The sequence below is a fragment of the Cupriavidus malaysiensis genome (assembly GCF_001854325.1).
Classification (GTDB): Bacteria; Pseudomonadota; Gammaproteobacteria; order Burkholderiales; family Burkholderiaceae; genus Cupriavidus; species Cupriavidus malaysiensis.
In genome coordinates, this window is sequence record NZ_CP017755.1 from 1,474,497 (window position 1) to 1,589,839 (window position 115,343).

The 115,343-nt window shown below is 69.2% G+C and carries 89 protein-coding genes, 2 tRNA genes and 3 pseudogenes (2 of these 94 cut by a window edge); 44 read left to right on the forward strand and 50 right to left on the reverse strand.

Features of this window, described 5'->3' with window-relative positions; translation table 11 throughout:
- Positions 1-24, forward strand: partial view of an efflux RND transporter permease subunit gene (locus tag BKK80_RS26145; RefSeq protein ID WP_071020635.1) — the end only. Its footprint begins 3,147 nt before the window's first position; 24 of the gene's 3,171 nt are visible here — the last part of the coding sequence; the start codon falls outside the window, past its left edge; the stop codon is at positions 22-24.
- 67 nt (positions 25-91) lie between these two features.
- On the opposite strand, the gene BKK80_RS26150 is transcribed toward BKK80_RS26145, so the two are convergent.
- Entirely contained in the window at positions 92-697 is a 606-nt protein-coding gene (locus tag BKK80_RS26150; protein ID WP_071020632.1) for a response regulator transcription factor, read from the reverse strand.
- 80 nt (positions 698-777) lie between these two features.
- Here BKK80_RS26150 and BKK80_RS26155 point away from each other — a divergent pair, with 80 nt between their 5' ends.
- On the forward strand, positions 778-2,415 hold the full coding sequence (locus tag BKK80_RS26155) for a sensor histidine kinase (RefSeq protein WP_084545763.1): 1,638 nt from the start codon (positions 778-780) through the stop codon (positions 2,413-2,415).
- Between the two features lie 31 nt (positions 2,416-2,446).
- Here the strand turns inward: BKK80_RS26155 and BKK80_RS26160 are convergent, their stop codons facing one another.
- The 10 genes and pseudogenes from BKK80_RS26160 to bcsD all read right to left on the reverse strand — a co-directional run bounded on the left by BKK80_RS26160 (position 2,447) and on the right by bcsD (position 18,904).
- A complete protein-coding gene (locus BKK80_RS26160; protein WP_071022655.1) occupies positions 2,447-3,856 on the reverse strand; it encodes a DUF2252 domain-containing protein in 1,410 nt (469 codons plus the stop codon).
- A gap of 349 nt (positions 3,857-4,205) precedes the next feature.
- Positions 4,206-6,296 carry a ParB/Srx family N-terminal domain-containing protein gene (locus BKK80_RS26165; protein WP_071071893.1) on the reverse strand — a complete coding sequence of 697 codons (2,091 nt, stop codon included), beginning with the start codon at positions 6,294-6,296 and terminating at the stop codon, positions 4,206-4,208.
- A gap of 283 nt (positions 6,297-6,579) precedes the next feature.
- Entirely contained in the window at positions 6,580-10,980 is a 4,401-nt protein-coding gene (locus BKK80_RS26170; protein ID WP_236903966.1) for a cellulose biosynthesis protein BcsC, read from the reverse strand.
- Positions 10,956-12,251, reverse strand: a complete 1,296-nt coding sequence (locus tag BKK80_RS26175; RefSeq protein WP_071071897.1) for an endoglucanase — start codon at positions 12,249-12,251, stop codon at positions 10,956-10,958. Before BKK80_RS26175 ends, BKK80_RS26170 begins: the two co-directional genes overlap by 25 nt.
- Complete coding sequence (gene bcsB, locus BKK80_RS26180) at positions 12,251-14,587, reverse strand: cellulose biosynthesis cyclic di-GMP-binding regulatory protein BcsB (RefSeq protein ID WP_071039862.1); 2,337 nt, start codon at positions 14,585-14,587, stop codon at positions 12,251-12,253. Before bcsB ends, BKK80_RS26175 begins: the two co-directional genes overlap by 1 nt.
- A 67-nt stretch (positions 14,588-14,654) precedes the next feature.
- Positions 14,655-16,883, reverse strand: a complete 2,229-nt coding sequence (gene bcsA, locus BKK80_RS26185; protein WP_084545764.1) for a UDP-forming cellulose synthase catalytic subunit — start codon at positions 16,881-16,883, stop codon at positions 14,655-14,657.
- The gene (gene bcsQ, locus BKK80_RS26190; RefSeq protein ID WP_071020616.1) at positions 16,880-17,656 is read right to left on the reverse strand and encodes a cellulose biosynthesis protein BcsQ; all 777 of its coding nucleotides are present in this window, start codon (positions 17,654-17,656) and stop codon (positions 16,880-16,882) included. The genes bcsA and bcsQ overlap by 4 nt, the downstream gene beginning before the upstream one ends.
- Complete coding sequence (locus tag BKK80_RS37560; RefSeq protein WP_236903968.1) at positions 17,653-18,030, reverse strand: hypothetical protein; 378 nt, start codon at positions 18,028-18,030, stop codon at positions 17,653-17,655. Before BKK80_RS37560 ends, bcsQ begins: the two co-directional genes overlap by 4 nt.
- A gap of 236 nt (positions 18,031-18,266) precedes the next feature.
- Positions 18,267-18,371: pseudogene (bcsR, locus tag BKK80_RS38025) on the reverse strand (BcsR/BcsP family cellulose biosynthesis protein); the annotation flags it as partial.
- Positions 18,372-18,448: 77 nt separating this feature from the next.
- Complete coding sequence (gene bcsD, locus BKK80_RS26200) at positions 18,449-18,904, reverse strand: cellulose biosynthesis protein BcsD (protein WP_083384558.1); 456 nt, start codon at positions 18,902-18,904, stop codon at positions 18,449-18,451.
- A 335-nt stretch (positions 18,905-19,239) separates the two neighbouring features.
- Here bcsD and BKK80_RS26205 point away from each other — a divergent pair, with 335 nt between their 5' ends.
- Positions 19,240-19,731, forward strand: a complete 492-nt coding sequence (locus BKK80_RS26205; protein WP_071020606.1) for an Rrf2 family transcriptional regulator — start codon at positions 19,240-19,242, stop codon at positions 19,729-19,731.
- A gap of 27 nt (positions 19,732-19,758) precedes the next feature.
- Here BKK80_RS26205 and BKK80_RS26210 read toward each other — a convergent pair whose 3' ends face one another.
- The gene (locus tag BKK80_RS26210) at positions 19,759-20,604 is read right to left on the reverse strand and encodes an EAL domain-containing protein (RefSeq protein ID WP_157903345.1); all 846 of its coding nucleotides are present in this window, start codon (positions 20,602-20,604) and stop codon (positions 19,759-19,761) included.
- A 698-nt stretch (positions 20,605-21,302) separates the two neighbouring features.
- On the opposite strand from BKK80_RS26210, the gene BKK80_RS26215 reads away from it, so the two are divergent.
- From BKK80_RS26215 to BKK80_RS26260, 10 genes are all read left to right on the forward strand, one after another.
- Positions 21,303-22,166: a transcriptional regulator gene (locus BKK80_RS26215; RefSeq protein WP_071020600.1), complete on the forward strand. Its 864-nt coding sequence runs from the start codon at positions 21,303-21,305 to the stop codon at positions 22,164-22,166.
- 199 nt (positions 22,167-22,365) lie between these two features.
- Positions 22,366-23,442, forward strand: a complete 1,077-nt coding sequence (locus BKK80_RS26220; RefSeq protein ID WP_071039864.1) for an acyltransferase family protein — start codon at positions 22,366-22,368, stop codon at positions 23,440-23,442.
- Between the two features lie 254 nt (positions 23,443-23,696).
- Positions 23,697-24,935 carry a GTP cyclohydrolase II gene (locus tag BKK80_RS26225; protein WP_071020595.1) on the forward strand — a complete coding sequence of 413 codons (1,239 nt, stop codon included), beginning with the start codon at positions 23,697-23,699 and terminating at the stop codon, positions 24,933-24,935.
- Positions 24,932-26,236, forward strand: a complete 1,305-nt coding sequence (locus BKK80_RS26230) for a URC4/urg3 family protein (protein WP_071071903.1) — start codon at positions 24,932-24,934, stop codon at positions 26,234-26,236. The genes BKK80_RS26225 and BKK80_RS26230 overlap by 4 nt, the downstream gene beginning before the upstream one ends.
- A gap of 116 nt (positions 26,237-26,352) precedes the next feature.
- Positions 26,353-27,021, forward strand: coding sequence for a uracil phosphoribosyltransferase (gene upp, locus BKK80_RS26235; protein ID WP_071020589.1), 669 nt, complete (start codon positions 26,353-26,355; stop codon positions 27,019-27,021).
- Entirely contained in the window at positions 27,021-27,746 is a 726-nt protein-coding gene (locus tag BKK80_RS26240; RefSeq protein ID WP_071039867.1) for a TetR/AcrR family transcriptional regulator, read from the forward strand. Before upp ends, BKK80_RS26240 begins: the two co-directional genes overlap by 1 nt.
- Positions 27,747-27,823: 77 nt before the next feature.
- On the forward strand, positions 27,824-29,110 hold the full coding sequence (locus tag BKK80_RS26245; protein WP_071071905.1) for an amidohydrolase family protein: 1,287 nt from the start codon (positions 27,824-27,826) through the stop codon (positions 29,108-29,110).
- Between the two features lie 147 nt (positions 29,111-29,257).
- A tRNA-Leu gene (locus BKK80_RS26250) sits at positions 29,258-29,344 on the forward strand.
- 741 nt (positions 29,345-30,085) lie between these two features.
- Complete coding sequence (locus tag BKK80_RS26255) at positions 30,086-30,949, forward strand: hypothetical protein (protein WP_071020583.1); 864 nt, start codon at positions 30,086-30,088, stop codon at positions 30,947-30,949.
- Between the two features lie 113 nt (positions 30,950-31,062).
- A tRNA-Arg gene (locus BKK80_RS26260) sits at positions 31,063-31,139 on the forward strand.
- 121 nt (positions 31,140-31,260) lie between these two features.
- On the opposite strand, the gene BKK80_RS26265 is transcribed toward BKK80_RS26260, so the two are convergent.
- Entirely contained in the window at positions 31,261-32,490 is a 1,230-nt protein-coding gene (locus BKK80_RS26265) for a GGDEF domain-containing protein (RefSeq protein ID WP_084545766.1), read from the reverse strand.
- A 1,083-nt stretch (positions 32,491-33,573) separates the two neighbouring features.
- Between BKK80_RS26265 and BKK80_RS26270 the strand changes: the two genes are divergently transcribed.
- Positions 33,574-33,942, forward strand: a complete 369-nt coding sequence (locus tag BKK80_RS26270; RefSeq protein WP_071071907.1) for a hypothetical protein — start codon at positions 33,574-33,576, stop codon at positions 33,940-33,942.
- 23 nt (positions 33,943-33,965) lie between these two features.
- Here the strand turns inward: BKK80_RS26270 and BKK80_RS26275 are convergent, their stop codons facing one another.
- The 3 genes from BKK80_RS26275 to BKK80_RS26285 form a co-directional block, all read right to left on the reverse strand.
- The gene (locus tag BKK80_RS26275) at positions 33,966-34,160 is read right to left on the reverse strand and encodes a hypothetical protein (protein ID WP_071020578.1); all 195 of its coding nucleotides are present in this window, start codon (positions 34,158-34,160) and stop codon (positions 33,966-33,968) included.
- Between the two features lie 173 nt (positions 34,161-34,333).
- Complete coding sequence (locus tag BKK80_RS26280; protein WP_071071909.1) at positions 34,334-35,620, reverse strand: MFS transporter; 1,287 nt, start codon at positions 35,618-35,620, stop codon at positions 34,334-34,336.
- Positions 35,617-37,065, reverse strand: coding sequence for an N-acyl-D-amino-acid deacylase family protein (locus BKK80_RS26285; RefSeq protein ID WP_071071911.1), 1,449 nt, complete (start codon positions 37,063-37,065; stop codon positions 35,617-35,619). Before BKK80_RS26285 ends, BKK80_RS26280 begins: the two co-directional genes overlap by 4 nt.
- A 118-nt stretch (positions 37,066-37,183) precedes the next feature.
- Here BKK80_RS26285 and BKK80_RS26290 point away from each other — a divergent pair, with 118 nt between their 5' ends.
- Entirely contained in the window at positions 37,184-38,119 is a 936-nt protein-coding gene (locus tag BKK80_RS26290) for a LysR substrate-binding domain-containing protein (RefSeq protein ID WP_084545767.1), read from the forward strand.
- Between the two features lie 24 nt (positions 38,120-38,143).
- Here BKK80_RS26290 and BKK80_RS26295 read toward each other — a convergent pair whose 3' ends face one another.
- On the reverse strand, positions 38,144-38,485 hold the full coding sequence (locus BKK80_RS26295; RefSeq protein ID WP_071073329.1) for a hypothetical protein: 342 nt from the start codon (positions 38,483-38,485) through the stop codon (positions 38,144-38,146).
- Between the two features lie 425 nt (positions 38,486-38,910).
- Here BKK80_RS26295 and BKK80_RS26300 point away from each other — a divergent pair, with 425 nt between their 5' ends.
- The 6 genes from BKK80_RS26300 (at position 38,911) to BKK80_RS35875 (ending at position 43,980) form a co-directional block, all read left to right on the forward strand.
- Positions 38,911-39,096, forward strand: coding sequence for a DUF3562 domain-containing protein (locus tag BKK80_RS26300; RefSeq protein ID WP_071020568.1), 186 nt, complete (start codon positions 38,911-38,913; stop codon positions 39,094-39,096).
- 255 nt (positions 39,097-39,351) lie between these two features.
- A complete protein-coding gene (locus BKK80_RS26305; RefSeq protein ID WP_071020565.1) occupies positions 39,352-39,660 on the forward strand; it encodes an amino acid ABC transporter permease in 309 nt (102 codons plus the stop codon).
- Between the two features lie 503 nt (positions 39,661-40,163).
- Positions 40,164-40,256, forward strand: a complete 93-nt coding sequence (locus BKK80_RS37565) for a high-potential iron-sulfur protein (protein WP_231908141.1) — start codon at positions 40,164-40,166, stop codon at positions 40,254-40,256.
- 264 nt (positions 40,257-40,520) lie between these two features.
- Positions 40,521-43,160 carry a DNA ligase D gene (ligD, locus tag BKK80_RS26310; RefSeq protein ID WP_071071916.1) on the forward strand — a complete coding sequence of 880 codons (2,640 nt, stop codon included), beginning with the start codon at positions 40,521-40,523 and terminating at the stop codon, positions 43,158-43,160.
- An 88-nt stretch (positions 43,161-43,248) separates the two neighbouring features.
- On the forward strand, positions 43,249-43,581 hold the full coding sequence (locus BKK80_RS26315; RefSeq protein WP_071071918.1) for an ElaB/YgaM/YqjD family protein: 333 nt from the start codon (positions 43,249-43,251) through the stop codon (positions 43,579-43,581).
- Positions 43,582-43,761: 180 nt separating this feature from the next.
- The gene (locus BKK80_RS35875; protein WP_083384545.1) at positions 43,762-43,980 is read left to right on the forward strand and encodes a DUF2188 domain-containing protein; all 219 of its coding nucleotides are present in this window, start codon (positions 43,762-43,764) and stop codon (positions 43,978-43,980) included.
- Between the two features lie 217 nt (positions 43,981-44,197).
- Here the strand turns inward: BKK80_RS35875 and BKK80_RS26320 are convergent, their stop codons facing one another.
- The 4 genes from BKK80_RS26320 to BKK80_RS26335 all read right to left on the reverse strand — a co-directional run bounded on the left by BKK80_RS26320 (position 44,198) and on the right by BKK80_RS26335 (position 47,667).
- Positions 44,198-45,223, reverse strand: a complete 1,026-nt coding sequence (locus BKK80_RS26320; RefSeq protein ID WP_231908140.1) for a hypothetical protein — start codon at positions 45,221-45,223, stop codon at positions 44,198-44,200.
- Entirely contained in the window at positions 45,199-45,402 is a 204-nt protein-coding gene (locus BKK80_RS26325) for a CsbD family protein (RefSeq protein WP_071020559.1), read from the reverse strand. The genes BKK80_RS26320 and BKK80_RS26325 overlap by 25 nt, the downstream gene beginning before the upstream one ends.
- 495 nt (positions 45,403-45,897) lie before the next feature.
- The gene (locus BKK80_RS26330) at positions 45,898-46,995 is read right to left on the reverse strand and encodes a porin (protein WP_071071920.1); all 1,098 of its coding nucleotides are present in this window, start codon (positions 46,993-46,995) and stop codon (positions 45,898-45,900) included.
- Between the two features lie 159 nt (positions 46,996-47,154).
- Positions 47,155-47,667, reverse strand: a complete 513-nt coding sequence (locus BKK80_RS26335) for a hypothetical protein (RefSeq protein ID WP_071039879.1) — start codon at positions 47,665-47,667, stop codon at positions 47,155-47,157.
- A 432-nt stretch (positions 47,668-48,099) separates the two neighbouring features.
- On the opposite strand from BKK80_RS26335, the gene BKK80_RS26340 reads away from it, so the two are divergent.
- Positions 48,100-49,506: a DUF1254 domain-containing protein gene (locus BKK80_RS26340; RefSeq protein WP_071071922.1), complete on the forward strand. Its 1,407-nt coding sequence runs from the start codon at positions 48,100-48,102 to the stop codon at positions 49,504-49,506.
- Positions 49,507-49,608: 102 nt separating this feature from the next.
- Positions 49,609-50,229, forward strand: a pseudogene (locus tag BKK80_RS26345) (LysR substrate-binding domain-containing protein); the annotation flags it as partial.
- A 42-nt stretch (positions 50,230-50,271) separates the two neighbouring features.
- On the opposite strand, the gene BKK80_RS26350 reads toward BKK80_RS26345, so the two are convergent.
- On the reverse strand, positions 50,272-50,559 hold the full coding sequence (locus BKK80_RS26350) for an AsnC family transcriptional regulator (RefSeq protein ID WP_231908139.1): 288 nt from the start codon (positions 50,557-50,559) through the stop codon (positions 50,272-50,274).
- Positions 50,560-50,708: 149 nt separating this feature from the next.
- Here BKK80_RS26350 and BKK80_RS26355 point away from each other — a divergent pair, with 149 nt between their 5' ends.
- Positions 50,709-51,179, forward strand: coding sequence for an Lrp/AsnC family transcriptional regulator (locus BKK80_RS26355; protein ID WP_071020547.1), 471 nt, complete (start codon positions 50,709-50,711; stop codon positions 51,177-51,179).
- A gap of 33 nt (positions 51,180-51,212) precedes the next feature.
- Here the strand turns inward: BKK80_RS26355 and BKK80_RS26360 are convergent, their stop codons facing one another.
- A complete protein-coding gene (locus BKK80_RS26360; protein ID WP_232346478.1) occupies positions 51,213-52,043 on the reverse strand; it encodes a DMT family transporter in 831 nt (276 codons plus the stop codon).
- A 302-nt stretch (positions 52,044-52,345) separates the two neighbouring features.
- Here BKK80_RS26360 and BKK80_RS26365 point away from each other — a divergent pair, with 302 nt between their 5' ends.
- A complete protein-coding gene (locus BKK80_RS26365) occupies positions 52,346-52,816 on the forward strand; it encodes an Lrp/AsnC family transcriptional regulator (protein WP_071020544.1) in 471 nt (156 codons plus the stop codon).
- Positions 52,817-52,873: 57 nt separating this feature from the next.
- On the opposite strand, the gene BKK80_RS26370 is transcribed toward BKK80_RS26365, so the two are convergent.
- Positions 52,874-53,521 carry a TetR/AcrR family transcriptional regulator gene (locus BKK80_RS26370; protein ID WP_231908138.1) on the reverse strand — a complete coding sequence of 216 codons (648 nt, stop codon included), beginning with the start codon at positions 53,519-53,521 and terminating at the stop codon, positions 52,874-52,876.
- 115 nt (positions 53,522-53,636) lie between these two features.
- Here BKK80_RS26370 and BKK80_RS26375 point away from each other — a divergent pair, with 115 nt between their 5' ends.
- Positions 53,637-55,286, forward strand: a complete 1,650-nt coding sequence (locus BKK80_RS26375) for an acyl-CoA dehydrogenase family protein (RefSeq protein ID WP_071039881.1) — start codon at positions 53,637-53,639, stop codon at positions 55,284-55,286.
- 128 nt (positions 55,287-55,414) lie between these two features.
- A complete protein-coding gene (locus BKK80_RS26380; RefSeq protein ID WP_071071924.1) occupies positions 55,415-56,932 on the forward strand; it encodes a class I adenylate-forming enzyme family protein in 1,518 nt (505 codons plus the stop codon).
- A gap of 16 nt (positions 56,933-56,948) precedes the next feature.
- Here BKK80_RS26380 and BKK80_RS35880 read toward each other — a convergent pair whose 3' ends face one another.
- Positions 56,949-58,466: a phage tail protein gene (locus BKK80_RS35880; RefSeq protein WP_084545769.1), complete on the reverse strand. Its 1,518-nt coding sequence runs from the start codon at positions 58,464-58,466 to the stop codon at positions 56,949-56,951.
- A 295-nt stretch (positions 58,467-58,761) separates the two neighbouring features.
- On the opposite strand from BKK80_RS35880, the gene BKK80_RS26390 reads away from it, so the two are divergent.
- Positions 58,762-59,832, forward strand: coding sequence for a glycosyltransferase (locus BKK80_RS26390; RefSeq protein ID WP_236903970.1), 1,071 nt, complete (start codon positions 58,762-58,764; stop codon positions 59,830-59,832).
- Between the two features lie 291 nt (positions 59,833-60,123).
- On the opposite strand, the pseudogene BKK80_RS26395 reads toward BKK80_RS26390, so the two are convergent.
- Positions 60,124-61,158, reverse strand: a pseudogene (locus BKK80_RS26395) (AI-2E family transporter); the annotation flags it as partial.
- Positions 61,159-61,279: 121 nt separating this feature from the next.
- Positions 61,280-61,561: a hypothetical protein gene (locus BKK80_RS26400; protein ID WP_071020534.1), complete on the reverse strand. Its 282-nt coding sequence runs from the start codon at positions 61,559-61,561 to the stop codon at positions 61,280-61,282.
- A 200-nt stretch (positions 61,562-61,761) separates the two neighbouring features.
- On the opposite strand from BKK80_RS26400, the gene uvrA reads away from it, so the two are divergent.
- Entirely contained in the window at positions 61,762-67,650 is a 5,889-nt protein-coding gene (gene uvrA / locus BKK80_RS26405; RefSeq protein ID WP_071071928.1) for an excinuclease ABC subunit UvrA, read from the forward strand.
- Positions 67,651-67,701: 51 nt separating this feature from the next.
- Here the strand turns inward: uvrA and phaZ are convergent, their stop codons facing one another.
- The 6 genes from phaZ to BKK80_RS26435 all read right to left on the reverse strand — a co-directional run bounded on the left by phaZ (position 67,702) and on the right by BKK80_RS26435 (position 77,069).
- A complete protein-coding gene (gene phaZ / locus BKK80_RS26410) occupies positions 67,702-68,925 on the reverse strand; it encodes a polyhydroxyalkanoate depolymerase (protein ID WP_071071930.1) in 1,224 nt (407 codons plus the stop codon).
- Positions 68,926-69,240: 315 nt separating this feature from the next.
- Positions 69,241-71,274, reverse strand: a complete 2,034-nt coding sequence (locus tag BKK80_RS26415; protein ID WP_071071932.1) for an acetyl/propionyl/methylcrotonyl-CoA carboxylase subunit alpha — start codon at positions 71,272-71,274, stop codon at positions 69,241-69,243.
- A gap of 235 nt (positions 71,275-71,509) precedes the next feature.
- Entirely contained in the window at positions 71,510-72,298 is a 789-nt protein-coding gene (locus BKK80_RS26420) for an enoyl-CoA hydratase/isomerase family protein (protein ID WP_071020523.1), read from the reverse strand.
- A 26-nt stretch (positions 72,299-72,324) separates the two neighbouring features.
- On the reverse strand, positions 72,325-73,932 hold the full coding sequence (locus BKK80_RS26425; protein ID WP_071020520.1) for a carboxyl transferase domain-containing protein: 1,608 nt from the start codon (positions 73,930-73,932) through the stop codon (positions 72,325-72,327).
- Positions 73,933-74,023: 91 nt separating this feature from the next.
- Positions 74,024-75,205, reverse strand: a complete 1,182-nt coding sequence (locus BKK80_RS26430; protein ID WP_071020517.1) for an isovaleryl-CoA dehydrogenase — start codon at positions 75,203-75,205, stop codon at positions 74,024-74,026.
- 136 nt (positions 75,206-75,341) lie between these two features.
- Positions 75,342-77,069, reverse strand: a complete 1,728-nt coding sequence (locus BKK80_RS26435) for an AMP-binding protein (RefSeq protein ID WP_071039887.1) — start codon at positions 77,067-77,069, stop codon at positions 75,342-75,344.
- 248 nt (positions 77,070-77,317) lie between these two features.
- Between BKK80_RS26435 and BKK80_RS26440 the strand changes: the two genes are divergently transcribed.
- Positions 77,318-78,016 carry a TetR/AcrR family transcriptional regulator gene (locus BKK80_RS26440; protein WP_071020512.1) on the forward strand — a complete coding sequence of 233 codons (699 nt, stop codon included), beginning with the start codon at positions 77,318-77,320 and terminating at the stop codon, positions 78,014-78,016.
- 1,914 nt (positions 78,017-79,930) lie between these two features.
- Here BKK80_RS26440 and BKK80_RS26445 read toward each other — a convergent pair.
- From BKK80_RS26445 to BKK80_RS26465, 5 genes are read right to left on the reverse strand one after another with little or no spacing between them, the layout of a single operon-like run.
- Positions 79,931-81,133 (reverse strand): ABC transporter permease, encoded by a 1,203-nt coding sequence (locus tag BKK80_RS26445; RefSeq protein WP_083384542.1) that lies wholly within the window; start codon positions 81,131-81,133, stop codon positions 79,931-79,933.
- Between the two features lies 1 nt (position 81,134).
- On the reverse strand, positions 81,135-83,888 hold the full coding sequence (gene rbbA / locus BKK80_RS26450; protein WP_071071934.1) for a ribosome-associated ATPase/putative transporter RbbA: 2,754 nt from the start codon (positions 83,886-83,888) through the stop codon (positions 81,135-81,137).
- Positions 83,888-84,955 (reverse strand): HlyD family secretion protein, encoded by a 1,068-nt coding sequence (locus tag BKK80_RS26455; RefSeq protein WP_071071936.1) that lies wholly within the window; start codon positions 84,953-84,955, stop codon positions 83,888-83,890. The genes rbbA and BKK80_RS26455 overlap by 1 nt, the downstream gene beginning before the upstream one ends.
- A gap of 24 nt (positions 84,956-84,979) precedes the next feature.
- Positions 84,980-86,509, reverse strand: a complete 1,530-nt coding sequence (locus BKK80_RS26460) for an efflux transporter outer membrane subunit (RefSeq protein WP_084545770.1) — start codon at positions 86,507-86,509, stop codon at positions 84,980-84,982.
- A 3-nt stretch (positions 86,510-86,512) separates the two neighbouring features.
- Positions 86,513-88,390: a PHA/PHB synthase family protein gene (locus BKK80_RS26465; RefSeq protein ID WP_083384541.1), complete on the reverse strand. Its 1,878-nt coding sequence runs from the start codon at positions 88,388-88,390 to the stop codon at positions 86,513-86,515.
- Positions 88,391-88,516: 126 nt separating this feature from the next.
- On the opposite strand from BKK80_RS26465, the gene BKK80_RS26470 reads away from it, so the two are divergent.
- The 3 genes from BKK80_RS26470 to BKK80_RS26480 all read left to right on the forward strand — a co-directional run bounded on the left by BKK80_RS26470 (position 88,517) and on the right by BKK80_RS26480 (position 91,500).
- Positions 88,517-89,251 carry a TetR/AcrR family transcriptional regulator gene (locus BKK80_RS26470; protein WP_083384540.1) on the forward strand — a complete coding sequence of 245 codons (735 nt, stop codon included), beginning with the start codon at positions 88,517-88,519 and terminating at the stop codon, positions 89,249-89,251.
- A gap of 164 nt (positions 89,252-89,415) precedes the next feature.
- Positions 89,416-90,267 (forward strand): HD-GYP domain-containing protein, encoded by an 852-nt coding sequence (locus BKK80_RS26475; protein ID WP_231908136.1) that lies wholly within the window; start codon positions 89,416-89,418, stop codon positions 90,265-90,267.
- Positions 90,268-90,492: 225 nt separating this feature from the next.
- Positions 90,493-91,500, forward strand: a complete 1,008-nt coding sequence (locus BKK80_RS26480) for a sulfate ABC transporter substrate-binding protein (protein WP_071020496.1) — start codon at positions 90,493-90,495, stop codon at positions 91,498-91,500.
- Between the two features lie 72 nt (positions 91,501-91,572).
- Here the strand turns inward: BKK80_RS26480 and BKK80_RS26485 are convergent, their stop codons facing one another.
- Positions 91,573-92,172 carry a TetR/AcrR family transcriptional regulator gene (locus BKK80_RS26485; protein ID WP_071020494.1) on the reverse strand — a complete coding sequence of 200 codons (600 nt, stop codon included), beginning with the start codon at positions 92,170-92,172 and terminating at the stop codon, positions 91,573-91,575.
- 310 nt (positions 92,173-92,482) lie between these two features.
- On the opposite strand from BKK80_RS26485, the gene BKK80_RS26490 reads away from it, so the two are divergent.
- Positions 92,483-93,190 carry an SDR family oxidoreductase gene (locus BKK80_RS26490; RefSeq protein ID WP_071039893.1) on the forward strand — a complete coding sequence of 236 codons (708 nt, stop codon included), beginning with the start codon at positions 92,483-92,485 and terminating at the stop codon, positions 93,188-93,190.
- 47 nt (positions 93,191-93,237) lie between these two features.
- Here the strand turns inward: BKK80_RS26490 and BKK80_RS26495 are convergent, their stop codons facing one another.
- Positions 93,238-94,008, reverse strand: a complete 771-nt coding sequence (locus BKK80_RS26495) for a sulfite exporter TauE/SafE family protein (protein WP_157903346.1) — start codon at positions 94,006-94,008, stop codon at positions 93,238-93,240.
- 147 nt (positions 94,009-94,155) lie between these two features.
- On the opposite strand from BKK80_RS26495, the gene BKK80_RS26500 reads away from it, so the two are divergent.
- Positions 94,156-95,052, forward strand: a complete 897-nt coding sequence (locus tag BKK80_RS26500) for a LysR family transcriptional regulator (protein ID WP_071020489.1) — start codon at positions 94,156-94,158, stop codon at positions 95,050-95,052.
- Between the two features lie 23 nt (positions 95,053-95,075).
- The gene (locus BKK80_RS26505) at positions 95,076-95,267 is read left to right on the forward strand and encodes a hypothetical protein (protein ID WP_156811493.1); all 192 of its coding nucleotides are present in this window, start codon (positions 95,076-95,078) and stop codon (positions 95,265-95,267) included.
- 91 nt (positions 95,268-95,358) lie between these two features.
- On the opposite strand, the gene BKK80_RS26510 is transcribed toward BKK80_RS26505, so the two are convergent.
- From BKK80_RS26510 to BKK80_RS26555, 10 genes are all read right to left on the reverse strand, one after another.
- Complete coding sequence (locus BKK80_RS26510) at positions 95,359-96,432, reverse strand: porin (RefSeq protein ID WP_071020483.1); 1,074 nt, start codon at positions 96,430-96,432, stop codon at positions 95,359-95,361.
- A gap of 178 nt (positions 96,433-96,610) precedes the next feature.
- Positions 96,611-97,957, reverse strand: a complete 1,347-nt coding sequence (locus tag BKK80_RS26515) for a 3-hydroxyacyl-CoA dehydrogenase (RefSeq protein ID WP_071071938.1) — start codon at positions 97,955-97,957, stop codon at positions 96,611-96,613.
- An 8-nt stretch (positions 97,958-97,965) separates the two neighbouring features.
- Positions 97,966-98,763, reverse strand: coding sequence for a crotonase/enoyl-CoA hydratase family protein (locus BKK80_RS26520; RefSeq protein WP_071020478.1), 798 nt, complete (start codon positions 98,761-98,763; stop codon positions 97,966-97,968).
- 40 nt (positions 98,764-98,803) lie between these two features.
- A complete protein-coding gene (locus BKK80_RS26525; protein ID WP_071020475.1) occupies positions 98,804-99,772 on the reverse strand; it encodes a PDR/VanB family oxidoreductase in 969 nt (322 codons plus the stop codon).
- Between the two features lie 81 nt (positions 99,773-99,853).
- Positions 99,854-101,137: an aromatic ring-hydroxylating dioxygenase subunit alpha gene (locus tag BKK80_RS26530; protein WP_071071940.1), complete on the reverse strand. Its 1,284-nt coding sequence runs from the start codon at positions 101,135-101,137 to the stop codon at positions 99,854-99,856.
- 18 nt (positions 101,138-101,155) lie between these two features.
- The gene (locus BKK80_RS26535) at positions 101,156-102,142 is read right to left on the reverse strand and encodes a tripartite tricarboxylate transporter substrate-binding protein (protein WP_071020470.1); all 987 of its coding nucleotides are present in this window, start codon (positions 102,140-102,142) and stop codon (positions 101,156-101,158) included.
- Positions 102,143-102,204: 62 nt separating this feature from the next.
- Entirely contained in the window at positions 102,205-103,443 is a 1,239-nt protein-coding gene (locus tag BKK80_RS26540; protein WP_071071942.1) for a Rieske 2Fe-2S domain-containing protein, read from the reverse strand.
- A 6-nt stretch (positions 103,444-103,449) separates the two neighbouring features.
- Positions 103,450-104,451: an amidohydrolase family protein gene (locus BKK80_RS26545; protein WP_071020465.1), complete on the reverse strand. Its 1,002-nt coding sequence runs from the start codon at positions 104,449-104,451 to the stop codon at positions 103,450-103,452.
- A gap of 6 nt (positions 104,452-104,457) precedes the next feature.
- Positions 104,458-104,859, reverse strand: coding sequence for a RidA family protein (locus tag BKK80_RS26550; protein ID WP_071071944.1), 402 nt, complete (start codon positions 104,857-104,859; stop codon positions 104,458-104,460).
- The gene (locus BKK80_RS26555) at positions 104,856-105,653 is read right to left on the reverse strand and encodes a GntR family transcriptional regulator (RefSeq protein WP_236903973.1); all 798 of its coding nucleotides are present in this window, start codon (positions 105,651-105,653) and stop codon (positions 104,856-104,858) included. Before BKK80_RS26555 ends, BKK80_RS26550 begins: the two co-directional genes overlap by 4 nt.
- 456 nt (positions 105,654-106,109) lie before the next feature.
- Here BKK80_RS26555 and BKK80_RS26560 point away from each other — a divergent pair, with 456 nt between their 5' ends.
- From BKK80_RS26560 to BKK80_RS26595, 8 genes are all read left to right on the forward strand, one after another.
- Positions 106,110-108,263: an acetate--CoA ligase family protein gene (locus BKK80_RS26560; protein WP_071039900.1), complete on the forward strand. Its 2,154-nt coding sequence runs from the start codon at positions 106,110-106,112 to the stop codon at positions 108,261-108,263.
- Between the two features lie 9 nt (positions 108,264-108,272).
- Positions 108,273-109,475: an acyl-CoA dehydrogenase family protein gene (locus tag BKK80_RS26565; protein ID WP_071039901.1), complete on the forward strand. Its 1,203-nt coding sequence runs from the start codon at positions 108,273-108,275 to the stop codon at positions 109,473-109,475.
- A gap of 13 nt (positions 109,476-109,488) precedes the next feature.
- Entirely contained in the window at positions 109,489-110,601 is a 1,113-nt protein-coding gene (locus tag BKK80_RS26570) for an acyl-CoA dehydrogenase family protein (RefSeq protein WP_071071946.1), read from the forward strand.
- Between the two features lie 84 nt (positions 110,602-110,685).
- Entirely contained in the window at positions 110,686-111,678 is a 993-nt protein-coding gene (locus tag BKK80_RS26575) for a tripartite tricarboxylate transporter substrate-binding protein (protein ID WP_071071948.1), read from the forward strand.
- Between the two features lie 155 nt (positions 111,679-111,833).
- Positions 111,834-112,997, forward strand: a complete 1,164-nt coding sequence (locus BKK80_RS26580) for a thiolase domain-containing protein (protein ID WP_071020446.1) — start codon at positions 111,834-111,836, stop codon at positions 112,995-112,997.
- Positions 112,998-112,999: 2 nt separating this feature from the next.
- Positions 113,000-113,449 carry a Zn-ribbon domain-containing OB-fold protein gene (locus tag BKK80_RS26585; protein ID WP_071071950.1) on the forward strand — a complete coding sequence of 150 codons (450 nt, stop codon included), beginning with the start codon at positions 113,000-113,002 and terminating at the stop codon, positions 113,447-113,449.
- A 60-nt stretch (positions 113,450-113,509) separates the two neighbouring features.
- Positions 113,510-114,754, forward strand: coding sequence for a CaiB/BaiF CoA transferase family protein (locus BKK80_RS26590; RefSeq protein WP_071020441.1), 1,245 nt, complete (start codon positions 113,510-113,512; stop codon positions 114,752-114,754).
- 16 nt (positions 114,755-114,770) lie between these two features.
- Positions 114,771-115,343, forward strand: the 5' portion of a protein-coding gene (locus BKK80_RS26595) for a DODA-type extradiol aromatic ring-opening family dioxygenase (RefSeq protein ID WP_071020438.1). It continues 426 nt past the right edge of the window; 573 of the gene's 999 nt are visible here — the first part of the coding sequence; it begins with the start codon at positions 114,771-114,773; the stop codon falls past the right edge of the window.

Consider the following 115,343-nt stretch of genomic DNA (forward strand, 5'->3'; position numbering starts at 1 on the left):
GCGGCTGCGGAATCGGGGGTGTAGCGGCGGGTGCGCAGCGCCTGGCGGTGGCGCGCGGCCGCCGTCGCCTGCCGCCGCCAGAGCCCGATCCTCAGGGTTTGATGATGCCGGCCGAGGCGGCCTTGACCACCGCCTCGATGCGGGTGGCGACGCCGAGCTTCTCGCGCGCGTTGTCGATGTGGAAGTCCACCGTGCGCTTGGACAGGCCGAGGATGGTGGCGATCTCGCCCGAGGTCTTGCCGCGCGCGGACCACACCAGGGCCTCGATCTCGCGCTCGCTCAAGTGGACCGCGGGCAGCGCGGGGCGCTGGCGCGCGACGCGCGCCAGCCGCGTCTCGACGATGCTGGCGAGGATGTCGAAGTCCACCGGCTTGGTGACATAGTCGTCGGCGCCCAGCCGGCGCCCCTTCAATTCCGCCTCGCGCTGGGCCAGCGCGGTCAGGAAGATGAAGGGCATGTCGGCGAAGCGCGGCGCCAGCGCGGTCACCCGCTCCAGCAACTCGAAGCCGGTCATCACTGGCATACTCACGTCGCAGAGCACCAGGTCGGGGGCGTCGCGCAGGATGGCGGCCAGGCCTTGCTGGCCGTCGTGGGCGATGTCGACGGCGAAGCCGCGGTCGACCAGTTCTTCCGCGATCAGGTCGGCGGTCTCGGGATCGTCCTCGATGCAGAGGATCTTGCGCCGCGCGGCGTTCATGGCAGTCTCCGCGGCGGGCGGGCCGGGGCGGCCCGCCCGCCGGCCCGGTGCGGGCAGGCAGGTTTCATCATGCGTATCTTATGAAGCATCCGAGTCAGGCGTCCGTTACGGCGCCAGCCAAGCCGCAGCGGCCCGTGGCGCGCCGGCGCGCGGGCATACCGGCGTTGCGCCCGATCCGGGTACGGCTGTCGCTGGTGTTCGTGCTGTTCCTGTTGCTGGTGGCCGGGGTGGGCGTGTTCAGCATCGACCGGCTGGCGAGCTTCCACAGCGTTTCGGCCCAGATCAGCGGGCGCTGGCTGCAGAGCAACCGTATTCTAGGGGATCTGAACAACTACATCTCGGATTTCCGCGGCAGCGAGGGCGACCTGCTGATCGCCAGCACACGCGCCGACCTGCACGCCGCGGAACAGGAGATCGCCCGCCTGGACGATATCGTGGAGGGCGGCGAGGCGCGCTACAGTCGCCTGGAACACGATCCGGCCGAGCTGGCGCTGTTCCAGCAGTTCACGCAGGAGTGGGCCACCTACCGGCAGGCCGCCTTGCGCGTCAGCGCGCTGGTGCGCAGCGGCGACATGCCCGGCGCCATCCAGCTATACCACGGCGATTCGCGCCGCGCCTTCAGCGCCGCCAACGGCACCCTGTCGGTGCTGACCGAGCGCAATGTGACGGGGGCGGCCGAGGCCACCGAACGCGAGGCACAGGCCTACGAGGAAGCACGCCGGCTGATCGCTGGCGCCATCCTGATCTCGCTGTGCCTGGCGGTGGCGGCGGTGGCCTATATCGTCGGCGCGGTGTCGGCGCCGATCGCGCGCCTGGTCGAGCGCATGCACCGCATCTCGGATAACGACCCCGACGTGGACATTCCCGGCGCCCAGCGCCAGGACGAGATCGGCGACATCGCCCGCGCGGTGGTGCGCTTTCGCGACAATACCCGCGAACTCGAGCGCAGCAAGGCGGTGCTGGCGGCGCAGACCGCCAGGCTGGAGCAGACCCTGGCCAACGAGCGCCGCATGGCCGAGCTGCAGCGCAATTTCGTCTCGATGGCATCACACGAATTCCGCACGCCCCTGAATGTGATCGACGGCCATGCGCAGCGCCTGCTGCGCATGCGCGAGCCGCTCTCGGCCGAGGCGCTGGCGGAGCGCTGCGGCAAGATCCGCGGAGCCGTGCAGCGCATGACCAGCCTGATCGACCGCCTGCTGGATTCGTCGCAGCTGATGGACAGCGTGGCCATGGCGGCACCGCAGAGCGAAGACTTCGCCTTGCCGCAGCTGCTGCATGAGGTCTGCGAGATGCATCGCGACAGCTCGCCCAGCGCGCAGCTGGAAGAGGCCTTCGACGCCGCCGCCGCCGAGTACGTGCATGGCGATCCGCGCCTGCTGTTCCAGGCCTTCAGCAACCTGGTCGGCAACGCGGTCAAGTACTCGCCGGCGCGGTCGCCGGTGCGGATTGCCATCGAGAGCCGCAAGGACGCCCTCGCCGTGTCGGTCGAGGACCAGGGTATCGGCATCCCGGAGAACGATGTGGCCCACCTGTTCGAGCGCTATGTGCGCGGCGCCAACGTGGCCGGCACCGTGGGCGCGGGCGTCGGGCTCTACCTGGTCAAGCTGGTGGTCGACCTGCACCATGGCGAGGTAGCGGTGGACAGCCGCGAGGGGCACGGATCGCGTTTCACCGTGGTGCTGCCGCGCGTGGCGCCGCCGCGCCGCATGCCGTAGCCGCGCGGGGCGGGCCGCCGGCGCGCGGCTCTCAGACGCGGAAGTCGGCGATCATGTCCTCGTCGGTGCGCGCCTCCAGCCGCCCTGAGCGGCACGCGGCGGCAAAGGCGTCGTAATCGCGCTCGACCTGGTCGGCATAGCTCGCGGCATATTTCAGCAGGGCCTCGACGAAGCGGTCGCTGCGGCCCATGTAGGCGGCGATCTCGATGGCCTTGCCGCCCGCCTTGGCGTGGGCGCGCGCCAGGCTCCAGCCGCACAGGTTGGCGTAGCCTTCCAGCACGTCGAGATCGAACAGCTCGATGTCTGCCGACAGCTTCATGTCGCGCAGCTGGCGGAAGTAGAAATGCCGTCCGGTCGGCCCGGTCGACCAGCCGAGGAAGATGTCGCTGGCCGCCTGCAGCACGCGCTGGCCGAGCACCACCCGCTGTCCCTCGTGGGCCGCCGCCTTGCCCGACAGGCTGCGCCGGATCACCGACGGGCTGGCTTCCTTGATCTGCAGGAACATGGGCTTGCCCAGGTCGTCCGTCATCAACAGCACCAGGCAGCGCGTGCCGACACTGCCGACACCGACCACCTTGAAGGCGAGGTCGTGCGCGCGGAAGTGGCTGAGCAGCGCGCGCCGGTCGTGTGCGAGCGTCTTCAGGTAGCGCGCGAACATCTGCCCGGCCAGTTCCTGCCAGTCGTCCAGCCGCAGCCAGCCGTCGTCGGCGTCGAACAGGGAGTTCACGCCGTGCACGTGGAACATCGCCGGCGGCATCTCGCGGATGGTCCAGGTGCCGTCACGCAGCTCCGCCATCTTTTCCAGCATGGTGTCGTGCGTGCGCGTGGCCGCGCGTTCCATGCCATGGCGGATCGCGCGGCGCCGCTCGGGGGTGAGCGCGGTCTCTAGCATGCGCTCGAAGGTGATGCGGTCGTACCAGAGTTCGAGCGCGCTGTATTCGGCATAGCGGCGCATGCGCGCCTGGTACTGGCGCACCACGGCCTCGACCATCGCCTCGGCGGTGCCGCGGCTCAGGCGCAGGTGGCGCGCCGCCAGGATGAAGCTGACCGCCAGCCGCTTCAGGTCCCATTCCCACGGGCCCTCGTCGGCCTCGTCGAAGTCGTTCAGATCGAATACCAGCTGGCGCTCGGGCGTGGCGAAGCCGCCGAAGTTCAGCAGGTGGGCGTCGCCGCAGATCGGCATGGCCATGCCGGTGCCGGGCAGGCGGCCGAGATCATGGGCCTGGAGGATGGCGCTGCCGCGGAAGAAGGCGAAGGGCGAGGCCAGCATGCGGCCGTAGCGCAGCGGTACCAGGCGGGGCACGCGACCCGCGCTGCTCTGTTCGAGCAGGGCGATGGCGTCACGCTCGGGCTTGCCGGCCTCGGCGTGGGCGGAGCGTTTCATGTACTCGCGTACGGCGCGCCCGGCCGCCGCACGGTTTGCCGGCGAGGTCTGCGCCATCATGCGCCGCTCTCCGTCACGCAGGCGGACGCAGCGGGTCCGGGGCGGGACCGGCGTGAAGGAAATGTCCTGGTTGCAGCTGGATACCGCATCGCTTTCTCCTGGCGGGCGCCAGGCGCGGCGCCGCGGTGGCGCGCGTCCCCGGCCGCGGCGGGACGGATTCTGTCCATGCGACAGGAGCATAGCAGTCAAGCGCGTGTGTGGAGAGGGCTTTTGCATCTCCCTGCCCGCATCTCCCCGCCGGTCCGCGAGGGGCAGGGAAATGGATCGCCCGGCCCGGCGGGGCACGGGCCCCGCTTGCGGAGGGAGCCCGCGCTTGCCGGCTGCCTGCCGGCCGCCGGTGCGCTGGCTAGTGCAGGCCGAGACGATAGCTCACGGCGTAAGGCAGCTTGCCCGGCTTGGCGCTGCCGACGGGCTGCGACAGGGCGGTGAACTCGGTCTCGTTGAAGGCATCGAGCCGGCCCAGTTCGGCGGCGGTCTTGCCGTTGCTGGCCACCGCGCCCGGCGCCAGCGCCACCATGGCCGTGGCGGCGGCACGCACCGCCGACAGGTAGCTGGCGTTGTCGTCCAGGTTGTAGCCGGACAGCTTGACCTGCCGGCGCAGCCAGTCGCCCCAGTAGAACTCGGTGAACTCGGTGGCGCCCGCCAGCTGCTGGTAGCCGATGTCGCGCGTGAAATAGACCAGGGAGCGGTAGCGGTCATTGCCCAGGCCGTTGCCGAAGCCCAGGCCGGCCGGCAGCTGGACCGGCGTGATGGCGCGGTTGTCGGCATCCTTGAGCCACACCAGCTTGCGGGCGCGCAGCGTGCGGAAGAAGGCGCCGCGGCTCAGGGTCGACAGGTTGTCCTGCACCTTGATCCACATCCTGGCCTTGCTGCCGCCATCCGCGCTTTCCCACACGCTGCTGAAGGTGTGGTGGCCATCGGTCAGGTAGGGCACGCCGCCGGGGCCCACCACCAGCGTCTTCATGTCCTCGGGCTTGGTGCCGACGTCCTTGGTGCAGGTGAAGGAAGACAGGTCGTCCAGGCGGGCGGTGGCCAGCGGCGCGCTCTTGCTCTTGTTCTGCCCGTTGGCCTCGCAGGCGTCGTCGAATTTCTTGACGGGGTCGGCCGCGTAGCGGCCCAGCTTGTAGTAGATCTGGTCGTAGCCGATCGCCGGCTGGGTCGGGCGCAGGTCGCCCAGCGTCACCTTGATGATGTCGTTGGCCTTGGCACCAAGGTAGGCGGAATTGCCGGCCTCGGCCGGCATCGGCGTGCAGACCCCCATCAACTGGCGCGTGCCGCCCTCGACCTGGCGCAGCTGGTAGGCGAGCCGGGCGTTGACCGGCAGCAGGGCGAGGGTAGCTTGCCGGGCCTGCCCGTCGACCGTGAGCGGCCAACTGCCCGCGATCAGGCCATTGGCGTTGCCGCCGGCGGCGGCGTTGTAGCGCAGCGCGACATCGGCGGCGAGGTTGTCGGCGGCCAGGGTGGTGCCGCCGACGGAGACGATGTTGCGCGCAGTGCGGCCGGTCGTTGCACCGGCGCTGTCGAGTTCCGGCTCGGCGCACAGCCAGTCGCCGTCGATGGCCTGGGTGCCTAAGGCCTGCGTGGCTTGCAGCAGCCAGCTGCCGTTGCGGGCGGTGCCGTTGCTCTCGCGCGAGGCTTCGTCGACCACCAGCGTGGCCTGTCCTGCCTTGGCGCCTTCGGCGCGTGCCACGAACAGGCGTCCGACCGCCTTGCCGGAGAGCGACAGGGCAAAGGCGCCGGGGTAGCGCGCCTGGTCCGCGTCGGCGGCCAGCTTGCCGCTCTCGCCGCCGCTGCAAGCGTCGGCATAGGCCTGGCCCGGGCAGTAGCGCACGGCGCCGTCGCTGCCGATGCGCAGCTGGCCGGCGGCGGCGAGGGTGCCGGCCTGGCGCAGGAAGTTGTAGGTGCCGGCGATGTCGGCGAGCTGGGCGCCGCGGTTGGCGGCGCTGAGATGGCCTTGCAGCAGGCTGCCGTCGCCGGCGGCGACGTTGGGGACCTGGCCCAGGGCGCCCGACAGCACGCCATCCTGCAGGGTGAAGGTGAAGGTGACCGCGGCGGCGGCCTGGGCCAGCGCGGCGGGCGCGCCGGCACCGGCCGTGAACTGGCCGGCACGGTAGCCGTTGCCGGCGGCCGCGTAATCGGCGACCAGGCTGCCGGCCAGGCCGAACTGCGAGTCGAGGAAGCGCAGTGTCAGCTTGCCGGCGGCGGGCTGGCCGAGTTCGACCGAAACCGTATCGCCGAAGCCGATCGCGCCCACATAGAGCTGGCCGCCGGCCAGCGGCGCCACCGCCGCGGGCGTGCTGGTGCCGGGCGTGCCGCCCCCGTTGCTGCCGCCATTGCCGCCGCTGCCGGCGACCGGCGCAGCGTCGTCGCCACCGCCGCAGCCGGCGATCAGCGCGGCCGCCAGGCCGCAGGCGATGGTCCTCGAATGCCCCTTCATGTTCTTCCCCGTTCCTTTTTTCGATGATCCGCGCCGGCGCATGTGACGCCGGATGCAGGCGGACGGTGTGCAAATCTATGGCAGGAAGATGACGGTGGTGTTACAGAATGCGTTGTCGAGAGGACAAGCAGGGGGCGTATGGCGCGCCTTGCGGCCGCTGGCGTGCCGGCGCCGGACCGCAAGGCGAGGTGATGCGGCAGGGGGAGAGGCTCGGCGAAGCGAGCCGGGGCGGGGCGCGGTCCAGGCCGTGCCCCGCCCCGGCGGCCCCGGGTGCTGCCTTGCCTTAGAAGGGCAGCGGGCCGACCGCAGATTGCGGCGCCGCCGGCGGGAACTGCAGCGGGCCGGTCTGGCGCTGCAGCGCGTAGCGCAGGTAGACGCCGGCGTACCACTGCCGGTAGTCGCGCGCATTGTCGATGCCGAACAGGCCGCCGACGTACATCTGCTGGCTGGCCTGGTACTCCATCGAACCGACCAGGTTGTACGCCAGGCCGGTCTTGGACTGGCCTGGGTAGACCGCGCTGGTGGCGTTGGTCAGGCCGGCCGCGTTGGCGCTGGCCACGGCGCTGTTGGCGGCGGACTGCGCCGCCGCATTGGTCGGGAAGAAGTTGGAGTCGTTCTCGGAGAAGGACTGCACGCCGAGCGCGCCGCGGATGTGGTACGCGATCTTGCCGCTGCGGCCGGACAGCGACATCGGCAGCGTCACGGCGAAATAGCGCTGGGGGCTGAAGTAGCCGCCCTGGCCGAAGGTGAAGTAGCGCAGGTTGTCGGCATAGCCCATCGAGGTGAAGTTGATGCCGCCCATCCAGCGTTGCTCGGGTGTGTCGAGCAGGCGGATGTAGAAACCGCCGCCACCTTCCCAGCGGGTGTTGCGCGCCACGTCGTGGCCGGTCAGCAGGCCGTAGCCGCCGTAGCCGTAGATGCCCAGGGTGCCGTCGTCCCAGCCCAGGTCGGCACGCCCGCTGCTGTTCATCACGCCGCCCCAGCGCAGGCCGGCACGGGTATCCTGCGCGCCGGAGTAGGACAGCACGCTGTCGGTGACCGGGCGCCGCGACGCCGCCAGCGACAGCGTGGTGCGCTGCGTGACCGGCAGGTTGACCTTGACGCCGGCATTGACGTCGGCGTACTGGAAGCCCAGCGGGGTCGAGCCCACGTCGGCATTGATGCGCTCCGACTCATAGGCTACGCCCACCGCCGCGCCGAAGGCGCTCTGGTTGCCGGCCGAGGCGCCGGAGCGCGCCACCAGCGGGCCGGCGCCGAAGCGGTAGGCCGAGTTGTAGTCGGTGCCGACCGAGCCGGCATCGATGGTCACCGGCGTCACGCGCGCCACCAGCTTGCCGTTGCCCGCCGGCATCCTGCCTTCCGCCACCACCTGCGTCTCCATCATCTGGCTCATGCCGGAGTCGCCGCTGCGGCCGCGCAGCATCGGCCCGCCAGCCAGCATCGGGCTGCGCTGCGCCTGGAGGTCCTGCAGTTCCTGCTGCGCGGTGCGCGGCGTATTGGTGTCCGCTTCCTGGCTGTCGTTGTCGGACAGCCAGGGCAGGCGCGACTGGGCGCCGAGCGGCTGGCGCGCGGGCACGGCCACGGGCTGGGGCGCCGCCACCGCGGCGGCATAGGCCTGGGCGGGGGAGGCGTTGGCCGGCAGCGGCGCCGCGGCGGGAGCGGCCGCATAGCCTGCGGCATAGCCCGCTGTAACCGGCGCCACAGCCGGCGCCACAGCCGGCGCCACAGCCGGCGCCACAGCCGGCGCCGCGGCGGCACGCGTATTGCGTGTGTTGCCTGTGCTGCGGCTCGCTGTGGTTGCGCGGGTGCCGGCGCCAGCGGCCGGGTAGTAGGCGCCCGGTGCCTGCATGGCCTGCTGGGCAGCCTGCTGCTGCGGCACGGGGATGTAGGGCTGGCCGTAACCCTGCTGCGCGTAGGCGGGCGGTGCAGCCGGCAGCGAGGCTGGCTGCATCACCGCTTGCGCGGCCACCGGCGCCGGCATCGGCGCATAGGGTGCGTTCGAGCCCGGTACCGGCAGCTGCGAGGTGCCGCGCTGCCCGGGCAGGCCGACGAAGGGGTTGCCCGGCACGCGGTCGAAGCCCGAGCCGGGGCGCGTCGGCGCCAGGCCCGGCATGGCGGCGCCGGCCTGCGCGGCCGCGGCATTCTCGGCCGCCACGGCGGCGCGGAAATAATCCATGGCCTTGGTCGGCTTGCCTTCGGTACGGTAGAAGCGGCCGGCCTCGGTCAGCACGCGCGGCGACTTGGGTGCCTGCGCCAGCGCCATCTGCAGGATGGCTTCGCCGCGGCTGAATTCCTTGGCGGCGCCGGCCGCGCCTACTGCCGACAGCAGCAGGTCGAGGTTGCGCGGGTCCTTCTCGATCAGGCCCTCGTACAGCGTCAGCGCCTTCTGGCCTTCGCCGGCCTTGGCATACATGCGTGCCAGGCTGCCGCGCACCGCGGCATCGCCCGGCCGTTCGGACAGCGCCGGCGCCAGCGTGTCGTAGGCCGCCACCAGGTCATTGGCCTCGGTCAGCTGGTCGGCCTGGCGCACGATGTAGGCCACGCGCAGCGAGTCGTAGTCGCGCCGCTGCGGCGCGTTCATCGGAGCGTTGAGGAGCTGGCGCAGCAGGCCGGCCAGTTCGACGTCCTGCTTGGTCTTGAGCAGGATGGCGGCGTACTGCAGTTGCACGCCGACATCGGGCTTGGCGGTGCGCCCGATCACGGAGCGCATCAGCATCAGCGCGTGGGTCTCGTCGCCCGCGTCGGCATAGGCCAGCGCCAGCGCGCCGAGCTGGTCGGCATCGCGCTGGGCATAGCGTTCGGCCTGCTGCAGCACGTTCAGCGCCGCGGCCGGCTGGCCGGCGGCGGCCAGGCCGGCGGCACGCTCGGCTTCGGCGTGCACCCACAGCCGGCGCTGCAGATTGCCCATCTCGCGCGTGCGGTTCTGCGGCGGGATGCGCTCCAGCGCATCGAGGCCGCTCTGCCAGCGCCCGGTCTCGGCGGCCAGCAGCGCGCTGGCGAAGAGCACATCGGGCTGGTCGGGATTGGACATCAGCAGGCCGTCCATGACCCCGCGCGCCTGCTCGGGCTGGCCCATGGCGACGTAGGCGCGTGCCACTTCGAGCCGCACCCAGGGGTCGGTCGGGTCGGCCGCCATGGCGTCTTCCATGGCACGGCGCGCGGCCGCCGTGTCGCCGCGGGCCAGGGCTTCGCGGGCCTGGATACGCGCCTGTTCGGCGCGCAGCTTGCCCAGCGAGCCGACCTTGTCCTGCTGCTGCGGCGTCAGCCGCTCCACCACGGCCAAGGCTTCGGCGTTCTTGTTCTGCGCCGCCAGCACGTCGACCAGGCCGCGCGTCGCATCGGGGTTGTCGGGCTGCTGGCGCAGCACGCGGCGGTAGCCGGCCTCGGCCGCGGCGTACTGGCCATCGGTGGCGAGCACATCGGCCAGCGCCACCTGGGCCGCCGGCTGGTTGGCGTCGAGCTTGGTGGCGCGCTCCAGCAGCTTGCGGGCCTCGGCGCGGTTGCCGGCGTCGCGCGCGGCGTTGGCCTGCTCCATCAGCATCCAGTAGTCCGCGCTGTTGTGCGCGCTGCGGTAGCGCGCGCCGGCGCCGCGCCGCTCGGCCTGCTCGAAGAAGTCGGCGGCCTCGGCGAACTTCTCCTGCTTCAGGCGCAGCACACCCATGCCGCCGAGCGCGTCGGCGTCGCCGGGACGCTGGGACAGGGCGTTGCGGAAGGCCGTGTCGGCGCCTTCCAGGTTGCCGGCGTCGAGCGCGCGGAATCCTTCCTGGACCACCTTGCGCACCGGGTCGGCGCTCGGCGCTTCGGCGCGGGCCGCCTGCTGCTGCGCGCGCGCGATCGCGTCGAGCTTGGCGCGCACCGCGGTGTCGTCGGGATGGGTGGCGAGCCAGGTCTGGAACAGCGGTGCGTCGGCCGGGCGGCCGCCCAGCCAGGTCAGGGCGCGGCGCCAGCTTTCGCTGGCCTGGGTGCCGACGTCGGAGCGCTTGGACAAGGCTTCGAGCTGGCGGATGCCCTCGCGGCGCGTGTTCTCGCGATAGGTCAGGTGCTGTGCGAGCGCGAGCTGCGCGCGCACATCGCCGGGGTTGTCGCGCACCAGTTGCTCCAGGCCCTTGCGCGCCTGTTCCCAGCCTTGCGCGGTGCCGCCGAGCGTCTGGTAGTACTCCAGCGCCAGGTCGCCTTGCGGCGCGGCGCCGCCGGCAGCCTGCTGGTAGCGCTTGACGGCCTCTTCGGACTGGCCGGCGCGCGCCAGCTGGCGCGCCTGCTCGACCTGCTGGCGCGTGCCGGCGCTGCCGCCGTTGCGGATGGCCTGGTCGAGGCGCCCGGCCAGCGGCGAGTCCGGCTTGGCCTTGCGCAGCCGGTCGAGATAGGTGCGCGCGCTGTCGGCCCGGCCGGCTTCGAGTTCGGCGACGCCCATGCCGTACAGCGCATCGGGCTGGTTCGGGTCCAGGCGCAGGATCTTCTGCCAGGCTTCGATGGCGCGGTCGCTGCGCCCGCGTGCCTGCCAGAACTTGCCCTGGTCGGTCAGCAGCTTGACTGGATCCTCCTGGGCCGCGGCGCTGACGCTCCACATGGCCATCAGGCCGAGCAGCAGCGAGCGCGCGGCCGGCCGCGCCTGGCCACCCGCCGTGCCGGCGCCGGCCTGCCGCCGGCTGCTCATCCGCCTCACTTCGCTGCTGCGCTTCGACATGCTTTTTCCCACTGCAGTTCTAGTTGTCCCGAGGGCGCGAACCGGTAGCGGCCTTCGTCATAGCCGAGGCCGAACAGTCCGAGCACGGTGTCGTAATAGGTTGCCGGCGCGCGCTGCTGGTGCACCGGGTCGGCCAGTCCCTGGGCACGGCTGCGCTGCGCTGCCAGGCCGGACGAGCCGGCCGCGGCCAGGAAGGGCAGCAGCGCCGCGGAGAAGCCGAGCGGGCCCTCGCCCTCGAGCGCGCCGCTGTCGGCGTGCATGCGCTCGGGCGGCGCGGCGAGCCCGGCCATGCGCTGGGCGTGGGGCGCCAGAGCCTGCCGGATGGCACGGCCGGCCGCGTCGGCGCGCGGTGTCATGCCGGACCACAGGTAGACGCGGATGGCGTCGTAGCTGCTGACGTCGCCCTTGACCGCATCGGTGCCGAAGCCGCCCGGGCTGGCATAGGCGGACCAGTCGGGCACGATGCCCCGCCGGGCCACCGCCGTGATGAAGCGCCCGGCCTGCACGGCCAGCGTGGCCCATGGCCCGGCACCGTCGGCGGCAGCCAGGCGCCTCAGCACCGGCACCGGCAGGTAGCTGGCATTGAGGCGCCACTGGCGCGGTGCGTCGCTCTTGGCGTCGCTCCTGGCGCCGCCCTTGCCGTCATCCTTCGCGGCCGAGGCAGCTTCGGCCTTGTCCGCCGGCTTCGGGCCGCCTGTCATGAAGCCTTGCGGTCCCGGCAGCAGCATGGTGCCGAAGCCGGGCAGGCTGCCGACCTCCTGCGCCGCCACCTGCTTGAGCAGGGCGCGCGCGGCCGTGGCGTAGCGGGGTTGTTTCCACAGGCGCGCGCCTTCCAGCAGCGCGTAGGCGAACCACAGGTCGGCGTCGGAGGCGGAGTTGGCATCGATCACGCCCCAGGAGCCGTCGCTGCGGCGGCCCCAGCGCCAGGCCGGCAGCCTGGTGGCGAGATCGCCGGCGCCCAGGTTGGCCACGCTCCATTGCCACAGGCGGTCGAAGGTGGCGCGGTCGTTGGCGATCAGTGCGAACACCATGCCGTAGGACTGCCCCTCCGAGGTGCTGTGCTGCTCGGGCGTGGACGGATCGATGACGCGGCCGTCGTCCTGCACCAGGCGGGCGAGGAACTGGCGGTACAGCGGCCAGTCGCAGGCCTGGGGGGCAACCTGAGCGGCAGCCTGCGCCGGCCGCGGCAGCGCGCCGAGCAGCGGCGCGGCGCCGAGCGAGCCCAGCCAGCCGAGCAGGCGCCGCCGCGCGGCGAACGCAGCGTGCCGCATCAGCCCTTGCCTCCATGCCGCATGGCGGCACGTGCGCGCAGCGTCAGGTACAGCATGGCGCCCAGCAGCAGGGCCGCCAGCCCGATCATCAGCACCAGCGCGTAGGGCCGCTTGGACAGCCACCAGTGTGCATAGGTCCACGGCGGCAGGCGGCCGACGTAATAGTTCTGCTGCGCCGCCAGGCTGTCGATGGTCTTGCCGCGCAGCACCGCCAGGCTGCCTTGCACCTGGGCGAGCTGTTCCGGCGTCAGCAGGGCATCGGTCATCGCCTGCAGCCCCTGCGGCGTGTTGCCGATCACGGCGACCACGCTGCGGCCGCTCTGCAGCGGCGATTCGAAGCCGGCCAGCGCCGCCTGGGTACCGCTGGCGCTGACCGACAGGCGCGCGGCGACGCGCCGGTCGCGCGACAGCTCGGCGCCGTTCCACCAGTCCAGCAGCGTCGAGTAGACCGAGGTCAGCGTGAAACGCCCTTCGTTGGCGCCCATCCCGACCGGCATGCTGTCGGCCCAGCGGCTGAGCAGCGGCTGGTTCTGCGGCGTGCCTACCACCAGCAGGTCGCGCGAGGCCACGCTCTGCACCTGGGCGGCACCTGTCACGGTCACGCCGGTGGCGGGGTAGCCGGTCGACTCGCCCATGCGGCCGAGCAGGGTCAGGTAGGCGGTATAGTCCTCGGCGCCGGGCTTGTCCGGCAGCACCACGGCCGTCTCGGAGAGATCGGCCAGGCGCGTGAAGGGGAAGCCGCTGTTGCCGAACACAGCGAGGTCGGGCAGGGCGATGAAGTGCGGCAGGCCGGATACGTCGATGGTCGAGTCCGGATCGATGGCGCCCTTGACGTTGTCGATCAGCACGTCCTTGCAGGCGCCCTGCTTGAGATAGTCGTAGTAGTAGTGGAACTGCAGCTGTGTCTGCGCCGGCAGCTGGAACAGCGGCAGCTTGATATTGGCCGTTTCGGGGATCGAGCCGTCGGGCAGCGCGCGCTCCAGCAGCTGCGTGACGCGGCCCTGCTGGTCCTTGACGGCGCGCAGCGGGAAGGCGCGCAGGAAGCGGCCGCCGACGTTGACGTTGAGCGTGGACTTGTCCAGCACCGGGCGCGGCGTGTAACGGTACTTCAGCGCGATCGGCACGCCGTGCCCGCGCCAGTCGAACAGGTCGGGCGGCAGCCGCAGGTTGACGCGCACCAGGTCCGGGTTGTAGCCGGAAACGTTCAGGTCGCGCGTGTTGGCCAGTTCGCCGAAGCGCACCGGGCGGTCGGTGCGCAGCCAGTTGGGCGCGTCATAGGGTTGGCGCGGGGCGATCTGGTCGATCTGGGTGATCGTGGCGGTGCTGCCGGACAGCGCGCGCGCGCCCAGCGCCAGCCCCTGGGCGGCTTTCTTCAGCTCGGCGCTGTCGCGGCCCATCACCAGCAGCAGCTTGCCGTTCGCATCGCCCGGATTGGGCACGATGGCCACCGTCGGGCCCGACACCGGCGGCAGTGCGACGCCGGCGGGGCGTTCGTCGGCGGTGGCGAAGACCACCGCGTTGCCGCTGGCGGGCACCTGGTTCAGCGCCGCCGGGAAAGAAGCGCCGCGATAGCCGGCCAGGGCGCCGAACCACGAGGACACCGCACCGGCGGCTTCCAGCGTGGTGGTCGATGGCGCGCCGGCGAAGACGAAGGGCAAGGTCAGCCGGCGCACGTCACGCCGGTCGAAGAAAGGCAGCGGCAGCAGCGCCAGGTCATTGGCCATGCCCAGCGAGGTGACCGTCAGTTCCAGCACGCTGGCATTGCTGACGGTGGCCCACAGGCTGCTGTGGAAGGGGTCCTCGCAGTCGGTGGTGTAGTGGCCGATCAACTGCAGGTTGAGCCGGTTGAACTCGGTGATCAGCTGCGGCTCGATGGTGATCTCGCGCTCGATCGTCGTGCCCGCCTGTTCCTTGGGCACCGGCAGCGCCGCGGCGACTTCGCCGTTGACGATCACGTTGATATGCGACAGCGCGGGGATCAGCGCCGGGGAATAGGTGTAGCGCAGCTTGAGGCGGGCGCCGGTGACCACCTGGTCGGCGCGCACCGAGAAGGGCACGCCGTTGACGCCGTCGACGCCGCGCAGCTGGAAGGGGTTGTCCGCGCCCAGCTGCTTCAGCGTGAAATTGACCTGTTGCGTGCCGGCGCGCGGCCCCGCGGGCTGGGCCGTGCCATCGGCCGGGAGCGGCGATTGGCGCGAGGCGGCGGGCACGGTGGCGGCCTGGCGCTGGGCGCCGGCAGGGGCCGCGGCCAGCAGGGCCAGTGCCAGCAAGGCGCTCAGGCGGGCGGGCCGCGCGCGTCGTTGCGCGTGCGCGTCGGATGGGCGTCGAATCGTCATCAAGGCTGTCTCTTCTTGTTCCTGAATTCCGTTGTTCTTGGGGGCCGGCCGCGGCGGGCCGGGGCCGTCAGCGCGCGCGCGCCTGCGGTGCGGGCCGGCGCAGCAAGCGGCGCATCTCCCGACCGAGGTGGAACATCACGTTCTGGAATCCCATCACGCCGATGCGCATGATCTGCCGTGCCGCCAGCCGCGGCGCGTCGGGGCGCTTGCGGCCCCATGAGTCGATCCAGGCGTCGGCGCGGGCGAACGTGCACTGCACGAATTCCATCTCCTGGCGCGGCGTCATCTCGTCGAGCGCGAGGCCGGTATGGCTGCGCCCGTGGAACACCACCTTGCCGGTGAAGGCATGCTCGTCCTCCTGCAGGTAGAGCGACACGGTGACCGCGTCGCCCTTCTTCAGCTCGCAGCCGGGCGGCAGCTTGAGGCCGAGGCCGCCTTCGGCGAAGTCGCTGGTCTCGCAGACGATGGTATTGCCGTCGGCCAGGCGCAGCGCGGCCGGCAGGCGCATCGCCACGCGGTGCGATTCGCGGATCTGGCGCGTCTCGGTGGCCACCGCGATCGAAGCGCCCAGGATGATCAGGTTGTACACCGTCCAGATCAGGTTCAGCACCACCGTGGTGGTCTCGACCTCCTGCCAGACGAACAGGCGCATCACGCCCACCGCCAGCCCCAGCAGGTTCAGCAGCAGCATGATGAGGTAGGGGCGCGAGATTTCCCAGTCGAAGTAGGCTTCCTCGATCACGCCGCCCTTCGGTGTCACGTTGAACTTGCCCGCGGCGGGGTTGAGGAAGGCGACCAGGGTCGGGCGCATGATGTACCAGGCCAGCACCGACTCGTAGACCTCGTTCCAGAAGGAATGGCGGAACTGGCCCTGCACGCGCGAGTTGGTCATATTGGCGTGCAGCAGGTGGGGCAGCGCGAAGATGGCGATGGTCAGCGCCGAGGCCTGGATCACGTGCGCGCCGAACAGCAGGTAGGCCAGCGGCGCGGTGAGGAAGACCAGGCGCGGCAGCCCGTAGAAGAAGTGCAGCATCGCGTTCAGGTAGCACAGGCGCTGCGGCAGCGACAGCCCGGGACCGAACAGCGGGTTGTCCAGCCGGCAGATCTGCGCCATGCCGCGCGCCCAGCGGATGCGCTGGCCCACATGGCCCGACAGGCTTTCGGTGGCCAGGCCGGCCGCCTGGGGAATGGCCAGGTAGGCGGTGCCATACCCCTTGCGGTGCAGCTTGAGCGCGGTGTGGGCATCCTCGGTCACCGTCTCCACGGCGATGCCGCCCACTTCGAGCAGCGGGGCGCGCCGGATGATGGCGCACGAGCCGCAGAAGAATGTGGCATCCCACAAGTCGTTGCCGTCCTGGACCAGGCCGTAGAACAGCTCACCCTCGTTGGGCACCTGCTGGAAGGTGCGCAGGTTCTTCTCGAACGGGTCCGGCGAGAAGAAATAGTGGGGCGTCTGCAGCATGGCGAGCTTGCGGTCCTTGAGGAACCAGCCGGTGCAGATCTGCAGGAAGGAGCGCGTCGGGATGTGGTCGCAGTCAAAGATGGCGACGAACTCGCCGTCGGTCTTCTTGAGCGCCTCATTGATATTGCCCGCCTTGGCGTGGCGGTTGTTGTCGCGGGTCAGGTGCGCGACGCCGACCTTCTCGCAGAAGGCGCGGAATTCCTCGCGGCGGCCGTCGTCCAGCACGAACACGCGGATCTTGTCGGCGGGCCAGTCGAGCGACATGGCGGCGAACACGGTCGGCTTCACCACCGAGAGCGGCTCGTTGTAGGTCGGGATGAAGACGTCCACCGTCGGCCAGGTCGAGGTGTCATCGGGCATCGGCACCGGTTTGCGCTTGAGCGGCCAGGCGGTCTGGAAATAGCCCAGCATCAGCACCGCGAAGGCATACAGCTCGGCCAGTACCAGGCCGGTGCCGAAGGCGACGTCGGTCCAGTTGGTGAAGCTCATCGTCTCGGTCAGGCGCCAGTACATGTAGCGGCTGGACGCCGACATGGACAGTACCACCAGGATCAGCGTAGCCAGCCGCCCGTGGATCCGGTTCAGCCACACCGCCATGGCGAAACAGGCGGCGGCGAAGCCGACCTGCTGCCAGAAGTCCAGCGGCACCGTCACCACCAGCAGGAACAGGAACAGCGCGACCACAAGGGCAGCCACGCGTGCTCCCGGGTGGTTCCACAGCGGCAGGCCGACAAAGGTGTTGCCGAAGCCCCGCACGCGCGAGGACAGGCGATCGAACCAGCCGGCGCGGGGTGCCGCGGTGGCGGCTGCGGGAGAGGAGGGCTGGCGCTTCATGCTTCGACTCCGTGCAGGCCCAGCGCCTGGCGCAGCCAGCCGGCGCAGCGCAGCAGGTCCTGGGTGGCCTGGCTGTTGGGGTTGTATTCCAATACGCTGCGGTCGAAGGCCAGCGCTTCCGCCACGGCTTCGTCGCGATGGACCACGCCCAGCAGGCGGTCGCCGAACTGCTGGCGCAGCACCTGCAGCACATCCTTGCCCAGCTGGCGGCTGACATCGACCTGGTTGACCACCACGGCATGGCCCAGATAGTCCGGCCGTCCCTCGCAGTAGGTCTGGATCAGGTCTTCCATCAGCGGCAGCGTGGCATACGAGGCCGCGTCGGCCAGCGTCACGACCACGCACACCTGCGCGCAGGACAGCGCCTGCCGCATATACGGGGAGGGGCCGGGCGGGGTATCGATGATGACCACGTCGTCGCGGCCCGGCAGTCCCAGCAGCTCCAGGTGCGAACGCAGCCAGGCGGGCTCGCCGGCAAGCCGCTGCTCGAAGCTCGAGCGGTCCGCTTCGTTGAGCGCGCCGAAGGGCAGCACCTGCACCGTCGAGCGGCCCCGGAACACGCTTTCGTGCCAGGGCTGGCCGGCCAGCGTGGCACGCGCATGGCCGTCGATCAGCTCGGGCGGCATGCCGAAATGCAGGCGCAGCGCGTTCTGCGGGTCGAGGTCGATGGCGAACACGCGTTGGCCCACCTGTGCCAGGGCCTGGGCGAGATTGGCGGAAAGGGTGGTCTTGCCGACGCCCCCCTTGGCCGACACTACAGCGACGACCTTCATGGGCGCTTCAACCGGTCGAGAAGGGAGCGGCGCAACTGTGCCCGCTCGGCGTCCGGATCCGCGCTGCGGCCTTCCAGGCGCGCGAACACCCGGGTGAGCTCGGTGCCGGACGCCTGGCTGGCGGCATTGGCCGATGCGGCGGCCACGGCGGAGGCGAACTGGGCCGGGGGCGCGACATAGGCCCGCGCCGGTGCCGGCGCGGGCGGCGGCGGCACGGTTGCGCCAGCCAGCCTTTGCTTGAGCGTCAGCCTGGCCGCTGCCGGGGTTGCCGAGGGGGCGGCGGGCTGTGTGGGCTGTGCGGCGCTGGACGCCGGCATGCCTTGCAGGCCCGGGTGGGCGACCGGTGCCGCGGGCGCTGCCGGGATTGCCGGCATGGGCTGCAGCAATGGCGCACCGGCCGGCGGCAGGCCGGCCGTGCGCACCGGCAGCGGCGGCCGCGTCGGGGCGAAGTGGGAGGGCGGCAGTGGTGCCTGGGGGGGGGTGCCGGAGGCAACTCCGGCTGCGCCGGCGCCGGCGGCTGCCGCAGCATGGCGCCCGCCAGCTCGCCGGGGGATACCGGCGGCACTTCGTCGGGCCGATCCGCCTGGACGGCAGACAGCAGCGGCCAGCGCGCGCGTGCTTGCTGCGCACCCTCGCTGCGGACGATTTCGCGGTAGGAGGTGGTGTCGCCACCGAACCGCTTGAACAATTTTGTCAGGTCGTCGGACTGGCTCATGGTCTTTGGCTGGTCGATAGATTCCGGTGCGGCGCGGCAAGCTCGTGCCGGGCGCCGCCGCCGGAGGCCCGGTCCATTCAGCGCCCGAAACGGAAGGCGACTGTGCCAGTGGCGTCGATCTGCGTCACCTGCGTCAGGGCCAATGCGTCGGAGGAGCCGAGGACGCGGAACCAATGCTGGTAGGCGCCTTCGAGGAAGCCCGGTGACCACGCATCGGCCGACTCGCCAAGCGCCGTCCTGAGCGGGGCGCAATGGTGGTGGATGGTCAGCGTTTCGCCGTTGTCCTCGATCCGGGTCCAGCCCCAGTCGATGCGCAACCACACCTGCGTGAGGGCCTGCTCCAGGTCGGCGACGGTGTCGCAGCGGCCCAGGTCGAAGCGCTCGGCGAACCGCGCGCCGACCCGGCGCATCAGTTCGCGCAGGCTCGCGACATCCAGCGTATCGGCCAGCTCGGATGCAAAAGCGCCAAGCACATCACGCCATTGCGAGGAGCAATGGCGTTCCGTCAGATATTGAAGCGTGGACAAAGTCACCCCGTAATTTCCTATTTTGATCTGCAGATCGCTGTTATTGATTTCCTGTTACATTTTCATGCCTTTTACGGTACCGAAGCAATTGCTTTGACTGCACTTTATTCCGATGGGTAACATTGTCCCTTTCTCACAACAACCCCCCGAAATGGTGAGGAAAACCGCCGGATTGCTCTGATAGGATCGCGCCCCTTCGGCGCTTGTCCGGTCCCTTGTCGGGCGGGCCTCCGATACTCCCAGGCAGGGTGTGCGGATTATCTCCGAAGCCGGGCCAGAGGGCGATAAGATGCATCCAGAAGCGATGTTAGACTGGCTCGTCGCTGTCTTGCCCCGATCCCATGAGACTCACGGACTACACTGACTACAGCCTGCGCACGCTGATCTTCGTGGCGGTCCACCCGGACGGGCTGGTGACCATCCAGCAGGTCGCGGACGCCTTTTCCATTCCGAAGAACCACCTGATCAAGATCGTCCAGCGACTCGGGCAGGCCGGTTTCCTGCACACCGTGCGCGGGCGCGCGGGGGGCATCCGGCTCGGGCGGCCCGCCGCGCAGATCCGGATCGGGGATGTGATCCGTGCCACGGAGCCGGATTTCGGCCTGGTCGAGTGCTTCCAGTCCGGCGAGAGCGCCTGCGTGATCACCCAGGTCTGCGGTTTGCGCGGCGTGCTGGCCGATGCCTTGCTGGCCTATTTCGATGTGCTGGACCGCTATACCCTGCAAGACCTGGTCGCCCGTCCGGCGCCATTGGTGCGCTTGCTGTCCGGGGCGGGCGTGTCCGTGCCCCTGCCTGCCAGGCCGGCGCGGCGCATGCCTGGCGGCGAGCCCTGAACGGGGCGGCAGGTCAATCCATTCTGTCTAGTGCAGCCAGCCGCTGGCGAAAGCCGCGGCGGGAAGCGGCTGCGAGAACAGGAAACCCTGTACCTGGCGGCATCCCAGCTTGCGCAGTATCTCCAGTTGCGCAGGCGTTTCCACGCCCTCGGCGACCACCTGCATGTCCAATGCGCGGGCCAGCGCGACCACCGCGGCGACGATGGCGCAGGTCTTGGGCTCCTGAGCGTCGAGCGGTGTCACGAAACTGCGGTCCAGCTTGAGCTCGTGTGCCGCCAGCGCATGCAGGCGCGCCAGGCTGGAGTGGCCGGTGCCGAAATCATCCAGCGCCACCCGCAGCCCGGCGGTGCGCAGCCGGGCCAGCACATCGGCGATGTACTGCGGATCGTGCATCGCGGTCGACTCGGTGAATTCCAGCAGCAGGCGATGCGGGCCGATACCGTGGCGCCGCAGGCAATGCCCGATCTGCGGCAGCAGGTCCGCATTGCGCAACTCGCGCAGGGAAACGTTGACGGCGACCTCGGGCGTGGGAAGGCCCTCGGCATCCCAGGCCGCCAGTTGCCGGCAGACCTCGTCGACCATCCAGTGCCCGATCGACTCGATGTGGCCGCTGCGCTCGGCCAGGGGGATGAATGTATCGGGCAGCAGCAGTCCGAAGCGGGGGTGCTGCCAGCGCGCCAGTGCTTCCGCGCCGACCAGTTGTCCGGTTGCGGTGTCCAGCTTGGGCTGGAAGAAGGCGCGCAGCTCGCCGCGCCGCGCGGCGTGTGGCAGGTCGCGCAGCAAGGCCTGGCTTCCGGCCGCAAGCGCCGTGGTGGCGGGGCGGGTGTTGCTGCGGGGACGGGGGTCCGGGCTCGGCGTGCCGATCGTGTTCACAGGGTTCCGGCCTTGGCGGGGCATGGTATCCAGCGCCACAGAGTTTCTCCAGTGACGAATAAGGCAATGTCCATGCCAAGCCTGCCGCCCGCGGTCGCTGGCCGCGCGCCGGTGGCGGGCCTTTGCCTGCTGCCAGGCGGGTTGCCGTCGCGTGCGCCGCCGCGCATCGGTATCGCGGCGCCGGGGCCGCGCCGCTCCACGGCGGCGGCTCGCTTGCGGCAGTTCCTCGATCCGTTGCGAAAACGTTACGTGTTACGTCGCACGTAACGTAACACTCCTCCTTCAGCGGCCCTCCCGGCGCGCGCCACGGCGGACCTCCACGTGATTTCCCGATAGGCCGGAAACCCAGTCCCCACAAGGCTTTGCGGGTGGCAAGCCGGTTTTTGCGCCGTCCCGCGCGGCGACGCAGGCGCCGATGGCACAGCGATTGCACACCATGCCGGTACCGAGCAGGCACAAAGAGTACGCGTTCCAACGCGTCGACCAATGCAACGGGAGTGAAACGTCGTCAAGACGGATGGCGGCCGGACGGATGCAATCAAGTCCGCCGGGAACGCCGGGCACGGGCGCCTGCGCCCGTGTCCTTGTGGGGGGCGGCTGCCGCAGGCCACGTGCCGGGCGCCGCCGCCTGGTTTTGGGAAGGAGGCCGGAGCCGGCGCAAGCGGCTGCGGCAGCAATCTACGGGGAGAAACAACGTCATGGAAGCACGGGACAAGACTGTGTTCACGGCGGAGCAGCTCGACGCCTACTTTGCGTCCTACGTCGGCATGGAAGGTGGCGATCCGGCTGCCCCGGTCTGGTTCTGCGATGCCACGCCGCATACCTGGGCCGAAGCCCTGGCTGCGCCGCTGGTGCCGCGCGCCGAGCCGACCGCCTGGGACAGCGACTTCCGCGCGCGCCATCACGATGTGATGCAGCGCTGGCAGTCCCACCAGAAGATCGCACGCATCATGGCGTCCGCTCGCGCCGAAGTGTTCCGTCGGCCGCAGAGTGAATGCGACTGGCAGCACTATTTCGATACGCACCTGTTCGCGCCGGGCGGGGCCGAGTTCAAGATGAGCCTGTTTCCGCTGCCGGCCAACCATATCGGTTCGGTGCCCTGGTCGCAGGCATTCCGCGGCCAGCCGGCTCTGGTGCCCAAGCGGCGCTACCTGGACCTGTGCCGCAACGGCGGGCGCTTCCGCTTCGTCGCCGACACCCGCCGGCGCTGGAAGCCCAAGCTGGTGGTCTGCTTCGGCGAGCGGCACCGGGAAGATTTCGTGCAGGCATTCGGTCTCGGGCACGTGCACGCGAGCGAGCACGTGCTGCAGCCGGCCGACCAGGCCAAGACGCTCTACATGGTCGAGCACGACAACACCACCTGGATCATGTGCGCGGCGCTGGCGGGCGCCGCCGGCATGACCTCCGACGTGCTGCTGGATGCCTTGGGCGCCTTCATCGCGCCGTGGCTGGAGCAGGCCGACTTCGCGCGCTGCGGTGGGCACTGCGGCCGGGCCGCGGCGGTGTCGCCGCAGCGCCGGCTGCCGGAGTCGAGCTGGCTCGGAGCGCTGCGGGCGGCCTGAGCCTCCCGGGCGGCGGCACGCGCGGCCGGCCGCCGCCGACCCGGTCGCCAAGGCGGCAACCGTGATCGCGCCCGCGCTGCGCCGGGCCTAGCTGGCGCGCACGATGTGCACGGGACGGCGCTTGCCACTGGCGGGGTGGCAGGCTTGGGAGTAAAATCGCTGCCTTCGCTCTTCCGGCAGTCCCCCCTATAACATAACAATGAGCCCCCGTTCTTCGCGCTTGGCGTGCATCGATGCACTCAAGGCGGTCAGTTCGCAGCTGATTGTTCTGCATCATCTCGCCTTCTACGGTCCGATGTCCGATGCGGCGCACGTGCTTGCGCCCGGCGTGCTCGACTGGCTCTCCCAATACGCCCGCATCGCGGTGCAGGTCTTCCTGGTGGTCAGCGGCTTCCTCGCCGCGCGCAGCCTCGCGCCGGGCGGCGAGCTGCTGGTGCAGCGCCCGCTGGCCGCCTTGTGGCGGCGCTACCAGAAGCTCGTGGTGCCCTATAGCGTGGCCATCGTGCTGGCCATCGCCGGGGCGGCGGTGGCGCGCCACTGGATGCACCACGATTCGATTCCCGCGGCGCCGCACCTGCGCCAGTTCATCGCCCACGTGTTGCTGCTGCACAGCCTGCTCGACGTGGACGCGCTGTCGGCCGGCGTCTGGTACGTGGCCATCGACATGCAACTGTTCGCGCTGCTGCTGGCGCTGCTGTGGGCGGCCCGCACCATCGGCGCCGGTGCGCGCGGCTTCGGCATCGTCCTGGTCGTGGCGATGGCGCTGGCCTCGCTGTTCTGGTTCAACCGCGATGCCGCCTGGGACGTCTGGGCGGTCTACTTCTTTGGCGCCTACGGGCTGGGTACGCTGGCCTACTGGGCGTCCAGCCCCGGGCGCCCGGCGCTGCCCCTGCTGCTGCTAGGGGCGGTGGCCCTGCTGGCGCTGGCGGTGGACTTCCGCCTGCGCATCGCCCTGGCGCTGGTGGTGGCCTTGCTGCTCGGCGTGGTGCGGCGCCAGGGTTGGCTGGAGCAATGGCAGGGCGGGGCGCTGCTGGCCTGGTGCGGGCGCGTCTCCTACTCGGTATTCCTGGTCCACTTCCCGGTCTGCCTGGTGGTCAACGCCTTGTTCTTCCATTTCCTGCCTGGGCGGCCGCTGGCCAATGCCTGCGGCATGGTGCTGGCGTGGGCGGCCAGCAACGTTGCCGGGGCGCTGTTCCATCGCTATGTCGAGGCCGCCGGCCTGACCGGGCTGTTGCGCGCGCGCTGGATGCTCTGGCGCAGCGGCCATGCGGCCTGACCGGCGGCACGGGGCGCACAGGGTCGATCGTGCGAGCGGCACCCATCGGGTGCCGCTTTCTCATGGTGCCGTGCACCGCGCCTGATGCCCGCCGGCCGTCCGGCCGTGGCCCGTCCTGCACCTCGGTGGTGCGCGGATGGCGTGTGCTGCGCCTCACACAGGGCTGAAATCGAGGTTGGGAGATGGCACGAAGGTTGCCTAGTATGGAAGCGTAAACCTGACCATTTGGTCAGGATTTCCTTACCGAGGCCGTCATGTCCGACCACATCGTCCTGACTTCGCACGCCCGTCGCGGCAAGCCCGCCGAGCCGATCTGCTGGGGGGCGCCGACCGCCACGGAGCGCGGGCCTGTGATCGCGAGCCTGACCAATCCGGCGCACCGCAACGTGATCGGGACCCATGGCGGTGCCTATGCCGTCTATCGCGCGCTCGCGGTGGCGTCCGGAGCGCTGCAGCGCGACCACCGGCCCGATTTCACCGACACCGCGCCCGCGGTGCCGGTCGGACCGCATCCGCAATGGAGCGACCCGGACAAGATCGTCTCGCTCGATCCCTGGGGCCACCTGGTTGCGACGGCCTTCGCCGAGCGCATCGCGGCCGGCATCGACGTACGTCCCACCATCGCCATCACGCGCGCCCACATCAATATGCCGGAGCTGGTGGCGGCGATCGCCGCGGGGCGGCTCAAGCCGGATGGCAGCATCCTGTTCGCGAACGGCGACGTGCGCGTGACCAAGGCCGCCATCGATCCGGTCTGGCACCTGCCCGGACTGGCGCGCCGTTTCGGCATCAAGGAAAGCGTGCTGCGGCGCAATCTGTTCGAGCAGACCAGCGGCATGTTCCCGGAGCTGGTGACGCGGCCGGACCTGAAGGTTTTCCTGCCGCCGATCGGTGGCATGACGCTCTATTTCTTCGGCGACCTGGAGCGGCTCGGCGATCCCGGCACGCGCGTGGCGTGCCGCGTGCATGACGAATGCAACGGCTCGGACGTGTTCGGCTCCGACATCTGCACCTGCCGCCCCTACCTGGCTCACGGCATCGAGGTCTGCATCGAGATGGCGCAGCAGGGCGGAGTCGGGCTGGTGGTCTATAACCGCAAGGAAGGGCGTGCGTTGGGCGAGGTCACCAAGTTCCTGGTCTACAACGCGCGCAAGCGGCAGGCCGGCGGCGACCGCGCGGAAACCTATTTCGCCCGCACCGAATGCGTGGCGGGCGTGCAGGACATGCGCTTCCAGGAACTGATGCCCGACGTGTTCCACTGGCTGGGCATCCGCCGCATCGACCGCTGGGCCTCGATGAGCAATATGAAGCACGGTGCGCTGGTGGCACAGGGCATCGAGGTGGTGGAGCAGGTGCCGATACCGGAAGAATTGATCCCGGCCGATGCCAGGGTGGAGATCGACGCGAAGGTGGCGGCCGGCTATTTCACGCGGTATACGCCGCCCGATGCCAGCGAACTGGCGCTGGCCAAGGGCAGGGGGTTGGAAGAATGAACGCTTTTCCGGAAGGGGATCTGGCGGGGGCCGGCGGTGCGGACGCAGGGAGCGGCTGGCTCTGTCCGCTGCCGGAGGGGCATCCCGCGGCAGCGCTGCTGAGCGCGCGGGCCGTGCGCAAGCATTGTGCCGAAGTGACGCGTTTCGTTGCCTCCGGGGAGTCGGCGCTGTTCAGCTGGCACCCGGAACGGGTGCCGGAAATCGCGGACTACGTGAGCGCGACCATCCGGCGCCGCTATCCGGACCTGGTCGTGCCCTACCATAGCCGCTGGCGCCATTTCGAGGCCGGCGGGCCCGGCGAGACCGTCGACCGCTGGCGCATGCTGTGCGAGCGCGCCGGCCTGAACGGGCCGGAGCAGCGCGAGGAGCGCGCCCGCATCGGCATCGACCTGGTGATTCCCAGCGTGCTGCTCGACGCCGGCGCCGGGCCAGACTGGCGCTACCGGGATTCCGCCAGCGACCAGATGCTGAGCCGCTCGGAGGGACTCGGCGTGGCCAGCTTCGACCTGTTCGCCCGCGGCGGCTTCTCCGCCGCGCTGGGCGACCCGCTGCGCGCCGATGCCGAGCGGCTGATGCGCATCGACGTCTCCTCCATCGCCAGCGCCTTCCAGGTCGCGCAGCATAATCCGCTGGTCGGCCTGGACGGCCGCGCCGGCCTGCTGCGGCGCCTGGGCGAGGTGGCGCAGGCCACGCCGGCCGTGTTCGGCGCGCCGGCCCGGCTCGGCAACCTGTTCGACTACCTGCGGGCGCATGCCAGCGATGGCCGCATCGAAGCCGGCTTCGTGCTGCGTACCTTGCTGGTGGCCCTGGGGCCGGTGTGGCCGGGGCGCATGGTGCTGGATGGCGTGCCGCTGGGAGACTGCTGGCGGCACGCCGCCGCCGCCGGCGGCCTGGTCCCGCTGCACAAGCTCACGCAGTGGCTGACCTACTCGATGCTGGAACCGCTGGAGGATGGCGGGCTGACGGTGACCGGCCTGGACGCGCTGACCGGCCTGCCGGAGTACCGCAACGGCGGCCTGCTCTACGACTTCGCGCTGATGGTGCCGCGTGACCCGGGCTTCGCCGGGCACGCCCACACGGTAGGCGAGCCGGCCATCGTCGAATGGCGGGCCTTGACCGTGTCGGGCCTCGACCTGGTGGCGCAGAGCGTGCGCGATGCGCTCGGGCTGTCGGCCGAGGCCTTCCCGCTGGCGCGCGTGCTGGAGGGCGGCACCTGGGCGGCTGGCCGGCGCATCGCCGCCCAGCGGCGGCCTGGCGGCCCGCCGCCGTTCTCCATGATCAGCGACGGTACGGTGTTCTGACGCGGGCGCGCGGCAGGCGGGCGGGCAGCCGCAAGGCTGCCGGCGCCGGCCGTTGCCGCCGCGTCCGCGGGCCTGTCTCGTGGTCCCCGTCTGCAACCTGCCCCAGGAGCGACAATATGAACGACATCTCTTCAGCGACCCGGCTCGAAGGCGCCGCGCCCAATGTGCTGGTGGTCAGCCATCCGCTTGTCCAGCACAAGGTCACGCTGGCGCGCAGCGAGGAAACCACCACCGACAATTTCCGCCGGCTGGTGCGCGAGATCAGCCAGTTGCTGACCTATGAGGCCACGCGCGACCTGGCCATGGAGACGATCGACATCAAGACGCCGATCGCGCCGATGCGCTCGCCGGTGCTGTCCGGCAAGAAGCTGTGCCTGGTCTCGATCCTGCGCGCCGGCAACGGATTCCTCGATGGCATGCTCGAACTGCTGCCGGCCGCCCGCGTCGGCCACATCGGCTTGTACCGCGATCCGGAGACGCTCGAACCGATCGAGTACTACTTCAAGATGCCCGAAGACATCCACGAGCGCCTGGTGATCGTGGTCGACCCGATGCTTGCCACCGGCAACTCCGCCGTGGCCGCGCTCAACCGGCTCAAGGAGGCCGGCGTCAGCGCGCTCAAGTACGTCTGCCTGATCGCCTCGCGCCCGGGCCTGCGCGCGCTGCAGGCGGCGCATCCGGACGTGGCCATCGTCACCGCGGCGATCGACGAGACGCTCAACGAGCACGGCTACATCGTGCCGGGGCTGGGCGACGCCGGCGACCGCCTCTACGGTACCCGCTGATGGACCTCGCGGCCACGGCGGATGGCCGGCTGCCCCCGAGCGCGGCCGGCGCGGCGGGCGGGGGCCGCATCCGCCAGGAGAACGAGGCGCGCATCCTGCGTGCGGCGGAATATGTATTCGCGCGGGCGGGATTCGCCGGCGCCACCATGGCCGACATCGCCGTGCGCGCCGGCGTGCCCAAGTCCAACCTGCACTACTACTTCCGCACCAAGCAGGCGCTGTACCGTGCCGTGCTGTCCCACACGCTGCGCCTCTGGCTGTCGGAAACCGACATCATCGATGCCGCTACGCCGCCGCGGCGCGCGCTGGAGCAGTACATCCGCGCCAAGATGCGGCTGTCGGCCAGCTACCCCGACGCGTCGCGCGTGTTCGCCAACGAGCTGCTGCACGGCGCGCCGGAGATCGCCGACGTGCTGGGTGGCGCCTTGCGCGCGCTGGTGGCGCGCAAGGCCGAGGTGATCCGGCAATGGGTGGCCAGCGGGCAGATGGCGAGCGTTGATCCGCAGCACCTGTTCTTCACTATCTGGGCCGCCACCCAGACCTATGCCGATTTCGAGACCCAGGTGTGCGCCGTGCTCGGCGTGAGCCGGCTCGGTGCACGCGAGTTCGAGCGCGCCACCGACCACCTGGTCGGGCTGTTGTTGCGCGGCTGCGGCCTCCCGGGCGACGAAGGCGGTGCCGCCATGGCGCCGGCGGAAGGGGAGCGCGGCGACCACGGGGCCTGAACGACCCGGACGTCCCGGACGTCCCGGTCGCCGCGGCATACTGGCGGGATCACGTACGGTAACCACAGGGACCCACCATGCTCGACCTGATCCTGCGCCACTGCAGCCTGCCCGACGGGCGTAGCGACATTGACATCGGCATCGCCGGCGCCCGCATCGTGGCGCTGGAGCCGGCGCTTGCCGCCAGCGCCGGCGAAGAGATCGATGCCGCCGGACAACTGGTGTCGCCGCCTTTCGTCGATGCCCACTTCCATATGGACTCGACCCTTTCCTACGGGCAGCCGCGCGTGAACCGCTCGGGCACGCTGCTGGAAGGGATCGCGCTGTGGGGGGAACTCAAGCCCCTGCTGACGCAAGAGGCCCTGGTCGAGCGGGCACTGGCCTATTGCGACTGGGCGGTGGCCAAGGGCCTGCTGGCGATCCGCTCGCACGTGGACGTGTGCGATCCGCGGCTGCTGGCGGTGGAGGCGCTGCTGCACGTGCGCGAACGGGTCCGGCCCTATCTCGATCTCCAGCTCGTCGCCTTTCCGCAGGACGGTCTGCTACGCGCGCCGGGCGCGCTGGACAACCTGCGCCGCGCGCTCGACATGGGGGTGGACGTGGTCGGCGGCATCCCGCACTTCGAGCGGACCATGGCCGATGGGACAGAGTCGGTGCGCATCCTCTGCGAACTGGCGAGCGAGCGCGGCCTGCGCGTCGACATGCATTGCGACGAAAGCGACGATCCGATGTCGCGGCATATCGAGACGCTGGCCTGCCAAAGCCAGCGCCTCGGGCTGCAGGGCAGGGTGGCGGGCTCGCACCTGACCTCGATGCATTCGATGGACAACTACTACGTGTCGAAACTGCTGCCCCTGATGCGCGAGGCCGGCGTGGCCGCCATCGCCAACCCGCTGATCAATATCACGCTGCAGGGGCGGCACGACACCTATCCGAAGCGGCGCGGCATGACGCGGGTGCCGGAACTGCTGGCGGCCGGCGTGCCGGTCGCCTTCGGCCACGACTGCGTGATGGACCCCTGGTACGGCCTGGGCTCGGCGGACATGCTGGAGGTCGCGCACATGGGTCTGCACGTCGCGCAGATGACCGGCCAGGAAGCCATGCGCGAATGCTTCGCGGCGGTCACCGCGACGCCTGCCGCCATCCTCGGCCTGGAAGGCTACGGGCTGGCGCCAGGATGCCGCGCCGACCTCGTGCTGCTGCAGGCGCGCGATCCGGTCGAGGCCCTGCGGCTGCGCGCCACGCGCCTGCTGGTGCTGCGTGCCGGCAAGGTGGTGGCCAGGACGCCACCCGCGACGGCGACCCTCTACCTGTCCGGGCGCCCGCCTTCGGTCAGCTTCCAGCCGCCCCGGGGCCAGGCATGAGAGCGGGCAGCCGGCGATGCCGCGGCGGCTGTGGCGCCTGCTCTGGCACATTTCTGTGACAATATTTTTGATAACCCCTTGACGTAGGTTGGGCTGCCAAGCATAATCTTGTTCTTCGCTTCGAACGCCGGTGGCGCGAGAGACGAAGCCCAGATGGCGGAATTGGTAGACGCACTAGGTTCAGGTCCTAGCGGTGGCAACACTGTGGAGGTTCGAGTCCTCTTCTGGGCACCATATCCAAAAGGCAGATGATCGCAAGATCATCTGCCTTTTTCATTTGTCCGCCCGGAAAGTCAGGTGCCTGCGCACCTGACGTGAGGACTCGAAGGGCCTGGCTTGCAAGCCAGGCCGGGGTCGCGCCAGTGTGACCGAGTCCTCTTCTGGGCACCATATTTGAAAGGCAGATGATCACAAGATCGTCTGCCTTTTTCATTTTGTCCGCCCGGAAAGCCGGGTGCCTGCGCACTTGAGGTGGGGACTCGAGGGCCTGGCTTGCAGGTCGGGCCGGTGCGGCCGCGTGCGCTTCCGGGCGGCAATATCCGGTTCCGCGGGCAGCCGGATCGGCTTGTGATACATCGGCAGCGCCCGCCGAAAGAGCCTGCGCAGGCGGGCGCTTTGCATGCGCTTCTCGATGGTGCATCGCCTGCCGCATGAGCGGCGTTTCCCGTCTTTCCAGCGGTATCGGCAGCGCCGCCGCGCTGCCTCGTCCACGAAGTGTTACGTCGCTGTATCAAGGCCGCGCCGACCTCCGCGCGCAGCGTTGGCGCCCGCTCGCCGGCGCCTTACACGGCCTTGCGCAATCGCCTATGCTCAAGCAAATCGGGCGGCGTTCATTGGGCAGAGGGGCGCGCCATGTGTGTTGTCTTGTCATGGTCGAGAGAGGGAGAGTCCGGACGCCGGTCCGGACTTCGGCGTCGTCTTGTCGCCTGCGGCACTGCGGCGCCTCCCCATGCTTCCCGCCGCTGCGGGCTGCTGTTGCTGCTGCAACTGTTGCTGCTGCCGGCCTTCGTTCAAGCTGAGGAGTCCTCTGTCGAGTGGCGCCAGCCCCGTGCTGGCGACACGGCAGCCGATCGCGATGGCATGGTGGCCGCAGCCGCCGTGACCGGCGCCGCCACGGTAGCGCAGGATGCGCCGGCGGCGGTGGCCTCACTGGGGCGGCCGCTTGCGGGCGCCACGCCGTCGGCTGGCCTCGGCGGCACGGCAGAGGCGGCGGCTCGCAAGGCCGAGTCATTCACCTCGCCGATTCCGGCGCAGGTCGAGCCGGTCGAGTATGAGCGGCAGGCAGCGCCGGTGGGCGGCTATGGCTACAGCGGCGTGCCGGGCACCAGCCTGGCCGAGCGCGAGGCCGCGCTGGCCGCCCGGGCCGGCGCGGAGCCGCCGGCCATGCACGTCGACGATGCCACCACCGCGATCGGCTTCGTCGATGCCCGCAGCAACGCTATGTCGCTTGCCTATGACCGCGTGTTGCCTGGTGCGGGCGGCGTGACCATCCAGTCGCGCTTGCAGTTTGCCTACCAACCGGGCGGAGGCCCCGGCCATCCGATCTTCGGCGACCAGTTGCTCGATGCCAGCGCGGCCGGGGTGGCGGTGCGCCTGTACAGTGCGCAGCCCACCCGGCTGGCGGGGGTCTACCCCTTCGTCGAAGCCGACTGGTGGCAGAACAGCCGTACCCAGACGATCAACGTCAACGGTACCAAGGTCGACGCGGACCTGCTGCGCGGATTGTTCTCGGTCAATGTCGGCGCGCATGGCAACACGGTCAGCGGCATGAACCTGTGGCTCAAGGTGAAGGCGGGGCACAGCGGCGGCGCAACGGTCGGGGCGCGCTATCGCTGGTAGCGCGGGGCCGGCAGGCCGAGGCCCTTCGATGCCCCTCGGACGCCCTATCTTAGGGCGTCATAAGAAAATGCTTGCGTTCGGTGCGAAGCTGGTCAATAATTGCGTCCTCGCGTGCGGCTGTAGCTCAGTTGGATAGAGTACTTGGCTACGAACCAAGGGGTCGTGGGTTCGAATCCTGCCAGCCGCGCCACCTATTAAAAAAGGGCTTCCGGAAACGGAAGCCCTTTTTTCATTGCATCGTTCCTCCCTTCAGCATCACCGATTTCAGCATCACCGATGCATCACCGATCGTGCCGTCGCGCCGGCGCCGTTCAGGCGGCGCCGGCGACGGCCGCGCGCGCCAGCAGCGGCGTGGCATCGACCGTGTCTTCCGCGGCGCGCACGCGGTTGCGGCCATGTTGCTTGGCCTGGTACAGGGCCGCGTCGGCACGCGCTGCCAGTTCGGCCAGTCCTTCGCCGGGCCGCAGCGTGGCAAGGCCCGCGCTGAGGGTGTAGCCCACCGTGCCGAAATCGCCGTCGACGCGGTCGGCCGCGGCCAGCACGCGGATCCGCTCCGCGATGCGCCGTGCCGCGTTGCCGCCGAGCTCCGGCAGCAAGATGGCGAACTCCTCGCCGCCGAGGCGTCCGAGGCGATCGGCCGGCCGCGTCTGCGTGCGCGCGAGCCGGGCAAAGCGCTGCAGTACCACATCGCCGGCATGATGTCCGAAGCGGTCGTTGACGTGCTTGAAGTGGTCGATGTCGACGATCAGCAAGGTGAGGCTGAGCCCTTGCCGCCGCGCCGCGGCGAATTGCCGCGCGGCTTCGGACTCGAAGGCCTGGCGCGACAACGTGCCGGTGAGGAAGTCCGTGTTGGCCGCGTCTTCGAGCCGGCGCACGAGCCGGTCGTGGATCATTACCACGGTGCACAGTGTCATCGCTGGCATGGCCAGCGGGCCGAGCAGCAGGAAGCCGATATGCAGGCCGGCAGGCGCCAGCGAGTGGCCTGGCGCGCCATCGGCCAGCGCGGCCAGCGCGGCCTGCGCCGACAGGAGGCTGCGCAGCAGGTAGACGGTGCCGAAGAACAGCGCGCAGGCGGCCGTGGCGTAGCGGCTCGCGGCATGGCGCTGGCCGACGGCTTCGCGGTCGCGCCGCAGCAGGACGATGCCTGCATGCAAGGACAACGCGGCCTGCAGCGCGGAGACGCAGGCCACGCGCAGGTTGAAATCGTCGCGCCCGTAGCGCCACGCCACCACGCCCGCCGTCACGGCGGCGATGGCCCACCACAGCCGGCGCCAGTCGGGCCGGCGCCCGCTGAAGCGGAGCAGGCCCGCGTAGAACTGTGCCGACCCCCACAGCAGCAGGAGATTGGCGGTAATGACGGAAAGCAGGTCGCTGGCGTGGCCGCGCAAGCCGAACAGCAGCAGAGACATTGCCACCGCGACGTTGCCTTGCCACCACTGGCGTACACCGGGCACATCGCAGCGCCGCAGCGACCAGACCATGACGAGCATCATGGCGCCCAGCACTGGCATGGCGATCTGGATGGCGAGCAAGGCCGGCATCGGGGCGGGTCCTCGGGTGGATGGGGCGCGTGCCGGACCGGAGGCGGCCTGGGTGCGCGAAACGGCTGCAATGATACCCACAGAGCGAGGGATCGGAGCAAGGCGCGGCAACGCGTCGCGCCGCATGGCACGTGCAACCGTGCCGGCGGCGGCAGTGGCGGAAAGGAGAAAGGGGCAGGCAGAGGCGAGGTCTCTGCCGCCCAAGCCGCAAGTGTGCGGCAACCGGTTCGACACATGCTAACCACGGTGCCGCCTTGCCAATGCCGCGAATAGGACAGGTTTTCCGTCGGCTTTCCGCGCGCGCTGCAGCCGGCGGGGACATGGGGTTGCCGCGGGACCCGCCGCGCGGGCCGTGCAGCCGCTTGGCGGGATACCTGTGCGATGTCCTGCCGGGAGCAGGGACCATGCGCGCGAAGGGAGCAAGAAAAAAGCCGCCAGGCGAGTCGGGCCGGCGGCATGGAGAAGCGAAACGAGGAGCACCGTGTGGTGTCGAATTCAGTCTAGTTCCGCGCGCGACAAGCGAATGCAATCAATTGTGAGTGGTCCAGGCAGCATGGCGGGGCCATCGGCCGGCGCCGCTTGCCTGCCCGCGGCGAAAAAACGCCCCGGTCCGGGGTGATGGACCGGGGCGTGGGAACGTAGCCAATCCAACTGTGCAATCCAACTGTGGAAGCCTGTCTTCGCGCCTCTGGAATCAGCCGGCTTCGATTATTGCCGCTCCCGGCCCTCGCGGGCGGTTTCCCCGCGGGGGTCCCTGGCATGCTGATGCTTTACCGCAACTCACTCAAACAAGGTATGCCCCTGCGGCGGCCCCGCGCCTGATACACCGGATCCCGGACGGGTGCCGCCGGAGACACCGCCGGAATGGAATCCCTAACAAGGCGGGACAGGAAAATTCAGATCGCACGGCCGTGCCACGTGCCCGGCATTTCGCTAAAGTGGGCTCGCTTCACATCCGGCCGGCATCGTGTTGGTGCCGCCGGCGGGCGTGCACCGCTGCACCGGCATCTCGTCCGGCGGCGACAACATGGGGGGAGCATCATGAGGCAAGGAGGTCGACAGTGGGAGAGCAGCGCGGAGTGGATGCAAGCGGTTCTGCTGGGGCATTTCAAGGCCTCGCTCTGGCATGCGCCGCATGCGCCGGCGGGCCGGCAATACGCGCGTGACTGGACCGGCCACGGCCGCATTCCCACGCTGCGGCCGGGTGGAGTGGCGGAACTGCCGCCGGGCGCCTGTGCCTGGCCGCACCAGATCGGCGAGCGGGTGGGGAGCTTCACCTGCATCTCGTGGCCGCGCGGCCTGAAGCGCAAGCGCGCGGCCTATCGCTGCCAGTGCGGGCAAGAACTGCTGGCGGGTTGGGAGCGCATCGCACGCGGGACCGCCCGCTGTACGGCCTGCGATCCGCTGCGGGGACAGGCCGCATCGCGCCAGCGGCCGGCTGCCCCGGCCTGACGGGGCGGGCGTGCCCGGCCACGCTATTCCGGCGCGACCGGCAGGCCGCTTGCCTGCGCCAGGCGCGTGAGCGCGTCCCAGTCGATCGCCAGTGCGCGCTGGCATTGCGGGCAGGGCAGTGGCGCGGGCATGCGGCCGGAGATCGCGTCCTGCAGCGTCTCGGCGTGGACGTGGCCGCAGTGCGTGCAGGTGAAGAAGATGGGGATCGGTGACTTCATGGCAGCCTCCGCAGATCGCCTGTTTCCGTTTCCGTTTCCGTTTCCGGTATAGGCAGGGCGCTGCAAAGTCTGTCGAAAAGCCGGAGGCCTCCGTGTCAACGCCGTATCAACGCACCCCGCACGCAGTGCCCGGCGCGGTACTGCGCCGGGCACCGGATGCCGCCGCGGTGGCGTCAAGGCCGCCGCGGCCGGCTTTCGCCGCCTGCCGCTTCGGCTCCCGCGCGCACCGTGGCGCCGCGCCAACGGGCGGCCGCGCTGCCGCTTGCGGCCTCCGCGGCGGGGCGCCAGCCCAGGGACAGCAGGAAGGCCGCGATTCCCGTGGCCAGCAGGAAGCCGAAGGCGGGCTGGAAGTTGTCCTGGAAACGCGCGATCAGCAGGCCCATGACCGCGGGGGCGATAGCGCCGGCCAATTGCCCGCCGAAGTTGATCAGGCCAGTGGCATTGCCCACCATCTCGTCGGGCAGCCGCTTGAGCGGGATGGCGAACACGGTGGCATAGACGAAGTTGTAGGACAGGGTGCTGAGCACCCAGCAGGCCATCAGCACGACCAGGGAATCGGTCTGCATCACCACCGCCAGCGCCGCCACGCCCAGGGCCGAACTGGCGGCCATGCAGAGCCGCTCGCGCCCCTGGCCGGCCTTGTCGAGCAGCCAGCCCACGCCGTTGAGGCCGAGGAAGGCGAGCAGATAGGGCAGGGCCGCCATCAGGCCGGCGTGCAGCAGGTCGACGTGGTGCACGCGCATCAGGTAGGTCGGCATCCAGGCCTGCATGCCGAGGGCGCCCATATTCTTCAGGAACCAGATCATCGAGGTCTTGCGCACCATGGGGATGCGCAGCACCTGCAGCAGGCTGGCGCCGGCGCGCGGCGGCATGGCGCTGGCCGCTGCCACGGGCGGCCGGATAGCCAGCCAGAGCAGCCCGGCCAGGCCGATGCCGACCAGCCCGAGCCAGTGATAGGTGGCGCGCCAGCCATACTGGCTGATCGCCGCGGCCGCCACGCCGGAGCCGACCGCGCCGCCGAGCAGCACGCTGCTGATGACGAAGGACTTGGCGCGTGCGCGCTCGGCCCTGGGAAAGACCTCGGCAATGGTGACCGAGCTGGCCGGCGAGAAGCCGCCCTCGCCGATGCCGAACAGCAGGCGCACGGCGACCAGGGAGGCGAGCGACCAGGCCTGGCCGGTCAGGCTGGTGAAGAGCGACCAGGAAAAGACGCAGAAGAGCAGGATGCGCCGGGCGCCGAAGCGGTGCGCCATCCAGCCGCCGGCGATCTGCATCACCGCGTAGCTGACGTAGAAGGCGCTGAGCACATAGCCGGCCGCGCGGGCATCGAGCGCGAACTCGCGCGAGATCGGCACGATGGCCGTGCTGATGGCAATGCGGTCGGCATAGCCGACCAGCCAGGCAAGGAACAGGCAGGCGAGCACGGCGCCGCGCCGGCGCGGGGAGTAGGCGGAGTTCATGCCCTGCTCCCGTCGCCCGCGCCGCGCCCCAGCAGGCGGCCGGCGCGCTGGCCGGTCGGCGCGCTGTCTTCCCACACCGGCCGGCCGTTGGTGAAGACGTGGAGGATACCGCTGGACGGCAGCGCCGGGTTCTCATAGGTCGCGTTGTCGCGCACCGTGGCGGGATCGAACACCGTGATGTCGGCGAACCAGCCTTCGCGCAGCAGGCCGCGCCGCTGCAGGCCGAAGCGCTGCGCGGGCAGGCCGGTCATCTTGTGCACGGCACGCTCCAGCGGCATCAGGCCGAGATCGCGCGCATAGCGGCCGAGCACGCGCGGGAAGGTGCCCCACAGGCGCGGATGCGGCTGCGGCTGGTCGTTGACGCCGTCGGAGCCGATCATGGCGAGGTCGTGGTTGAGGATGCGGCGCACGTCGTCCTCGCTGAGCATGAAGTAGGTGGCGCCCGCCGGGTGCAGGGCCTCGCACAGCGCCTCGACCGTGCAGCCGCGCTCCTGCGCCAGTTCGCGCGCGTCGCGGCCCACCACCTCGGGGTAGCGCGCGCAATGCGTGATCAGGGTGCGCTGCGAGATGCGGACGCGGTCCGCGCGCAGCATGGTGGACGAGGCATCGTAGGGATAGACGTCCATGCCGACCGCCTGCGTGGCGGCCATGGCTTCGATGGCCGCCAGGGTCTCGCGCGAGCGGCCATGGTTGCGCACGCCGGCACACTTGTGATGCGAGATGACGACCGGCACGCCGAGCGCGCGGCCGATGGCCGCGGTTTCCTCGAGCGACGCCATCACGCCGTCGGCCTCGTCGCGCATATGCGTGGTGAAGATGCCGCCGGCGCCGCGCAGGGGCGCGCAGACGCGGATGATCTCGTCGGTGGTGGCGGCGCGCGCCGGCGGGTAGAAGGTGCCGGTGGATATGCCGAGCGCACCGGCCGCCAGCGCGTCGGACAACAGGGCCCGCATGGCGCCGATCTCGCTGTCGCTGGCGCTGCGCGTGATGTCCGGCATCACGCTGGCGCGCAGCGAGGAATGCCCGACCAGGGCGCCGACGTTGACCGCGCCGGGCCGGTCGCGCAGTGCGCCGAGGTAGTCGGCGAAGTGCTCGAAGCCGGCGCGGCCGGCCGCGGAGGAGCCCATCAGTTCCGCTGCGCGGGAGGCTGGCGCGGCGCTGATGCCGCAGTTGCCGACGATCACGCTGGTCACGCCCTGCGAGACCTTGGCGCGCATCTCGGGCCGCACCAGGACTTCGGCGTCGTCGTGGGTATGGGTATCAATGAAGCCAGGCGCCACCGCCATGCCGCTGACGTCGATTTCCCGCCGCGCGCGGGCGCCGTCGAGCCTGCCGATGGCGGCGATGCACTCGCCCTGGATGGCGACGTCGGCGCGGCTGGCGACGCTGCCGCTGCCGTCGATCACCCGTCCGCCGCGCAGGATCAGGTCGTAGTGTCCGGTCATCTTGCCTTTCCTGGTTATCATTAGGAAATGGCATGCTAATCAATGCTATGGCCTTGAAAAAAGCGAATATTTTTGATGATTGCATGAGAATCTAGAATGCAATCGGGAGGGGAGTGCGATGAAGAGAGGATTGCGGCGCAATATTCCGTCGAGCGACAGCCTGGTCATCTTCGAGGCCGCCGCGCGCCACCTGAGCTTCACCCGCGCCGGCGAGGAACTGGGCCTGACGCAGGGCGCGGTCAGCCGGCAGATCCTCGACCTCGAAGCCTTTCTCGAGGCACCGCTGTTCGACCGTTCACGGCGCGCCCTGGCCCTGACCGAGGCCGGCCGAGACTATCGGGACAGCGTGTGCCCGCTGCTCGACGCGCTGGAGAGCGCCACGCTGCAGGCACAGGCTCAGCGCACGCTGCGCCGCGCTATCAACCTCTCGGTGGCGGCGAGCTTCTGCAACCGCTGGCTGATTCCCAAGCTGCCTGGCTTCGTGTCGCGCCATCCGGGCGCGCTGGTCAACGTGTCGTCGCGCGTGGGCCGTATCGACCTCGATAGCAGTCCGTTCGACGCCGCCATCATCAATGCGGCGGCGCCGCCGCCGGGGGTGGCATCGGTGCCGCTGATGCCGATCCGGCTCGTCCCCTATGCTTCGCCGCGGCTGCCTGGCGCGCGTCCGCCGCTCGCTGCCGCACAGTTGCGCGCCTTGCCGCTGCTGCATCTGTACGAGGCGCCCAAGGCCTGGGAGGCCTATTTCCAGGCCATGGGGGCGGCCGACGCGCCGCTGCCGGCCGGGGCCCAGCACACGCTGTTCCTGGTGAATTGCGAAGCCGCGCTGGCGGGGCTGGGGGCAGCGCTGCTGCCGCCGGAGTTCGTCGAGGAGGACGAGCGCACGGGGCGGCTGCTCCGGCTCGCGGAGCCGGCGCTGGTCGGCGATCGCAGCTATTTCCTGATCTGGCGGGAGGCGGCGGCCGAGCGTATCGCACCCTTGCGGGCGTGGATGCTGGAGACGCTGGGAGGCGTCGCGCCGGACGCGGCGCCTGGATCGGCGCCCGGGGCCCGGTAGCGGCGCGCCCGCTTCGTGTCCGCTTCAGGGAGGCGGCGCTGCCGCCGGGGGCGCCGCGACGCTGTCGGCGCTGCCGCGCAGGCGGGTGAGTGCGCGCGTCAGCAGGCAGCCTTCTTCGGCTAGGATCGCCGACTGGAAGCGTGCCATGGCGTCCTCGACGCCGCTGCAGTCGCGCAACTCGCTGCCGCGCCGCGTGCGCAGCGCTTCGTACTCGGCCTCGATTTCCCGGCCGAGCTTGCGCGCGAACTCGGGATCGATCAGCTTCTGGCTGGCCGCGTGGGTGATGTGGTAGAGCAGGGCGGTCAGGCCCTCGGGGGTGGTTTCGCTCTCCTTCGCTGTGCGTGCACGCGCTGTTCGTGCGCTCATGGATGGATCCTCCTTGAGGCCATTGTAGTGGCCGGCCGGCGTCCGGTACATGCCACTTCCAAGGGGGACGTACGCAGCGCGACGCTCCTTCCGGCTGCTGGATGGCACAAACAAAGAGAGCCATCGGGAGCGATGGCTCGAGGTTTCCCCGCTGCATCAATGGAAGGCACACGGGAGGCCGCCGCACACTCGGCAGGTGTGCTGGCGAAGGGTCCTTCCCGCGGGATGGCTGTCGTCGGCGCAGGCGCGCGATGTGATTCCCAGCATGTTTCACCGGCCATCGCGCAGCAGTCTGGCGGCACTCCATGGCAGGCGCGTGTCATCGCAGCAGGCTTGATATTCCTCAACCCATCCCGTGCATCCTCTCTATACTCTGGTGACGCAGCAGGGCACAGACCTGTGCCCGCCACGACGTCGAGGGAAACATGCATACCCAGTCGCAGAAGGAATTGATCGAGAAGATCGCCGAGCAGACCGATACGCCGTTGCGCGACGTGGAAAATGCCTTCCAGGAAGCCTGGAACGACCTCAAGCAGGAGGCGCGCTTCCACGATTTCCTGCCATTGCTCGCGGCCAAGCGCGTCAGCGAGCGCTTCCGGAAGCTGCACTAGTTCACCGGGTCATTCGACGAATGGGCAATGGACGAGCGTGCAGGCGGCGCCACTGCGCCATGCCGCATGTGCCGGTGTCGTTGCGTGCCGCCTGCGCCGGCCGCTGACGTGCCGCCACGGAGATTGACATTGGTGTCCCGAATGATCACGCTGTGGATTCCATGCCGGACCGCCCGGCGGCATGGACTGGACGGAGCGCAACGGCCTTCGCGGCCGGCGCCGGTTCGGGCGGACGTTGTGCTTGGAGGAGTTGCAATGAAGACCGTGTTGTCGATAGCGCTTGCGCTCAGCCTGGGGGCCCTTGCCCTGCAGGCTTCCGCTCAAGGGTCGGGCAAGCAGTTCGATCCCTATTCCCAGGGTGCCAAGGCGGGCGACAAGTTCGACCCGTATTCGCAGGGCGCGAAATCGGGCGACAAGTTCGATGCCTATTCGCAGGGCATGAACCAGAGCACCCGCGCCGACCTGGCGGCCGAGCCGGCCAAGCCCGCGAAGGCGGTCAAGCCGCCCAAGGGAAGCCACACCAAGTCCAAGAAGGAGGAGCCGGCGGCGAAGCCGGAATCCTGATCCATCGGTTCTCCGCCAGGATCGCGAGGTCTCGATCCGTCAAATCAAAGGGTTACGTGAGTCATTTGCGTAACCCTTTGTTGTATCCCGCTTCGTATCGGCGCACCTCCCCTCCGCCTTCGGCCGCTGCGATGGCTCTCCGTGCAAACGGGCCTGGCACGCCGGGCCCGCGTCTGTGCCTATGACGGAGGTAGCGCGGGGTCCCGGGGAAGCGAGGGAAGCAAGGGAAGCGAGAGATGTCCTGGAGAGAACGAGAAGCGCGGCCAATGAGACATCTTTTCCGTTCCGATCCACCGCTGGCGCGGTTGCGGTATTGCCGGCTCCTTGCGGGATGCGTGCTGCTCTCAGGCGTGGCATATCTCACATGGGTGTATCTGCTGAGAGGGTGAGGGCGTCCTGAAGCCGAGGGGCAAGCCGCGGCGCGATGTCGTGGCGCGATGTCGTGGCGTGATAGCGACGCGCTTGCAGCGGAGCCACGATGTACCTGTGAATTCTCTCAAGGCATGGCTGGCGACGCGTGGGGTCCTTGCGCGGTCTCCGGTGGCAAGCAGGTTTCAGCCAATGGCCGGTGCAATTCCTGCACGAAGCAAGCCTGAGCAGATCCCCTGGATTCCTCCGCGTGCAGCCGGAGCGGGCTGGCCCATGGCCACCAGGCCCATCGGGGCGCATGCAGGCGTTGGACCGGAGGCAACTCCACTCGCGGCGCGAAGATGCGAAGATGCGAAGATCCGAACGCTGCAGCATCCACCAGGAAGGATGTGCACGCGGAGGATGAACGCCGTGTAGGACGCCAGCCGATTTCAGCGATCCTAAGCAGTGCCTAAGCTGAAACCACGGCACTCTTTTCCGGTGACATCGTCATGGCGAGGACCATCCGGCAGGCTCCGGCAACAGCACCAGGCGTTGCCGCGAAAGCGCAGCAAGCGACTGGCAAGCGGCTGCAGGATGCGCTCGCGCCGTACCGGCGCCGACGGGACTTCCGGACCACGCCGGAGCCGCGCGACGAGGCTGCGGCACGCCCGCGCCGCGTCGCCGGCAGGCATGGCAGAGCGCTTGCCTTCGTGGTTCAGAAACATGCCGCGCGCCGCCTGCATTACGACTTCCGCCTCGAACTGGACGGCACGCTCAAGAGCTGGGCCGTTCCCAAGGGGCCCAGCCTCGATCCGGCCGACAAGCGCATGGCGGTGCACGTGGAAGACCATCCGGTGGACTATGCCGAGTTCGAAGGCGTGATTCCGCCCGGCCAATATGGCGCGGGCACCGTCATCGTATGGGATCGTGGCGCGTGGATCCCGGAGGGCGACCCGCGTGCGGCCTATCGTGCCGGGAAGCTGACGTTCGAGTTGCGCGGGGAGAAGCTGCGCGGCCATTGGACGCTGGTCCGCATGCACGGCAACAGGCAGAAGGACCAGGATGCATGGCTGCTGATCAAGGGCCGCGACGAAGCCTCCGTGCCGATCACGGAACTCGATGTGGTGGAGGCCATGCCAGACAGTGTCCTCTCCGGAGCGGCAGGGCGAGCGCCGCGCAAGGGCGCATCAGCGCGGAAGTCAGGCAAGCCGAAGGCAGCAGAGGACGTGCCCCTGCCTCGCGGCGCCAGGGCGGCTCGGTTGCCGCTGACGCTGTCGCCACAACTGGCAACGCTGGTCGAGACGCCACCCGCCGATGAGCAGGACTGGCGCTATGAGATCAAGTTCGATGGGTATCGGCTGCTGGCGCGGATCGACGGCAAGGGCGTCCGCCTGTTCACGCGCGAGGGCAACGATTGGACTTCCAGGCTGCAAGCGGTGGCGCGCGACGTCGGGGCGCTCGGCTTGCCCGATGGCTGGTTGGATGGCGAGATCGTGGTGTTGGGCAAGCATGGAGAGACCGATTTCCAGGCGTTGCAGAACGCCTTCAGGACTTCGTCCGTCGATGCTATCCAGTACTTCGTCTTCGACCTGCCCTTCTACGCCGGCCACGACTTGCGCAAGGTGCGCCTGGCGCAGCGCCGCGGGCTTCTCAGGCGGCTCTTCGAACGCAATACTTCGCCGCGCCTGCAATTCAGCGAGGAATTCGAGGCTGGCCCGGCTGACATGCTGGACGCGGCGTGCCGCATGAAGCTGGAAGGCGTCATCGGCAAACGCGCCGATTCGCACTACGTCAGCGCGCGCAGCAAGACATGGATCAAGCTGAAATGCACGCTGCGGCAGGAGTTCGTGATTGGAGGCTTCACCGACCCCAGGGGCAGCCGGCACGGTATTGGCTCCTTGCTGCTGGGCGTGCATGCCAGCAACGGGCACCTGCGCTATGCCGGCAATGTCGGCACGGGTTTCGACGAGCGCATGCTCAGTACTTTGCGCGCCAAGCTGGATGGGCTGGTCACTGACACGACACCATTCGACGCGCCGCCGGCATCGCTGAACGTGCATTGGGTGCGCCCGAAACTGGTGGCCGAAGTTTCGTTCGGTTCGTGGACGCGTGATGGGCGGGTGCGGCATTCGGTTTTTCATGGCCTGCGCAGTGACAAGCCCGCATCTGCCGTCATTCTCGAACAGCCTGCCGAGGTCCCCGCCGGGCCAGCACGGCCTTCACACAAGCATAAGCACGGGCACAAGCCGACTGCCGCGGGCGGGAGGGTCGCCATCAGCCACGCGGATCGCATCGTCGACCAAGCCACGGGAATCACCAAAGGAGAACTCGTGCGCTACTACGAGCGCGTGGCGCCGCTGATGCTGCCGCACCTGCGTGACCGTCCGGTCGCCCTGGTGCGCGCTCCCGACGGCGTGGGCGGCGAGCAGTTCTTCCAGCGCCATGGCGACACGCTGCGGGTCGACGGTATCCATGTTCTGGATGCCGGCCTGTGGCCGGGACATCCGGGATTGCTGGAGATCGTCTCGGCACCGGCGCTGGTGGCGGCTGCACAGCTCAACGCGATCGAGTTCCACACCTGGAATGCCAGCAAACGCAGTATCGCCAAGCCCAACCGTATCGTCTTCGACCTGGATCCCGGCAAGGGCTTGTCCTGGGCGCATATGCGCGAGGGCGCGGCGATGGTGAAGGCGCTGCTCGATGAACTTGGACTCGTCAGCTTCCTCAAGACCAGCGGAGGCAAGGGGCTGCATGTCGTGGTACCGGTGACGCCGAGGGCAGGCTGGGACGAGGTGAAGGACTTCGCCCACGCCGTGGTCTTGCATATCGCCAAGCTCATCCCGCAGCGCTTTGTCGCCAAACGCGGCGCTGAGCGGCGCGTCGGGAAGATCTTTATCGACTACCTGCGCAACGGTATCGGGGCTACCACCGTCGCGGCCTTCTCGGTGCGTGCGCGCCCTGGTCTGGGCCTGTCGATACCTGTAGGCTGGGATGAACTGGAATCGTTGGAGAGCGCCGCGGAGTGGAGCGTTTCCAACTGTGGGCGCCGGCTGGAAGCGCTGGCATCTCGTGATCCATGGGAAGCCTATGCCCGGACGCGCCAATCCATTTCGCGCGCTGCGGCCCGGCTGGCAAGCGCGCCTGGGTGAGCGGCGAGGCAGGCTGTCATGGACGTAACCCACCGAGTCACCTGCATTGCCCGGTGCGCGCTGGTGACCGCGCAAACAGGAGAGCAAGATGAACGACATCAGGACCGATTATTCGATGCATAGGGATGTATTGACGCGCGACGTCAATGCACTGCTCACCGACGTGCAGGCGCTCTTGCGCGACGTCGCGAACGAGGCCGGCACGGAGGCGGCGCAAGCGGGAACGGAGGTCGGCATGCGGCTGCGTGAACTCCAAGGGCGACTGGACATGCTGCGTCAGACGGGCATGGAGCGCGTCTCCCAATGGGCCAACAGCACCGACCAGTATGCGCGCGAACATCCGTGGCAATGCATAGGCACCGCCGCCACGGTGGCGGCGGCCGTCAGTGCAATCGTCACGCTGTCGCTCTATCGGCGGTAGCCAGTGCCATCTCTGTCCGCGACGAGGTCGCCGCCAAACGCGCCTTCGCGCGCAGAAGAGGGGGGCCTCCCGATGGATGGCCCGCAGGCGCGAACGCCGGCGCGCCGCGGGTGCGCCGAGAGATCTTCGCGATAGGGATGTGCCCGAAGGGGAGCAATCATCGTAGCTGTGGAGACAACCATGTCAGGCGATATCCATGTTGTCCGGCACGACAGTGAGTGGGCGATTGTCATCGAGGGGCCCGGGACCCTGACGAGGTTTCCATCGCGGGAAGAAGCCATTGCTGTCGCCACCCGGCTGGCGAAATGGAACAGAGTAGGATTGCTGATTCATGATCGCAACGATCAGCTTCTTGAGCGGAATATCGTGGCCCGTGCTTCCGTGAAGCAGCGAGGCTGAACGGGAACGCCGGGAATTCCATGCGTGTTGCGCACCCCGTTGCGCGACAAGCATGCTGGACAAGCATGCTGCTGTGCCTCTTCCCTGGCAGAGGCGGTCATCGGTGTCTGGTCCACAGCGCTAGTCCACAGCGCTAGTCCACAGCATCTCGCAGCCATCGCCACGCAGGTGCCTCCTGGCGTTCCTGCGGCGGCGAAGAGCGTGGATCTGCCGCCCGCTATGGCTTCGTCTGCAGGCGCAGATACTCGTCTCGCTTCATTTGCATATACTGCTGCCGGCCAATCTCGTGCAGCTGCCGCGGGTACTGCTCGCTGGCGCTGAACCAGTTGCTCAGGCGCTGCTCCAACCGCCTGTCCAGGGGGGACGATAGGGCACCCAGATAGGCATCGATGGCCAGGTAATAACGCATGGTGTTGCGCTCCGCGAGGCCGCGTACCCCCTCGATGTATTTCGGCTGCGCCGCGGACGGATCCGCCAGGTTGGTGAACCCGATCCGGCCGCGGCCGAAAGTCGCCAGATAGCCTTTCAGGGCAAGCCGCCCGACCACACCATAGCCGTAGGCGTAGGTCAGATGCAGGAACGTCCGGTGGCCACCCAGCGCCGTAGCCTCCATGACGATCCGATAGTCCCGCGTGTTCAACGGTCCGCTATCGGCATTGAGCCTTACCTGGAAGTACTCCGGGCCGGTGATGGCAGCGTCGTAGTTGAATTGCACGCGCGACGTGCTGCTGAGTTTCTCGGGGGCCTCCTCTTTGCTGATGTTCACCGTCAGTGTGCTTCCGCTGCTGCCATCCGACGCGAGGCAGTACTTGATATTCGGATGCAGCATCAACATATCGCACCAGTTCATCGGGCCTTGCGAACTCTCATTCAGGGCGTAGCGCACTGTCGTGAACGGGTAGTCCATCACCGCGTAGATTTCACCCTTGACCGTGGATGGCGATTCCTCCGAATAGAGATACAGCTGCCGCTGAAAGGCGTTATGGTCAAGCTCGGGTACGAGGTTCTGGTATATCTGGCGCAAGGCGGTGGCATCGCCGGAGCCTTGTGCCGATACCCCCTGGCTCAGCAGGCAGCATGCCGCCAGAACGGCCAGCGTGCATGCCAACCTTGTTGCGGGCCGATTGGCAGGGTTTCCTGCCGGCAGGCAGCCGGCTCCCGACGGCCGGGGCCATCTTGCAGGCCGCGCCTTGACTGCCTTGCGGCCGAACCGGATGGCTACCAGCGTACGTCCTGCTCCCATGCCTTCAGTTCTTCCTCGGCCTTCTCCTTGGTGCAGCCGTAGCGCTCCTGGATCCGGCCGATCAGTTGCTCCCGCTTGCCGTTGATTCTCGTGATGTCGTTCTCGGTGAGCTTGCCCCACTTTTCCTTGACCTTGCCTTTGACTTGTTCCCACCTGCCTTCGATCTGATCCCAGTTCATGTCTGGCTCCTTCCATTGGTGCCCCAGGCCGGCCGCGCTCCCTGAGCGTGCCTCGTCGCCTGTCCGTGTCTCAAGGTTAGGTTCGGACTGGGCGAGGAAGATGAAGGGGCAGTTCCGAAAGTTGTGTCAGATGATTCCGACGACAGCGGGCCTTGGCGGCGCAAGCGCGTCATCCTGACCCGGCAGCCCTGTCGCCGCGGTGGGGGATGGCGCCGTGGGGTTTGCCGGCCGTCCTTTCGGCCAGGCAGATGAGATGAGCGCCGGACGCATCATCGCCATGCGCTGCCCTGCGTCGCGCCAGCGCGTGGTGCGCGACATGGTGGGGCTGGCTGCCCTGAAGAAGACACCCCCGCCGGTCGGCGGGGGTGTGAACAGGAACGGGCCTCACGTCAGTGGGCCGCGTTCCAGTCTAATCCGCGCGACCACTCTTTCATCCCCACGGACGTGGGGCGTCGGCAGGGGCAGGGCGGCCGCCGAAGCGGGCGCGACGGCGGCTCAGAAGCGGTGGCGCACGCCGACGATGGCACCGAACTGGTTCTCGCCATTGGCGACCTGCGCCGAGGTGTTCACCAGCGTGGTGGCGGCGGGGTTCAGCGAGGGATTGAGGCCCGTCAGGCTGAGACCCGAGCCGTCGCGGTTCTTCGCGTAGCCGAGGATCGTGTAGAGGTCGGTGCGCTTGGACAGCGCATAGGAGCCGGACAGCACGAAGCTGTAGGGGTCGGCCGAGGTGTGCGCGACATCCGTGTAGTAGACGGCCCCGGTCACGGTCAGCGCCGGCGTCGCGCGGTACTGCACGCCGGCCCAGTAGAGATTGGTCAGCAGCGAGGTGCCGGTGCTGTCGAAGATGCCGTGGTAGTAGCGGTAGCCGGCCAGGACCTTGGCCGGGCCGAACTGGTAGGACAGGCCCAGGGTGGCGCGCCGTTCCACATTGTCCTGCAGCGCGACCGTGCTGCCGCGTGCCTCGTCGTAGGCACTGCCGATGGCGAAGGGACCGCTGGCGTAGCCCAGCGAGGCGGACCATTCCTTGCCGGCCTTGTAGGCGCCGGGGATCTCGCCCCCGGCCTGGCTGTCGTAGCCGGTGCTGTAGAGCAGGCCGTAGTTGACCGGGCCCGAGGCACCGTAGAACTTGATGGAATTGTCCGCCCGCCCCGACATCCATTTGTCGTGCATGATGACCGAGTAGCGGGTCGCGATCACCATCGGGTCGAACGACGAGGAGAAGTCGTACAGCAGGTTCTGGTGACGGCCGAAGGTCAGCGTGCCGAATTGCTGCTGCAGGCCCACGAAGGCCTGGCGGCCGAACAGGCGGCCACCCTGGTTGGCGCTGCCGGTGTCGAGGTCGAAGCCGTTCTCCAGTACGAAGACGCCCTTGAGGCCGCCGCCCAGGTCTTCCACGCCGCGCAGGCCCCAGCGGGAGGTGGACAGGTTGCCGGTCGACATCCGGACCAGCGAGCTGCCGCCGCCGCTGTTGGGAACGCTGTTGATGTACTCGATGCCGGCATCGACGATGCCGTACAGCGTGACACTGCTTTGGGCAAGCGCGCTGCCGGGAATCAACGGCAGCAGCGCCAGCCAGGCGCGGGATTTCTTCATCGTGACCTTCCTTTGTCGATCTTATGCTTATCGGCGCCGCACCTGCGCGCTCCCGTGGACGGAGGGAGCAACCAGGGTGTTGCGGCGGCGCCACTATAGCGGCAGCACTACGCAGGACAAAGCCGGATCCGGAGATAGATTGTTCGCCTCCTTGGACAGTCAGGGTTTGCCGGTGTCGGGCGCGTCGACAGGGTCCGGGTCGGAAATCGTGCCGGCGTCCATGGCTGCCGCTTCGTCCGCCTCGGCCGGTACGGACTCCGACAAGAAGATCCACAGCGTGCGCACCCGCACGATGCCGTCGCCGGGTCCATCGTGGGTCAGGCGACTGGCCAGTCGCTTCAGTGTAGTCCACGACTGCGGGCGCAGTTGCGTACGCAGGACTTCCAGTTGCGCCGGTGGTACAGGCAGGTTCTCGCGATTGCCGCCGACGAGGCGCTGCAGCACGAAGACGGCGGCAGCCAGCACTGCCGCGCCGATGCCGACGTCGCTGACCTCGGGCGCGCCGAGGCTGCCGATGCTCAGGCACAGCACGGCGAACACCACGGCGCCGATGAAGAGCATGCGCGCGGCACGGTAGGCTGGCGGATAGGCCAGGCGCTGGGCGGTCGCGCGCAAGGTGTCGATTTCGTGGGCTTGCAGCCTGTGCAGTTGCTTGGGAGAGGGGAGTTTCATCGTGCTGCCAGGTCTCCGGTTGGGTTCCGGCGGGCGCTTGTGGCACGCTGTCACGGCCGTGCCGCGCGCGCCGCAGGCGCTGCTGCCGGTCGATTCGCTGCGGTCGCCGCAGCGCGGCCCGCGCTGTGATGGTAACGCGGCGCGCCGTGCCGTCAAGGCTCCCTTGGTGGGGGTGCGCAATGCCGGCTTTGATGGCAACGCCACGCTATGCCGGTCAATTCCGCTTCATGTGGCGCCATTCTGTAGCAATCTACACCCACGCGCAGTCCGGCACTGCCGCGCTGTGTTCGCTGCCGCGCGCAGGGCCTTGGGCCGCCGATTGACAGTGCGAAAGCAATGGTTCCATCATTTGCCGACAGAGAGGCACACGCGCGCCGCCGGCAGGCATCCGGCGCCACGATGCGTTGCCCGGACAAACACGGGAACGGGGTCATGAATCCAATTTTTCGCCGCGCCGGCATCGCCGTGCTCGGCCTCCTGCTGTGCGCCTGCACGGCCGGTGGCATGTCTTCAGGGCCGGTCGCGGCCGGCGCGCCGCAGCAGCCGGATCCGGCCATGCGCGCCCTCGCCGGCGAAGTCTTCGTCTACGGTTATCCGCTGGTGCTGATGGATGTCACGCGCGAGACCATGAGCGCGCGGACGCCCCCCAACGCCTTCCACCACGCTCGCGTCTTCCCGGATGCCAGCTTCACCGACGTGGTCAGCCCCAACGCGGACACCCTGTACTCGACCGCCTGGCTCAACCTGGGCGACGAGCCGGTCGTGCTGACGGTGCCGGCCATGCGGGGCCGCTACTACCTCGTCCAGATGCTCGATGCCTGGACCAATGTGTTCGCCGCGCCCGGGACGCGCACCGCCCCCGACGGGCGGGCGGTGGACTATGCCATCACCGGGCCGGCCTTCACCGGCCGCTTGCCGCAGGGGGTGGTCGAGATCCGGTCGCCGAGCCAGATGGTGTGGCTGATCGGCCGGATCCAGACCAACGGCAAGCGCGACTACGGCGCCGTCAACCGCCTGCAGGACCAGTTCAAGCTGACGCCGCTGTCCGCCTGGGGGCGCACCGGCCAGTCGGCGGCGCGCGAGGGTCCGATGGCCCTGTCGCCGCGCGAGGGCTCGCCGGCGGACCAGGTGGCGCAGATGGATGCCCAGGCCTTCTTCAGCCGGCTGGCGGAGCTGCTGCCGGCCAACCCGCCGCTGCCCGGCGATGGCGTGATGGTGGCCAAGATGGCCCGCCTGGGCATCGTCGCCGGCCAGCCGTTCAAGACCACGGTGCTGGAGCCGTCGACCGCGCGCGCCGTGCAGGAAGGCGCCACCGCCGCGCTGGCCCGGATCCAGGCAGCCGCGCGGCCGGCAGCCGGCACAGGTGGCTGGCAGGTGGCGCGCAATCTGGGCAGCTACGGTAGCGCCTATCTGCAGCGCGCGGTGGTGGCGCGCACCGGCCTGGGGGCGAACCTGCCGCAGGACGCGCTCTACCCGAACACCCGCACCGATGCCGACGGCCAGCCGCTGGATGGCGCGTCGCGCTATGTGATGCACTTCCCCAAGGGGCAGCTGCCGCCGGTGCGCGCGTTCTGGTCGCTGACGCTGTACGACGAGAAGCATGTCTTTGCCGCCAATCCGCTGGGCCGCTACGCGCTGGGCGACCGCGACCGGCTGCGGCGCAACCGCGACGGTTCGCTCGACCTGTATATCCAGCATGAACGGCCGCAGGGCGCCCGCGTGGCCAACTGGCTGCCGGCGCCCGCCGGGCCGTTCGGCCTCACCATGCGGCTGTACTGGCCCAAGGCGGAGGCGCTGGATGGCAACTGGATGCCGCCGCCGGTGCGCCGCGAGCGCTAGCGCCGGCGCCGCCCGTCCCGGCATCGCCGCCGGGTCCGTGCCGCCGGCCGAGGACGATCAGAACCTGTAGCGCAGGCCTGCGTAGAAGGACCGCCCCGAGCCCGGCTGCAGGGCGATACGCGCGGCGAGTTGCGCATCGTGCTGGAGTGCCACACCTGCTTCGACTGGCTGATGCCGGTGATGGACGAATTCCGGCGCCGCTGGCCGGAGGTGGAGATCGACCTGGTGGTGGGCTCGAAGCCGGCCGCCCGGCGCGCGCTGTCGGTGACGCCGCTGTTCCGCTTCGAGATCCTCGCGGTGATCGCCAACGAGCACCGCCTGCGCAACCGGCGCCGGCTCGGGGCGCAGGATTTCGTCGGCGAGACGCTGATCACCTATCCGGTGCCGGAGCCGCGCATCGACCTGATCCGCGAGGTGCTGGAGCCCGCCGGCATCAAGCTGCAGCGGCGCACGGCGGAACTGACCGTGGCCGTGCTGCAGCTGGTGGCCAGCCGGCGCGGCGTGGCCGCGCTGCCCAACTGGGGCGTGAAGAACTACGTCGACCACGACTACGTGCTGGCCAAGCGCATCGGCGCCAAGGGCCTGTGGAGCGAGTTGCATGCGGCGGTGCCGGCCGCCATCGCGGCGCGCCCCTACGTGCGCGATTTCATGGTCATCGTGCGCGATATCGTCGCCGCCGAGCTGGACGGCATCGAACTGCTGCCGGAGAGCGCGGCGGCGTGAGCGCGGCAGCCGCCGCGTGCGGCCCCGGTTCAGGCGGCCGGCTCAGGCGGCCTGCAGGGCGAGCGCGCCGCCCGCCGCATGGCTCTCGTCCGCGCCCAGCACTTCCAGGTCCATGCCATTCTCCAGCCGCCGCACGAACAGCCCGAGCAGGTCGGCCTCCTCGGCGCACACCGACAGGCGGATGGGCGTGGCGGCATCCTGGCCGACCCGCAGCGAATGCAGGCTCAGGCCGGTACGGCGGGCATTGGCCAGCGCCCATTCCAGGGCCCCGAACAGGTCGGAACCGGTGCAGCGCAGGGTCAGATGGAGGGTGGGCAGGCAGGGCATCATGGTGTTCACCGCGTGGTTTGTCGTTCAGATGAATTTACCAGCGCGGCTGCGGAATTGCCTTCCTGTTTATCTGTATCGATCGCAAGAATTGAGAATAATCGACTGCCGATGATAGGATTGGCAGTCAATGATTCTCAAGAGATAAGGTGATGGCCACGATACCCCGCCTGGACGAGACCGATCGCCGCATCCTGCGCGCGCTGCGTCGCGACGGCCGGCTTTCCAATGCCAAGCTCGCCGAGCAGGTCGGGCTGTCGGCAACACCCTGCTGGAACCGCGTGCGTGCGCTGGAGGAGAACGGCGTCATCGAGGGCTATGCGGCGATGCTGAACCAGAAGGCGCTGGGCCTGCCCGACACCGTGCTGATCGAAGTCACGCTGGACCGGCATGACGACGACATGCTGCACCGCTTCGGCGAGGCGCTGGCGGAGCTGCCCGAGGTGCTGGAGGCCTATCTGTTGACCGGCGAGTACGACTACCTGATCAAGGTGGCGGTGGCCGGCACCGAGGGCTACGAGGAGTTCCTGCGGCACAAGCTGTACAAGCTGCCCGGACTGCGCCACAGCCACTCGACCTTCGTGCTGCGCTGCCTGAAGCGGCAGACCTCGGTCGAGCCCTGAGCGGCGCCGGCCGCCAGGGCCCTGCAGGGGCGCTCAGCCGCGCGCCGCCGCGTGGCGCCGCAGGCGCGGCCCCAGCGCCGAGGTGGCGACGCCCAGCGCGATCAGCGCCAGGCCGGCGGACAGGTCCGGCGAGATGCGCTCGTGGAAGGCCAGCGCCGACAGCAGCAGGCCCAGCAGCGGCACGCACAGCATGGCGATCGAGGTGGCCGCGGGCGGCAGCGTCTGCGTGATGTTGAGCACCACGATGAAGGTCAGTGCGGTGGCCAGCGGCCCCGTATAGAGCACCACCGGCCAGACCGCGCCGAGCGCTGCCGTGCTCGGCAGGCCGTCGCGCAGCAGCGCCAGCGCCAGCAGCGGCAGCGTCGCCACCGCGCATTCCCAGGGAATCATGTCCGCGCCCAGGCGCACCTCGCGGTGGGCGCGCAGCTGGATGATGTTGACCGACCAGGCCAGCGAGGCGCCCATCAGCATCAGCAGGCCGAGTGCCAGGTGGGCCTGCCAGTGGGCCAGCGCCGGCGCCACGATGAGAATGATGCCGCCGTAGCTGAAGGCGGTGGCCAGCCACTGGGCGCGCGACAGCTTCTCGCGCAGGACCAGGGAGGACAGCGGGATCACCCAGATCGAGGTGGCGTAGGCGATCACCGAGGCGCGCCCGGGCGGCACGTACTGCAGCGCCCACAGCGCCAGGGCGGTGAACGCCGCCATCTGCAGCAGGCCGACGCCCAGCACCAGCGGCCATTCGCGCCGCGTGGGCAGGCGCAGGCGGCCCAGCAGGGCCAGCACGGCGAAGCTGATGAGCGCGGCGGAACCGAAGCGCGCGGCGGCGAACCACAGCGGGCTGACGTGGGTCAGGCCCAGCTTCATCACCGGCCAGTTGCCGCCCCAGATGACCACCGCGCCGGCCAGCGGCAGGAAAGCGCGGATGCCGCCGCGGGCGGCGCGGCCGCCGTCCTGGCCGGAGGGCGTGGCCGGCGTGGCGTGGGCGGCGGGAAGGGTGGGGCTGGCTGGGGAGGCTGGCATGGCGCAAGGGAAAGAGGCTGCCGCGGCCACTTGCCGCGGATGGGATGAGTCTAGGGCGCATTGCGCCGCAGCATTTCCCGTATTTCGCTGCCCCAGCCTATCGGTTCAGCATAGAATGCTGCCCATGCCATTTTCAGGAGCATGATGTGCTGGACGTCGATCTCGATGCCACCGATATCCGGATTCTCAGCGAACTGCAGCGCGACGGCAGCTTGACCAATGTGGAGCTGGCCAGCCGCGTCAACCTGTCGCCTTCGCCCTGCCTGGCGCGCGTGCGGCAGCTGGAGAAGCAGGGCGTGATCTCGCGCAAGGTGACCCTGCTCGATGCGCGCAAGCTGGGCCTCAAGGTGGTGGTCTTCATCCAGGTGTCGCTGGACAAGCAGCGCCGCGAAACCCTCGACAGCTTCGAGCGGCGCATCGCCGGCCTGCCCCAGGTGATGGAGTGCTACCTGATGTCGGGCGATGCCGACTACCTGCTGCGGGTGGTGGTGCCCGACGTGGAGGCGCTGGAGCGCCTCATCATCGACCAGATCACGCGCATCCCCGGCGTGTCCAGCATCCGCTCCAGCTTCGCGCTCAAGCAGGTGCTGTACAGCACGGCGCTGCCGCTGGGCTGAGCACGCCGGCCCGGGCGGCCCGGGCGGCTCGGGCGGCCCGGGGCGCTCAAGGGCGATTCAGGCGGGCGCGGTGCGCCGGCACTCGCGCAGGTAGCCGTGCAGCGCCAGCCGCACCTGCCGCCGCAGCCGCTCGTGGTCGACGCGCGCGCCCGCGCTGATGCAGGCGCGCGCGATCAGTCCGTAGACCAGGGTCTGGGCGGTGGCCGCGGCCTCCTGGGCATCGACTCCGGCCGGCCAGTCGCGCGCCAGCAGGAAGGCGCGCCGCCAGGCGTCGATGAAGCGGTCGTAGGTCTTCTGGTAGGCGGCCTGGCCCGAATAGTGGCGCTCCAGCAGGTAGAGCGGACCCCAGCGTTCGGGGGTGGGGCGGTGGTGGTCGATGTTGACGTCGATGAGGCGCTCGGTGACGTCGCGCAGGCGGCGCCCCGCGCAGTCGTCGAGCGCCTGTCCCATGGCCTGCAGGATGGCCTTGGTGCGCAGGTGCAGGCAGACCCGCACCAGTTCTTCCTTGTTGGCGAAGTACTCGTAGAAGGTGCCCAGGCCCACGCCGGCGAGGTCGATGATGGCGCGGATCGTGATGCCGTCGTAGTCGCCCGTCTGCACCAAAAGCCGAACAAAGGCTTCCTGGATGGCCAGCGAGGTCTGCCAGGAGCGGGCCTGGATGGGTTTGCGGCGCGTGCGGGACGGGGCTTTGGCGGGCAGCGGCATGGTTCTCCGGAAGCCGAACAGTCGGGGGCGCATTCCTTCCTAGAATGACCGCTCGACTATACCAAGGGCGGGCCGGGCCGGAGCGGCCGGGCGCCGCCGGCCAAGGAGACCCGCCATGACATGGAAGACCCACGACGTCAGCAACCAGGTGCCGGAGCTGAAGGACTACAACCTCTACGCCACGGACCTGCCGCTGCAGCGTGCCGTCGAGCGCGGCGGCGCCGGCTGGCATGCGGCCGAACTCAGCCGCCAGGGCGCCGAGCTGGGCTCGGAGGCGATGCTGCGCCGGGCCGAGGCTGCCAACCGCTACACGCCGGAGCTGCACACGCACTCGCGCCTGGGCGAGCGAATCGACCAGGTGCGTTTCCACCCGGCCTGGCATGAGGTGATGCAGATCGCGCGGCGCAGCGGCCTGGCCAACCTGCCGTTCGCCGACAGCCGGCCGTCGGCCTGGGCCGCCTACGGCGCCGCGCAGTACATGCACAGCCAGATCGAGTCGGGTTCGCTGTGCCCGACCAATATGACCCAGGCCTGCATCCCCGTGCTGCAGAAGGAGCCCGCGCTGTACGAGCGCATCGGGGCCAGGCTGCTGGCGCGCGACCACGATGCGCGCGACCTGCCGGCCGAGCAGAAGACCTCGATCACGGTCGGCATGGGCATGACCGAAAAGCAGGGCGGCAGCGACGTGCGCGCCAACACCACGCGCGCCGTCAGCCTGCGCGGCGAGGGGCGCGGCGCCGAGTACCTGCTGACCGGGCACAAATGGTTCTTCTCGGCGCCGATGTGCGACGCCCACCTGGTGCTGGCCAATACCGAGGCGGGCTCGTCCTGCTTCTACGTGCCGCGCTGGCGGCCCGACGGCAGCAAGAACGCGGTCGAGATCCAGCGCCTGAAGGACAAGGTGGGCAACCGTTCCAACTCCAGCAGCGAGGTGGAATTCAAGGAAGCCTGGGGCATCCTGGTCGGCGAGGAGGGGCGCGGCATTCCCACCATCCTGGAGATGGCCACCTACAGCCGCCTGAACTGCGCCCTGTCGAGCGCCGGTTTCCTGCGCCAGGCGCTGGCGCAGGCCCTGCACTACGCGCGCCACCGCCGCGCCTTCGGCAAGATGCTGGTGGAGCAGCCGCTGATGCGCCGCCTGCTGGCCGACCTGGCCCTGGAGAGCGAGGCCGCCATGCTGCTGTCGATGGACCTGGCCAGCGCCTTCGGCGAAGACGACGAGGCCGTGGTCGGCTGGCGTCGCGTGCTGACCCCGGTGGCCAAGTTCTGGGTGTGCAAGCGCGCGGTCGAACTGACCGGCGAAGCGATGGAAGTGTTCGGCGGCAACGGCTATGTCGAGGACGGCCCGATGGGGCGGCTGTTCCGCGACGCTCCGGTCAATTCGATCTGGGAGGGCTCGGGCAATGTGATGTGCCTGGACGTGCTGCGCGCCATCAGCCGCAAGCCGGGCGACTTCGCCGCGGTGCTGGCCCGCCTGCAGGCGCTCGGCGGCGGCGACGCCCGCGTCGCGGCCAGCCTGCGCAAGCTGCAGGACGCGCTGGCGCTGCCGCCCGAGGTCCAGGAAGCCGAAGCGCGCCGCTTCACCACCCGCCTGGCGCTGACCGCGCAGGCCTGCCTGATGCTGCGCCATGCCGATCCGCTGGCGGCCGAGGCCTTCGTGGCCAGCCGCTTCGATGCCGATTGGGGCGCGGTGGCGGGCATCAGCGCCGGGCTGGGTCGCGGCGCCGACGAAGCACGGCTGCTGGAGATGGCCTGGGCGGCCTGAGCCCGATCCATCGGTCCCGGCGGCGGGCACCCCCGGACCTGCCGCCCGGCCCGCAGCGCGCGGCGGCCGCGCCGTGCGCGATCACGACTACGACTACGACTACGTCCACGACAGATGGGAGACACAGCTTGAACCTTGTCGCAATGCTCGAGGCCACGGTGCGCAACCAGCCGCACCGGCCGGCGCTCCGCTACGAAGGCGCAACCCTCAGCTACCAGGACTTCAACGCCATGACGCGGCGTGCCGCCACCGTGCTGCAGGGGCGCGGCGTCACGCGCGGCAGCCGCGTGGCGCTGATGTGCACCAACACGCCCGGCTTCCTCGTGGCCATGTTCGGCGCGCTGCGCCTGGGCGCGGCGGTGGTGCCGGTCAACCACAAGCTGCAGGCGGCGGAAGTGGACTACATCCTCGCGCATAGCGGCGCCCGGCACTGCATCCACGACGGGCGCTTCGCCGCCGTGCTGGCGGGCGTGTCGGCGCCGCTGCAATGCCTGACCACGGCCACCGCCGCCGCCGGCAGCGACGACTTCGATGCGCTGGTGGCCGCGGCGCCGGAGCACGCCGGCATCGAGCCGGATGTCGGCGATCTCGCCGAGATCCTCTATACCTCGGGCACCACCGGCAAGCCCAAGGGCTGCCTGCACACCCATGCCAGCGTGTTCGCCGCCGCGCTGGGCACCGCCGCCGGCATGTCGATCACGCGCGAGGAGCGCATGCTGGTGGCGATGCCGATCTGGCATGCCTCGCCGCTCAACAACTGGACCCTGTCGACGCTGCTGATGGGCGGCACCGTGGTGCTGCTGCGCGAGTACGAGCCGGCCGCCTTCCTGCGCACGATCCAGCAGGAACGCACCACCTGCACCTTCTGCGCGCCGGTGGCGCTGCTGGCGCCGCTGCATGCGGTCCCGGACTTCGCCGCCTACGACCTCGGCTCGATGCGGCTGTGGACCTGCGGCGGCGGCCCGCTGGGCGCCGGGATGGCGCGCCGGCTGGCGGATGCCTACCGCTCGCCGCACTTCGTGCAGGTCTACGGCATGACCGAGACCGGGCCGCTCGGCACCGCGCTCTATGCCGACGAGGCCATCGCGCGCGCGGGCTCGATCGGGCGCGCCAGCATGCCGGGCGTGCAAATGCGCGTGATCAAGGACGACGGCAGCCCGGCCGGGCCCGGCGAAGTGGGCGAGATCCGGCTGCGCTCGGACGCGATGATGCAAGGCTACCTCGATGATCCCGAAGCCTCCGCGAACGCCTTCGACAGCGATGGCTGGTATGCCAGCGGCGATCTCGCGCAGGTGGACGAGGACGGTTACTTGACCATCGTCGACCGTGCCAAGGACATGGTCATCACGGGCGGGGAAAACGTCTATTCGAAGGAAGTCGAGGACGTGCTGAGCACGCATCCGCTGGTGCAGGACGTGGCGGTGATCGGACGGCCCCACCCCGAATGGGGCGAGACCGTGACCGCCTGCGTGGTGCTCAAGCCGGGCGCGGCACCCGGCGCGGCCGACGTCGAGGCGCTGCGCACCTTCCTGGCGCCACGCCTGGCGCGCTACAAGATTCCCCGCCGCGTCGAGCTGTACGACACGCTGCCGCGCACGCCTACCGGCAAGCTGATGAAGCACGTGCTGCGGGGGCGGGCGGTGTAGCGGCGGGGGCGCACTCTTACGGGGATGGGGGCATCGAGCCGTTGACGCAGATCACGTAGATGACCGAGCCCGTGCCGGTGAGCGGTATGTTGTAACCGCTCAGGTCGGGCAGGTTGAAGAGCGCGCCGTTGCCACCGTAGGTCGTGCCGATCACATTGTAGAGACCGGGGTATTGCCCCTGGAACAAGGCCCTGCCATCGGCGGGCAAGTACCAGCTGTTGCTCGTCAGGCTTGGATTGCCGAGGTTGGTCGCGACCATCCACACCGTGCCGAGTATGCAGCTGCTTGGGCCGGTCGCACCGGTCGCTCCGGTCGCTCCGGTCGCGCCCGTGACGCCGGCGCTGCCCTGCGGCCCCGTCGCGCCGGTGGCTCCCGTCACACCCATGGCTCCTGTCACACCCGTCGCACCCGCAGCGCCGGTGGCTCCGGTGGCGCCCGCCGGGCCGGTGGCTCCGGTGGCCCCCGCCGTCCCCGTGGCACCCGTTACACCGGTAGCCCCGGTCGCACCCGTCGCGCCAGTGGATCCGGTTGCGCCCGTGGCGCCGACGGGTCCGACGGGTCCGACGGGTCCGACGGGTCCGACGGGTCCGACGGCGCCAGCGGGGCCGGTCGCGCCGGTCGCCCCGATCGCGCCGGTTGCGCCGGTTGCGCCGGTTGCGCCGGTTGCGCCGGTTGCGCCCGTCGTACCCGTGTAGCCCAAGGCCCCGGTCGCCCCGGTCGCCCCGGTCGCTCCCGTTGCGCCAGTGGGGCCGGTCGCTCCCGTGGCACCCGCCGCGCCGGTGGCGCCGGTAGCACCCGCTGCACCCGTGGCCCCGGTCGCTCCCACGGCGCCGGTCGCCCCAGTGGCGCCTGTAGCCCCCGCAGCCCCCGTCGCGCCGGTGGCCCCCGTGGCGCCCACGTTGCCATTGGCGACATCCTGCTTGATCGCCGCCAGCGTCGCGTTGGCCGCCGTCAACTGGGCGCGCAGCGCTTCGAGCTTGTCGTCGTAGCTGTCGCCGTTCTTGGGCTGGAACGCCTGGTTGAGCAGGTTGAGCCCGCGCACGTCCACGCCCAGGTTGGACAGGCGCTGCTGGGTCAGCAGGATCGCGCTGTCGAGGCGGCCGCTGATCTGCGAGGCGGAATTGGCCGACAGGCCGCTATACACCGACTCGGTGTCCGAAGTGCCGGCAGCCGCGGCCACCACCAGTTCGGTGAGCGGCGTGATGTTGGTGTTGCCGGCACTGGCGATGAAGGTGTGCAGCACGCTGCCGTCCGGCGCGACCACGCGCCCGACGCAAGGCAGGACGAGGCCGGCCGAACTGACCTTCCAGCTGCCGTCGGAGCCCGTCGTTGCCGAGGCTTGACCCTGCACGCACTTGAGCAGTACCTGGGCGCTCGCGATGGGCGAACCGATGGCCGCGATGCCGTTGATGCTGGCAACTTGCGGCGCCGCGCCATTGCTGCTGACCGGCGCGGCGTCGTCGCCGCCGCCGCACGCGCTCAGGAGCGTGCTTGTCGCGAGCGACAGGCACAATGCCCAACTGGATTTCCGCATGATTTTCCCCAAAACAATTTGTCGTTGTGAAATGATCCGGTCGCATGCGCTCCGGACCTGTTTGCGTCTTCTTGGTCTATCCGAGTGGATATGGTGCGTGTGCATCGGGCGCGACATCGTTTGCCAACAAAGGGCCAGCGACGCAGGCCATCCGCTACCATTCGGAAATGACCGAGCGGATTATATTGTTCAATCTGATAATGTTGTCAGATTCGACAAAATCACTAGACATTAGCGATACACGGCGGCCGGGCGTCTGGCCGGCCGGTGCGCGGAGAAAGGAAAGGACGGCAAGGTGAGCGGTATCTGCCTGAACATGATCGTCAAGAACGAGGCGCCGGTGATCACCCGCTGCCTGGCCTCGGTCAGGCCGTGGATCGATCGCTGGGTCATTGTCGACACCGGTTCGACGGATAGCACGCAGGACATCATCCGGGACTTCATGCGCGGCGTGCCCGGGGAACTGCATGAGCGTCCGTGGCGCGATTTCGCCCATAACCGCAACGAGGCAATGGCGCTGGCGCGGCCGCAGGCGGACTACCTGCTGTTCATCGATGCGGACGAGACCCTGCGCATGGACGCGGGTTTCCGCTGGCCAGCGCTGGACGGCGACGGCTACCAGTTCCGCTGCGAGCTGAACGGCTGGCAGTACCAGCGCAACGCCCTGGTCTCGGCGCGCCAGCCGTGGCGCTGGGAAGGGGTGCTGCACGAATACCTGACGCAGGATGCGCCGCACCGCTGGCAGAACCTGGCCGGCGCCGCCATCGTGGTCTCGCGCGACGGTGCGCGGGCGCGCGACAGCCAGACCTACCTGCGCGACATCGAGGTGCTGGAGCGCGCCCTGCGCGCTGAACCGGGCCATACGCGCTACCGCTTCTACCTGGCGCAGAGCTACCGCGACGCCGGCCTGCTGCAGCAGAGCCTGCAGGCCTACCGCGAGCGCATCGCGCTGGGCGGCTGGGAGGAGGAGTGCTGGTTCTCGCGCTTCCAGGTGGCGGTGCTGACCGAGCGGCTGGAAGCGCCCGCCGCCGAGGTGCGCGAGGCCTACCTGGCCGCCTACCAGGCGCGGCCGGTGCGCGCCGAGCCGCTGTGCGAGCTGGCGCGCTACCACCGCCTGCGCGGCGAATTCGCGCTGGCGCACCTGTACGCGCAGCAGGCCGCGGCGCTGGCGCGTCCTGCTGACACGCTGTTCCTGGACGATGCCGTCTACACCTGGCGCGCGCTCGACGAACTGGTGGTCAGCGCCTATTACGTCGGCGCGCTGGAGCAGGGCCGCGAGGCCCTGCGCCGGTTGCTGGCCGGCGCGGCCTATCCCGAGGCCGAGCGCGCCCGCATCGAGGGCAACCGCGTCTTCTACGGCATCTAACCTGGTGCCTCAGGCCTGGTCGGGCCGCCGCCCGGCGGTGGCGGCCGTCGCCGCGCGGCTGTTGCCGCCAGGGTCGCTCCGGTCGCCCCGGTCGCCCCGGTCGCCCCGGTCGCCCCGGTCGCCCCGGTCACCCCGGTCACCCCGGTCACCCCGGTCACCCCGGTCACCCCGGTCACCCCGGTCACCCCGGTCACCCACCGCGTCCGCGGGCGCGGGCGTCGGCGCATCCACGGCCCCGGCGGCCCCGGCGCTTGCCTCGCGTCGCGCGATCTCTTCGCGGGTGGAGGTGGACAGGTCCCAGGCGGCGATGAACAGCGCGGCGATCAGCGGGCCGATGACGAAGCCGTTCAGGCCGAACAGCGACATCCCGCCCAGCGTCGAGATCAGCACCACCCAATCGGGCATGCGCGTGTCCTTGCCGACCAGGATCGGCCGCAGCAGGTTGTCGACGGTGCCGATCACCACGGCGCCGAAGGCGATCAGCACGATGCCCTTGGCGGTCTCGCCGGTGAGCAGGAAGTAGATCGCAACCGGTCCCCAGATCAGGCTGGCGCCGACCGCCGGCAGCAGCGACAGGAAGGCCATCAGCACGGCCCACAGCAGCGCGCCCTGGATGCCGAGGATCCAGAAGATCAGCCCGCCCAGAGCCCCCTGCACGGCGGCCACGGCGAGATTGCCCTTGACGGTGGCGCGCGCCACCGTGGTGAACTTGCGCAGCAGGTGCTCCTTGTGGCCGGCCTCGAGCGGGATGGCGTGGATGATGCGGCGCGAGATGTCGGGGCCGTCGCGCAGCAGGAAGAACAGCAGGTACATCATCACGCCGAAACCGATCATGAACTGGAAGGTGTTCTGGCCGATGCTGAGCGCGCGCGTGGCGACGAACTGGCTGGCCTGGGCGGCGCCGGCGGTCAGCTTCTGCTGCAGGCCGCTGATGTCGGCCAGGTCCAGCCGCTCCAGCAGCTTGCCGAGCGAGGGCGGCAGCGCGTAGATGGCGCGCTGGAAGTAGTTGCCGAAGTCGATCTGGCCGGAGCGGATCTGCTGGAACACCGTATTGCCCTCCTGCAGCAGCGCCCCGGCGAGGAAGACCAGGGGCAGCACCACGATCAGCAGGCAGATGGTCAGCGTGAGCAGCGCGGCGAGGTTGCGGCGGCCGCCCAGCGCGCGCGCCAGCCAGTTGTTGGCGGGCGTGAAGATGATGGCGAGCACGGCGCCCCAGAACACCGCGCCCGCATAGGGCCAGAGCACGAAGCAGAAGGCCACGGAGACCGCGGCCAGCACGAGGTAGAAGGAGATCTGCTGCAGGCCGGACCGATCCCTGTCACGCATGTCGAAGTCACCTTGTCGGGGGCGCAGTCCCCGCGCCGCCGGGTGGCGCGGGCTGCCGAAGCTCCAAGCTTACCAAGTCCGCGTGACGGCGCGTGTGTGCCGGCGGCCTCCGCCCGCGGAGTCAGCCGGGTGCGCCGAGCGCCGCGCGCAGCGGAAAGCGAGCGGTGAGCGCGCCGCCCAGCGACGGGCGGCCGACCCGGTAGCGGTGGCATTCGCCGCCGCTTTCGAAGGACAGGCTGTCCGGCTGCCAGCGCAGCGCGTCGATGCGCCAGGTCTCGACGCCGCGCACGCTGATGGCGCCGTCGTGGACCACCACGGTGGTGCAGGGCAGGCGGACGGTTTCGCGGTCGCCGGGCAGGAAGTCGGCTTCCAGCAGGATGGAAGTGGCAAGAAAGGCAGGCATGGGACTTGGCAAGGCGTGTAACGATACTGTACGGATATACAGTATAATTCTGACCCGCTGGGTCGGGAATAGATCAGGGAATGCCCAGCGTCTTTCCGAGTTCCCGGCCGAACGTCCTCCTGCTTTGGTGTGATACTGTGGCTTTCCGCGCCTCGGCCCGGCGCTGGATTGCGTGTAATGCCTTGATTTGGAAGAACAAATTGTCCAGGGAAAATCTGATCAGCATCCGCGGCGCGCGCCAGCACAATCTCAAGGAAGTCGACCTCGACCTGCACACCGGTGAGTTGACCGTGGTGACCGGGCCGTCCGGTTCGGGCAAGTCCAGCCTGGTCTTCGACACCCTGTACGCCGAAGGCCAGCGCCGCTACGTCGAAACCTTCAGCGCCTACGCGCGCCAGTTCCTCGACCGCATGGACCGTCCGCAGGTGGATCGCGTCGACGGCGTGCCGCCCGCGATCGCCATCGACCAGACCAATCCGGTGCGCAGCTCGCGTTCGACGGTCGGCACCATGACCGAGCTGAACGACCACCTGAAGCTGCTGTACGCGCGCGCGGCCGAGCTGTTCGACCGTGACACCGCCCAGCCGGTGCGGCACGACACCCCCGAGACCATCTATGCCGAGCTGCTGGCGCGCACCGCGCCTGGCACCGCGCACGCGGGTGCGCGCCTGGTGGTGACCTTCCCGGTCGAGCTGCCCAGCAGCACCACCGAGGAAGAGGTGCAGCAGTGGCTGTCGGTGAGCGGCTATACGCGCGTGCAGGCGCAGCGCGAGGCGGACTCGCCGACCGGGCGGCGCAAGATCCTGGACGTGGTGGCGGACCGCTTCCGCCTGCCGGGAGCGGACAAGGCCCGCGTGATCGAGGCGCTGGAAGCCTCGCTCAAGCGCGGCGGCGGACGCGTCGACGTCCACGTGCTGGCCGAGGAGGGCGAGGCGCAGTTGTGGCGCTTCTCCACCGGGCTGCATTGCCCGGACAGCGACCTGCGCTATGCCGAGCCCCAGCCGGCCTTGTTTTCCTTCAATTCGGCCTACGGCGCCTGCGACACCTGCCGCGGATTCGGCCGCGTGATCGGCGTGGACCTCGGCCTGGTGATCCCCGACGGCCGCAAGAGCCTGCGCGACGGCGCCATCAAGCCGATGCAGACGCCGGCCTGGAAAGAATGCCAGGACGACCTGATGCGCTACGCGGCGCGCGCCGGCATCCCGCGCGACATTCCCTGGGAGCAGCTCAGCGAGGCCGAGCGGCACTGGGTGGTGCACGGCTCGCCGGAGTGGGACGGCCAGTGGAACAAGCAGTGGTACGGCGTGATGCGCTTCTTCGACTACCTGGAGTCGAAGGCCTACAAGATGCACATCCGCGTGCTGCTGTCGAAGTACCGCAGCTATACGCCCTGCGAGACCTGCGGCGGCGCGCGCCTGAAGACCGAGCCCCTGCTGTGGCGCCTGGGTAGCCGTGACAACGCCGATGCCGTGCTGGCACCGGCGCAGCGTTTCCTGCCGCGCGGCACGCACTGGCAGCGCGAGCAGCTCGAAGCGCTGCCGGGCCTGACCGTGCACGACCTGATGCTGCTGCCGATCGAGCGCATCCGCCGCTTCTTCGACACCCTGACCCTGCCCAGCGCGCTGCTGGACGATGCCCTCAAGCTGCTGCTGGCCGAGGTGCGCACGCGCCTGAAGTACCTGTGCGACGTCGGCCTGGGCTACCTGACGCTGGACCGCCAGAGCCGCACGCTGTCGGGCGGCGAGGTGCAGCGCATCAACCTGACCACGGCGCTGGGCACCTCGCTGGTCAATACGCTGTTCGTGCTCGACGAACCCAGCATCGGCCTGCACCCGCGCGACCTGAACCGCATCGTCGAGGCCATGCACCGCCTGCGCGATGCCGGCAACACCTTGGTGGTGGTCGAGCACGATCCGTCGGTGATGCTGGCCGCCGACCGCCTGATCGACATGGGCCCGGGACCGGGCGAGCGCGGCGGCACCATCGTCTTCGACGGCACGCCGGGGCAGATCCGCGGCGTCGCCACGCTGACCGGCGACTACCTCGGCGGACGCCGCCGCGTGGCCGACGCCACCCACTGGCAGCGCCGGCCGGTGGCGGACGACACGCCGCGCATCGTGCTGGAGGGTGCCAGCGAACACAATCTGCAGGACGTCACGGTATCGATCCCGCTGCACCGCCTGGTATGCGTGACCGGGGTGTCGGGCTCGGGCAAGTCGACGCTGCTGCAGGACGTGCTCTACCCGGCCATGGCACGCCACTTCGGCAAGGCCACCGAAGCGCCCGGCGCCTACCGCGCGCTGTCCGGCGCCGGCCAGGTCAGCGACGTGGTCTTCGTCGACCAGTCGCCGATCGGCAAGACCGCGCGCTCGAACCCGGCCAGCTACGTCGGCGCCTTCGACGAGATCCGCAAGCTGTTCGCCAAGGCGCCGGTGGCGCTGCAGCGCGGCTACACCGCCGGCACCTTCAGCTTCAACTCGGGCGACGGGCGCTGCCCCACCTGCGGCGGCTCGGGCTTCGAGCACGTCGAGATGCAGTTCCTGTCCGACGTCTACCTGCGCTGCCCGGACTGCGACGGCACGCGCTACCGCGCCGAGGTGCTGGAGGTCAAGATCGAGCGCAGCGGCGCCGACGGGCGGCCGCGCCTGCTGAGCGTGGCCGACGTGCTGGACCTGACCGTCAGCGAGGCGGCCGCGCTGTTCGCGCGCGATGCCGGCGTGCTGCGCGTGCTGCAGCCGATCGAGGACGTTGGGCTGGAGTACGTCAAGCTGGGCCAGCCGGTGCCGACGCTGTCGGGCGGCGAGGCGCAGCGCCTCAAGCTGGCCGGCTTCCTCGCCGAGACCGCGCAGGCCACCAGCGGGCGGGTCAGGCCCTTGCCCGAGGAAGGCAAGCTCTTCATGTTCGACGAGCCCACCACCGGCCTGCACTTCGACGATATCGCCAAGCTGATGCGGGCCTTCGGCAAGCTGCTCGACGGCGGCCATTCGCTGATCGTGATCGAACACAACCTGGACGTGATCCGCGCCGCCGACTGGCTGGTCGATCTCGGCCCCGAGGGCGGCGACGCGGGCGGGCGCGTGCTGTGCGAAGGCACGCCGGAAACGGTCAAGCGCTGCGCCGCATCGCATACCGGCCGGGCCCTGGCGCAGTACGAGGAAGCGATGGCGGCCATGGCCGCCGCGGCGAGCGAGGCGGCCGCGCCGGCAGCGGAGGGAGAAGGCGAGGGACTGCCACTGCAGACCGCGCTGCAGGCGGCTCGGGCACGGCGCCTGCCGCCGCAGTCGGTGCGCATCGTCAACGCGCGCGAGCACAACCTGAAAGCGCTCGACGTCGACATCCCGCACGGCAAGTTCAACGTGGTCACCGGCGTGTCGGGCTCGGGCAAGTCCACGCTGGCCTTCGACATCCTGTTCCACGAGGGCCAGCGGCGCTACCTGGAATCGCTCAATGCCTATGCGCGCTCCATCGTGCAGCCGGCCGGCCGGCCCGAGGTGGACGCGGTGTACGGCATCCCGCCGACCGTGGCGATCGAGCAGCGCCTGTCGCGCGGCGGCCGCAAGAGCACGGTGGCCACCACCTCCGAGGTCTGGCACTTCCTGCGCCTGCTCTACGTCAAGCTGGGCATCCAGCATTGCATCCACGACGGCACGCCGGTGACCTCGCAGAGCATGGAATCGATCGCCGCGCAGCTGCTGCGCGATTATCGCGGCCAGCATGTCGGCCTGCTGGCGCCGCTGGTGGTGAACCGCAAGGGCGTCTATACCGACCTGGCCAAGTGGGCCAAGGCGCGTGGCAACACGCACCTGCGCGTCGACGGTGAATTCCTGCCGGTCGATCCCTGGCCGCGCCTGGACCGCTTCCGCGAGCACACCATCGAACTGCCGGTGGGCGACCTGGTGGTGTCGCCCGACGACGAAGGGCGCCTGCGCGAACTGTTGGCGCAGGCGCTGGAGATCGGCAAGGGCGTGATGCACCTGCTGGCGCCGCTGGACGGGCTGGACCACGCCATGCGCCAGGGCGGCACGGCGCGCGTGGGCGAGACCAAGGTCTTCTCCACCAAGCGCGCCTGCCCGGTGTGCGGCACCAGCTATGCCGAGCTCGACCCGCGCATGTTTTCCTACAACAGCAAGCACGGCTGGTGCACGAGCTGCGTCGGCACCGGCCTGCAGCTGACGCGCGAGCAGCGGGCCGCCTACGACGACACCGTGCTGGCCGAGGACGGTCGCGGGCGCGAGCAGACCCTGCCCTCGGAAGAGCAGGAGCCCGAAGGCGTGGGTGAGACGCCGTGCGCCGATTGCGGCGGCACGCGGCTGAACCCGGCGGCGCGCGCGGTCACTTTCGATGCCTGCGCCATCGTCGACGTGGCGCAGTGGACCGTGTCCGACACGCGCGCCTGGATCGCCGGCCTGTCGCTGTCGGGGCGCGACGCCGAGATCGCGCGGGACGTGGTCAGCGAGATCCGCAGCCGGCTGGAGTTCCTGGAGGAGGTGGGGCTGGGCTACCTGAGCCTGGACCGCGCCGCGCCCAGCCTGTCCGGCGGGGAAGCCCAGCGCATCCGGCTGGCGGCCCAGCTCGGCAGCAACCTGCAGGGCGTGTGCTACGTGCTGGACGAGCCGACCATCGGCCTGCATCCGCGCGACAACCGGATCCTGCTCGACGCCCTGCGCAAGCTCGGCGACAAGGGCAACACGCTGGTGGTGGTCGAGCACGACGAAGACACCATCCGCCGCGCCGATCACATCATCGATATCGGACCGGGGGCGGGCAAGCGCGGCGGCAGCCTGGTGGCCCAGGGTGGCGTGGCCGAACTGGAGGCCAGCGCCGCCTCGACCACCGGCCGCTTCCTCGCCAATCCCATGGTGCATCCGCTGCAGCCACGCCGGCCGGTGCGCCCGGGCCGCGCCGGCGGACCGGACGAGCAGGCCGAGCCGGCGCAGTGGCTGACCGTGCACGGCGCCTCGCTGCACAACCTGCGCAAGGTCACGGCCGCGCTGCCGCTCGGCCGGCTGGTGGCGATCACCGGTGTGTCGGGCTCGGGCAAGTCCACGCTGGCGCGCGATGTGCTGATGGCCAACCTGCTCGACGCGGTGGGGCGCTCGGTGCTGTCGTCGCCGGCCACGCGCCGCGCGCGCGCCGCCGCGCAGAAAGAGGCCGCCGAGGCCGGCAAGGCCAAGGCGCGCGCCAAGGTCGAGGCGCGGCCCGAGTGGCGGGGCTGCGAGCAGATCACCGGCTGGGAACAGATCGACCGCGTGCTGGAAGTCGACCAGACGCCGATCGGCAAGACGCCGCGCTCCTGTCCGGCCACCTACATCGGGGTGTGGGACACCATCCGCAAGCTGTTCGCCGACACCCTGGAAGCACGCGCGCGCGGCTACAGCGCCTCGCGTTTCTCCTTCAACACCGGCGATGGCCGCTGCCCGGCCTGCGAAGGCCAGGGCGTGCGCACCATCGGCATGAGCTTCCTGCCGGACGTCAAGGTGCCATGCGATGTCTGCCACGGGCAGCGCTTCAATGCCGAGACCCTGGCCGTCACCTGGCGCGGCAAGAACATCGGCGATGTGCTGACCATGGAGATCGACGAAGCCGTCGAGTTCTTCGCGGCCATGACCAGCATCGCCCACCCGCTGCAGCTGATGAAGGACGTGGGCCTGGGCTACCTGACGCTGGGCCAGCCGTCGCCGACGCTGTCCGGCGGCGAGGCGCAGCGCATCAAGCTGGTGACCGAGCTGTCCAAGGTGCGCGACGACATCACGCGCCGCGGGCAGAAGGCGCCGCACACGCTGTACGTGCTGGACGAGCCCACCGTCGGCCTGCATATGGCGGACGTGGCGCGCCTGATCCGCGTGCTGCACCGTCTTGCCGACGGCGGCCACAGCGTGGTGGTGATCGAGCACGACCTCGACGTGATCGCCGAGGCCGACTGGATCCTGGACCTGGGACCGGAGGGCGGCGCGGCGGGCGGCACCATCGTCGGCGCGGCCGCGCCGGAGGCGCTGGCGCGGCTGCAGGCCAGCCACACCGGCGCGGCGCTGGTGCCGGTGCTGGCGCGCCAGGCGCCGGCGGCGGCACGGGAGGCGCGCGAAGCGTAGGCGCGGCGGCCGGCGTGTCGGCAGGCACGTCAGCCAGCGCCGGCCGGCGCGTCAAGCGGCGGTAAGCAGCGCGGCCACCGCCGGGAAGACCTCGTCGCGCCAGCGCGGGCCGGTGAAGAGTTCGTAATGTCCGCTGCCGGCCACCATCAGGTGGTGCTTGTGCCGGGCCGCGAGGCCGCTGCACAGGTCGGCCGCGGCCCGTGTCTGGCCGGGGCCGGCGATGTCGTCGAGCTCGCCCTCGACGGTCAGCAGCTCGATGCCGCGGATGTCCTGGGGCCGCACCGGCCGGCCGCCGACGCTCCAGTCGCCGCGCGCCAGGCGGAATTCCTGGAAGACGATGCGGATCGTGTCGAGGTAGAACTCCGCGGCCATGTCGATCACCGCGTTGTACTCGTCGCAGGTGCGCAGGTGCAGGGCGGCCGCGGCGCGGTCGCCCTGCATCAGGTCCATGTAGTAGTCCCAGTGCGATCCCATCAGCCTGGACGGGTGCGCGGCGACGAGGCCGGCGTGCTGCAGGAAGCTGGGATAGACCCGGCGCCCCGCGCCTGCGTAGCGGGGTGGCACGGTGTGGATCAGGTGGCGCGCGAACCAGGAGAGCGGCTGGCGCAGCGCCAGCCGGTCCACCGCGGTCGGATTCTCGCGCGCGTCGATCGGGCCGCCCACCAGGGTCAGGCTGGCCGGCAGAGGCTCGCCGGCGCTGGCCAGCAGCGAAACCGCGGCCAGCGCCGGCACCGTGGCCTGGCAGACCGCCAGCAGATGGCGGGACGGCGCCTCGATGGCGCGCAGGAAATCCTGCAGGTAGGCCACGTAGTCGTCGAGATGGAAACTCCCGGCCGAAAGCGGCACCTCGCGCGCATCGATCCAGTCGCTCACGTAGACGTCGCACAGCGGCAGCAGGGTCGAGACCACCTCGCGCAGCAGCACCGCGTGATGGCCGGCCAGCGGCGCGCACAGCAGCACGGCCGGGCGCGTCGCCGCGACCGCCGCCGGTGGCGGCGCGAAGCGCAGCAGGCGGCAGAAGGGCCGCTCGGTGATCACCTGTTCCTGGATGGGCAGTTCGCGTGCGCCGTCAGGCACCGAAGCAATGGCGAAGTCCGGCTTGCCATACTCGCGCCCCAGGCGCGCCAGCATGTCGCAGCCGGCCGCCACGCAGGGCGCGCCAGGCATGCGCGCCAGCGGGCTGTCCGGGTCGGCGAAGGCGCGCGTCAGCTCGGAGGCCCAGTCGGAGACGGGCGTCAGCAGCGAACGCTGGTATTCGAGGAGCTGGTACAGCATGGGGAGTTCCGGACAGTGGGCGGGAGGCAGGCGCCAGCGGATGCGGCCCGTTTCCTTTCACTATACGTGCAGGTGCCCGCGCGGCAAGCTTCGCGTGGCCGCCTCCATTCTCCATTGTCCGGAGTTTGCTACATGGAATCCGCCGGCCATCCACGCCTGCCGCAATGCGGGATTCCACGGGATGGCCACCGGATCCGTGTCGCCTTGTGAGTGACAGGGCAGCCCTGCGCCGGGCTTTTGCGGCGCCCGGCGGGCGCCGCCGCCTGGCGCGGCCCCGTCCGGGGCAGGCGCGCCAAGGCGGGGAGATGGGGGGTCTCAGGCCGCCGGGGCCAGCGTCACCAGCTGGGCGCCGTCCTGCACCTGGTCGCCCACGGCATACAGCACTTCGCCGACCACGCCGTCTGCCGGCGCCGTCAGGGTGTGCTCCATCTTCATCGCTTCCATCACCACCAGCGGGTCGCCCTTGCGGATGGTCTTGCCGGCCTCGACCATGACCGCGATGATGCGCCCGGGCATCGGCGCCGCCAGCTTGCCGCCATCGGCCTCGGCGGCACTGGCGTGGCGCAGCGGATCGACGATGTCGAGCCGCACATGCCGGCCAGCCTGGAACACATGGACGGCGTCATCCTCCAGGTGGTAATGGCCGTGCAGCGTGCGGCCGCCCAGCACCACGGTGCAGCTGCCATCGTGGGCCACGGCGCGGAAGGGCTCGCTGCGGCCGTCGAAGCGCAGCCATTCCCCGGCCGCGGTGGCCTGCAGGCGTGCCCGCAGTTCGCCGTCGGCGGCGCCGAACAGGTAGTCCGTGTGGCTGTCGCCATTGAGGCGCCAGGCCCCGGCACGCACCCAGGGCGAGTGGGGATCGGCCTCGTCGACGCGGCGCTCGGCCGCCTCGCGCGCCTGCAGCGCCGCCACCGCCAGCGCGATGGCCTCCATGCCCACCGGCGCCGCCGGCGGGAACAGCACTGCCCGGTTGCGTTCGATCAGCCCGGTGTCCAGGTCCGCCTGCGCGAAGGCCTCGCACGCCACCAGCCGCTGCAGGAAGGCCACGTTGGTCGACAGCCCCACCACCTGGTAGGCCGCCAGCGCCTGGCGCATGCGCGCCAGCGCCTCGTCGCGGTCGCGCCCCCACACGATCAGCTTGGCGATCATCGGGTCGTAGTAGGGGCTGATGGTGTCGCCCTCGCGCACACCCGCGTCGATGCGCACGCCGGCCGGGCCGTGCGGGTTGCCGTCGACCGCGCCGCCGCGCATGAACTGCACCGCCGCCGGCGTGCGCAGGTAGCGCAGCGTGCCGGTCGAGGGCAGGAACTGCTTGTCCGGGTTCTCGGCGTAGATGCGCGCCTCCAGCGCGTGGCCGTCGATGCGCAACTGCTCCTGCGCCAGCGGCAGCGGCTCGCCCGCGGCCACGCGCAGCTGCCACTCGACCAGGTCCTGCCCGGTGATCATCTCGGTCACCGGGTGCTCGACCTGCAGCCGCGTGTTCATCTCCATGAAGTAGAAGCTGCCGTCCTGGTTGGCGATGAACTCCACCGTGCCGGCGCCCACGTAGCCCACCGCGCGCGCCGCGGCCACCGCCGCCTCGCCCATGGCGCGCCGGCGTTCCTCGCTCATGCCCGGCGCCGGCGCCTCTTCCAGCACCTTCTGGTGGCGCCGCTGCACCGAGCAATCGCGCTCGAACAGGTAGACGCAGTGGCCCTGGCTGTCGGCGAAGACCTGGATCTCGATGTGGCGCGGGCGCGTCAGGTACTTCTCGACCAGCACGCGCTCGTCGCCGAAGCTGGCCAGCGCCTCGCGCTTGACCGAGGCCAGCGCGGCCTCGAAGGCCTCGGGCGCCTCGACCACGCGCATGCCCTTGCCGCCGCCGCCGGCGCTGGCCTTGAGCAGCACCGGGTAGCCGATGCGGTCGGCCTCGCGGCGCAGCAGCGCCGGGTCCTGGTCCTCGCCGTGGTAGCCGGGCACCAGCGGCACGGCGGCGGTCTCCATCAGCTGCTTGGCCGCGCTCTTGCTGCCCATGGCGCGGATGGCCGAGGCCGGCGGGCCGATGAAGACCAGGCCGGCGGCCGCGCAGGCCTCGGCGAAGCCCTCGTTCTCGGAGAGGAAGCCGTAGCCGGGGTGGATGGCCTGGGCGCCGGTGGCGCGCGCCACCTCGATGATGTGGTCGGCGCGCAGGTAGCTGTCGCGCGCGGCGGCGCCGCCGATGTGCACGGCCTCGTCGCAGAAGGCCACGTGGCGCGCGTCGGCGTCGGCGTCCGAGTACACCGCCACGGTGCGGATGCCCAGCCGGCGGCAGGTGGCCGCCACGCGGCAGGCGATTTCTCCTCGGTTGGCGATCAGGATCTTGTTGAACATAGTGTCTCTACCTGTGTGGTGTAGGGGCAGGATCGGCGCTGGTCGAGGTGCGCTCTCATCACTTCCCGTTCCGGTCTGGGTGGCTACGGGGTCGGGAGGGGGCCGCCGTGCCGCCGCGCGTTAGACGCGGTCTGGACGTGGTCTGGACGCCGTCATGCTGGCAAGTGCCAGCCCTCTCCCCCGGCCCCTCTCCCGCGAGCGGGAGAGGGGAGCAAAGCTCGTGTCGTGCGCAGGCTCAGGCGGGACGCCAGGCTGGTGTGCGTTTCTCCAGGAAGGAGCGCACGCCTTCGCGGCCTTCGTCGGAGGCGCGGATGGCGGCGATGCGCTCGGCGGTGTCGGCCAGCAGGTCGTCGTCGATCGGGCGGCCGGCTACCTCGCGCACCAGGCGCTTGCTTTCGCGTACCGCGTTCGGGCTGTTGGCGACCAGCGCCGCGCTGATCTCGTTGACCTTGGCGTCGAGCGCATCGGCGCCGGCCACGGCATGGACGAAGCCCAGGCGCAGCGCCTCGGCGGCATCGAAGCGCTCGGCGGTGATGAAGTAGCGGCGCGCTGCCTGCTCGCCCATGGCGCGGATCACATAGGGGCTGATGGTGGCGGGCAGCAGGCCCAGGCGCGCCTCCGACAGGCAGAAGTGCGCATGGTCGGCGGCCACGGCGATGTCGCAGGCCGCGGCCAGGCCGACGCCGCCGGCGTAGGTGTCGCCATGGATGCGGGCGATCACCGGCTTGGGGCAGGACCAGATGGTGTACAGCATCTCGGCCAGCGTGAGCGCGTCGGCATGGTTCTCCTCATTGGAGTAACCGGCCATCTTCTTCATCCAGTTCAGGTCGGCGCCGGCGCAGAAGGCCGGGCCGTTGCCGGCCAGCACGATGGCGCGCACCTCGGGCTCCGCGCCCAGCGCGCGGAAGGCGCCGGTAAGCTCCGCGATCACGGTCTCGTTGAAGGCGTTGCGCACGTCCGGGCGGTTCAGCGTGACCGTGGCGACGTGGCGGGCGGTAGTGACGGTGAGGGTGGTGAATTCCATGGGGCGATCCTGTAGATGTCGGCCACTCACATGCGGAAGACGCCGAACTTCATGTCTTCGATCGGTGCGTTGAGGCTGGCCGACAAGCCGAGGCCGAGCACGGTGCGGGTCTGCGCCGGGTCGATCACGCCGTCGTCCCACAGTCGCGCGCTGGCGTAGTAGGGGTGGCCCTGGTGCTCGTACTGGTCGCGGATCGGCTGCTTGAAGGCCTCTTCCTGCTCGGCGCTCCAGTTGCCGCCCTTGGCCTCGATGCCGTCACGGCGCACGGTGGCCAGCACGCTGGCGGCCTGCTCGCCGCCCATCACCGAGATGCGGGCGTTGGGCCACATCCACAGGAAGCGCGGCGAGTAGGCGCGGCCGCACATGCCGTAGTTGCCGGCGCCGAAGGAGCCGCCGATGATCACGGTGAACTTGGGCACCTGGGCGGTGGCGACCGCGGTCACCATCTTGGCGCCGTTGCGCGCGATGCCTTCGTTCTCGTACTTGCGGCCCACCATGAAGCCGGTGATGTTCTGCAGGAACACCAGCGGGATCTTGCGCTGGCAGCACAGTTCGATGAAGTGCGCGCCCTTGAGCGCCGATTCGGAGAACAGGATGCCGTTGTTGGCGACGATGCCGACCGGGTAACCCCAGATGCGGGCGAAACCGCACACCAGCGTGGTGCCGTAGCGGGCCTTGAACTCGTCGAAGTCGGAGTCGTCGACGATGCGCGCGATCACCTCGCGCACGTCGTACGGCTTGCGCGTGTCGGTGGGGATCACGCCGTACAGCTCTTCCACCGGGTAGCGCGGCGGCTTGGGCTCGTGCAGGCGGATCTGGTCGGGCTTGCGGCGGTTCAGGTGCTGGACGATATTGCGCGCCAGCGACAGCGCGTGCAGGTCGTTCTGCGCGAAGTAGTCGGCCACGCCGGACAGGCGGGTGTGCACGTCGGCGCCGCCCAGGTCCTCGGCGCTGACTTCCTCGCCGGTGGCGGCCTTCACCAGCGGCGGGCCGCCCAGGAAGATGGTGCCCTGGTTCTTGACGATGATGGACTCGTCACTCATCGCCGGCACGTAGGCGCCGCCCGCGGTGCAGGAGCCCATCACCACGGCGATCTGCGGAATGCCCCGCTTGGACAGGTTGGCCTGGTTGTAGAAGATGCGGCCGAAATGGTCGCGGTCCGGGAACACCTCGTCCTGGTTCGGCAGGTTGGCACCGCCGGAGTCCACCAGGTAGATGCAGGGCAGGTTGTTCTCTTCGGCGATCTCCTGCGCGCGCACGTGCTTCTTCACCGTCATCGGGTAGTAGGTCCCGCCCTTGACGGTGGCGTCGTTGCAGACGATCACGCATTCCTGGCCGGCCACGCGGCCGATCCCGGTGATGATGCCGGCGCCGGGCGCCGCATCGTCGTACATGTCGTAGGCCGCCAGCTGGGACAGCTCCAGGAAAGGCGTGCCCGGATCGAGCAGTTGCTGCACGCGGTCGCGCGGCAGCAGCTTGCCGCGCGCCAGGTGCTTGTCGCGCGCGGCTTCGCCGCCGCCTTCGGCGAGCTTGGCGATCTTGGCCTTGAGGTCGGCCACCAGGGCCTGCATGGCCTCGGCATTGGCCTTGAAGGCCTCGGCGCGGGCATTGAGCTTGGATTCGAGGATGGGCATGGGGTCTCGCGGTTCGGGGCGGATCAGGGCGGATCGGGTCCGGGGCGGGCGCGGCGGGCGCAGTGGCAGCGCGGCCCGCCGCGGCGCGGGCTTACATGGTCTCGGCGAACAGTTCGCGGCCGATCAGCATGCGGCGGATCTCCGAGGTGCCGGCGCCGATCTCGTACAGCTTGGCGTCGCGCCACAGGCGGCCGGCCGGGTATTCGTTGATGTAGCCATTGCCGCCCAGGATCTGCACCGTCTCGCCGGCCATCCAGGTGGCCTTCTCCGCCGTGTACAGGATCACCGCCGCGCAGTCCTTGCGCACCTGGCGCACGTGGTCGCTGCCGAGCGCGTCGAGGTTCTTGCCGACCGTGTACAGGTAGCTGCGCGCGGCCTGCAGCGTGGTGTACATATCGGCCACCTTGCCCTGGATCAGCTGGAACTCGCCGATGCTCTGGCCGAACTGCTTGCGGTCGTGGATGTAAGGGGTGATCACGTCCATGCAGGCCTGCATGATGCCGACCGGGCCGCCCGACAGCACGGCGCGCTCGTAGTCGAGGCCGCTCATCAGCACCTTGGCGCCGCCGTTCTCGGCGCCGAGGATATTTTCCACCGGCACTTCGACGTCCTCGAACACCAGCTCGCCGGTGTGCGAGCCGCGCATGCCCAGCTTGTCCAGCTTCTGCGCCACCGAGAAACCCTTCATGCCCTTCTCGACGATGAAGGCGGTCATGCCGCGCGCGCCCAGCTCGGGCTCGGTCTTGGCGTAGACCACCAGCACGTCGCAGTCGGGGCCGTTGGTGATCCACATCTTGGTGCCGTTGAGCACATAGCGGTCGCCCTTGAAGTCGGCGCGCAGCTTCATGCTGACCACATCCGAGCCGGCATTCGGCTCGCTCATGGCAAGCGCGCCGATCCATTCGCCCGAGACCAGCTTGGGCAGGTAGCGGGCCTTCTGCGCCGGCGTGCCGTTGCGGTGGATCTGGTTCACGCACAGGTTGGAGTGGGCGCCGTAGGACAGGCCCACCGAGGCGGAGGCGCGGCTGATCTCCTCCATGGCGATCATGTGGGCGAGATAGCCCATATTGGCGCCGCCGTATTCCTCGGCCACGGTGATGCCGAGCACGCCGAGGTCGCCCATCTTCTTCCAGGCGTCCATCGGGAACTGGTCGGTGCGGTCGATCTCGCCGGCGCGCGGCGCCAGCTCGGCCTGGGCCCAGTCGCGCACGGCGGAGCGCAGCATCTCGATGTCTTCACCGAGGTCGAATTTCAGTCCGGGGAGTTCGGTCATGGTCGTGTGCCTTTCGTCAATGGTTGAGCGCCGTTGTTCGGCTTGTCGTTCTGGCTTGCTGGCAGTCCTGCGCGACCGGTCCCGCGGGCGGGGCCGGACGCTTCGGGGTTCGGGGTTCGCGGTTCGAGACGCAGGTTCAGGCGGTCTTCGGTTCGGTCAGGTTCAGCTCCACCGTCATGCGCTCACGCATGACGAACTTCTGCACCTTGCCGGTGATGGTCATCGGCATCTCGTCGACGAAGCGGATGTAGCGCGGGATCTTGTAGTGGGCGATCTGCTCGCGGCAGAAAGCGCGGATCTCGTCCTCGGTGGCGCTCTGGCCGGGCCGTAGCACGATCCAGGCGCAGATCTCCTCGCCGTACTTCGGATCGGGCACGCCGAACACCTGCACGGCCTGCACCTTGGGGTGGCGGAAGAGGAACTCCTCGATCTCGCGCGGGTAGACGTTCTCGCCGCCGCGGATCAGCATGTCCTTGACGCGGCCGACGATATTGCAGTAGCCGTCGGCGTCGATGGTGGCGAGGTCGCCGGTGTGCATCCAGCCGTCGCGGATGGCCTCGGCCGTGCGCGCCTCATCCTCCCAGTAGCCCTGCATCACCGAATAGCCGCGCGTGCACAGCTCGCCGGTGGCGCCGACCGGCAGCACCTGGCCGTCGACGTCGACCACCTTGCACTCCAGGTGCGGATGGACGCGCCCGACCGTGGCCACGCGCTTGTCGAGCGGGTCGTCGGTGGCGCTCTGGAAGGACACCGGGCTGGTCTCGGTCATGCCGTAGGCGATGGTCACCTCGGCCATGTGCATGTCCTTGATCACCCGCTTCATCACCTCGATCGGGCAGGGCGCGCCGGCCATGATGCCGGTGCGCAGCGAGGAGAAGTCGTAGCTGCCGAAGTCGGGGTGGTCGAGCTGGGCGATGAACATGGTCGGCACGCCGTGCAGGGCGCTGCAGCGCTCCTCGCTGACCGCCGCCATGGTGGCGACCGGGTCGAAGGCCTCGCCGGGGAACACCATGCAGGCGCCGGTGGACACGCAGGCCAGCACTGCCAGCACCATGCCGAAGCAGTGGTAGAGCGGCACCGGGATGCACAGCTTGTCCTGCTCGGTGAAGCGCATCGCCATGGCGATGTAGCGGGCGTTGTTGAGGATGTTGCGGTGCGTCAAGGTGGCGCCCTTGGGGGCGCCGGTGGTGCCGCTGGTGAACTGGATATTGATCGGGTCGTTGCGGTCGAGCGAGGCCGTCAGTGCGTCCAGTTCGGCACGTGGCACGGCGGCGCCGCGCGCCACCATCTCGTCGAAATTGAGCATGCCCGGCGTGCGTGCCTCGCCCATGCGGATCACCCAGCGCAGCGCCGGCAGGCGCGCCGCCTGCAGCGCGCCGGGTGCGCTGGCGGCCAGCTCGGGCGCCAGCGTCTGCAGCATCTCCAGGTAGCGCGAGGTCTTGAAGGTTTCCGCCGCGATGATGGCCTTGCAGCCGACCTTGTTGAGCGCGTACTCCAGCTCGGCCAGCCGGTAGGCCGGATTGATGTTGACCATGACCAGGCCGGCGCGCGCGGTGGCGAACTGGGTCAGCAGCCATTCCACCCGGTTCGGCGACCAGATGCCGACACGATCCCCGCGGCGCAGGCCGAGCGCCAGCAGGCCGGCGGCCATGGCATCGACCGCGGCGGTGAACTCGCGCCAGGTCCAGCGCACGCCCTGTTCGCGGAACACCACCGCCGGCCGCTCCGGGAAGCGCGCCGCGGTGGCGGCGAGGAAGTCCGGGATGGTCTGCTCGGACAGCGGGATGCGGGTATCGCCGCGCACGTGCGACATTCCGTCGAGGGGAAGGCCCACGGCTGTCTCGGTGCGGGTGGTGTCGGTCATGGTCGTCTCCAGATGGGTGCTTGCCGTTGAATGTTGAGTGTGTCTCAACTATGTTACGGCTATCTGACTGCCTGATTTTTTTGCTTTATTTCTGCTTTGAGCGACGATCGCTTCGCCGCCAACGGGGTAAAATTACACCGGCATTGGCAAAATTGCAAATGCAAATTGAGTGACATTCAAGAAACTGCGGAGCACGGGCGGAGGCGGCAGCCGCCATCCCGGCCGGCCCACGCAAAGAGGATAGTTCCATGGACGACACCCTGGCCAGGCGGCGCGTACCGGCGCGCGCCAAGGCGGAACAACGCATACGCGACATCCTGCGGATCAGCCGCGAGGTGTTCTCCGAGCTGGGGTACGAGCGCACCACCACGACCGAGATCGCCCAGCGCCTGGGGATCTCGGAAGGCACCATCTTCACTTACTTCCACAGCAAGCGCGAACTGTGCGCGCGCGTGATCCAGGACTGGTACGACGAGATCATCGCCGCCATCGAGAACGGCATGCCGCGCGGCCAGAGCACCCGGGCGCAGCTCGAGTTCTTCATCCATACGCACCTGCGGCTGTTCCTGATCCAGGGCACCGGCCTGTGCGCCCTGGTGCTCTCCGAAGGGCGCGCCAAGGGACAGGGCCTGGGCGAGGTCTTCCTGCCGCTGCAGCGCCGCTACACCGCGCCGCTGATGGACCTGCTGGCGCGCGCACGGGAAGCCGGCGAGATCCGCGCCGACCTGCCGCTCAGCCTGCTGCGCTCGGCCATCCTCGGTCCGATGGAGCACGTGCTGTGGGATGCGGTGGTGGGCGGGCGCCCGGTCGACATCGAGAAGACGGCGCAGCACCTGGTGGCCTTGCTGTGGCCGGCTTTGCTGCCGCCTGATCTGGAGGTGGCGGCGTTGAAGCGGTTTTATGGGGAGGTGGGGGTGGCGTTGAGGCGGGTGGAGGAGGGGAAGTAGGTTTGCCTTGCTCTGGCGCTTGGGGTTGGGCGATGTCGGTATGCGAGGCAACGGCCTGTTTCGGCTCTCGTGACTCTGTGAAGGCGCGCCGGGTGCGGCTCAACCCCCCCTCGCGTGCTGGGGCAAAGAGCGGCCGGGCCCCAACTCGGATCGCCTTAAGGCGATCCTCAGACAGGGGGCCCTCTAATCCGCTCTTTGCCTCAGCCCGCGAGGCGCCGCACACGGCAGGGAAAAGAAGTCACGCCTCGCTGCGCTTCGGGTGGGGGTGTTCGGCCAGCTCGCTGGCCGAACACCAATGCACGCGTGACTCGATGCCTTGTCGCTTGTTTTCGGGCGGTGTTCGTGTGCGGGGCAACGGCCTGTTTCGACTCCCCTGCGGGGAGCCGACTGGCTTTCGTGACGCAAGGCTTTTGCGCGTGGATTCGAGTGGTATCGGTCAGTGTGACAACGGCCTGTTTCGACTCCCCCTGCGGGGGAGCCGACCTACTTTCTTGGTCTTGCCCAAGAAAGTAGGCAAAGAAGGCGCGCCGGGTGCGGCTCAACCCCCCCTCGCGTGCGGGGGCAAAGAGCGGCCGGGCCCCAACTCGGATCGCCTTAAGGCGATCCTCAGACAGGGGGCCCTCTTTTCCGCTCTTTGCCCCAGCCCGCGAGGCGCCGCACACGGCAGGGAAAAGAAGTCACGCCTCGCTGCGCTTCGGGTGGGGGTGTTCGGCCAGCTCGCTGGCCGAACACCAATGCACGCGTGACTCGATGCCTTGTCGCTTGTCTTCGGGCGGTGTTGGTTTGCGAGGCAACGACCTGTTTCGACTCCCCCTGCGGGGGAGCCGACCTACTTTCTTGGTCTTGCCCAAGAAAGTAGGCAAAGAAGGCGCGCCGGGGGCGGCTCAACCCCCCCTCGCGTGGTGGGGCAAAGAGCGGCCGGGCCCCAACTCGGATCGCCTTAAGGCGATCCTCAGACAGGGGGCCCTCTTTTCCGCTCTTTGCCCCAGCACGCGAGGCGCCGCACACGGCAGGGAACAGACGCCACGCCTCGCTTCGCTTCGGGTGGGCTGTGTTCGGCCAGCAGCTGGCCGAACACCAATGCACGCGTGATTCGATGCCTTGTCGCTTGTTTTCGGGCGGTGTTCGTGTGCGGGGCAACGGCCTGTTTCGACCCCCTGCGGGGAGCCGACTCGCTTTCGTGACGCACGGCTTTTGCGCGTGGATTCGAGTGGTATCGGTCAGTGTGACAACGGCCTGTTTCGACTCCCCCTGCGGGGGAGCCGACCTACTTTCTTGGTCTTGCCCAAGAAAGTAGGCAAAGAAGGCGCGCCGGGTGCGGCTCAAAAACCCCTCGCGTGCTGAGGCAAAGAGCGGCCGGGCCCCAACTCGGATCGCCTTAGGGCGATCCTCAGACAGGGGGCCCTCTAATCCGCTCTTTGCCCCAGCCCGCGAGGCGCCGCACACGGCAGGGAACAGACGCCACGCCTCGCTTCGCTTCGGGTGGGCTGTGTTCGGCCAGCTGCTGGCCGAACACAAAGGCTTAGCAAACCTGGCTGTTATGCAAAAGTGAGCCCGCTCGCAGACCAACGGTTGGCCTTTCCCTCCCGTGTGCGGCGCCTCGCGAATGGGCCCCGGCCGCCGATGAAGCCCGTCCGCTGTCTGAGCGGCCGCAGGCCGCGAGTTCGGACGGGCGCGGCGGCCGGGGCCCATTCGCGAGGGGGGGTCGCCGCACCCGGGTCGCCTTTCTTTGCTTACTTTCTTTGGCGAGACAAAGAAAGTGAGTCGGCTCCCCGCAGGGGAGTCGAAACAGGCTTTTGTCTCGCAGACCAACACCGCCCGAACCCAAACGGCAAGGTACCAAATCACCAGAGCAAGCCGTTGCCAAGCACACCGACAAGCCATCCCAAAACCAACCAACTCAAGCCCAAAAGATCAAGCCATCTGACTCAACGCCCTACGAAACCGCCCCAGCGAAAACGCAAACAAGACACTGCCGATCACCAGCAGGAAAAGAAACGGCTTCCAGACCACGCCCATCCCAGCACCACGATAGAGAATGGCCTGCCCAAGCTCGACGAAGTGGGTGGTCGGCGCCGCCAGCATGATGACCTGCACGAACTCCGGCATGCTCTCGCGCGGCGTGCTGCCGCCCGACAGCATCTGCAGCGGCAGCAGCACGAGCACCAGCAGCATGCCGAACTGTGGCATGCTGCGCGCCAGCGTGGCCATGAAGATCCCCATCGAGGTGGTGGCGAACAGGTGCAGCGCGGCGCCGGCCAGGAACAGCCACATCGAACCCTCGATGGGAACGTGCAGCGCGCCGCGCACGACGAAGGTGAGCGAGAAGCCCGCCGCCAGCAACACCACCAGGCCCATCGACCACACCTTGGCCAGCATGATCTCGGTCGGCGTGACCGGCATCACCAGCAGGTGCTCGATGGTGCCGTGCTCGCGCTCGCGGATCAGCGCGGCGCCGGTCAGGATGATGGAGAGCATGGTGACGTTGTTGATGATCTCCATCATGGCGCCGAACCACGACTGGGTCAGGTTGGGGTTGAAGCGCATGCGCACGGCGAGGTCGACCGGCAGGTCGGCGGCGGCGCGGTAGCGGCGCACGAATTCGTTGATTTCGTCGTTGAGGATCTGCTGGACGTAGCCGCTGCCGGTGAAGGCCTGGCTCATGCGGGTGGCGTCGATGTTGAGCTGGATCTCGGCCGGACGCCCCGCCAGCACGTCGCGCTGCAGGTTGGGCGGGATGTCGAGCGCGAAGGTGTAGCGGCCGGCGTCCATGCCGGCGTCGGCCCCGGCCGGGCTGACCATGGCCGGGGCGGAGAAGTGCGGCGGGTAGAAGGCCGAGACGATGCGCGAGGACAGCGGCGAGCCGTCGTTGTCGGTGACGGCGATGGGGGCCATGTGCAGGGTTTCGGGAATCGCCGTGGCCGAGGTGTAGATCGTCACGGTGAAGGCGAACACGATCAGGATCAGCATCATGGGATCGCGCACCAGGCTCCACAGCTCCTTGACCCCCAGCCGGTAGATATTGGCCAGGTGGCGGGGCCGGGTGCGGGTGGTGGGCGCGGCCGGGCTGGCGTCTTGCCGGGCGGGCGCGGCGGCCCCGGTGTCGTTGGCGTTCATCTCAGCTCTCCTGCTTCTTCAGCAGCGCCACCGAGGCGCCCAGGATCACCGGTACCGCGAGCAGCAGCGGCCAGAAGGCGCTGCGCAGGTCGGCGAAGTCGAGCGCCTTGCTGAACACGCCGCGGCTGACGGTCAGCATATAGGTGGCGGGGTAGACCTGCCCGATCAGGTAGCCCGCTCCCTCCAGCGAGGCGACCGGGTTCAGCAGGCCGGCGAACTGCACCGCGGGCACCATGGTTCCCATCATGGTGAAGAAGAGGGCGGCGATCTGGCTGCGGGTGAAGGTGGAGGCCAGCAGGCCGATGGCGGTGGCGATCACGCAGTAGATGGCGGCCGCCAGCAGCAGGGTGGGGAAGCTGCCCTTGATCGGCACGTCGAACAGCGTCACCGCCAGCAGTGTCATCAGCAGGAAGTTCAGCATGGCCAGCAGCACGTAGGGCGCCTGCTTGCCGAGCAGGAATTCCAGGCGCGTGACCGGGGTCACGTAGAGGTTGATGATCGAGCCCAGTTCCTTCTCGCGCACCACGGCGAGGGCGGTCAGCATGGCCGGCATCATCAGCAGCAGCAAGGGAATCACCGCCGGCACCATGGCCGGCAGGCTGCGCACGTCGGGGTTGTAGCGGAAGCGCGTTGCCACCGTGACCGCCGTGCCGACGCTGGTGCCGAGGCGCTGGCGCGCCTGCTCGGCCAGCCAGCCCTGGTGCATGCCCTGCACGTAGCCGCGCACGGTCTCGGCGCGCTGGGGCATGGCGCCGTCGATCCACACGCCGATCTGCACCGCTTTGCCGCGCGCGGCGTCGCGCGCGAAGCCGGGCGGGATCTCGATGGCCAGGGATAGTTCGCCGCTGCGCATGCGCCGGTCCATCTGCGCGTAGTCGGTGATCGGGGCCTGCTCGATGAAGTAGCGCGAGCCGGCAAGGTTCAAGCGGTAGTTCTCGCTCAGCGCCGTCTGGTCGCGGTCGAGCACGGCATAGTGCAGGTCTTCCACATCCATGCTGATGCCGAAGCCCATGACGAACATCAGCAGCAGGGAGCCGGCCAGCGCCAGGGTGGCGCGCACCGGGTCGCGGCGCAGTTCCAGCGCTTCGCGCCACATATAGCTGAGGGCGCGGCCCAGGCTGAAGCCGCGCGTGGGCGTGGGCGCGTGTCCACCACCGCTGTCGAGGATGGCGGCGGATTCCGATTCGGCGCCATCCGGCTGGCCGCCCTGCGTACCCGCGCCGGCGTCGACCAGGTAGGCGATGAAGGCCTCTTCCAGCGTGGCGGCGCCGCGCTGGCGCGTCAGCGCGTGCGGGGTGTCGCTGACCAGCACGCGGCCGGCGTGCATCAGCGAGATGCGGTCGCAGCGCTGGGCCTCGTTCATGAAGTGGGTGGAGATGAAGATGGTGACGTGATCCTCGCGCGCCAGCGCGATCAGCAGGCGCCAGAAGTTGTCGCGCGCGACCGGATCGACGCCCGAGGTCGGCTCGTCGAGGATCAGCAGTTCGGGCTTGTGCACCATCGCCACCGCCAGCGAGAGGCGCTGGCGCACCCCCAGCGGCAGGCTGTCCGGCAGCGTGTCGAGCACCTCCGCCAGGTGGAAGCGCGCCACCATCTCGTCGACGCGCGCCGGGATGTCCGCTTCCGGCACATGGAACAGGCGGGCGTGCAGCACCAGGTTCTGGCGCACGGTCAGCTCGCCATACAGCGAAAAGGCCTGCGACATGTAGCCGACGCGCCGGCGCGTGTCGAGGTCGCGCGGATCGACTGCCTTGCCGAACAGCCAGGCCGTGCCCTCGCTGGCCGGCAGCAGCCCGGTCAGCATCTTCATGGTGGTCGACTTGCCGCAGCCGTTGGAGCCGAGGAAGCCGAAGATCTCGCCGCGGCGGATGCGGAAGTTGACGTGGTCGACGGCGGTGAAGTCGCCGAAGCGCATGGTCAGGTCGCGCGCTTCGATGGCGATCCTGGCCTGCTCGTCCACGCGCAGCGGTGTGATCGCCACGGGCTGGTGGCCGCGCCGCTTCGCCTCCGGCAGCAGGGCGATGAAGGCGGCTTCCAGCGCATCGGTGCCGGTGCGCGCCAGCAGCTCGTCCGGTGTGCCGGTGGCGAGCACGCGGCCGCCGTCCATGGCGACCAGCCAGTCGAAGCGCTGCGCCTCGTCCATGTAGGCGGTGGCGACGATCACGCTCATGCCCGGGCGCTGGCGGCGGATGCCGTTGATCAGGTCCCAGAACTGGGCGCGCGCGAGCGGGTCCACGCCGGTGGTGGGCTCGTCCAGGATCAGCAGGTCGGGATCGTGGATCAGGGCGCAGCACAGTCCCAGCTTCTGCTTCATGCCGCCGGACAACTTGCCGGCCGGGCGGCCGAGGAAGGCGTGCATGCCGGTGGCGCGCGTCAGGGTATCGATGCGGCGGCGCCGTTCCTCGCGGTCGTGGCCGAACAGGCGGCCGAAGAACTGCAGGTTTTCCTCCACCGACAGGGTCGGGTAGAGGTTCTTGCCCAGGCCCTGCGGCATATAGGCAATGCGCGGACAGACCGCGTCGCGGTGGCGGGCGCTCGCCATGTCGCCACCGAGGACCGTCACCGTGCCTTCCTGCACCGCCCGCGAGCCCGCCGCCAGCGCCAGCAGGCTGGACTTGCCGACGCCGTCGGGGCCGATCAGGCCGACCATGCAGCCGGCGGGGATGTCCTGGGTGATGGCATCGAGCGCGAGCGTGCTGCCGTAGCGCAGCGTCACGCCCCGGACCTGGACGGCGGGCGGGGGCCGGTTCGCCATCACGGTACCCGCACCTGCAGCTTGTCCGGCCACTGCGCCTTGGCGTCGAGCTTGAGCCAGGCGATGCCGGGCACGCCGGTCTTGACGTATTCCAGGTGGCGGCGCAGCAGCTCGGGCGGGATCTGCGCCTTGACGCGGAACATCAGCTTCTGGCGTTCGCTGGCGGTCTCCACGGTCTTGGGCGTGAACTGAGCCGTGCTGGCGACGAAGCTGACCTTGGCCGGGATCACGTACTGCGGCACGGCGTCGAGCACGATGCGCACGTCGTCGCCCATGGCGACCCGGCCGGCGACCTGCTCGGGCAGGAAGAAGGTCATGTAGACGTCGGCCAGGTCGACCATGTTCAGCACCTTGCCGCCGGCGCCCAGCACTTCGCCGGCCTGGGCGACGCGGTACTGCACGCGGCCGTCGCGCGGGGCGCGCAGTTCGCTGTCGCGGATGTCGGCGTCGATGCGCGCGATGGTGGCCTCGGCGGCGGCCACCGAGGACTGGGTGCCGGTCTGCTCGGCGCGCGCGGCATCGATGGCCGCCGCCGCGGCGGTCACCTGCGCGCGGGCGGCGTTGACGGCGGCTTCGGCGCTGTGCACGCGGGCGCGGTCGTCGTCCAGTTCCTGCATCGACGAGGCGCCTTCACGCGACAGCGTCTCGGAGCGCGCGAAGCGGCGCCGTGCCGCATCGAGTTCGCTCTCACGCTGCACCACCACGGCCTCGGCGGCGCGCCGGTCGCTTTCGCGCAGGGCCACCTGGGCCTTGGCGCTGGCCACGGCGTTGATGGCGCGCTGGCGCTGGGCGTCGGCTTCCTCACGCTGTGCCTGCAGCGTGTCGCTCTGCATGCGCGCCAGCGGCTGGCCGGCCTTGACGAAGTCGCCGTCGGTGACGAGCACCGCGGTGACGCGGCCGGCCAGCTTGGTGGCGACGTCGATCTCGGTGGCTTCGATGCGGCCGTTGCCGCTGACGAATCCGTCGCCCGGTCCGTCGTGGCCGATCAGCTTCCAGCCGTAGTAGGCGGCGCCGGCGAGGGCCAGCACGACGAAGGCGGGGAGGAGTTTGCGGGCGGGCAGAGGCATGGGTTCGATCTGGTGGCCTGGTTGTCAGGGGGTGGCGTCCGCGTGTGGCGTGGCGGACAGGGTGCTCGCGACGTCCTCCGGGGCGGCATCGAGCGTGCCGATGCCACCGGCCAGCGCGGTGTAAAGCGCCACGCGGCTGGAGATGAGCGCGCGCCGTGTCTGCACGAACTGCTGCTGGGCGGAGAGCAGGTCGCGCTGGGCGTCGAGCACTTCGAGGAAGGGCGAGGCGCCGTGGTCGTAGCGCAGGCGCGCCAGGCGCTCGCGTTCGCCTTGCGCCTTGACGGTGGCGCCCAGCGTTGCGACCTGGCGCGCCAGCCAGTAGCGCGCGGCGAGCGCGTCGGAGACGTCGCGGAAGGCCGCCTGCACGGTGCGTTCGTAGGTGGCCACGGCCTGGTCGCGCCGGACTTCGGCCAGGTCCAGCCCGGCGCGCCGGCGTCCGGCGTCGAAGATCGGCAGGCTGATGCTGGGCGCGAAGCTCCAGGCGCGGCTGGGGCCGGTGAACAGGCCATCCAGCTCGGCACTGGCGGTGCCGAAGGCGCCGGTCAGGGTCACCTGCGGGAAGAAGGCGGCACGCGCCGCGCCGATATTGGCGTTGGCGGCGCGCAGCTGGTGTTCGGCGGCGACGATGTCCGGCCGCTTGTCCAGCAGTTCGGCGGGCAGGCCGGCCGGCAGGTCGCGCTGCACGGCATCGTCGTCGAGGCGCTCGCTCGCCGGCGGCAGCGCCAGCGGCGTGCCCACCAGCAACTCCAGCGCATGGGCCTGCTGCGCGCGCGTCTGCTCGAGCTGGGCGCCGAGCGCCTGCGCCTGCTCGTACAGGGTCTCGACCTGGGTCAGGTCGAGCTTGGAGATGGCGCCCACCTCGTAGCGCCGCCGGAAGATGCGCAGGGACTCGCCGCGGCTGGCGATGGTCTGGCGCGTCAGGGCCAGCCGCTCGTCATACTCGCGCAGGGTCAGGTAGGCATCGGCTACCTCGCCCACCAGGCTGAGCGTGAAGGCGCGGCGCGCGGCGTCGGTGGCCAGGTAGTTCTCCAGCGCCGCATCCTTCAGGTTGCGCACGCGGCCCCAGAAATCCAGCTCCCAGCCGGCGGCGCCCAGGCTGACCTGGTACTGGCTGGCGGTGAGCGGCCGGCCGCTCAGGTTGAGGTCGCCGGGAGTCCGGGCGCGCGTGCCGTCGGCCTGCAGGCCGACGGTGGGAAAGAGGTCGGCGCGCCGGATTGCGTAGGCGGCGCGTGCTTCCTCCACGCGCAGCACGGCGACGCGCAGGTCGCGGTTGTTGGCCAGCGCGGTGCCGATCAGGCCGCGCATGGCGGGATCCTGGAAGTAGCTCTGCCAGGACACTTCGGCAGCCGGCGTCGTGCTGGTGCCCTGCGTCTCGGCCACGGCTGCGTCGTAGCGATCGGCGACCGGCAGCGGCGGTGCCTGGTAGGAGGGGGCCAGCGACATGCAGCCGGCCAGCAGGGGGCCGAGCAGCGAGCCGAGCAGGGCCGCGGGCAGCCAGTGCGGCGCCAGCGGCGCGTGCGCGGAGGAATGCGATCGAGCAGGGTGGCGCGGCATGGTTCATGGCTCCAGCACGTAGCTGCCCGGCGCATCGCCCAGTGCGGCAGAACCGTGGCGCCGCGCGGCCATGCGCGGCGGCGCGCCCGGCGGGCCGGACAGGTTGTCCAGCCAGTCCACCCATTGCGGCCACCAGGAGCCGGCCTGCGCCGGCGCGGCCTGGAGCCACTCGTCGGGCGTCATGCTGGCCTGGCCCGCGGGGCGGCACAGCACGCGGTAGCTGCGATGCGGATGGCCCGGTTCGCTGACGATGCCGGCGTTGTGGCCGCCGCTGGTCAGCAGGAAGGTCAAGGGGGCCGGCGACAGGTAATGCAGCTTGTAGACCGAGCGCCATGGCGCCACGTGGTCGGTCTCGGTGCCCACGCAGAAGACCGGCAGGCGCAGGTCGCCGAGCATCACCGGCTTGCCGCCGACCTGGTAGCGGTTTTCCGCCAGGTCATTGTCGAGGAACAGCCGGCGCAGGTATTCGGAATGCATGCGCGCGGGCATGCGCGTGGCATCGGTGTTCCAGGCCATCAGGTCGGACATCGGGCGGCGCTGCCCGAACAGGTAGTCGTTGACCATGCGCGACCACAGCAGGTCGTAGGGGCGCAGCATCTGGAAGGCGCCCGCCATCTGCTGGGCGGTCAGGTAGCCGGTGCGCGCCATCTGGGCCTCCAGCAGGCTGACCTGGCTCTCGTCGATGAAGAGGCCGAGCTCGCCGGGCTCGCTGAAGTCGGTCTGCGCGCAGAACAGGGTCAGGCTGGCGAGGCGCGTGTCGCCGTCGCGCGCCATGGCCGCCGCCGCCAGGGACAGCAGCGTGCCGCCCAGGCAGTAGCCGGTGGCGTGGATGCGGGCCTTGGGCACGATGGCCTGGACCGCGTCGAGCGCGGCCTGCACGCCCTGCCTCAGGTAGTCGTCCATGCCGACGTTGCGGTAGGACGCATCGGGGTTCTTCCAGGAGATGCAGAAGACCGTGTAGCCCTGGCCGACCAGATAGCGGATCAGCGAGTTGTCCGGCGACAGGTCGAGGATGTAGTACTTCATGATCCAGGCAGGGACCACCAGGATCGGCTCGGGCCGTACCTTGCCGGTCGCCGGGCGGTATTGCAGCAGTTCGATCAGCTTGTTGCGGTACACCACCTTGCCCGGGGTGATGGCCACTTCCTGGCCGACGCGGAAGCGTTCGGTGCCGGCCGGGCCCTGGCCGGCGAGCTGGCGCAGCGAGTCATCCCAGGCATTGCGGGCCCCGCGCAGCAGGTTGGCGCCGCCTTCCTCGAGCGTGCGGCGCAGTGCCACCGGGTTGGTGGCGAGCTGGTTGCCGGGCGACAGCATGTCCAGCCACTGGCGGGCGGCGAAGGCCACCAGTTGCGCGTGGTGCGGTTCGACTCCGGGCACGTCGCGCGTGGCCTCGGTCCACCAGCTCTGCATCAGCAGGAAGCGCTGGTGCCACAGGTTGAAGGGCCATTGCCGCCACGCGGGATCGGCGAAGCGGCGGTCGGCGGCGGGCGGGTCGATGCAGGTGTGTGCGCTGCCGGGGCCGGCGGCCAGGCACTCGGCGAGATAGCGGTTCAGTTCGGCGGCGCCGGTGGCGACGTGCTCGGCGAGTTCGATACGCTTGCCGGGCGCCATGGCGAGATGGGAGGCCCAGTCCAGCCAGGCCAGCGCCCCCGCGGCGGGGGACAGCGAGCCGGTCCAGCGGGCGAGGGCGCCGCGCGCGGCCGTGTCGAGTGCAGCCGCGGCGGTGTCGCGGTGCGGCCGTTCGGGAGAAGTGCTCATGCGAAATCGGCTCCGTATCGGGGCCGGACGGGCGGCGGCGCGCCGCGCGTCCGGCAGGCATTGCGGCGCCGGCGGGGCTTCTGGCCCGGCCGGCGCGCCCGGGGCACGCGGTTTCGTGCCCATGGCGGCCATTCTGAACAAAGTGACCGCGAAGGACCTTGATGCGTGTCAAGTTACTGACCGGCCAGTCGGTTTCTAATGGGGCTCCGAAGTCGACCGCTGCCGCGCGACCCGCGGCGCCGTGCTGCCATGCCGTTGCCTCGTCGCAACCCGCCGTCCGAGCCACCGCCCGACTTGCTACCTTCCGCCGCATCCGCCGCCAACCCGGTGACGGGGACCGGGCGCCGACGCCTGCCACCCGCCTTGCGCGTCGAGCAGATCCTGGGCGCCGCGTTGTGCGAATTCTCGGCGCGGGGCTATGCCGACACCCGCATGGAGGACATCGCGCGCCGCGCCGGCCTGTCCAAGGGCGGCCTCTATGTGCATTTCGCCAGCAAGGACGAGGTGCTGGAGGCGCTGCTGGCCGGCAAGCTGACGCCGCGCCCGCTCGATAGGGAAGCCATGCTCGCCGGCGTGGCGAGCGCGCGTGAACTGGCCGAGCGCTTGGTCGGCCATCTCCACACCAACCTGGCCGATCCGGCCATGGTCGGCACCATGCGCCTATTGTGCGCCGAGAGCGCGCGCGTGCCGCGCCTGGTCGAGCGCTGGCGCCGTGCCGCGCTCGACGGTATGCATGCGGAGATCGCCGGCCTGCTGCGCGAAGCGGTGCGGCGCGGACTGTGCCGCGAAGGCGTGGCCCTGGACCATCCCTGGCTGCTGGTATCGCCCTTCGTCCACATCCTGCTGACGGCGATCGTCGGCGGCGCGCCGGACGAGGCCGAACTGGCGCAGCGACGCGCGGCCCATGTCGAGATGTGCTGCGCGCTGTTCGGCGGACGCGCTGCCGGCGCGGCGCTTGATCCACATCAAGACATGTGCGCTTAAGCGGCGGGAAAGGCAGTCTGCGCCGGCGCGGCGGCTGCCGGGCTGCGGCCGCCGTTGCTACACTGGCCTGCCCCGCGGGCGGTGTCGCCGCCGCGGGGCCAGCAGCAAGACTCCAGCCTTGAAGAAATGAAGATGACAACAGCTTCCGCCCCAGGAGGCGATCGATGACGGTCGACGGCGCCCCCCCAGATCCGCGCGGCCACGACGCGCCGCATGCCGGCCCGGCCCTGGCAACCCACCCGGGCACCACGCCCGCCGGCCGCCGCGCCGGCGCCGCGGCAAGCTGCGGCGGTGAGCACCGCGCCATGGTCACGCTGGCCAGCCTGACCATGGCCGGCTGCGCACGCTATCCCGGCGCGGCCGGCCACCTGATCCGCACCGCCCATATCGCGGCCTGCCTGGCCGACCTGATGGCCCTGGATGCCACCCTGCAGCAGCGTATCCGCCTGGTTACCCCCGTGCATGATGTCGGCAAGCTGGCGATTCCAGATGAGATCCTGCTCAAGCCCGGCCGGTTGGCGCCGGACGAATGGCGCACCATGGAGCGGCATACCGAGATCGGTGCCGAGGCGCTGGCCTCGGGCAGCCACGAATTGCTGCAGTTCGCGGCAATGATCGCGCGCCATCACCACGAACGCTTCGATGGCAGCGGCTATCCGGCGCGGCTGGCGGGCCACGGCATTCCCCTGGCGGCGCGCGTGGTGGCGGTGGCCGATGCCTTCGACGCCATGACCGAGACGCGCTGCTACCGCCCCCGCATGACGGATGACGATGCCTGCTCGATCATCGCCGGCGGCAGCGGCACGCATTTCGATCCCGAGGCGGTGCGCGCCTTCCTCGATGGCTTCGCCCAGGTGCGGCGCGCACGCGCGACGGCCGATGCCTTGCTGGCGCGGGGCAGCGATACCCAGGCGGTCTCCGACTTCTACCGCCTGGCGCCACAGGACTTCCGCCTGGCGGCGCGCGTTGCCTCGCGGCTGGCGCAGCACGCGCTGCGCTTGTCCGTGCCGGCCTGAGGCGGCCACGGCGTTCCCGCGGCACCGGCACCGGCACCGGCACCAGGAGGCAGCAGCTGTCCGTGCGAGGCTTTGTATCAATGGAGATACGTATAAGTAAATGCACATTGCTTCGTTCTAAGTACAAGGCGAGGCCGGGACAATCGGCGCAGGCGCGATGGAGCGCCCCCCGCAGGCGGGTGGCGCCGCGCGCGCCGACGCCCTTTCTGGTTCCTGTCCGAAGCCATGTCCACGATCCCGATCCGCCTCGTTTCCCTGCTCGCCAGCGCCACGCTGGCCGCCGCCGCGCTGCCTGCGCGCGCCGACACCGCCATCCTCAACGCCGGCTATGACGTCACGCGCGAGCTGTACCGCGAACTCAATCCCGGCTTCGTCGCCAGCTGGAAGCAGGCCAGCGGCGAGACCGTGACCGTCAACCAGTCGCACGGCGGCTCCAGCAAGCAGGCCCGCGCGGTCGCCGATGGCCTCGACGCGGACGTGGTGACGATGAACCAGGAAACCGATATCGACATCCTGGTGCACAAGGGCGTGGTGGCGCAGGACTGGAAGAAGCGCCTGCCGGACAACGCCGCGCCGTACTATTCCACCATCGTGTTCCTGGTGCGCAAGGGCAACCCGAAGCGCATCGCCGACTGGGACGACCTGGGCCGCGCCGGGGTGCAGGTGATCGTGCCCAATCCCAAGACCTCGGGCAACGGCCGCTACACCTACCTGGCGGCCTGGGGCGCGGCCCTGCGCAAGGGCGGCGGCGAGGCCCAGGCGCGCGAGGCGGTCGCGCGCCTGTTCCGCAACGTGCCGGTGCTCGACACCGGCGGACGCGGCGCCACCACCACCTTCACGCAGCGCCAGCTCGGCGACGTGCTGGCCACCTTCGAAAGCGAGGTGCTGCAGATCCGCAAGGAGCTGGGCGACGGCTTCGACGTGGTCTACCCGAGCCAGTCGATCGTGGCAGAGGCGCCGGTGGCCGTGGTCGACAAGGTGGTGGACAAGCGCGGCACGCGCAAGGTAGCCACCGCCTACCTGCAATACCTGTGGTCCGATGCCGGCCAGGACGTGATCGCGCGGCAGTTCTACCGCCCGCGCTCCGCCGCCGTACTCAGGGCGCATGCGGCGCAGTTCCGCCCGCTCCAGCTCTTCACCGTCAGCGAGGTGTTCGGCAGCTGGGCCCAGGCGCAGGCGCGCCATTTCGCCGACGGCGGCGAGTTCGACAAGATCTACCAGGCGCGCCAGTAGCCGCTGGCATCATCCGCCGGTACCGCGCGGCGGCCGTTGGCGGCAGGGTTCCGCCGCCGCTGGTGTCCTGGCTCAATCCATGGGCGAGGCAGGGCCCTCGGCGCCGGGGGCGAAGCTGTCGCCAAGATAGGCCCGCACCGTCGCCAGGATCTCGTCCGACAGCGGATCCCCGGCGCAGGCGCGCGCCAGGCCGAGCGCGCCCACCATGGCGCTGAAGGCGACCATGGCGCGGACCTCGGCCTGCGCCCGGGCCGCTCCCTCCGTGCCGCCAAGCAGTCCGGCGAGCGTCCCTAGCGACTGGCGCAGTTGCTGCGCGTAACGGGCGCGTGCCGCATCGTCGGCGCGTCCGACATCGCCTGCCAGTGCCGCCACCGCGCAGCCGCTGCCCGGCGCGTCGCGGTGCGCCGGGCTGAGATAGGCCTCGACGCGCTGGCGGAAGCCGGCGCCGTCCGTGCCCGCCTGGGCCGACGCTGACAGCGCGCAGTCGAGCGCTTCCTTCACCAGCGCGCCGCGCGAATCGAAATGCTTGTAGAAGCCGCCGTGCGTGAGCCCGGCTTCCTGCATCAGGCCGGCGATGCTCAGGCCTTCGATGCCTCGCTCGCGAAAGCGCCGGGCCGCCGCCTGCACGATGCGGGCGTGGCTTTCCCGTTTGTCTTCCCTTGAGTGGCCCATGGTGTCCCTGTGGTTGCACATGTTGATGCACATGTGCGGCGTGCGGGCTCGGCCGCTGCCGGATGGCCTGTCGCCGATTGCCCCGCCTTTCTGGATGTTATTTGACATCCAGATACATGACAACTAACATCCAAAAACCGCCGGCACCGGCCACCGGGAGCGGCGGGGGCAAGTGCCTTGCCGAGCGGCGGCGCCGTGTCCTGCCTGCTCCATCCGGTCCGCTCCGGTCCGTCCTGACCGCTCGATCGATTCGATACGCTTCATCCACCCGATGCATTGCATCCGGCCCGTTGCCGGAAAGGAATCCACTGTGCAGATCCAGAATGCCGTCGCCCTCGTCACGGGTGCCAATCGCGGCCTCGGCCGTGCCATCGCCGAGGCCCTGCTCGCGCGGGGCGCGCGCAAGGTCTACGCCGGCGTGCGCCAGCCGGAGCGCCTCGACCTGCCCGGCGTCGAGCCGGTGCGCCTCGATGTCACCGATCCCGCTGCCGCCGCGGCGGCAGCCGCGCAGTGCGGTGACGTCAACCTGCTGGTCAACAATGCGGGCATCGCGCGCGTGATCGGTTTCCTCGATGCGCAGGCCGCCGACGCCACGCGCGAGATCTTCGAGACCAACCTGTACGGATTGATCCACATGAGCCAGGCCTTCGCGCCGGTGCTGGCAGCGAACGGCGGTGGGGCCATCGCCAACGTGCTGTCGGTGGCGAGCTGGATCAATGCCGGCCGGCTCAGTGTCTACGCGGCCTCCAAGTCGGCGGCCTGGGGCTTCACCAACGGCCTGCGCAATGAACTGCGCGGGCAGGGCACCCAGGTGGTGGGCCTGCACGTCGGCTTCATCGACACCGATCTCACCAAGGGCTTCGACGTGCCCAAGGCGGATGCGCGCGACGTCGCGGCGCAACTGCTGGATGGCATCACTGAGGGCCAGGAAGAGGTGCTCGCCGACGACATCACGCGCGCGGTCAAGCAGGGACTGTCGCAGCAGCCCGGCATCTACCTGGACCCGCCGCAGCGCTGAGGCGGGTGCCGGAGGGCGCCGCCGGACGCTGCCGGGCGCGCGCGGGATCAGAGTGTCAGCAGTTCGCGCAGGACCATGTGCAGGCCCAGCAGCGCCAGCGTGCCGAGGAAGCAGCGCTTGAACAGCAGCGGCGACAGCCTCTGGCGCAGCCATTGGCCGGCAGCCATGCCGGCCAGCGCGGGCGCCAGCATCAGCGCGGACTCGCCCAGCAGCCGGCCCGAATAGCTGGTGCTGAGGGCGAGGCCCGCCGCCAGCGCCAGCGTGGACACCGTGAAGGACAGGCCCATGGCCTGGATCAGTTCGTCGCGCCGCAGGCCGAGGGCTTGCAGGTAGGGCACGGCAGGGATGACGAAGACGCCGGTGGCGGCCGTCACCAGCCCGGTGGCGGCGCCGAGGGCGGGGCCCAGCCAGCGCTCGGCCCGTGGCGGCACCGTCCAGTGGGCGCCGGCCAGGCCCCAGGCGGCGTAGGCAAGCAGCGCCAGGCCGAGCGCCACCCCGGCCCAGGCGCCGGCGGGCGCGCCCAGCAGCCAGGCGCCGGCCAGCGTGCCGGCACAGGCGCCGCACTGCATCGGCGCCAGCCGACGCGCCACCGGCCCCAGCGCGGCCCAGGGCCGCACCTGCCAGACATTGGTGAAGAAGGACGGCAGGATCAGCAGCGCGGCGGCCTGCGCGGGCGGCATGAACAGGGCCAGCATGGCCATCGAGAAGGTCGGCAGTCCCAGCCCGACCACGCCTTTGGCGACGCCGGCAGCGGCGAACACGGCGGTGGCCGCCAGCAGCGGCGCGGCGTCGGGCAGGGAGAAGGCTTCGGCAGGCATGTCGGCAGGGCGGTGGATACCGCATCGGGTCTCGGGACGGGCAGCGTTGCGGAACGCATTGTGGGCGCCTTCCGGCACCTCGCAAATTTGGAAGTCACGAAGCGAGCCTCAGGCAGGACCAGAGGCAGGACGTGCTAAGGTGGCGGCATGCGTTTCGACCTGACCGACCTGCGGCTTTTCCTCAACGTCCTCGAGGCGGGCACCATCACGGGCGGGGCAGAGGCGACGCACATGACGCTGGCATCGGCCAGCGAGCGCGTGCGCGCCATGGAGGACACGCTCGGCGCCGCGCTGCTGTTGCGCGAGCGGCGTGGCGTGCGCCCGACCGCCGCCGGCCACACGCTGGCCCAGCATGCCCGCCTGGTGCTGCATCAGGTAGAACGCCTGCAAGGCGAGCTGGGCGGCTACGGTCGCGGGCTGCAGGGCCATATCCGCCTGCTGTGCAATACCTCCGCGCTGAGCGAGCATCTGCCGCAGGCCCTCAGCGGCTTCCTCGCGGAGCACCCGCTGATCTCGGTGGAGCTGGAGGAGCGGGTCAGCTACGAGATCGTCGACGCGGTGCGCAACGACCTGTGCGATATCGGCGTGGTATCCGACGCGGCCGATCTCGCCGGCCTGCAGTCTTTCGTATTCCGTGCCGACCCGCTCGCGCTGATCGTGCCGCGCGGCCATGCGCTGGCCCAGCGCGCCGGCGCCAGCCTGGCCGACGTGGTCGACCAGCCCTTCGTCGGCCTGTCCGAAGGCAGCGCGCTGCAGGAGCACGTCGAACACCACGCGCGGCGCCAGGGCCGGCGCCTGGCCTACCGGGTCCGGCTGCGCAGCCTGGAGGCGATCTGCCGCATGGTCGGCGCGGGGATCGGCGTCGGCATCGTGCCACAGGCAGTGGCGGTGCGCTGCGCCCGCGCCGCCGGCATCAAGCGCATCGCCCTGAGCGACGCCTGGGCGGCGCGCAGCCTGATGCTCTGCGTGCGCGAGCTCGAGGCTCTGCCGGTGCCGACGCGGCAACTGGTGCGGCATCTGCTGCAAGGAGCGCCAGGACAGTAGTGTCCTGAATCACAATGAGGCCGTTGTCCACGCTGGAGAGCGGCCTGGCCCTGGCCAAGCAGATGCCTGGGCTGCAGTACGATGCAGCCGGTGACGCCTTTGCGCTGTGTGACAGCGAATGCGGCTATGGCCTCTTGCGCATTGAAGCGGTTTTGACCGTCCTGTGCGCGCTTGACGCCGCTTGTGCGATGGCGCAGGCCTCTTCCGACGCGTAGCGCGGATCCGATGTGATGCGCAAAGGCGAAATCGAGCAGGTTCCATGGGCCGCTGGCTTCGCCCAGGCCGGGCGAAGCCAGCGGCGCAGGCTCAGAACTTGTGGCGAAGGCCTACCGCCACGCCAAGCTGGTCCTTTTCGTTGGGCGCGATCTGGTACGCCGCGATTGCGCCGTTCAGGTTCTCGAAGTTGAGTGCGGCGTTCTTCGTGTAGGCTGTGCTGAGATAGACGTCGGTTCGCTTCGAAAGCGAATAGTCGGCGATCAAGGTGACTTGCCAGGGCTTCCTCGGAGAGGTCACGCCCGTCGCGGTGTAGAGCCTCTTCACGTTGTCGTAGTAGAACGCGCCGGTCAGTTGCAGGGCGCCGCTTGCCTGATAGTTCAAGGCGAACCACCACATGTCGTCACGTGCGGCCGTGTTGGTGGCGACGATGCCGTTGTTGTTGTAGCGATAGGCGGCTTGCATCAGCAGGTCGGGCGTGATCTGGTAACGCAGGCCCACGGCTGCCTTCTGCGTGCGGCTGAAATTGCCGGCCGTCTTGGCGCTATTGATGCTATCGTAGGCACCCGCGATGCCGAGCTGACCGATGCGGTAGTCGAAGCCGGCACCGTATCCAGCCGAGCCTTGCACCGTGCCTGGCTGCTCGCCGAAGCTCCAGTGCATTTCCGCTGCCAGGGGGCCGAGGTCGAGATGGTATTTCACCATATTGTCCTCGCGCAGATTTGCCCCGGCGATGCCGACCACGGGTTCATAGGTGGTGGCATAGGCCGTCGGCGAATAGTTGGCCATCATCAGAAACAGCGATGTGTATTGACGCCCCAACGTTACCTGATGACCGCCCGCACCGAGGCCAACCCATGCCTGGCGGCCGAATAACCTCCCGCCTTGCGTCGAACTGCCCGTGTCCAGGCTGAAGCCACTCTCCAAGGCAAAAATGGCCCGCTTGCCTCCGCCCAAGTCTTCTGTGCCACGCAGGCCCCACCGGCTGGGCGACAGGCCACCGGAGTTCAGGGCGACTCTGGATTGTCCGCCTGAACCGCTGCCCAGGTTGTGATTGGTGTACTCCACGTTGGCGTCGACGACCCCATAGAGCGTGACCCCGGATGTTTGGGCTGCCGCGGCGGCACTGGCCAGTGCACAGGCGAGCCCGAAAAGACGCGTCTTCATCTAGTTTCCTCCTTCTTCGTCTCGGTTGTTCTCAGTACGCTGATTGATGACCGATCATCGCATACTGGTATTTGTAAAATAATTAGTGGTATACGTTATGTTGGTGAAAAAATACAACATATGAAATTATTTCTACCTGCGCGGCGCTACGTTTGACAGTGATGTGTCGGACAGCGAATCAAGCTGCGGCGGACCAGTCGGAGAAGCGCCGGCCGTTGCGAGCGAGTTCCGCCAGCAGGGGGGAGGGTTGCCACCAGTAACCGTGCTCATCGTGGAAGCGTTGGATATCGGCGTACACGCTGGCCAGCCCGATCTGGTCTGCGTAGTACATCGGTCCGCCGCGGTAGGCCGGGAAGCCGTACCCGGTGACGTAGACGATGTCGATGTCACTCGGACGCAGCGCGATACCTTGTTCGAGCAGCCTGGCCCCTTCGTTGACCATGCCGTACAGGCAACGCTTGAGAATCTCTTCTTCGCTGATGGGGCGCCGCTTGAAGCCGAGCCGCGCAGACTCTTCGACGATGAATTGCTCCAGCTGCGGGTCTCGATGCGGCGTGCGGCTCCCGGGCTCGTAGCGGTACCATCCAGCGCCGCTCTTCTGTCCGAGGCGGCCCTGCTCCGTCAGTTTGAGGATCATGTCGTTCCAGCGCCTGTCCTGCGGCCGTGTCGCCATTTGCGCCTTGCGCGTCTGGTAGCCGACGTCGTTTCCCGCCATGTCGTGCACGGCAAAGATGCCCATGGCGTAGCCAAAACTCATCAGTGCCTGGTCTACCTCGTGCGGTAGCGCGCCTTCTTCGAGGAGGAAGTGTGCTTCGCGCGTGTAGTTGCGAAACAGCGCATTGCCGATGAAGCCTGGGTAGATGCGCGCCAGCACGGATGTCTTTCCCATCTTCCGGCCCAGCCCCATCAGTGTGGCGATCACGTCCGGCGCGGTCTCCCGGGCGCGGACCACTTCGAGAAGGCGCATCACGTGGGCGGGGCTGAAGAAGTGGGCGCCAATCACGTCCTGCGGGCGCCGCGTGGCGTCGGCGATTGCGTCGACGTCCAGCCCCGAGGTGTTGGTGGCGAGAATTGCGCCTGGCTTACAGAGTGCATCGAGCTGGCGGAAGATCTGCTGCTTGAGCGCCAGGTCTTCGAAGACAGCTTCGATCACGAGATCTGCTGAAGCCGCATCGGCCAAGTCGACCGAGCCGCGGATTCGGGCAAGCCGCTCCTCCATGGCTGCCGCATCGAGCCTGCCGCGCGCGACGCTGCCGGCATAGTTGTCACGCACGCGTTGAAGTCCGGATGCGAGTCCTTGCGCACTGCTGTCGATCAAGGTGACGGGAATGCCGATATTGGCGAGGGCCATGGCAATGCCACCCCCCATGGTACCGGCGCCGACAACGGCAACTTCGTGGATCGGGCGTGTCGTCGTGTCGACCGGGATGCCCGGGATGTTTGCGGCCTCGGCCTGGGCAATGCGCACGTATTCGGCGGCGTCCTGCGCTGCCTGGGATTGCGGCGTGATGGGGAGCGTGGTCATGATCGGGTTCAGTTCGACTGGTTGCCAGGGGTGGCCAACGGCTTGGCGCGGCCTTCGACGAAGTCGCGCAGGCGTTCCGAGGCTTCCGGTGGGCGCGGGATATTGGAGGTCAGGTATTCGACGAATAGCCCATCGTCGTGCGACAGGTCGTTGATGCGTGGCAGTACGTTGGTGATGCGCCAGTTGGTGTCGGCGGTGTTGCGGGCGATCAGCGCCGCCAGTTCGCGTGCTTTGTCCAGTGCTTTGCCGGCTGGCACCACGTAGCGCACGATGTGCTCGCGCTCGCCCTCGGCTGCATTGAGCAGGCGTCCGGTCAGCATCATGTCGGCCATCACCGTGTAGCCGACCACGCGCTGGATGCGTACCGTTCCGCCACCGCCGACGAAGATGCCGCGCTGTCCCTCGGGCAGGCCGAAGAAGGCCGACTCGTCAGCCACGCGTATATGTGCCGCGGTGGCCAGCTCCAGCCCGCCGCCGACCACTGCTCCATGCAGCGCAGCCACGAAGGGGATGGGGCCGCGCGCGATGATGTCGAACACGGTGTGCCAGGAATGGCGCTGGCGCTTGCGCGGGCGCGGCATGTCGCCAGAAGCGCGAGCCAGTGCTTCCTTCAGGTCCAGGCCCGCGCAGAAGTTGCTGCCGTGGCCGAACAGTACGCCGACGTCTGCCTCCTCGCCGGCGCGAACGACGGCATCGCGCAGCGCCCACACCACGTCCTCGTTGATCGCGTTGCGTTTTTCGGGCCGGTTCAGGCCAATCAGCGCGACATTGCCGTCGAGCGCGTAGGTCACCAGTTCATTGCTCATGGTCTTGTTTCCTTGTAGGGATTTCGGGGGAGCGCTGAGCTCAAAGATCGAGGATGAGCTTGCGGCTCTTCGCTCCGGAGCAGCAGATCATCATGCGCTTGTTCGTCGCGCGTTCCGCTTCGCTCAGCACGAGATCGCGGTGGTCGGGCACGCCTTCCAGCACGCGTACTTCGCAGGTGCCGCACACACCTTCCTGGCAGGAATAGGGCGGCTCGATGCCCTCGCTGAGCAGGCAGTCAAGGATGGTCTTGCCGCTGGGCACCTCGAGGCTGCGTCCCGTGCGCGCCAGTTGCACGACGAAGCCACCTTCGGTTGCGGCCGCTTCGCGCGCCGCGAAGTACTCGCGGTGGACCCTGTCCGGCGGCAGCGCCGCGGTGGCGGTCTCAAAGGCCTCCAGCATCTGCACAGGGCCGCAGCAGTAGATATGGGCGCCGTCCGGCAGTGTGGCGGCGATGGCGGGGATGTCGAGCATGCGAGCGCCCGCCTCACGGTCGAAGGTCATGTGTACCTCCGCGCCATCCAGGCCATGCATGGCTTCGAGTGCGTCGACAAAGGCGGCCTGCCTGCGCGTGCGTGCCGCGTAATGCAGGTGCCAGGGACGGCCAAGCGCACGCAGGCGCTGAATCATGCCGAAGATCGGTGTGATGCCGATGCCGCCGGCGATGAATACACTGAGCGGTGCGTTTTCGTCGAGAGGGAAATTGTTGCGAGGTGGCGCGACGGTGACGGTGTCGCCCGGGCGCAGTATTTCATGCAGGTAGCGCGAGCCGCCACGGCTGCGGGCGTCCTTGTTGACGCCGATGACATAGCGCCGGCGTTCGCCAGGCGCATTCAGGAGGGAATAGCTGCGGATCAGCCCGTTGGGCAGGTGCAGGTCGATGTGCGCGCCGGCGCCGAAGGCAGGCAGATCCTTGAGCGGTGGCTCCGGATGCAGCTCGTAGCTCAGGATGCCATCGGCTTCCCAGGTGATGGACTTGACGCGCAATTGCAGGGTTTCAGTATGATTCAATTTTTGTCTCCAGGCTGGGCGACGTACCGCGTACCGCGGGCCGCGGCTGTGCAAGCCGATGCAGAGGCAATGGCCTCCCGCTCAGACATCCACGACATCGATGTCCTCGATGGCAACGCCGGTGGCTGCCTCGCAGGCACGGCGGACGGCCTCGGGCTGGCCGGCGTGGAAGATGAAGTGGCGCAGCAGTTTGTTCCACTTCGGATGGCGTTCGTACTCGGCGCGCGGCAGGCCGTCGAGAAAAAAGTCACGCGAATCGCTCGGTAGAATCAGGCGCCGGTTGGCGTGCGCGTCGCGGATCACGCCTTTGGGGTCGCGCCCTTGCGCGACGGCGTCGATGTCGTCAAACAAGCGCCGGCGGATCATGGCGATGCCTTTGTCGCTGGCACCCAGGTTCTCGCGCGTGCGGTCGGTGACCGGGCCTTGTCCGACCCAGGCGATGATGTCCTGGTTGATCACATGGCTGGAGATCCAGCGGCCCGTGGCGGGATCGCGCGTGGGGCTCTTCCAGCTCGGGATCGTGCGCTGCACGAAAGGCTCGGCCTCGCGCGGGACGCGGATGAACGACCAGGTGACGCTCAGCGTGTTGGTGTCGTCCACCGGCACCCGCCACTCGAAGTGATCGCCGAGGAAGAAGCCGTTCGGCCACAGGCAGACCCGGCCGATGGTCCACAGGGGATGCCGCTCGTCGGTATCTTCGCTGATGCGCTTGTAGAGGAAGCCGTGTTCGAATTCTTCGAAGCCGAGCCGCAGGTGGCGCGGCGCGCGCCGCCCGGCTTCGCCGCGCAGTTGTCGCCCCCAGTTGGCGTGCATCCATTCAAAGTGTACCGGGTCGATCGAGTTCTCCTGTGCTTGCAGCCAGTTGCAGGGAACATCGGCGAACACCACCTGGACGAAGCCATTGCCCCAGCTGAAGGGCTCCCAGTCCGGCAGTTGTGGCACAGGATCCGGTCCCAGGTAAGCCCACAGCATGCCGGCCTTGGCTGCGACGTGGTAGGCCTTGAGGCGAACACGCTCGCGCAGCCTGGCGGCCGGATCGGCGACTTCCTCGAATGGTTGCTCGATGCAGCGGCCACGCGCGTCATAGCACCATCCGTGGTAATTGCAGCGCAGGCCGTGCTGTTCCACATAGCCGTAGGCGAGATCGGCGCGTCGGTGGGCGCAGTGTCGGGCCACCAGGCCGTAGTCGCCGCTCAGATCCTTGTAGAGGACCAGGTCCTCACCCATCAGGCGGACGGGCTTGATGGCCTCGCGTTCCAGTTCGTCGACGCCTGCGATCGGATGCCAGTGGCGGCGCAGTACCTCACCCATCGGCGTGCCGGCTCCGACGCTGGTCAGCAGTCGGTTCTTGTCTTCGCTCAACATACGATATTCCTGCCAGGGTCAGAGCTCGGCTCGGAAGCCGGATGCCTTGATGATCGGCGCCCAGGTTTCAAGCTCGGCGCGCTGGCGGCGCGCCATCTGCTGGTCGTCGAGGTAGTCTGGAACGACGGCGAGATCCTTCATCAGGAAGTCGCGCGACCTTGGCGTCGAGAGGATCGTGCGCAAGGCCTGCTGCATGCGTGCGATCTCGCGTACGGGCGTGCGGGCCGGCGCCCACATCGCGGTCCAGCCGTCGCCATGCGTGACATCGATGCCCTGCTCGGCCATGGTCGGCATCTCCGGTGCGAGCACGGAGCGCTTCTCGCTAAAGATGCCGAGCAATTGGATCCGGCCCGCCTGGTGGTATCTGCGCAGGTCCTCGAGCAGCGTGACGGCGCTGGCGATATGTCCGCCGAGCAGGTCGGTGATCATCGGCGGCGTTCCCTTGTAGGGGGCGACGGCCAGGTCGATGCCGGCTGCCTTGGCGAACTGCAGGCCGAGGAAGTGATTCTGACCGCCCAGGCCCGGTGTGCCGAACGTGGCCTGACCCGGATTGGCCTTGGCCCACCGGGCGAAGTCGCGAGCGTTGCCGGCCCGCGTGGCAGCGCCGGCAGCCATCCCGCAGGGAAAGGAAACCAGGCCGGCAACCGGCTCGAAGTCCCGCCAGATATCCCATTTGAGCTGATTGCCGAACACGAGCGTCTGGAAGGTCGGCGTGGCGTTGGGAGCGATCATGTAAGTGAGACCGTCCGGTGCGGCGGACTTCAGCGCATCTGCTGCGAGCCTGCCGCCAACACCGACACGGTTCTCGATAATCACCGGCTGCTCGAGCAATGAGGACAGCGCGTCGGAGAAGTAGCGCGCGATGGCGTCTGTGCCACCACCAGGCGGCAGGCCCAGCAAGATCCGGATCAATGGTTTGCCGCGCATGTCGGCAAAGGACGCGGCCGGCATGCAGAGGCCCGCACAGGCGGCCTTCAGCAGCCTGCGGCGGCGGAGGCTGGTCATGGTTGTCTCCGGGTTTGTTTTTATTGGGGAATCGGGGGCGCTGCTTGTCCTGGCGGCGGTGCTCAGGCGGCGCTTGAGAGGTCGCGCCAGTCGCTGCCGGCCGGCAGCACACCGCCGACCGATACCGCCTGGCGGTAGTCCAGCTCAGGGCTGTCGGCCAGCGTTGGTGTGCGTCCGGCCTGGAACTCGCGCACGGATTTCAGCAAGGCCTGGCGTACGCGCAGCACCGCGCCGTCGGCTGAGCAGAGTTGCTCCGTGGTGCGGTCGGCGATCGGCCCCTGGCCGAGGAACATGGCGAAGTCCTCGGTGCCGAGGTGCTGCGGGAAGCCGGTGGCGTGGCCGCGCTTCATCAGATCCCGGTTCTGGCCCCAGTTGTCCTCCGGGCCGCCGGGCGGCAGCGGCGGGAACGCCCATACATCCGGCGTGGCCGACATCACGGTCATACCGAGCGGACGGTGTGGATTGAAGTGGACGAACCAGGCGCGGTGCGTGACGTCGTCGACGGGGGTGGAGAAGAACACGGTACTCGGGCCGTTCGCATCGGGCGCGCAGATGATGCCGTACCAGGGCATCACGAAGTTATTGAGGCGCACGTAGACCTGGTCATCGCTGAGCGGGCGGATTGCCGCGTAGCGGTAGCCGTAGGGACGATCCTCGAACTCCAGTCGCGGCGCCAGCGCCTTTGTCATGTGCAAGCGCTGGTTGCCCGATCCGGCGGTGATCTGCGTGGTCGACTCATGCAGCACACCGACGTGCGATGAATCCATCGAAGCTTCCACGCCCTGGACCCAGTTGGTCGGCACTTCCTGGCTGGTGACCGAACGCTGGCTCTCGGGCAGGGAGACGAAGGGCAGCTCGGGGAACTTCGGTGGCGTGTCGCCGCGGCCCAGCCACACCCAGACGATGCCGCCCCGATCTTCCACCCGGTAGCGATTGACGCGCACGTGCTTGCAGAACTGCTGCTGGTCGCCGACGTGGTTCGGCGCCTCGACCACCTCGCCATGCGCGTTGAGCTTCCATCCGTGAAAGATACAGCGCAAGCCGTTGTTCTCGTTGCGCCCCATCAGCAGCGAGGTCTTGCGGTGCGGACACAGTTCGTCGAGCACGCCCACGCTGCCATCGGTGGTGCGGAACGCGACGTAATTGGCGCCAAGCAGGCGCACCCGCACCGGCGCGCCGTCAGCTACCAGCTTGGAGGACGGCACGGCCGGAATCCAGTAGTGCTGGCGGATCATCTCGCCCATCGGTGCGCCGTCATCGACCCGCGTCAACAGCTCATTGTCTTCCTTTGTCATCGGCATGGTGTCTCACTCCCCGTCTTGATAAAAGGCGCGCGTATAGACGCGTCTGCAATTGCATTCAAAGATGTTGCGGCGCTGCGCTTCGCTCAGCCACTCGATGCCTTCGATCACGGGCTTCATGTCGTCGTAGTCGCGCCCGGTCAGCGGGTTGCGCGCGCTGCCGGTACCCGGCTTCTCAGTGCCGAACAGCACGTTGTCTGTGCCCGCCACCTTGAGCAGCAGATCGATGGCCTCCGGCGAGTAGTTGCAGGTGTCGAAGTAGAGGCGCTTGAGCTGCTCATCGAAGCCGGTGGTCTCGCCCTTGCGCGCGGACCATGCGCGGAACCGGCCCATCTGGTAGGGAATGGCGCCGCCGCCGTGAGCGACGACGATCTTCAAGTCCGGAAACTGCTCGAATACCTTGGAACCGAGCAGAGAGACGATGGCAATGCTCTCTTCATTGATGAACTTGAGTGTGTAGGACTCGCGCGCGCTGCAGCTTCCCGCCGAATGAATCAGGCCGGGTACGTCGAGCCGGGTCATGGCCTCGTACAGCGGATACCAGAACGGGTCACCCAGCCCGGGCGGGGTAGGGCCTTCGCCTTCCGTAGGGTCCGGATTGATCAGGCAGCCGACGAAGCCCAGTTCGTTGACGCAGCGCTCCAGTTCCGGCACGGCGCGCTCGGCGGGCGATTCGAGCATGAACTGCGGCAGGCCGGCCACGCCGCGGAAACGGTCGGGGAACAACGCGACGTAGCGGGCGATGAGGTCGTTGCAATGGCGCGACCAGAGCTCCGTGACGCGCCCTGGCTTGACCGAGTGCATCTGCAGGTAAGGCCGTGGCGAGATGAACTGCACGTCGGTGCCGACGGCGTCCATGCTGCGGACCAGCTCTTCCGCTACCTTGCGCACGGAGTCGTCCGCGATTTTCGGCGTGGTGGAGGGGTTGGCACGGCCGCCGACAAGTTCCGCCATATAGCGGAAGCTCTCGGCGGGCATGACGACGTGGGCGTGGGAATCGATGATCATGGGGTTTCAGCCTTGGTTCGCGTCGGCCACGACGGCCAGACACTCGAGTTGCAACTGCATGCCGTGCTGCAGGTCGTGCACGACGATATGGCGCGCGGGACGGTCGCGCGGATCGGGAAAACAGGCCAGCCACTGTGTGTTGACGGGCTCGCGCACGCTGTCGTCCTTGACGTAGACGGTGAGCTTGACCACATCGGCCAGCGTGGCGCCGCCGGCCTCCAGTACGCGCCTCAAATTGACAAAGGCCTGCACGGCCTGTCCCGATGCCGTCGGTGCGAGCTTGCTGGTGGCGGGATCCTTGCCGGACACGGCAGAAGTGCAGAGCACGTTTCCCACACGCGCCGCGGCCGGGATCGGCGCCTGATGGGCAAGGTCGGGGATATCGATGGAACGCAGCGGTCGGGTCATGGAGTCCTCGTGGGGCCAGTCGGTGTGATCGGATGACGGTGGAAGCCGGTCTCGGTTTCGAAGAAATGCGGCGGGACCATGGCCAGGAATTCGGCGAAGCCTGTCGTGCCAGCCGGAACGTGCAGCGTCATGGCATCGGCGGCGTGTCCTTCGTCACCGCTGACAATCGCTTGCGCGATGCGCTCGTGGTCCTGCAGCGAATGCATGATCTGCGCTTGGGTGACGAAGTCGCGCGGCCGGTAGCGCTGCACGCGGCGGCGGGCATAGCGGATCTGGCTGGCAAGGTAGTCGTTGCGGCAGCCGGCGTAGATAGCCTCGTGAAATGCGGTGTTGGCTGCGGCGTATCCCGCCGCATCCGCCTGTTCGGCGGCTTGCCGGCATTGGCGTAAGCCGTCTTCAAGCGCCCCGTGCAGCGTGGAGTCACCCCGGCGCGCGGCGAGCTTGGCCGCCAATGCCTCCAGTTCGCCCACATATTCGAGCATCGAACGCACTTCACTGATCGACATGCGCGTAACGGATACACCATGGCGCGCAACAATGCATACCAGATCGCTTGCCAACAACTGTTGTATCGCCTCGCGAACCGGCGTCCGCGAGACGTTGAAACGCTGTGCCAGCGCCCGTTCGTCCAGCGGGGTGCCCGGCGGCAGGATGCCGTTCTCGATCTCTGCGGCCAGCGTCGAGCGTATGTCGCCGGCGAGGCTGGCACGACCGCCAGGCTCGCCGGCGGCGGACGCGGAGCCCGCTGCCATCGGGGCCGCGGATGCGACAGGTCTTGTTTGAGTAGCGGTCATGATGCGTGCGCGCTGGGCCAGCAGGGAGCTTGCAGTTTTCCTGCCAGAAAATATACAACACAACTATTGTGGTATGCAAATAGGAAGAAGAATGATGCGCGGATGTTGGCTGCTGGGCTCGATCTTTGTATCGGCGTATGCCAGTTGCAGCGTTATGTTGCAGCGTCATGTGGCGAACTATCCGCGTGCGGCGCGCTGCGGGAAGCATCCGGCGCTGTACTGCTACGTGCCCGGCCTTGGCCCAAGGGGCCTCACCATCCGGCGTGCTGCGGCTGTCGGGATCCTTGCGGGTAAACACTTATGATTGGATGCCAATAATTTTATCTGGTGTATTGAAATTGCTTTTTGTGTATGCCAGAATTCTCAAAAATACAGGAGATGTCGTGCGGCTCACCCCTGGTTCGCACGTGTTCCTGTGCTTCTTCTTCCATCGCAAGGTTGCAAGGCGTACTTCCCATGAATCCTTCCATCGCTTCCCCCGCTTCACCGGAGCAGGCGTTGCTGCCGCTGGGCCGCATCCTTGCGCCAGCATCGATCGCTATCGTCGGGGCGTCGGCCGACCCCCGCTCGTTCGGCGGATTCGTCTTGGACAACCTGGAGCGTTTCGGCTACGCCGGCGCCGTACACCTGGTCAGCCGCAGCAGCACCGAAATCAACGGCCGGCCCTGCGTCAAAACGGTGGACGCGCTGCCGCAAGGGATAGACCTGGCAGTACTGGCGATTCCCGAGGCCGGTGTGCTGGACGCCGTGCGTGGTCTGGCGGCGCGCGGCACCCATGCTGCCGTGTTGTTCGCCTCCGGCTACGCGGAGGCGGGCGAGACGGGGCGCGTCAAGCAGGAAGAGCTGGCGCGGGTGGCGCGTGACAGCGGGATCCTGCTGCTGGGCCCGAATTGCATGGGCTTTACCAATTTCGAAGTGGGTGTGCCGGTGACCTTCGAGCCGCTTGCTCCGCAGCCGGCCGCGGGCCGGGCCGGCGTGGGCGTGGTGGCGCAGAGCGGCGCCATGGCGGCCAATGTGCGCGATGCGCTGAGCGGCCGGGGTCTGCCGCTGACTGCGGTGGTGTCGACGGGTAACGAGGCAGTGCTGGGGCTGGAAGATGTGCTGGCGCACTACATCGCCGATGCGCAGACGCGCGTGATCGCCGTCTATGCGGAACAGGTGCGCCGCCCGCAGACGTTTCTGCGCCTGGCGCGGCAGGCGCGCGAGGCGGGCAAGCCTGTGGTGATGCTGATGCCGGGGCGCAGTGCGCGGGCACGCGAGGCCGCGCAGTCGCATACCGGTGCGCTCGCTGGCGATCACGCCACCGCCTCGGCGGCGCTGGCGCGCGAAGCCGTGGTGCTGGTGGATTCGCTGGACGAGTTGTTCGATGCCGCTGCGATCCTGCTGCGGTTTCCGGTGCCGCCGAGCGGCGGCCCGGCTTTCATGACCGGGTCTGGCGCGATGAAGAACATCGCGCTGGATTTCTGCGATGCGCTGGACCTGGACCTGCCTGCGCTGGGCGAGCAGACGACGGCGCGCCTGCAGGCCATGCTGCCGGCCTACGCGGTGGCCGAGAACCCGCTCGACTACACCACCATCAGCGTGCGCCAGCCTGGGCTGGTGGGCGAACTGCTGCTGGCCATGTTGGCCGACGACAACATCGGCAGCATCGTGCTCAGCATCCCGGCAGGTCCGACGGTAGCCCAGCGCGACAAGGCCGAGCACATCGTGCCGGCGCTGGCGCGCGCGGAGAAGCCTGCGGTCTTGGTGGTCACCGGCGACGCAGGTCCGATCGAGCCGTTTTTCGTCGACGCCATCCGCGCCAGCGGCGTGCCGTTCTTCCGCTCCCCCGACCGCGCGCTGCGTGCGCTCCGGCGCGTGACCGCCTACGGCGAGGCGCTGCAGCGAGCCCGGCGTGCCAACCAGGTCGATCCGGTCGCGGTGGCGTTGCCGGCGCCGCGGCCTCCTTCCGGTGTGTTTGCCGAGTATCAGGGCAAGGCATGGCTGGCTGCCGCCGGCGTGGCAGTGCCAGCCGGTGGGCTGGCGCAGAGCGTAGAGGATGCGGCCACGATCGCCGCGAGCCTTGGCTATCCGGTGGTGATCAAGGCCCAGGCCAGCGAACTGCCGCACAAGAGCGATGTCGGCGGCGTGATCATCGGGCTGGGAGACGAGGCCGCTTTGCGCGCGGGCTGGCAGCAGTTGCAGGACAACGTCGCCAGGCATCGCCCCGGCCTGCGCCTGGATGGTGTGCTGGTGGAGAAGATGGGCGAGCGCGGGCTCGAACTGGTGGTCGGGGCGCGCCGCGACGCCGGCTGGGGGCCGGTTGTGCTGGTCGGCCTGGGTGGCATCTGGATCGAGGCACTCGAGGACGTGCGCCTGTTGCCGGCCGATCTGGCCGAAGAGGACATTGTGACCGAACTCGGACGGCTCAAGGCCGCCTCGCTGCTGCGCGGCATCCGCGGTGCGGCGGCGGTCGACGTGCGGGCGATCGCACGCGTGGTGGCGCTGATCGGAACGCAGATGCGTGCCAATCCGGCCATCCTGGAGATCGACGTCAATCCTCTGCTGGCCTATCCCGACCGTGTGCTCGCCCTCGACGCGCTGGTCGTGTGCGCTGCGCCGCAAGCCTGAGACAACGCAATGAAGCTCGAATTTTCCGCCGCCGACGAGGCATTCCGCCAGGAAGTGCGCGCCTTCGTGCGCGAGAACCTGCCCGCCGATATCAAGCGAAAGGTCGAACTGGGCCTGCGCCTGGAGCATCTGGACTATGTGACGTGGTTCCGCATCCTGGAGTCGCGCGGCTGGCTCACGCCGGGCTGGCCGGTCGAGCACGGCGGTCCCGGTTGGAACCACGTGCAGCGCTACATCTTCGATGAGGAAACCATGCTCGGCAACGCGCCGCGCATCATCGCCAGTGGTATCCAAATGCTGGGGCCGGTACTGATCGCCTTCGGCACCCCGGAGCAGAAGGCAAAGTACCTGCCCGATATCCGCCGCAGCAATACCTGGTGGGCGCAGGGATTCTCCGAACCGGGGGCGGGATCCGACCTGGCAACGCTGCGGACCACTGCCGTGCTGGAGCCGGACGGCAAGCACTTCGTCGTCAACGGCCACAAGGTATGGACCTCGTACGCGCACTGGTGCTCGATGATGTTCGCCCTGGTGCGCACCGATCCCGACGCGGCCAAGCCACAGGAAGGCATCTCTTTCCTGCTGATCGACATGGCCTCGCCCGGCGTGACGGTGCGTCCGATCCGCATGCTGGAGGGGGGTACCGACCTCAACGAGTGTTTTCTCGACAACGTGCGCGTGCCGGTGGAGAACCTCGTCGGCGAACGCAACAAGGGCTGGTCGTATGGCAAGTACCTGCTCGGCCACGAGCGTACCGGCATTGCCGGCATCGGCTCGTGCAAGCAGCAACTGGCGCGGGCGCGCCGGCTCGCGCAAGCACAGGGGCTGGGCCATGACGCGGTGCTGGCATCGAAGCTGGCCCAGTTCGAGATCGAGGTGATGGCGCTGGAGTTCACCGCGCTGCGCCTGCTCAGCGCCAACCAGAGCAGTCGGGTGCCGGCGGTCGAGGCCTCGATGCTGAAGGTGCGTGGCACTGAGTTGCGCCAGGGCATCCATGCGCTGCTGGTGGACATCGCCGGCCCGGGCGCGGTGCCGTTCGATCGCGAGGGCAACCTGCTCGAGGCCGCCGGCCTGGAGCGGGAGGGCGCGCCGGTGCCGCCGGAACTGGCCGCGTTGGCGGCCAACTACCTGGACGCGCGCAAGCTGTCGATCTACGGCGGCGTCAATGAAGTGCAGCGCAACCTGATCAGCAAGGCCTTCCTTGCAGCCTGACCACTGACCGAACATGGACTTTTCTCTGAACGACGAACACATTGCCCTGCAGGACGCCGTGCGGCGCTTTTGCGACGGCGAGTATCCCGCGCACCAGCGCGGCGACGACGAGCCCGCCGAGGTGGCCGCGCGGCGCTGGCAAGGCATGGCGGAGCTGGGTCTGCTCGGGCTTCCGCTGGGTACCGACGTGGGTGGCAGCGGTCTGGGCGCGGTGGAATCGATGCTGGTGGCGCAGGAACTCGGGCGGGCGCTTGGCGGTATCGGCTGGCTCTCCAGTGTGGTGGCCGCCGGCCAATTGCTGGACCAGCTCGGCAGTGCGGCGCAGCGCCAGCGCTGGCTGCCTGCGCTGGCCAGCGGCGGGGCGCGCGCCGCGCTGGCCCTGCACGAGGCCGGCGCACGCTACGACTACCGCCGCCCCGCCACACAGGCCCGCCGCCAGGGTTCGGGCTGGGTGCTCGAAGGCGGCAAGACACTGGTCCTGGATGGCGCCGCGGCGCAACTGCTGATCGTGTCGGCGCAGGTGGAGGGCGGCGGCCCGACCTTGTTCGTGGTCGAGGCCGGAGCGCCGGGTGTCGAAGTGCAGGACTTTGCCACGCTGGATGGCCGCCGCGCGGCCAGCGTGACGCTGCGAGGCGTGGCGCTGACGGCCGGAGATGTACTGGGCGAGGTGGGCGGGGCATTGCCTGGCATCGAAGCCACGGCCGACCGAGTCAACGCCGCGCTGTGCGCGGAAGCCGCTGGCGCGCTGCAAGCGCTGATCGACCTGAGCGCCGAGCAACTCAGGACACGCAAGCAGTTCGGCGCTCTACTGGCCAGGTTCCAGGTGTTGCAGCATCGCGTCGCCGACATGCTGATCGCGCTCGAACAGTGCAAGTCGATGGCTTGCGCCGCGGCCATGGCGGTGGATGCCGGTGAGCCGGCGCTGCGCCGCCGCCTGGTCTCCGCCGCCAAGGTGGTGGCCGGCCAGGCTGGACGTCAGGTCGGCGAGTGGGCGATCCAGATGCATGGCGCCATGGGCATGACCGACGAATGCCGCGTCGGCCACTACGCCAAGCGACTGCTGGTGATCGGCCAACTGTTCGGCGATGCCTCATATCACCTGGACCGCTTCGCCGCGGCGTCCTAGGTTCCGCTGCATCGCTGGGCGCGCGCGGAAAGACAAGATCGACAACAGCCAAAGCGTCGAGAGACAGACGCAAGGAGACAGCAGATGGCCATTTTCAGCAAGCTACGCCGCACCGGGATCGTCCTCGCGGCCGGACTGGGCATCGGGTGGGCCGCGATGACAGCCGCTCAGGAGCGGCAGCCGATCCGGCTGTTGGTGGGATTCCCGCCGGGCGGCTCGACCGACACGGTGGCGCGCATCCTGGCCGACAAGCTGCGCATCGTCCTCGACCAGCCCGTGGTGGTCGACAACCGACCGGGCGCGGGCGGCCGGCTGGCTACCGGCATGCTGAAGAACAGTACGCCCGACGGCTCGACCTACATGGTCGCACCCAACGCCACGGCGATCTTCCCGACCCTGCTCTACCCGCCGGCTGCGCTGCGCTACGACCTGCTGACCGATCTGGCACCGGTCGCGATGGTCGTGTCTTATCCGCTGGCGTTGGTCGTCAGCACGCGGGTGGGCGTCAGCAATGTCAATGAGTACGTGGCCTGGGTCAAGGCTCACCCGAAGGAGGCTGTGTTCGGCACCGCGGGACTGGGTGGACAGACGCACTTCACCGGGCTGCAGTTCGGCAAGGCGGCGGGTGTGGCGCTCAATGTCGTCCCCTACAAAGGCAATGGACCGCTCACCACGGATCTGCTCGGCGGCCAGCTTGCCGCGGCGGTGATGACGGCGGGCGACATTCTCCCGCACCAGCGCAGCGGCAGGGTCAAGGTAATCGGCGTGTTCGCCGCTAAGCGCTCGCCGCTGATGCCGGAGGTACCGACTGTGGCCGAGCAGGGGGTCAAGGTCGACGCTGCTGAGGCGTGGGCGGCCGTCTGGGCACCGGCGCGTACGCCGAAGGCCGAGATCGAGCGCATGCAGGCGGCACTAGGCAAGGTGCTGGCAATGCCGGAAGTCCAGCACACCCTGACGCAGAACGCCACGCAGCACCCTGATTTCCGTCCCGCTGCCGAACTCGATCGGCTCCAGCGTAGTGAGCTGGCCTACTGGGGCCCTGTGATCAAGGCGAGTGGATTCACGCCCGAGCAATGAAACCGAGGCGCGCTTGCGCGCCGCCAGGTCCGCCGAATCGTTGGTGATGCAGGTCGAAGCCTTGCCCTGCGGGTGACATCGGGTCGTCCGCGGCAGGCACCGATCGACTTCACCGCGGTGGCTGGCCTGCCTGTCCCCCGACCTCTGCAATCATCATGAGTCTGAACGGATCCGCATACATCGTGGGTGCCTACGAGCACCCGACCCGCAAGGCCGACGAGCTTTCGGTCGCACGCCTGCACGCCGACGTCGCCAAGGGGGCGCTGGCCGACGCCGGCTTGTCTGCCAGCGACATCGACGGCTACTTCTGCGCCGGCGACGCACCCGGCCTCGGCACTACCACCATGGTCGAGTACCTCGGCTTGAAAGTGCGCCACGTCGATTCCACCGAATGCGGTGGCTCAGCGCCGATCCTGCATGTGGCGCATGCCGCGGAGGCGATTGCCGCCGGCCGCTGCAACGTGGCGCTGATCACGCTGGCAGGGCGCCCGCGCGCGGCGGGCGCGGCGCTGGCCCTGAAGGCGCCGGATTCGGACGCACCCGACGTGGCATTCGAACTGCCGTTCGGTCCTGCCACCCAGAATCTGTATGGCATGGTGGCCCGGCGCCACATGCATGAGTTCGGCACCACCAGCGAGCAGCTGGCATGGATCAAGGTGGCAGCCTCCCACCACGCCCAGCACAACCCTGACGCCATGCTGCGCAATGTGGTGACGGTGGAGGACGTGGTCAACTCGCCGATGATCGCCGATCCGCTGCACCGCCTCGACTGTTGCGTGATGTCGGACGGCGGAGGCGCGCTGATCGTCGCGCGGCCGGAGATCGCCCGGCAGCTCAAGCGTCCGCTGGTGAAGATCAAGGGCACCGGCGAGGCGCCGAAGCACGCCAGGGGCGGCGACATCGACCTGACCTGGTCGGCGGCCGCCTGGGCCGGGCCGGCGGCTTTCGCCGAGGCGGGCGTCACGCCGGCCGACATCAAGTATGCGTCGCTGTACGACAGCTTCACCATCACGGTACTGATGCAACTAGAGGACCTCGGCTTCTGCAAGAAGGGCGAGGGCGGCAGGTTCGTCGCGGACGGTGGCCTGATCTCGGGCGTGGGACGGCTGCCCTTCAATACCGACGGCGGCGGGCTGTGCAACAACCATCCGGCCAACCGGGGTGGCGTCACCAAGGTGATCGAGGCCGTGCGGCAGTTGCGCGGCGAGGCGCACCCCGCGGTGCAGGTGAAGGACTGCGACCTGGCGCTGGCAAGTGGCATCGGTGGCGCGCTCGCATCGCGCCACACCGCCGCGACGCTGATTCTGGAGAGGATCTGAACATGACGAGCACGACGAACGCACAATCCGAAAAGTCCGCCAAGCCAGCCGCCCCGGGCGGCCCGCGCAGGATCCCCGCCCCGCGCACGCTGCCCGAGAGCCAGGCTTTCTGGGACGCGGCCGACGCCGGCCGCCTGCTGCTCAAGCATTGCCTGGATTGCGGCAAGCCGCACCACTACCCGCGCGACATCTGTCCGCACTGCCTGTCCGAGCGCACCGTATGGCAGGAGGCCAGCGGGTTCGGCACGGTCTACTCGTACAGCACGATGGGGCGCGCCGAGGCGGCATACACATTGGCCTTCGTCACGCTGGACGAGGGCGTGACCATGATGACCAACCTGGTCGACTGCGATCCGCGCGGGATCGCTATCGGCCAACGTGTGTGCGTGGTGTTCCGGCAGAGCGAGGGCGGGCACGCGGTACCGATGTTCGCGCCCGCCGGCGCTGCCTGAGGCCAGTGCCGGGCGCACGTAGCGGCCCGGCGCGGCGACAACGAAAGACGGAGTTACCCAATGCAGGACGACAACAGCGCTGCAGGAGAAGCAGGCCAGGCGGGCCAGGCAGGCCCGCGCCGAGGCGCGCTCTCGCGTTTCACCATCATCGACGCCTCGCGCGTGCGCGCCGGTCCCACCGCGATGCGTTTGTTCGCCGACATGGGCGCGCGCGTGATCAAGCTGGAGATCCCGCCCGGAGCGCCGGGTGGCGACGACATGATCGGCGGGCGCGACCACAATCGCGCTGACTACGAGAACCTGCACCGTAACAAGGAAAGCCTGACGCTGAACATGAAGACGGCAGCGGGGCGCGAGATTCTGCATGAGCTGGTCAAGCGCGCCGACGTTTTCATCGAGAATTTCCGCCCGGACGTCAAGGACCGCCTCGGCATCGGCCCCGACGCTTTGCGCGCGGTCAATCCTCGCCTGGTCTATGCCAGCATCTCCGGCTTCGGCCAAGACGGTCCCTGCGCACGCTGGCCCGGCTTCGACTCCATTGCCCAAGGCATGGGGGGGCTGATGAGCGTGACCGGCAAGCCTGGCGAGGGGCCGATGCGGGTGGGCATCCCCCTGGCTGACCTGTGCGCGGGGCACTTCTGCGCCATGGGCATCTTGACGGCATTGCTGGAGCGGGAGGCGTCGGGCGAAGGGCAGTGGGTGCAGACCTCGCTGCTGGAGGCACAGGTGGCAATGCTGGACTTCCAGGCGGCGCAATGGCTGGTCGACGGCAATGTACCGGAGCAGACCGGCAATGAGCACCCGCTGACCGTGCCTACCGGCGTGTTCGCCACCAGCGATGGATACCTGAATATCGCCGCCATCGGCCAGACCATGTGGCGGCGCCTGTGCGAAGCGCTTGGCGTGCCGCAGCTGGTGGCGGAGCCGGGCATGGGATCGGATCCCGAGCGGGTCAAGAACCGCGAGCGGGTCAACGCTGCCGTCGAGGCGGCGCTGCGGCAGCGCACCACCGCCGAGTGGACCGAACGGTTGCTCGCGGCCGGTGTTCCATGCGGTCCGATCCATCGCGTCGACCAGGTGTTCGCCGATCCGCAGGTGAGGCACCTGGGTATCGCCTGGCCGATGATGCATCCGGAACTAGGCGACATCTCGCTGGTGGGCCAGCCGATGCGGCTGTCGCGTTACCAGCGCGAAGCTCCGCCGCGCCCGGCGCCGCGGCAGGGCGAGCACACCGACGGCATTCTCACCGAGCTGGGCTACAGCGCCGAGCGCATCGCCGAGCTGCGCGCAGGCTTCATCGTTTGACTCCAAGGACATTGACATGGCAAGACTGGTCGCCGCATTCGGCTCGTCGCACAGCATCATGCTGGTATCCCAGCGCGAGGACTGGCAGCATGGCTTTCGCCAGGTAGACCCGAAGAACCCCCACTATTACGACAGCGAGGGCAACGCCACCACTTACGAAAAGCTGCTGGCCATCGCGCCACCGGACGCCGAGGCGATGGTGACGCCGGAACGCATGGGCGAGCGCTTCGACCAGGCGGAAGCCGCGATGGATACCTTGCGCGACCGCATTCACGCTGCGAGGCTGGACGTGCTGCTCGTGGTCGGCGATGACCAGACCGAATTGTTCCGCACTACCAACAACCCGGCCTTCGCCATCTACTACGGCGAGACCATCCGCAACGCGAAGCGCGAGGAGGGCTTGTCGGACGGTTGGTACAAGAAGGCGCGCATGGCGCGCCAGGAGCCGGATGCCGACCGCGAATATCCGGTGGCAGCCGGCATGGCGCGCTGGCTGATCCGCGAACTCTGCGACCGCGACTTCGACATTGCCGCCATGGACGGGCTCGAACGCGGGCAGTTCGAGGGCCACGCCTTCTCCTTCATTCAC

Excerpts from the sequence above, each read along its gene's own strand:
- BKK80_RS26150 (WP_071020632.1), bottom strand. The coding sequence starts at position 697 with ATGAACGCCGCGCGGCGCAAGATCCTCTGCATCGAGGACGATCCCGAG.
- BKK80_RS26155 (WP_084545763.1), top strand. The coding sequence starts at position 778 with ATGAAGCATCCGAGTCAGGCGTCCGTTACGGCGCCAGCCAAGCCGCAG.
- BKK80_RS26160 (WP_071022655.1), bottom strand. The coding sequence starts at position 3,856 with ATGGCGCAGACCTCGCCGGCAAACCGTGCGGCGGCCGGGCGCGCCGTA.
- BKK80_RS26165 (WP_071071893.1), bottom strand. The coding sequence starts at position 6,296 with ATGAAGGGGCATTCGAGGACCATCGCCTGCGGCCTGGCGGCCGCGCTG.
- BKK80_RS26170 (WP_236903966.1), bottom strand. The coding sequence starts at position 10,980 with ATGTCGAAGCGCAGCAGCGAAGTGAGGCGGATGAGCAGCCGGCGGCAG.
- BKK80_RS26175 (WP_071071897.1), bottom strand. The coding sequence starts at position 12,251 with ATGCGGCACGCTGCGTTCGCCGCGCGGCGGCGCCTGCTCGGCTGGCTG.
- bcsB (WP_071039862.1), bottom strand. The coding sequence starts at position 14,587 with ATGACGATTCGACGCCCATCCGACGCGCACGCGCAACGACGCGCGCGG.
- bcsA (WP_084545764.1), bottom strand. The coding sequence starts at position 16,883 with ATGAAGCGCCAGCCCTCCTCTCCCGCAGCCGCCACCGCGGCACCCCGC.
- bcsQ (WP_071020616.1), bottom strand. The coding sequence starts at position 17,656 with ATGAAGGTCGTCGCTGTAGTGTCGGCCAAGGGGGGCGTCGGCAAGACC.
- BKK80_RS37560 (WP_236903968.1), bottom strand. The coding sequence starts at position 18,030 with ATGCCGGCAATCCCGGCAGCGCCCGCGGCACCGGTCGCCCACCCGGGC.
- BKK80_RS26205 (WP_071020606.1), top strand. The coding sequence starts at position 19,240 with ATGAGACTCACGGACTACACTGACTACAGCCTGCGCACGCTGATCTTC.
- BKK80_RS26215 (WP_071020600.1), top strand. The coding sequence starts at position 21,303 with ATGGAAGCACGGGACAAGACTGTGTTCACGGCGGAGCAGCTCGACGCC.
- BKK80_RS26220 (WP_071039864.1), top strand. The coding sequence starts at position 22,366 with ATGAGCCCCCGTTCTTCGCGCTTGGCGTGCATCGATGCACTCAAGGCG.
- BKK80_RS26225 (WP_071020595.1), top strand. The coding sequence starts at position 23,697 with ATGTCCGACCACATCGTCCTGACTTCGCACGCCCGTCGCGGCAAGCCC.
- BKK80_RS26230 (WP_071071903.1), top strand. The coding sequence starts at position 24,932 with ATGAACGCTTTTCCGGAAGGGGATCTGGCGGGGGCCGGCGGTGCGGAC.
- upp (WP_071020589.1), top strand. The coding sequence starts at position 26,353 with ATGAACGACATCTCTTCAGCGACCCGGCTCGAAGGCGCCGCGCCCAAT.
- BKK80_RS26240 (WP_071039867.1), top strand. The coding sequence starts at position 27,021 with ATGGACCTCGCGGCCACGGCGGATGGCCGGCTGCCCCCGAGCGCGGCC.
- BKK80_RS26245 (WP_071071905.1), top strand. The coding sequence starts at position 27,824 with ATGCTCGACCTGATCCTGCGCCACTGCAGCCTGCCCGACGGGCGTAGC.
- BKK80_RS26265 (WP_084545766.1), bottom strand. The coding sequence starts at position 32,490 with ATGCCGGCCTTGCTCGCCATCCAGATCGCCATGCCAGTGCTGGGCGCC.
- BKK80_RS26270 (WP_071071907.1), top strand. The coding sequence starts at position 33,574 with ATGCAAGCGGTTCTGCTGGGGCATTTCAAGGCCTCGCTCTGGCATGCG.
- BKK80_RS26275 (WP_071020578.1), bottom strand. The coding sequence starts at position 34,160 with ATGAAGTCACCGATCCCCATCTTCTTCACCTGCACGCACTGCGGCCAC.
- BKK80_RS26280 (WP_071071909.1), bottom strand. The coding sequence starts at position 35,620 with ATGAACTCCGCCTACTCCCCGCGCCGGCGCGGCGCCGTGCTCGCCTGC.
- BKK80_RS26285 (WP_071071911.1), bottom strand. The coding sequence starts at position 37,065 with ATGACCGGACACTACGACCTGATCCTGCGCGGCGGACGGGTGATCGAC.
- BKK80_RS26290 (WP_084545767.1), top strand. The coding sequence starts at position 37,184 with ATGAAGAGAGGATTGCGGCGCAATATTCCGTCGAGCGACAGCCTGGTC.
- BKK80_RS26295 (WP_071073329.1), bottom strand. The coding sequence starts at position 38,485 with ATGAGCGCACGAACAGCGCGTGCACGCACAGCGAAGGAGAGCGAAACC.
- BKK80_RS26300 (WP_071020568.1), top strand. The coding sequence starts at position 38,911 with ATGCATACCCAGTCGCAGAAGGAATTGATCGAGAAGATCGCCGAGCAG.
- BKK80_RS26305 (WP_071020565.1), top strand. The coding sequence starts at position 39,352 with ATGAAGACCGTGTTGTCGATAGCGCTTGCGCTCAGCCTGGGGGCCCTT.
- BKK80_RS37565 (WP_231908141.1), top strand. The coding sequence starts at position 40,164 with ATGGCTGGCGACGCGTGGGGTCCTTGCGCGGTCTCCGGTGGCAAGCAG.
- ligD (WP_071071916.1), top strand. The coding sequence starts at position 40,521 with ATGGCGAGGACCATCCGGCAGGCTCCGGCAACAGCACCAGGCGTTGCC.
- BKK80_RS26315 (WP_071071918.1), top strand. The coding sequence starts at position 43,249 with ATGAACGACATCAGGACCGATTATTCGATGCATAGGGATGTATTGACG.
- BKK80_RS35875 (WP_083384545.1), top strand. The coding sequence starts at position 43,762 with ATGTCAGGCGATATCCATGTTGTCCGGCACGACAGTGAGTGGGCGATT.
- BKK80_RS26320 (WP_231908140.1), bottom strand. The coding sequence starts at position 45,223 with ATGGGAGCAGGACGTACGCTGGTAGCCATCCGGTTCGGCCGCAAGGCA.
- BKK80_RS26325 (WP_071020559.1), bottom strand. The coding sequence starts at position 45,402 with ATGAACTGGGATCAGATCGAAGGCAGGTGGGAACAAGTCAAAGGCAAG.
- BKK80_RS26330 (WP_071071920.1), bottom strand. The coding sequence starts at position 46,995 with ATGAAGAAATCCCGCGCCTGGCTGGCGCTGCTGCCGTTGATTCCCGGC.
- BKK80_RS26335 (WP_071039879.1), bottom strand. The coding sequence starts at position 47,667 with ATGAAACTCCCCTCTCCCAAGCAACTGCACAGGCTGCAAGCCCACGAA.
- BKK80_RS26340 (WP_071071922.1), top strand. The coding sequence starts at position 48,100 with ATGAATCCAATTTTTCGCCGCGCCGGCATCGCCGTGCTCGGCCTCCTG.
- BKK80_RS26350 (WP_231908139.1), bottom strand. The coding sequence starts at position 50,559 with ATGATGCCCTGCCTGCCCACCCTCCATCTGACCCTGCGCTGCACCGGT.
- BKK80_RS26355 (WP_071020547.1), top strand. The coding sequence starts at position 50,709 with ATGGCCACGATACCCCGCCTGGACGAGACCGATCGCCGCATCCTGCGC.
- BKK80_RS26360 (WP_232346478.1), bottom strand. The coding sequence starts at position 52,043 with ATGAAGCTGGGCCTGACCCACGTCAGCCCGCTGTGGTTCGCCGCCGCG.
- BKK80_RS26370 (WP_231908138.1), bottom strand. The coding sequence starts at position 53,521 with ATGCCGCTGCCCGCCAAAGCCCCGTCCCGCACGCGCCGCAAACCCATC.
- BKK80_RS26375 (WP_071039881.1), top strand. The coding sequence starts at position 53,637 with ATGACATGGAAGACCCACGACGTCAGCAACCAGGTGCCGGAGCTGAAG.
- BKK80_RS35880 (WP_084545769.1), bottom strand. The coding sequence starts at position 58,466 with ATGCGGAAATCCAGTTGGGCATTGTGCCTGTCGCTCGCGACAAGCACG.
- BKK80_RS26400 (WP_071020534.1), bottom strand. The coding sequence starts at position 61,561 with ATGCCTGCCTTTCTTGCCACTTCCATCCTGCTGGAAGCCGACTTCCTG.
- phaZ (WP_071071930.1), bottom strand. The coding sequence starts at position 68,925 with ATGCTGTACCAGCTCCTCGAATACCAGCGTTCGCTGCTGACGCCCGTC.
- BKK80_RS26415 (WP_071071932.1), bottom strand. The coding sequence starts at position 71,274 with ATGTTCAACAAGATCCTGATCGCCAACCGAGGAGAAATCGCCTGCCGC.
- BKK80_RS26420 (WP_071020523.1), bottom strand. The coding sequence starts at position 72,298 with ATGGAATTCACCACCCTCACCGTCACTACCGCCCGCCACGTCGCCACG.
- BKK80_RS26425 (WP_071020520.1), bottom strand. The coding sequence starts at position 73,932 with ATGCCCATCCTCGAATCCAAGCTCAATGCCCGCGCCGAGGCCTTCAAG.
- BKK80_RS26430 (WP_071020517.1), bottom strand. The coding sequence starts at position 75,205 with ATGACCGAACTCCCCGGACTGAAATTCGACCTCGGTGAAGACATCGAG.
- BKK80_RS26435 (WP_071039887.1), bottom strand. The coding sequence starts at position 77,069 with ATGACCGACACCACCCGCACCGAGACAGCCGTGGGCCTTCCCCTCGAC.
- BKK80_RS26440 (WP_071020512.1), top strand. The coding sequence starts at position 77,318 with ATGGACGACACCCTGGCCAGGCGGCGCGTACCGGCGCGCGCCAAGGCG.
- BKK80_RS26445 (WP_083384542.1), bottom strand. The coding sequence starts at position 81,133 with ATGAACGCCAACGACACCGGGGCCGCCGCGCCCGCCCGGCAAGACGCC.
- rbbA (WP_071071934.1), bottom strand. The coding sequence starts at position 83,888 with ATGGCGAACCGGCCCCCGCCCGCCGTCCAGGTCCGGGGCGTGACGCTG.
- BKK80_RS26455 (WP_071071936.1), bottom strand. The coding sequence starts at position 84,955 with ATGCCTCTGCCCGCCCGCAAACTCCTCCCCGCCTTCGTCGTGCTGGCC.
- BKK80_RS26460 (WP_084545770.1), bottom strand. The coding sequence starts at position 86,509 with ATGCCGCGCCACCCTGCTCGATCGCATTCCTCCGCGCACGCGCCGCTG.
- BKK80_RS26465 (WP_083384541.1), bottom strand. The coding sequence starts at position 88,390 with ATGGGCACGAAACCGCGTGCCCCGGGCGCGCCGGCCGGGCCAGAAGCC.
- BKK80_RS26470 (WP_083384540.1), top strand. The coding sequence starts at position 88,517 with ATGCCGTTGCCTCGTCGCAACCCGCCGTCCGAGCCACCGCCCGACTTG.
- BKK80_RS26475 (WP_231908136.1), top strand. The coding sequence starts at position 89,416 with ATGACGGTCGACGGCGCCCCCCCAGATCCGCGCGGCCACGACGCGCCG.
- BKK80_RS26480 (WP_071020496.1), top strand. The coding sequence starts at position 90,493 with ATGTCCACGATCCCGATCCGCCTCGTTTCCCTGCTCGCCAGCGCCACG.
- BKK80_RS26485 (WP_071020494.1), bottom strand. The coding sequence starts at position 92,172 with ATGGGCCACTCAAGGGAAGACAAACGGGAAAGCCACGCCCGCATCGTG.
- BKK80_RS26495 (WP_157903346.1), bottom strand. The coding sequence starts at position 94,008 with ATGCCTGCCGAAGCCTTCTCCCTGCCCGACGCCGCGCCGCTGCTGGCG.
- BKK80_RS26500 (WP_071020489.1), top strand. The coding sequence starts at position 94,156 with ATGCGTTTCGACCTGACCGACCTGCGGCTTTTCCTCAACGTCCTCGAG.
- BKK80_RS26510 (WP_071020483.1), bottom strand. The coding sequence starts at position 96,432 with ATGAAGACGCGTCTTTTCGGGCTCGCCTGTGCACTGGCCAGTGCCGCC.
- BKK80_RS26515 (WP_071071938.1), bottom strand. The coding sequence starts at position 97,957 with ATGACCACGCTCCCCATCACGCCGCAATCCCAGGCAGCGCAGGACGCC.
- BKK80_RS26520 (WP_071020478.1), bottom strand. The coding sequence starts at position 98,763 with ATGAGCAATGAACTGGTGACCTACGCGCTCGACGGCAATGTCGCGCTG.
- BKK80_RS26530 (WP_071071940.1), bottom strand. The coding sequence starts at position 101,137 with ATGTTGAGCGAAGACAAGAACCGACTGCTGACCAGCGTCGGAGCCGGC.
- BKK80_RS26535 (WP_071020470.1), bottom strand. The coding sequence starts at position 102,142 with ATGACCAGCCTCCGCCGCCGCAGGCTGCTGAAGGCCGCCTGTGCGGGC.
- BKK80_RS26540 (WP_071071942.1), bottom strand. The coding sequence starts at position 103,443 with ATGCCGATGACAAAGGAAGACAATGAGCTGTTGACGCGGGTCGATGAC.
- BKK80_RS26545 (WP_071020465.1), bottom strand. The coding sequence starts at position 104,451 with ATGATCATCGATTCCCACGCCCACGTCGTCATGCCCGCCGAGAGCTTC.
- BKK80_RS26550 (WP_071071944.1), bottom strand. The coding sequence starts at position 104,859 with ATGACCCGACCGCTGCGTTCCATCGATATCCCCGACCTTGCCCATCAG.
- BKK80_RS26555 (WP_236903973.1), bottom strand. The coding sequence starts at position 105,653 with ATGACCGCTACTCAAACAAGACCTGTCGCATCCGCGGCCCCGATGGCA.
- BKK80_RS26560 (WP_071039900.1), top strand. The coding sequence starts at position 106,110 with ATGAATCCTTCCATCGCTTCCCCCGCTTCACCGGAGCAGGCGTTGCTG.
- BKK80_RS26565 (WP_071039901.1), top strand. The coding sequence starts at position 108,273 with ATGAAGCTCGAATTTTCCGCCGCCGACGAGGCATTCCGCCAGGAAGTG.
- BKK80_RS26570 (WP_071071946.1), top strand. The coding sequence starts at position 109,489 with ATGGACTTTTCTCTGAACGACGAACACATTGCCCTGCAGGACGCCGTG.
- BKK80_RS26575 (WP_071071948.1), top strand. The coding sequence starts at position 110,686 with ATGGCCATTTTCAGCAAGCTACGCCGCACCGGGATCGTCCTCGCGGCC.
- BKK80_RS26580 (WP_071020446.1), top strand. The coding sequence starts at position 111,834 with ATGAGTCTGAACGGATCCGCATACATCGTGGGTGCCTACGAGCACCCG.
- BKK80_RS26585 (WP_071071950.1), top strand. The coding sequence starts at position 113,000 with ATGACGAGCACGACGAACGCACAATCCGAAAAGTCCGCCAAGCCAGCC.
- BKK80_RS26590 (WP_071020441.1), top strand. The coding sequence starts at position 113,510 with ATGCAGGACGACAACAGCGCTGCAGGAGAAGCAGGCCAGGCGGGCCAG.